Origin of the sequence: Hydrogenophaga sp. (assembly GCF_050182545.1) — a bacterium.
In the GTDB taxonomy this organism is placed as follows: domain Bacteria; phylum Pseudomonadota; class Gammaproteobacteria; order Burkholderiales; family Burkholderiaceae_C; genus Hydrogenophaga.
On record NZ_JBFXCD010000004.1, the window covers coordinates 109,168 to 223,660 of the forward strand.

Genomic DNA, 114,493 nt, shown 5'->3' on the forward strand with positions numbered 1-114,493 from the left:
TTGACCGTGTGTCCGCGCATGGACGGCCTGTCGTAGAAGTCGGCTCCCGACAGATCAGCGACGGTGCCGATGTCCTTGTCACCCCGGCCCGAGAGGTTGACCAGTATGGACTGATCGGGTTTCATGGTCTTGGCCAGTTTCATCGCGTACGCCACCGCGTGGCTGGATTCCAGTGCAGGGATGATGCCCTCGGTGCGGCAAAGGTGGTGAAAGGCTTCGAGCGCCTCGGTGTCCGTGATGCCCACGTATTCGGCGCGGCCGATGTCCTTGAGGAAGGCGTGCTCCGGGCCGACGCCGGGATAGTCCAGGCCAGCGCTGATGCTGTGCGTCTCGGTCACCTGGCCGTTGTCATCCTGGAGCACATAAGTGCGGTTGCCGTGCAAAACGCCCGGGCTGCCCTTCTGCAGCGAGGCCGAATGCTTGCCGCTGTCCAGGCCTTCGCCCGCGGCCTCCACACCGATCAGGCGCGTTTTCTCGTGACCGATGTAGGGGTGGAAGATGCCCATGGCGTTGCTGCCACCGCCCACGCACGCGATCACCGCGTCGGGCTGCTTGCCTCGGCAGCCCGCGGCTTTGAGCATCTGCGGCATCTGCACCAGGCACTCCTTGCCGATGACGCTCTGGAAGTCGCGCACCATCATTGGGTATGGGTGCGGGCCGGCCACGGTGCCGATGATGTAGAAGGTGTTGTCCACGTTGGCTACCCAGTCGCGCATGGCCTCGTTGAGCGCGTCCTTGAGCGTCTTGCTGCCGCTTTCCACTGGCACCACGGTGGCGCCGAGCAGCTTCATGCGGTAGACGTTGGGGCTCTGGCGCTTGACGTCCTCGCTGCCCATGTAGACCACGCACTCCAGCCCGTAGCGCGCGCAGATGGTGGCGGTGGCCACGCCGTGCTGGCCGGCGCCGGTTTCGGCGATCACGCGCGGCTTGCCCATGCGCCTTGCCAGCATGGCCTGGCCGATGGTGTTGTTCACCTTGTGCGCACCGGTGTGGTTGAGGTCTTCGCGCTTGAGGAAGATTTGCGCGCCACCGGCCTCACGGCTCATGCGGGCGGCGTGGTAGACCGGGCTTGGCCGGCCCACGAAGTGAGCGAGCTCGCTCTCGAATTCCGCGAGGAACTCCGGATCGTGCTGGTACTTCGCGTACGCCGCCTTGAGTTCGTTGATGGCGTGGGTGAGTGTTTCGCTCACGAAGCTGCCGCCGTAGATGCCGAAATGGCCTCGGGTGTCGGGTTGCTGGTAGGTTTGCATGGGGAGCCTTGAAAGGACCACTTGCCCGGCTCCCGGTCAGGGAGGGTCAGGGCAGGCGGGAAATCTGTGCGTCGGCCGCGCGCACGGCGGCCACGAAGGCGAGCATCTTGTCGGGGTCCTTGATGCCTTTGGCGGCTTCGACCCCGGAGCTCACGTCAACGGCCCACGGCCGCACGCGAGAGATGCCATCGGTCACGTTTGCAGGCGTGAGTCCACCAGACAAAACGAGGCGAGAGCTTGCGTTTAGAAGTGGATGTGACCAAGGGAATGCAGTCCAGTCAAAGGATTGACCACCTCCGCCATACCCTTCGACCAGGGCGTCGAGCAGGATGGCCTGGGCAGCCGCGTGTTCCGAGGCGTATTTTAGAAGATCGAAGCCCGCCCCCGTTGGTCCGGTGGGAATGCGCGCGGCCCGCAGGTAGGGGCGGCCTGCGGCCCGGCAGTCTGCCGGCGTTTCGTCGCCATGGAACTGCAGCAGCGCTTGCGGCACGGCCGCGCAGCCGCGCGTGATGTGCTCCGGACTGGCGTTGACGAACAGCAGCACCGGTGTCACGAAGGGAGGAAGGCGGCGGGCCAGTTCGCCCGCCCGCTCAGCGCTCACGCGGCGCGGGCTCTGCTCGTACATCACGAAGCCTACCGAGTCGGCACCGGCGCGCACGGCGGCATCCACGTCGGCCTCGCGCGTGAGGCCGCAGATCTTGATGCGGGTGCGGTGGGTGTTCATGGTAACCAGTCAAAGGCGGGCGTGCGCTGTGGCAGACCCAGGGCCGCATCGTAGACCGGCCCGAGGAAATACAGGCCATCGGGGGAAAAGGTCGGTGCCGCCGCGTCGCGACTGCGTGCCTGCAAGACCTCGGTCATCCAGGTGGGTGGGCGGTTGCCGGTGCCAATCGCAATCAGGCAGCCCATGATGTTGCGAATCATGTGATGCAGGAATGCCGTGGCCTCGAACTCGAACCGCCAGTAGCTACCACGCCGCGCTATGTCCACCCGCAGCAGGCGCTTGACGGGAGAATGGGACTGGCATTGCGCCGCACGGAAGGACGTGAAGTCGTGTTCGCCCACCAGCGCCTGCGCGGCATACAACATGGGCTCCAAGCGCAGCGGGCGGAAGACCCAGCCCACCTGGCCGGCCTCCACGCTGGGGCGCACGGGTGACTCCAGCAGGACGTAGGCGTATCGGCGTGAGCGCGCGCTGGCGCGGGCATGGAAGCTGCCCGGTACCTTGCGTGCCCATTGCACCGCAATGTCGTCCGGGAGAAAGCTGTTGGTGCCGCGCACCCAGGCGTTCTCTGCTCGGTCCAGCGGAGTGTCGAAGTGCACCACCTGCATCAGACCGTGCACACCTGCGTCGGTACGACCGGCGCACAGCGTCCTCACAGGATCTCCAGCCGAGAAACGGGCAAGGGCTTGTTCAAGCCGGTCCTGCACCGTGCGCCCGCCCGGTTGGCTTTGCCAACCGTCGTAGGCGCGACCGTTGTAGCTCACGCCCAGCGCGATGCGGGTTTTCGCGGAATCGGGCGCCGGAGACGGGAGAGGCAAAGATGAAACCGGCGCGGAAGTGTCAGGCCAGATCGGCGAGGAAGGTGCCGGCTTTGGTCTTGAGCGATCCGGAGGCTTCGGCCAGCACCTCCTCGGCCAGCGAACGCGCGCCCTCGAAATCGCCAATGGCGCGGAATTCCTCGGCCAGGGACAGCTTGGTTTCGAGCGGGTTCTCTTCGGTCAGGCGACCCGCCGAGGTGACCTCTTCCTGTGTCGGTGGCGTGCCGAGGTCAAGGTTGAGGTTGTTGAGATCGAACGACATCATCTCGGGAGCCGCCACCGGCTGACTTTGAGGCTCCTCGTCGGTATGGCCCGCCGTGCCCAGATCAATGATGGCCTCCTCGTCGACGGTAGACGCCACAGGCGACATGGCGACGGGTTCGGGCTCGGCACTGATCGGGTCGGCGGTCGACAGTGGTGCGGGACCGGACGGGAAGTCCAGATCGAAGTCCATGGACATGGATGAAGGAGGGCCCTCCTTGGCAGCCTCTGCCTGATGGGTCAGTTCTTCGGTGGCACTGAGATCGTCCATGCCGGAGAGGGCAGCTTCGCCAGGCTTCTCAATGGGGGCCGGTGCCGAAGGTTCGTCGAGCGAGAAGTCCAGATCCAGGTCCAGGTCACCCATGCCCGAGGGCGTGCCAGACGACTTGCCGGGTTCGGCCAGGGTGCTGCTGCCGAACGGCATCGTGTTCATGACGCCACCTTCGGCGCCCACCGCCGCAGCCACTTTGACCGCCGGACTGCCACCCGGCTGGTACAGCGGGTTGGACGGATCGAGTTCCTTGCCCAGTTCACAGGCATGCTCCCATTCGGGGCCTTCACCCCGGGTGAGGCCATAGGCCTCGGTGGCCACCACTTCGAACGCCCGGGCGTCTCGGCGCTTGGCGTATATCTCGAGCAACTTGTTGTGGATGGCCACGCGCGTGGGCGTGCTGCGCATGGCTTCTTTGAGGATTTCCTCGGCCTGAAGATCGCGGCCATAGGCCAGATACACATCGGCTTCTGCCACTGGGTCCACGTCTCCTGCGGCGTCCAGTTGGCTGGGCGAATAGACCATGGAGGAGCCCGATGCCACGGACTCGGCCGTGTCGATGCGCTGCCCGCCACTGGAGCCGAAGAAAGAGTCCGGCTGCAGGCGGCTCTCCAGGAACGAGCTGTCCACGCTCGAACCTTGCTTGCGTTGACGCATGCGGTAGATGCCGAAGCCCGCCAGCAGGGCGAGCAGGCCACCGGCCAGTGGCAGGACCAGCGGGTTGTCGCGCAGCTGGTCGATGAACGAGGGCTCGTCCGGCAACGGCGTGGGCACCGGCAACGGCGGCTTGACGGGTGCCGGCGTGGTGGAGGGGGTAGCCGCCGCAGGTTCAGGGGCCGGGGCTGGCTCCGCAGCGGGGGCAGCAGCGGGTGACGCGGCTTCCGCTGGCGCTGGAGCGGTGGGGACCGTCACCGTTGGGGCAGGCGATTCAGCTTGTGTGGGTGCGGCCGCGGGCGGTGCCGGAGTTGCCGGTGTGGCGGCAGGCGCGGTACCCGCCGCACCGAGCTTGGACAACTCCTCGATGTTGCGGGAAAGCTCGGCCACGCGCGTGGAGGCTTCCTTGGCCTGACGTTCTTGCGCGATCTTGTCTTCGCCAGCGGCCTGGCCAGGCACAGGCTCCTTGGACAAGGTCAGCTTGTCGGCAGTCGGTGCGGCAGGGCTGGCGTCCCTTACCTCGGTCTGGACTTGTCCGGCCGCCTGGCGGTCGGCGGCTGGCACACCGGCATCAGGCGCGCTGCCTGCCAGGCGGCGACGGAACTCATTGAAGTCACGGCTTTGCGCCGTGATGGTCTGGCGGGCCTCGGCTGCGGGGATGGCGCCTGCCTGTGCAGCGGTCGGGAGGTCCATCACGACGCCAGCCTTCATGCGGTTGACGTTGCCCGCGATAAAGGCATTGGGGTTCTGCTGCAGCATGGCCACGAGCATCTGGTCCAGCGACACATTGGCGGGCTTGTTGGCCGCGGCGATCCCGCCGGCAGTGTCGCCGCGCTGCACGCGAACCTGTCCACCGCCCTCGCTGCTGGGGGCTGGCGCGGGTGTAGGAGGTGTTTGCTGCGCCACGGGTGCAGGCGCGGGAGCCGGTCGGGGTGACTGGATCTGTGGAGTCACGGGCGCAGGGATCGGGCGCGGCGCCTGCGCGGTGGAAGGCACGGGCGCGGAAATGCCAGGGGCCACGGGTGCGGGCGGCGTCGCGGGCCGCAGATTCGGCGGATCAAACAGCAGGGTGTAATCGCGCACGATCCGGCCGGATGACCAGTTGGCCTCCACGATCAGGTCGACGAAGGGTTCGGTCACAGGGCGTGAGCCTGTCAACCGCAGGTAGGCACGGCCGTCCGCTCGGCGCTGCAGCGATACCTGCAGGGTAGTCAGCGCGGCGTTGATTTCAGCGCCGGCGGCACGAAAGGTGTCGCCAGAGGCGAGGCCCACTCGAAGCGAGGCCGCTTCGTCGGCGGTGATCTCCGGCACATCGATTTCGGCCCGCAGGGGTTCTCCGAGTGCCGATTGAACGACAACGCGCCCGAGGGCCAGAGCCCGTGCATCGTTGTGCTGGACCAGGCCCGCACACAGCAGCGCCGCCGCAGCGACCGCATGCAACCGCGCGAGCCCTTTGAAACCAGCACTTTGTTGCAGTTGTCGGGGCTTGTGGGAAGGGGTGTGGCGGGAGTTGGATGGCACTTTGACCTCGACGTAAAAAACCGAGAATTGACCTTAACATCAACGGATTACAGTGACAAGCTGAGAATCCGCTTGAGTTTCTCAGCCGACCATCCGTCGTCCGCGTCACAGGTGTTCGCGTTGCAGAGGCGCAACGTGAACACCTTCATTTGTTACCTCGGTTCGCCAATCCCCGTGCGAATCAGGCCTCAAGCAAAATGCGCAGCATGCGCCGCAGCGGTTCGGCCGCGCCCCAGAGCAACTGATCGCCAATGGTGAAGGCTCCCAGGTATTCCGGTCCCATGGCCAGTTTGCGGATTCGGCCCACGGGGATGGTCATCGTGCCCGTCACGGCCACCGGGGTCAGGTCCTGGACCGTCGCTTCGCGCGTGTTCGGAACCACTTTGACCCAGGCGTTGTCGGCTGCGATCAGGGCTTCGATGTCCGCCAGGGGTACGTCCTTCCTGAGCTTGAAGGTCAGGGCCTGGCTGTGGCAGCGCATCGCACCCACACGAACGCAGAACCCGTCCACCGGAACGGCTGGCGTCTCGAATCCCTCGCCCATGCCGAGAATCTTGTTGGTCTCGGCCATGCCCTTCCACTCTTCCTTGGACACGCCGTTGCCCAGATCCTTGTCGATCCAGGGAATCAAGGACCCCCCCAACGGCACACCGAAATTGGCGGTTTCGGCCCCTGTCAGTGCTCGCTGCTTGGCGATCACCTTGCGGTCGATTTCCAGGATGGCGCTCTTGGGATCGTCGAGCAGGGCCCTGACCTCAGCGTTGAGCGTGCCGTACTGGGTGAGCAGTTCGCGCATGTGCTGAGCGCCCCCGCCAGAGGCCGCCTGGTACGTCTGCGTGCTCATCCACTCCACCAGACCCGCCTTGTACAGCGCGCCCACGCCCATGAGCATGCAGCTTACTGTGCAGTTGCCACCGATCCAGTCCTTGCCGCCCCGCGTCAACGCATTCTGGATCACCGGAAGGTTGACCGGGTCGAGGACGATGACCGCGTTCTTGTCCATGCGCAGCGTGGACGCGGCGTCGATCCAGTGGCCTTTCCAGCCAGCGGCACGCAGCTTGGGGTAGACCTCACTGGTGTAATCGCCGCCCTGGGCGGTGATCACGATGTCGCAGCGCTGCAGGGCCGCGATATCGTGTGCGTCCTGCAGGCGGGTTTCGTTCTTCGCCATGGCTGGCGCCTTGCCGCCCGCGTTGGAGGTGGAAAAGAACAGCGGTTCGATCAGGTCGAAATCGCTCTCAGCCACCATGCGGTCCATCAGCACGGATCCGACCATGCCGCGCCAGCCTACGAGTCCTACGAGTTGTGTCATGTCAACGCCCTTTGAAGTTGAAAAACCTGTATGCCCCGGCTCGTCGTGCCGGGGAGGGGCGTGACGAACCGGAGCTGTATCAGCCCTTGGTAATGGTTTTGGTGATGGCGGCCACGACGGCGTCACCCATGCCCCGGGTGCTGACCTTGGTCGTGCCTTCCGACCAGATGTCGGTCGTGCGCAGGCCGGACGCGAGCACGTTGCTGACCGCATGTTCAATGCGGTCGGCGGCTTCGGTCTGGTTGAACGTGAATCTGAGCATCATGGCAGCGGACAGTATTGTAGCCAGAGGATTGGCCAGATTCTTGCCCGCGATGTCCGGTGCGCTGCCGTGGCTGGGTTCGTACAGGCCCTGGTTCTTCGTGTTCAGCGATGCCGAGGGCAGCATGCCGATGGATCCGGTGAGCATCGAGGCCTCGTCGGACAGGATGTCGCCGAACATGTTGCCGGTGACCACCACGTCGAATTTCTTGGGCGCCTTGACGAGTTGCATGGCCGCGTTGTCCACGTACATGTGCTCCAGCTCCACGTCGGGGTACTGGGCGTGCACCTCGGTCACCACGTCCTTCCAGAACTGGAAGGTTTCGAGCACGTTGGCCTTGTCCACACTTGTGACTTTCTTGCCGCGCTTGCGAGCTGCCTGAAACGCAACGTGGGCAATGCGCTCGATCTCGGGTTTGCTGTAGCGCATGGTGTCAAACGCCTCTTCCGCGCCGGGGAAGTGGCCGTCGGTGGCGGTGCGCCGGCCGCGTGGCTGGCCAAAGTAGATGTCGCCCGTGAGTTCGCGAATGATCAGAATGTCCAGCCCCGCGATCAACTCAGGCTTGAGGCTGGAGGCGCCCACCAGTTCGGGATAGCAAATGGCCGGGCGGAAGTTGGCGAACAGGCCCATGTGCTTGCGCAGACCAAGGATGGCCTGCTCAGGGCGCAACGGACGGTCCAGTGTGTCGTACTTCCAGTCACCCACCGCGCCAAACAGCACGGCGTCGGCGTCCATCGCCAGCTTGAGTGTGGACTCGGGCAGCGGATGGCCGTGCGCCTCGTAGGCCGCGCCACCGACCAGGGCCGATTCCATTTCGATGGGCAACTCCAGCGCCTGAAGGACACGGACGGCTTCGGCCACGATTTCGGTGCCGATGCCATCACCGGGAAGAACTGCGATTTTCATGTGATGTGGAATTGAAACCCCGGCGCGTGGCCGGGGCGGTTGGCCTCGTCGAGGCAGAACAGGCGGTCGTGCTCAGGCGGTCATGGTGTGGGCCAGCCAGGGTTTGGTGGCCAGACGCTCGGCCTCGAAGGCGGCAATCTTGTCCTTGTAGCGCAGGGTCAGACCGATGTCGTCCAGGCCGTTGAGCAGGCAGAACTTGCGGAACGCCTGCACTTCAAAGGGGATTTCTTCCCCTTGTGGCTTGATCACGACCTGGCGTTCCAGGTCGATGGTCAGTTCGTAGCCGGGGAAAGCCGCCACCTCATCGAACAATTGCGCAACCTGGGCTTCGGGCAACTGGATTGGCAGCAGGCCATTCTTGAAGCAGTTGTTGAAAAAGATGTCAGCGTAGCTCGGCGCGATCAGGGCGCGGAAACCGTACTGGCCGATGGCCCAGGGCGCGTGCTCGCGGCTGGAGCCGCAACCGAAGTTCTTGCGCGCCAGCAGCACCGATGCGCCTGCATAGCGCGGTTGGTTGAGCACGAAGTCCGGGTTGGGCTTGCGGCTGGTGGGATCCTGACCCGGCTCGCCCTTGTCGAGATAGCGCCATTCATCGAACAGGTTGTCGCCAAAGCCGGTCTTGCGGATCGACTTCAGGAACTGCTTGGGAATGATCGCGTCCGTGTCGACGTTCTCGCGGTCCATCGGGGCCACCAGGCCCTTGTGAAGGGTGAATTTCTGCATGAGGTTGTGCTCGCGTTACTTGGCGATGTCCTGGACTTTTTCGCCGGCCTTCTCGATTCCCTTGCCTGCGGCCTGCCCCACTTCCTTGGCGTCCTGCTTGACACCGCTCCAGGTGTTGCAGCCCGCCAGCGACAGCGAGAGTGCGAGTGCCGTTGCGATCCATGCGATGGTTTTCATGTCGGTCTCCTGTGGGTGGGTCAGGCGATGGTGCGAACGTCCACGAAGTGGCCGTGCACGGCGGCGGCGGCGGCCATGGCGGGGGAGACGAGGTGCGTGCGTCCACCCGCTCCCTGGCGGCCTTCAAAGTTGCGGTTGCTGGTCGATGCGCAGCGCTCGCCCGGTTCGAGCCGGTCGGCGTTCATGGCCAGGCACATGGAGCAGCCCGGTTCGCGCCATTCGAAACCAGCGGCCTTGAAAATTTCGTGCAGGCCCTCGCGCTCGGCTTGTGCCTTCACCAGGCCCGAGCCCGGCACCACCATCGCGAGCTTGACGTTCTTTGCGACCTTTTGCCCGAGTTTCTTGACGACGGCAGCAGCCTCACGCATGTCCTCGATACGGCTGTTGGTGCAGGAGCCGATGAATACCTTGTCGACGAAGATGTCGTTGATCGGCTTGCCAGGGGGCAGATCCATGTATGTAAGGGCGCGCTCGATGGCGCCGCGCTTGCTGGCGTCCTTCTCGCGGTCCGGATCGGGCACCGAACCGTCGATACCCAGCACCATTTCGGGGGAGGTGCCCCAGGTGACCTGCGGCACGATCTGCGATGCGTCGAGTTCGACGACAGCGTCGAACGTGGCGTCGGCATCGGAACGCAGCGATTTCCAGTAGGCCACGGCCTGATCCCACTCCAGGCCCTTGGGCGAGAGCGGGCGGCCCTTGACGTACTCAATCGTCTTGTCGTCCACCGCCACCAGGCCCGCGCGTGCACCGGCTTCGATGGCCATGTTGCAGACCGTCATGCGGCCCTCCATGCTCAGGGCGCGGATGGCCGAACCACCGAATTCGATGGTGTAGCCCGTACCGCCGGCCGTGCCGATCTTGCCGATGATGGCGAGAACGATGTCCTTGGCCGTACAGCCCCGGGCCAGTTGGCCGTCCACGCGCACCAGCATGTTCTTTGCCTTCTTGGCCAGCAGGGTCTGTGTGGCCAGCACATGCTCGACTTCGCTGGTGCCAATGCCGTGTGCGAGTGCGCCGAAGGCGCCGTGGGTCGAGGTGTGGCTGTCGCCACAGACAACGGTCATGCCGGGCAGGGTCGCGCCGTTCTCCGGACCGATCACATGCACGATGCCCTGGCGCTGGGACATGAACGGGAAGAACGCCGCTGCGCCAAACTCGGCGATGTTGCTGTCCAGCGTGGTGATCTGTTCCTTGCTGATCGGATCGGTGATGCCGCCGTAGCCCAGTTCCCAGCCTGTGGTGGGGGTATTGTGGTCGGCCGTTGCCACCACCGAGCTCACGCGCCAGACCTTGCGCCCGGCCTGCCGCAAGCCTTCGTAGGCCTGCGGGCTGGTGACTTCGTGCACCAGATGCCGGTCGATGTAGAGAACGGACGTACCGTCTTCTTCCGTGTGGACGACGTGTTCGTCCCAGATCTTGTCGTAGAGCGTTCTTGGCATGGTGCAGTCTTCTCGTGGAGGGTTGATTTTAGGCGGCCTGACGCATGTCGGCGGCGCTCAGGTGATCGACCAGCAGGCGTGCGGTGGCCGGCAGGCTGGAGAAATCGCGGGCCACCAGCACCAGTTGGCGCTGGGCCCAGGCGTCGGTCAGCGGCACTGCGTGCAGGGCATCGCCGGCATGCAGCAGCTCAAACGCTCGCTCGGGCATCACGCCAACGCCCAGTCCGTTGGTGATCATGCGGCACATCGCGTCCAGGCCTGTGACGCGGATGCGCACGCGAACCGTGGTGCCAGCCCGCACCGCAGCCTGGTGGGTTGCGAGGTAGATGGAGCTGTTGGCGTGCAGACCCACGTGGTCGAAGGAGAGCGAGTTCTCGAACGCAGTCGGCCCGCCTTCTGCCAGTGGGTGGCCTCGGGGCACGACCAGCACCAGGCTGTCGCGCCGGTAGGGCAGGGTTTGGAGGTTCCCCGCGCCGGTGGCGCCATTGCACAGGCCCAGGTCGGCGGCGCCCTCCTGCACGGCGCGCAGCACCTCGGCGCTGAGGTGCTCCTCCAGATCGATCTTGATTTGCGGATGCAGTCGGGCGAAGACACCCAGGTCTTCGGGCAGAAACTGCACGATGGCCGAGATGCTGGCGTGCACGCGCACATGGCCTCGCACCCCGTCAGCGTATTCGGCCAGTTCCAGCTGCATCTTCTCCAGCCCGAACAGCACCGCGCGCGCGTGGTGCAACAGACCTTCGCCCGCAACCGTCAGCCGCACGCCCCTCGCATGGCGGTGCAGCAGCGCCGTGCCCAGCGCCGCCTCCAGGTCGGAGAGGCGCTTGCTGATGGCCGAGGCGGCAATGAATTCCCGCTCTGCCGCCCGCCCGATGCTGCCCAACTCGCACACGGCCACGAAGAGCTGCAGCGAGGTGAGGTCGATCTGGCGAGCGAAATTGCGTTCGGAGAGCATGGGTTCTGGCCTCTCGATGCGAGATGTCGAGCAGGGATTCTCCCACTGCCAGAGACCCTGTGCCATCGCCAAACGAGATGGCCATGCTGCCGTCGCGCGAGGACCGCTCACAAAAAAGCCCGCGCGGTGGCGGGCTCATGGGCAACGCGGCGCAGAACGCCGGTTACTTGATGTCGCGGCGCGGCGAGCCGGCGAAGAGCTGGCGCGGACGGCCGATCTTGTACTCGGGATCGCCGATCATCTCGTTGAGCTGCGCGATCCATCCCACCGTGCGGGCCAGCGCGAAGATGCCAGTGAACAGGTTGACAGGAATGCCGATGGCGCGCTGCACGATGCCAGAGTAGAAGTCCACGTTCGGATAGAGCTTGCGCGAGACGAAGTACTCGTCTTCCAGGGCGATCTTTTCCAGCTCCTTGGCGAGCTTGAACAGTGGGTCATTTTCCAGACCCAGTTCCTGCAGCACTTCGTTGCAGGTTTCCTGCATGAGCTTGGCGCGCGGGTCGTAGTTCTTGTACACGCGGTGGCCGAAGCCCATGAGCTTGACGCCGGAGTTCTTGTCCTTGACCTTCTCCATGAACTCGCCGACCTTGGAGACGCCACCGCTGCGCTGGATGTCTTCCAGCATGTTCAAACAGGCTTCGTTGGCGCCGCCGTGGGCCGGCCCCCAGAGGCAGGCCACGCCCGCCGCGATGGCGGCGAACGGGTTGGTGCCCGACGAGGCGCACAGGCGCACGGTCGAGGTGGAGGCGTTCTGTTCGTGGTCGGCGTGCAGGATGAAGATGCGGTCCAGCGCGCGTTCGAGCACCGGGTTGACCACGTAGTCCTCGCACGGCGTGCCGAACATCATGCGCATGAAGTTACCGGCGTAGGACAGGCTGTTTTGCGGGTACATGTAGGGCTGGCCCATCTTGTACTTGTAGGCCAGGGCCACCAGCGTGGGCATCTTGGCGATCAACCGGATCGCCGCGATCTCGCGGTGTTCCGGGTTATTGATGTCGGTGCTGTCGTGATAGAAGGCCGACATGCCGCCCACCAGGCCGGTCAGGATCGCCATCGGGTGTGCGTCGCGGCGGAAACCCCGCAAGAAAAACTGCATCTGCTCGTTGACCATGGTGTGGTTGGTCACAAGCTTGTGGAAATCGCCGCGCTGCTTTTCGTCAGGCAGTTCACCGTTGAGCAGCAGGTAGCACGTGTCGAGGTAGTCGCACTTCGTGGCCAGTTGTTCGATGGGATAGCCGCGGTACAGCAGTTCGCCCTTGTCGCCATCGATGTAGGTGATGGCGGACTGGCACGAAGCCGTGGACAGGAAGCCAGGGTCGTACGTGAACATACCCGTTTGCGCGTAAAGCTTGCGGATGTCGATCACGTCCGGGCCGATGTTGCCGGCGTACACCGGCAGTTCCACGCTGGGGCTGCCATTGGAGAACGACAGGGTGGCTTTGTTGTCTACGAGTTTCATGCAGGTTCCTCGGATGAAGGGAGAGGTCGCAGGGCGCGCAGCAGTGCAAGCACTTGCGTCACGTCAGCGCGTTCAAGATCGCCTGGGAGCGGCTTTCGGCAGAGCAGCAGATCCAGCAGGTCGTTGTCGGACAAGTCCATCAAGGCCCCGAGAGCATCGGCTTGGCGCACTGTTAAGCCAGATTCATGCCTGGCGAAGAAGCGCTCGATGAACAGATCGTTCTCGAGCAGTCCACGGCGACACCGCCAGCGCAGCTTGCTCAGCGCACGCTCGTCGAGCAATTCGTCTTGCAGGAAAGTGTCGGTCATGGGATTCAGGGGCGCGCGCTCAGACTGAGCGCATCACCATCATTTCCTTGATTTTGCCAATGGCCTTTGTGGGGTTCAGACCCTTGGGGCAGACGTCCACGCAGTTCATGATGGTGTGGCAGCGGAACAGGCGGTACGGGTCTTCCAGGTTGTCCAGTCGTTCGCTGGTGGCCTGGTCGCGGCTGTCGGCGATGAAGCGGTAGGCCTGCAGCAGGCCGGCCGGGCCGACGAATTTGTCCGGGTTCCACCAGAAGCTCGGGCAGCTCGTGGAACAGCTCGCGCACAGGATGCACTCGTACAGGCCGTTGAGCTCCTCGCGTTCCTCAGGGCTTTGCAGGCGCTCCTTTTCGGGTGCGACGGTCTCGTTGATCAGGTAGGGCTTGATGCTGTTGTACTGCTTGAAGAACAGCGTCATGTCCACGATGAGGTCACGCACCACCGGCAGGCCGGGCAGGGGCTTCAACACGATGTCGCCCTTGAGCGTGTTCATGTTGGTCAGGCAGGCCAGGCCATTCTTGCCGTTGATGTTCATGGCGTCCGAGCCGCACACGCCCTCACGGCAGGAGCGGCGAAACGAGATCGAGGGGTCGACCGCCTTGAGCTTCATCAGCGCGTCCAGCAGCATGCGTTCGTGGCCATCCAGTTCAACCTGGATGGTCTGCATGTAGGGCTTGGCGTCCTTTTCCGGGTCGTAGCGGTAGATCTTGAAGGTGCGTGAGGCCATGGTGTGTTCTTCTCCGGGCGTCGTGGGTTCGCGTGATGTCAGAAGGTGCGCACTTTGGGCGGCACCGACTCCACGGTCAGGGGCTTGAGGTTGACGGGTTTGTAGGTCAGGCTGTTGTCGGCGCTGTGCCACAGCGTGTGCTTCATCCACTCTGCGTCGTTGCGGCCCAGCGGGAACTGCGCGTCGTCGGCCGGGCGCTCGTAGTCGTTGACAGTGTGGGCGCCCCGGCACTCGCGGCGCGCCGCGGCCGAGGTCATGGTGGCCTGGGCGCATTCCATCAGGTTTTCCACCTCAAGCGCCTCGATGCGCGCGGTGTTGAACACCTTGGACTTGTCCTTGAGCGCGATGTTGCCGACACGCGCACGCATGGCGTTGATCTTGGCCACGCCTTCGTCCATGCTGGCCTGGGTGCGGAACACGCCGGCGTGCTGCTGCATGGCCGCGCGCAGGTCGTTGGCCACGTCTTGCGCGTATTCGCCGCCGGTGCTGCTGTCCAGGCGTGCCAGGCGCGCCAGCGTCTTGTCGGCCGCGTCAGCGGGCAGGGGCTTGTGGGCCTTGTTCTTGTCGTTGAACTGCACGATGTGGTTGCCGGCAGCGCGGCCGAACACCAGCAGGTCCAGCAGCGAGTTGGTGCCCAGACGGTTGGCACCGTGCACGCTCACGCAGGAACACTCGCCCACCGCGTATAGGCCGTTCACCACCTTTTGCGTGCCCTGGCCGTCCGGGGTGACGACCTGGCCATGGATGTTGGTCGGGATGCCGCCCATCTGGTAGTGGATGGTAGGCACTACGGGGATAGGCTCACGCGTGATGTCGACGTTGGCGAAGTTCACGCCGATTTCGTACACCGAGGGCAGGCGCTTGTGGATGGTCTCGGCGCCCAGGTGGTCCAGCTTGAGCAGCACGTAGTCCTTGTTGGGACCACAGCCACGGCCTTCCTTGATTTCCTGGTCCATACAGCGGCTGACGAAGTCGCGCGGTGCCAGGTCCTTCAACGTGGGCGCGTAGCGTTCCATGAAGCGCTCGCCTTCGCTGTTGAGCAGGATCGCGCCTTCACCGCGACAGCCCTCGGTGAGCAGGACGCCCGCGCCGGCCACGCCGGTGGGGTGGAACTGCCAGAACTCCATGTCCTGCAGCGGGATGCCGGCGCGCGCCGCCATGCCCAGTCCGTCGCCGGTGTTGATGAACGCGTTGGTGGAGGCGGCGAAGATGCGGCCGGCGCCGCCGGTGGCCAGCAGTGTGGTCTTGGCTTCCAGGATGTAGGTTTCGCCGGTTTCCATCTCCAGCGCGGTCACGCCGACGACGTCGCCGCTGGCGTCGCGGATCAGGTCCAGCGCCATCCATTCGACGAAGAAGGTCGTGCGCGCCTGCACGTTCTGCTGGTACAGCGTGTGCAGCATGGCATGGCCCGTGCGGTCGGCTGCGGCGCAGGCGCGCTGCACCGGCTTCTCGCCGTAGTTGGCGGTGTGACCGCCGAAGGGGCGCTGGTAGATCGTGCCGTCGGGGTTGCGGTCGAACGGCATGCCGAAGTGCTCGAGCTCGTACACGACCTTGGGCGCTTCGCGGCACATGAATTCGATCGCGTCCTGGTCGCCCAGCCAGTCGGAGCCCTTGATGGTGTCGTAGAAGTGGTAGTGCCAGTTGTCCTCGTTCATGTTGCCGAGCGAGGCGCCAATGCCGCCTTGTGCAGCGACGGTATGCGAGCGGGTCGGGAACACCTTGGAGAGAACGGCCACCTTGAGGCCGGCGCGCGCGAGCTGCAGCGAGGCGCGCATGCCGGAGCCGCCAGCACCGACGATGACGACGTCGAACTGACGCTTGGGAAGGGATGCGGATGCGGACATGGCTTCAAAGCCTCCAGAGAACTTGAACAGCCCAGCCCAGGCAGGACAGGAGCCAGACGATGGTGAAGACGTGCAGCACGAGGCGGATACCGGCGGGCTTGACGTAGTCCATCCAGATGTCGCGCATGCCGACCCACACGTGGTAGGCCAAGGCGAGGAAGACCGCGAAAGTCAACGCCTTCATCCACTGGGCGGCGAAGATGCCGGCCCAGCCCTCGTAGCCGATGGGGCCGCTGGTGAACAGCACCTGCACCAGCACGATCAGGGTGAACAAGGCCATGATGGCGGCAGTGATGCGCTGGGCGAGCCAGTCGCGCAGGCCGTAATGGGCGCCGGTGACGACGCGCTTGGAACCGTAATTGGCAGACATGTTGTGTGATCCTCGGGTGGGCGGTGTCGCTCAGTAGATGCCGAACAGCTTGGCGCCCAGCAGCAGGGTGAGGGCGATGCTGGTGATCAGGGTGAACAGGGCAGACGACTTGCCAAACTCTTTGCTCACGGCGTGGCAGACGTCCATGTAGAGGTGGCGCACGCCAGCGATGAGGTGGTGCAGGTAGGCCCAGATGATGGCCAGCACCACCAGCTTGAACAACCAGGCCGGAACGAAGCCCAGCCCCGACGAAAACGCCGAGGTGAATCGGCCGAAGGAAATCTCGGACGACACCGAGGTGTCGAACAGCCAGACGATCAGGGGCAACAGGACGAACATCAGGCCACCGCTGGCGCGGTGCAGGATCGACACCCAACCCGCCGGAGGCAGTCGATAGGTGGTGAGATCCTTGAAGGCGTTGATGTTGCGGAACTCGGGCCGCTTCTTGGTCAACTCGGTCATGGTGGGGCTTTCTTCCGGTGGGGAGGCGTGGGGAAGGTTGGTAACGCGTTGGTAACTTTTACCAAGGTGCGTCAAATTCTATTGCAACGCACCATACCGCAGCCTGACGCTCGGACGCTGAAGCCGTGGCGGCGGTGTTTGCGGCTCGCCATCAGCTCAGTTCATTGCGGTAATGGCGGGTGTCGGTGCGGTACAGCCCGCGCCGCAGCTCCATCGGTTCGTCGTTGTAGGTGTAGGCCAGCCGTTCCACGCTGAGCAAAGGATAGCCAGGCGGCACACCCAGCAGCGCGGCCGCATCCTCGTCGGCGCTCACGGCCTTGATCTTTTCCTGCGCACGCACCATGCGCACGCCGAACTGGGTTTCGAACAGCGCATACATCGGGCCGTTGTCGCCAGACAGGGCTTCGAGCGTCAGACCCTTGAAGGGACCGCCGGGCAGCCAGAGCTCCTCGACAATGGCGGGTGTGCCGGTGAAGGCCAGCACACGCTTGACTTGCAGCACCGCGTCGCCGGTGCGCAACCCGAGCTGGCGTGCGACTTCGGCCGGCGCGCGCAGGCGGCGGCACTCCACGATGCGACGCTCCGCGCGGCCTTGGTCTTCCAGAGTGCCCGTGTCGGGCAACAGGCGCAGGAAGCGGTATTGCGTATGCACCTCGGCGTGCGTGGCCACGAAGGTGCCTTTGCCCTGGCGGCGAACGAGCAGGTTGTCCGTGGCGAGTTCGTCGATCGCCTTGCGCACCGTGCCCTGGCTGACCCGGAAACGCGCGGCGAGGTCGAACTCGCTGGGGATCATGTCGCCAGGCTTCCATTCGCCCGCCTGCAGGCTGCGCAGGATCAGTGTCTTGATTTGCTGATAGAGCGGGCTGAAGGCCGGCGCGATGGCGTCCGGCATTCCGGTCTCGACCGGGGAAGCGTCGGTGGGATTCGGGGGTGAAGTGGCCATGCTTTTTCGGCTTCGCCTGGTGGTGTTGCCGATGCGAATCATATCTTATATAAGACATAAGACAAATTGACGTATCAGGGTTTGCGAGAGTACACTTGCGGGCTGATCTTGGTCCCACGGGCTGCCGATTGATGCGGCTTGGACGCCGCCAATGTCCTGGGCGATTCCTGATCCATTTCTCCCTTTCCACCGTCCTTTTCCGGAGTTTTCACCATGAACAAGAAGCCCGTTCGCGTTGCCGTCACCGGCGCCGCTGGCCAGATCGGTTACGCCCTGCTGTTTCGCATTGCCTCCGGCGAAATGCTCGGCAAGGACCAGCCCGTGATCCTGCAGTTGCTGGAGATTCCGGACGAGAAGGCGCAGAAGGCGCTCAAGGGCGTGATGATGGAAATCGACGACTGCGCGTTCCCGCTGCTGGCTGGTATGGAAGCCCACAGCGATCCGATGACCGCGTTCAAGGACACCGACTACGCGTTGCTGGTCGGCTCGCGTCCGCGCGGCCCCGGCATGGAACGCGCCGAGCTGCTCGCCATCAACGGCGCCATTTTCACTGCCCAGGGCAAGGCGCTCAACGCCGTGGCGTCGCGCAACGTCAAGGTGCTGGTGGTCGGCAACCCTGCCAACACCAATGCCTACATCGCCATGAAGAGCGCGCCCGACCTGCCTGCGAAGAACTTCACCGCCATGCTGCGCCTGGACCACAACCGCGCCGCATCGCAGATCGCAGCGAAGACCGGCAAGGCCGTCGCCAGCATCAAGAAGCTCGCCGTGTGGGGCAACCACTCGCCCACGATGTATGCCGACTACCGTTTCGCCACTATCGACGGCGCATCGGTCAAGGACATGATCAACGATCAGGCCTGGAACAAGGACGTGTTCCTGCCCACCGTCGGCAAGCGCGGCGCGGCCATCATCGAAGCGCGTGGCCTGAGCTCGGCTGCCTCGGCCGCCAATGCCGCCATCGACCATATGCGCGACTGGGCACTGGGCACGAAGGGCGAGTGGGTGACCATGGGCATTCCCTCGCAGGGCTGGTACGGCATCCCGAAGGACACCATGTTCGGCTTCCCGGTGACCTGCGAGAACGGCGAGTACAAGGTGGTCGAGGGCCTGGAAATCGATGCCTTCTCGCAGGAATGCATCAACAAGACCCTGGCTGAACTGCAGGGCGAGCAGGACGGCGTCAAGCACCTGCTGTAACCCGCTGGTAACCGCCACGTGACCCACCCGCGTTCCATCCTGCTCGGTGCCCAGGCCGGCGCGTTCACGCTGCCGGTCTGTGACCACTACAGCGGGGTGGATGCGCGCATGCGCAAGAGCCTGGCGCTGCAGGCCGAGATGGGCGAGGAGTTCGGCACCTGCGTGTTCGACGTGACGCTGGACTGCGAGGACGGCGCCCCTGTGGGTGGCGAGGCGGAGCACGCCGCGCTGGTGACCGAACTTGCCCTGGACGCTGCGCCTGGAGCGCGCGTGGCGGCACGCGTGCATCCGGTGGACCACGGCGCATTCGAGAGCGACGTGGCCACCATCGCGGGCCGCGCCGGCCACGTGCTCACGCACCTGATGGTGCCCAAGGTCGAGTCGGTGGCCGATGTGGAGCGCGCCGTCCGGGCGCTGGACGCCGCAGGGGCTGCCACGCTGCCGCTGCATGTCCTGATCGAATCCCCCGCCGCGGTGCACCGCGTGTTCGACATCGCTGCCCATCCCCGTGTGCAGAGTCTGAGCTTTGGCCTGATGGATTTTGTCTCGGCGCACGGTGGAGCCATCCCCGCCGACGGCATGAGCGTTGCAGGCCAGTTTTCACACCCTCTGGTGCTGCGCGCCAAGCTGGAGATTGCTTCGGCATGCCATGCACATGGCAAGGTGCCGTCGCATTGTGTGGTGACCGAGTTCAAGGATCTCGGCGCGCTGCAAGCGGCTGCGAAGAAGGCCGCCCGGGAACTCGGCTACACGCGCATGTGGAGCATTCACCCCGATCAGATCCGTCCCATTCTGTCGGCGTTCGCACCTTCGGCGCGTGAGGTCGACATCGCCGCGACATTGATCGAGCGCGCCATGGCAGCCGACTGGGCACCCGTGCAGTTCGACGGCCGCCTGCACGACCGCGCGAGTTACCGCTACTTCTGGCAGTTGCTGGAGCGCGCGCACCAGACCGGCCTGCCGTTGCCCGAGACGGCGCGTGCGCTGTTTACCGAGCCGGCCACGATGCGGCATTGAGTTTGCTTGCCCGCCATTCCATCCGATTTCTGTCCCCACGCCATTCAAATCCCTCTGGAGAGAACACCATGTCCACCTTCCTCACCGACTACCGCGCCCACGCCGCCGAACGCGCCGCGCTGGGCATTCCGCCGCTGCCGCTGGACGCGAAGCAGGTGGCCGACCTGATCGAGCTGATCAAGGCGCCGCCGGCCGGTGAAGACGCCTTCCTGCTCGATCTGCTCACGCACCGCGTACCGCCCGGCGTGGACGACGCGGCCAAGGTCAAGGCCAGCTTCCTCGCAGCCGTGGCCCATGGCGACGTGAAGGTGGGTCTGCTCTCCAAGGCCAAGGCCACCGAGCTGCTGGGCACCATGGTGGGCGGCTACAACGTGCATCCGCTGATCGAACTGCTCGACGACGCCGAGGTGGCCGGTGTCGCTGCTGAAGGCCTGAAGAAGACGCTGCTGATGTTCGACTTCTTCAACGACGTGGCGGAAAAGGCCAAGGCCGGCAACGCCAAGGCAAAAGAAGTCATTCAGAGCTGGGCCGACGCCGAGTGGTTCACCAGCCGGCCCGAAGTCGAGAAGAAGATCACCGTTACCGTGTTCAAGGTGCCCGGCGAGACCAACACGGACGACCTCTCGCCCGCGCCCGACGCGTGGAGCCGCCCCGACATCCCGCTGCACTACCTGGCCATGCTGAAGAACACCCGCGAGGGCGCGGCCTTCAAGCCCGAGGAAGACGGCAAGCGCGGCCCGATGAAGTTCATCGAGGACCTGAAGAAAAAGGGCCACCTGGTCGCCTACGTGGGCGACGTGGTCGGCACCGGTTCCTCGCGCAAGTCCGCCACCAACTCGGTAATCTGGGCCACGGGCCAGGACATCCCCTTCGTGCCGAACAAGCGCTTCGGTGGCGTCACGCTGGGTGGCAAGATCGCACCGATCTTCTTCAACACGCAGGAAGACTCCGGCTCGCTGCCGATCGAGGTGGACGTGGGCGCGCTCGAAATGGGTGACGTCATCGATGTGCTGCCCTACGACGGCAAGCTTGTGAAGAACGGCGCCACCGTGGCCGAGTTCAAGCTCAAGAGCGACGTGCTGTTCGACGAGGTGCGCGCCGGCGGCCGCATCAACCTCATCATCGGCCGTTCGCTCACCGCCAAGGCGCGCGAATTCCTGGGCCTGCCCTCGAGCACGGTGTTCCGGCTGCCGCAGGCGCCCGCAGAGTCCAAAGCGGGTTTCACGCTGGCGCAGAAGATGGTGGGCCGCGCGGTTGGCCTGCCCGAAGGCCAGGGCGTGCGCCCCGGCACCTATTGCGAGCCCCGGATGACCACCGTCGGCAGCCAGGACACCACCGGCCCGATGACGCGCGACGAGCTGAAAGATCTGGCCTGCCTGGGCTTCAGCGCCGACATGGTGATGCAGTCCTTCTGCCACACCGCTGCTTACCCCAAGCCGGTGGACGTGAAGACGCACCGTGAGCTGCCCGCTTTCATCAGCAACCGCGGTGGCGTGGCCCTGCGCCCGGGCGACGGCGTGATCCACAGCTGGCTCAACCGCCTGCTGCTGCCCGACACCGTGGGCACCGGCGGTGATTCGCACACCCGCTTCCCGATCGGCATCAGCTTCCCCGCCGGCTCGGGCCTGGTGGCCTTCGGTGCGGCCACCGGCGTGATGCCGCTGGACATGCCCGAATCGGTGCTGGTGCGCTTCAAGGGCCAGATGCAGCCGGGCGTGACCCTGCGCGACCTGGTGCACGCCATTCCGCTGTACGCGATCAAGGCGGGCTTGCTGACGGTGGCCAAGGCGGGCAAGAAGAACATCTTCTCGGGCCGCATCCTGGAGATCGAGGGCCTGCCGGATCTGAAGGTCGAGCAAGCCTTCGAGCTCTCCGATGCGTCGGCCGAGCGCTCCGCCGCCGGCTGCACCATCAAGCTCAACCCTGAGCCGATCAAGGAGTACCTCACCAGCAACGTCGTGCTGATGAAGAACATGATCGCCAATGGGTACGCCGACAAGCGCACGCTGGAGCGTCGCATCCAGAAGGTCGAAGCCTGGCTCGCCAACCCGAGCCTGCTCGAAGCCGACAAGGATGCCGAGTACGCTGCCGTGATCGAGATCGACCTGGCCGACATCCACGAACCCATCCTGTGCTGCCCGAACGATCCAGACGACGCCAAGACCCTGTCGGACGTGGCGGGCACCAAGATCGACGAGGCCTTCATCGGCTCGTGCATGACCAACATTGGCCACTTCCGCGCCGCGGCCAAGCTGCTGGGCGGCCAGCGCGATATCCCGGTCAAGCTCTGGGTGGCGCCGCCGACCAAGATGGACGAGAGCGAGCTCATCAAGGAAGGGCACTACGCGGCCTTCGGGACTGCCGGCGCGCGCACCGAGATGCCGGGATGCTCGCTGTGCATGGGCAACCAGGCGCAGGTCCGTGAGGGCGCGACCGTGGTGTCGACCTCCACGCGCAACTTCCCGAACCGCCTGGGCAAGAACACCAACGTCTTTCTGGCCTCGGCCGAACTCGCCGCCATCGCCTCCAAGCTGGGCCACATCCCCACCGTGGCCGAATACCACGAGGCCATGAGCGTCGTGAACAAGGACGGTGCGGCGATCTACAAGTACATGAACTTCGACCAGATCGAGGAGTACGCTGAAGCAGCCAAGGGCGTGACCGCCTGAGAGGGCTGACGTTGTCCCGAGGGAATAACCCGGAGCCATCGCTCCGGGTTTTTTTTCGCTGACTCAGGGGCTTGCACGGGGCTCCCTCGCTTGATGGACGGCATTGCGCAGGTCGGCGGGTGGACGCCGGGATTGGTGTGGGGTAGTCTCTCAAGGGCTCATGGACGTGGGTGGCGTTCTTTCGATATCTGCCAGACGCCTTCTGGATCCCCGCCTCCGGGTGCCCTCTCGACAAGGAGACTCCGATGAGAAAACATCACTTGCTCTGGCTCGGCATCGCGAGCCTGCTCGCATGGGCCACACCCGTGTTCGCCATTGACAACATGGCCGGAAAAGGCGCAGCGGCGCAGGATTCCGGCATGAAGAAGGAAGCCATCAAGGGCATGGCCTCGCCATCAGACCATGCGGGCAAGATGGACAAGATGGACAAGATGGACAAGACGGGGCAACTGCCCGACAAGGCAGCCTACCCACCAAACAAGTGGAGCAAGGGTGGTCAGTTCCCCGGCAAATCCGCCCATGGTGGGAAGAAGGGCAGTTTCCCCAGCAAGTCCGGGTACTGGGGCAAGTAGGGCTGGCATCCTGCCTGGAATGGTTCTTCCCTGAACTGAAACCTCGAAGCCGCAGCGCTTGCTGCGGTTTTTTTACGCCTGGGCGGCGGCTTGCCGCAGCAAATCCGCAGAAGCGTCATCCGCCGGAAAGAATGTTTCCAGCGCGAGTTCCTGCAGCGTGATGTCCACCGGAGAACCGAACACGGTGGTGGTGCTCACCAGCCGCAGCACCCCGGCGGGCGTGCGGAACTCGAACGGCATGAGGACGCCCTGGTGTTCGCCGGGCAGGGTGAGGGCCTCGGCGCCGAATGAATCGGGGTAGCCTTTGAGTTCGGCCAGCAGCGCCGCCAGGGTGTCGTCGCCGGTGGCATGGATCTGCTGACGCAGGCGCTCGAACAGGTGCTCGCGCCATTGCCGCAAATTGGCGATGCGGGGCGCCAGACCATCCGGGTGCAGGCTCAGGCGCAGCACGTTGACCGGGGGCTGCAGCAGCGCAGGGTCGGCGCCGGCCATGAGCATGGGCACCATGCGATTGGCCATCACGAGGTTCCAGTGCCGGTCCATCGCGAGCGCGGGCCAGGGTTCGTGGCAGGCCAGGATGCGCTGGACCGCGGCGCGCGCCGAGGCCATGTCGGGCGCGTCCAGCGAGCGTTCCCGGTACATCGGCGCATAGCCGGCCGCTTCCAGCAGCGCATTGCGTTCGCGCAGGGGGATGTCGAGCCGGTCGAGCAGGCGCAGCACCATGTCGCGGCTGGGGCTGGCGCGGCCGGTTTCCACATAGCTCAGGTGGCGCGTGGACACGTCGGCCACATGCGCCAGGTCCAGCTGGCTCAGGCGGCGGTGCTGGCGCCAGTGGCGCAGGCGGGCGCCAAAGGGCGAAGGGACGGAAGGCGCGTTGCGCGATGCAGGGGTCAGGGCGTTCATGGGCGGCATGTTAGGACACCCGCGCACGTGGACCATGACCTCGGACGTCATGGCCGTGCCATCGCCCCGGCAACCGGGCAGGCCGCGAAGGTGTCGTGGGCGCCATGTGCGCCAGCGAACAGAAGCGGCCGCCCGGAGCACTTACGCTGCAGCAAACCGGAGCGACGGGCCGTGCCGGCCCGAGTGGCCGGTCGAAGCGACCACCGATTCAACCGCCCTCACTGGAGAACGCCATGACCCTTGGAACCGTGCTGCTCATTGTCCTGGTTCTGATTCTGCTCGGGGTCGTTCCCAGCTGGCCGTACAGCAGGGGCTGGGGCTATGGTCCCAGCGGTCTGCTCGGCATCTTGCTGGTGATCGTGATCGTGTTGCTGCTCACCGGGCGCTTGTGACGCATCGTTCCGGTCTGCCTGCCCTGCGGACGCCGGACGATACCCTCCAGCCGCGGATGAGAATCCGTGGCGGGATGTGTCATTCCATTGCAGCGTGCACGGAATACCGGGCTGCTGACAGAATGGATCGGTTTTCCCACCGACCCCGTCAGGAGCACCCCATGGCCACGCCCACCACGTTCGCGCATCCGTTTGCCGCCACCGTCAAGACTTTTCGTACCGCCTCGGGCAAGAGCGGCCGTTTCTATTCGTTGCCGGCGCTGGCCAGGCAATACCCTTCGGTCAAGCGCCTGCCGGTGTCGCTGCGCATCGTGCTGGAGAGCGTGCTGCGCCACTGCGACGGTGAGCGCGTGACGCAAGAGCACGTCGCGCAACTGGCGCAGTGGCAGCCCAACACCGCGCGCACCGACGAGATCCCGTTCACCGTGGCGCGCGTGGTGCTCCAGGACTTCACCGGCGTGCCGCTGCTGGCCGATCTGGCCGCCATGCGCAGCGTGGCGCAGCGCCTGGGCCAGGACCCGAAAAAAATCGAGCCCCTGGTGCCGGTGGACCTGGTGGTGGACCACTCGGTGATGGTCGACCACTACGGCAGCAAGCAGGCGCTGGACCTCAACATGAAGCTGGAGTTCCAGCGCAACAACGAGCGCTACCAGTTCATGAAGTGGGGCATGCAGGCCTTCGACACCTTTGGTGTGGTGCCCCCGGGCTTTGGCATCGTGCACCAGGTGAACCTGGAGTACCTCGCGCGCGGCGTGCACATGAAAGGCGGGTTGTACTACCCCGATACGCTGGTGGGCACGGACAGCCACACCACCATGATCAACGGCATCGGCGTGGTGGCCTGGGGCGTGGGCGGCATCGAGGCCGAAGCCGCCATGCTGGGCCAGCCGGTCTACTTCCTCACACCCGACGTGGTGGGGTTCGAGCTCACCGGTCGCCTGCGCGAAGGGGTCACCGCCACCGACCTGGTGCTCACCGTCACCGAAATCCTGCGCCAGCACAAGGTGGTGGGCAAGTTCGTCGAGTTCTTTGGCGAAGGCACGACCTCACTGGCCTTGCCCGATCGCGCCACCATCGCCAACATGGCGCCCGAGTATGGCGCCACCATGGGCTTCTTCCCGGTCGACGAGAAGACGCTCGACTACTTCCGCGGCACCGGCCGCAGCAAGACCGAGATAGAGGCCTTCGAGGCGTACTTCCGGGCGCAGGGCCTGTTCGGCGTGCCCGCCAGCGGCGACATCGATTACTCCCAGGTGGTCAAGCTGGATCTGGGGCTGGTCACCCCCAGCCTGGCTGGCCCGAAGCGGCCGCAAGACCGCATCGAACTCGGCCAGGTCGCGCGGCAGTTTGCCGAGCTGTTCAGCAAACCCAACGCCCAGAACGGCTTCAACCGTCCGGCCGAACTCCTGCACACGCGTTTTCACGCCGACAACGGCGAGGCGGCGGTGCCGGAAGCCCCGCCCACGCCCGAGGGCGCACCGCGCGACGTGGCTGAGATGGTGGAAAACCGGCCCGAGCGCGCGCCGGCACCCGCGCAGGCGCCGCGCGGCGACCTCACCATCGGCAACGGCGACGTGCTGATCGCGGCCATCACCAGCTGCACCAACACCAGCAACCCGGGCGTGCTGCTGGCGGCCGGTCTGCTGGCGAAGAAGGCGGTGGAGGCCGGCCTCAAGGTCAAGCCGCACATCAAGACGTCGCTCGCCCCTGGCTCGCGCATCGTCACCGAGTACCTCACGCAGACCGGTTTGCTGCCCTACCTGGAAAAGCTCGGTTTTGCGCTCGCGGGCTACGGTTGCACCACCTGCATCGGCAACGCCGGCGACCTCACGCCCGAGCTCAATGCGGTGATCACGCAAAACGACCTGGTCTGTGCGGCGGTGCTGTCGGGCAACCGCAACTTCGAGGCACGCATCCACCCCAACCTCAAAGCCAACTTCCTCGCCAGCCCGCCGCTGGTGGTGGCCTATGCGATTGCCGGCAACGTCATGAAGGACCTCATGACCGAGCCGCTCGGCAAAGGCAAGGGTGGCAAGCCGGTGTACCTGGGCGACATCTGGCCGAGCAGCGACGAGATCTACAAGCTCATGAAGTTCGCCATGAACGGCAAGGCCTATCGCGAGAACTACGCGCGCGTGGCCAGCGAGCCGGGCAAGCTCTGGGAACACATCAAGGGTGTTTCGGGCAATGCCTACACCTGGCCTCGAAGCAGCTACATCGCCGAACCCCCGTTCTTCGCCAGTTTCAAGCTCGCCATGCCCGCCGCAGGTGAGCCGCCGGCTGTGCGCGGGGCGCGCATCATGGCGCTGTTTGGCGACTCCATCACCACCGACCACATCTCGCCGGCCGGCAACATCGCCGAAAGCTCGCCCGCCGGGCAATGGCTGCTTTCGCGTGGCGTGCTCAAGGCCGACTTCAACAGCTATGGCGCGCGCCGCGGCCACCACGAGGTGATGATGCGCGGCACCTTCGCCAACGTGCGCATCAAGAACCTGATGCTCGCCCCCGGGCCCGATGGCTCACGCGAGGAGGGCGGCTGGACGATCTTCCAGCTCGAGGGCGTGGGCCAGGGGCAGAAGCTGAGCATCTTCGATGCCGCCATGCGCTACCAGGCCGCCGGTATTCCCACCGTCGTGTTCGCGGGCGAGGAGTACGGCACCGGTTCGAGTCGCGACTGGGCCGCCAAGGGCACCCAGCTGCTGGGCATCAAGGCCGTGGTGGCGCGCAGCTTCGAGCGCATTCACCGCTCCAACCTGGTCGGCATGGGTGTGTTGCCGCTGCAGTTCAAGGCGGGGGATTCGTGGGACAGCCTGGGCCTGACCGGCGAGGAGACCGTCGACGTGATTCCGCATCCCGAACTCCAGCCACAGAGTGAGGCGCAACTGGTGATCACCCGCCCGGATGGCCGACGCCACCAGCTGTCGGTGATCCTGCGCATCGACACGCCGGTGGAGGTGAACTATTACCGCGAGGGAGGAATCCTCCCCTACGTGCTCAGGCAATTGTTGAGCGCTTGAGCCGGATGCCGCAACGCGGCATGATGTGTTTTCGTTTCTCCCCCAGGAGTCGCCATGCGAAAGCCTGCCTTGTACAGCCCCTCCGCCCGTCCGGCGGGGTCGAAGCGGGGCGCTCCGGGCGGGGAAGCGCCCGTTGAAGCGGTGGCGGAACCGGCTGCCGCCATGCCGCGCAGCCGCTGGCGTGGTGTTGCCGGCCGCGCCGCCAGCAGCCCGCGCGTGATGTGGTCGGCCCTGGCGCTGCTGGCGGCGTTGCTTGCGGCCAGCGTCTGGCAAGGCGGGGCCCTCGCCCCCAGGGCCTTGACGCAGAAGGACATCGACGCGGCCGTGCTGCGCACCCTCACCACGCAGAGCCTGCCCTCGGCCGCCGCGCGCGCGGCCGAGAAGATTCGCCCCGCCGTGGTGCGCGTCATGTCCTACGTCAAGGACAAGAAGGGCGAGGAGCAGGAGCAGGGCGTGGGGACCGGGGTGGTCATTGTCGACAAGGGCATCATCCTGACCAACCTACACGTGGTGCAGGGGGCGCAGATCATCAAGCTCGTGTTCGCGGACGGCACGGAGTCCGGCGCCAGCGTCACCGGCGTGCAGCCCCAGAACGACCTGGCCGTGCTCCAGGCCCACACCATTCCCGACGACCTGATCGCCGCGACCATGCGATCCACCAACGACCTCCTGCCCGGTGACGGCGTCGTGGCCGTCGGATTTCCCTTCGGTATCGGGCCCTCGACATCATCGGGCGTCATCTCGGGCTTCGACCGCGCGTTCAAGTCGCCTGAGGGCGAGCAGGAAATCGGCAACCTGATCCAGTTCGATGCCGCGGCCAACCCCGGCAACTCGGGCGGGCCGCTGGTGACGATGGATGGTGAGGTGGTCGGCATCGTCACCGGCATCCTCAACCCCACCAGCCACCGCACGTTTGTTGGCATCGGTTTTGCAGTGCCGATCGAGAGCGCCGCCAGCGCCGCCGGCCTGCCGCCTTTCTGAGTCTGTTTCATCTCCACAGGAGCGTTCCATGGACCAAAGCACCGCACCCGACACCGCCCAACTGATGGAGCAGATCCTGTACGAGGTCAAGCGCGTCGTGGTCGGACAGGACCGGTTCCTGGAGCGCGTCATGGTGGCCATGCTGGCCCAGGGCCACCTGCTGGTCGAAGGCGTGCCCGGCCTGGCCAAGACGCTCACCGTGAAGACACTCGCCGAGGTGGTGCACGGTCGCTTCAAGCGCATCCAGTTCACACCCGATCTGGTGCCGGCCGACCTCGTGGGCACGCGCATCTACAACCAGAAAACCGGCGACTTCAGCACCTCGCTCGGGCCTGTGTTCGCCAACCTGCTGCTGGCCGACGAGATCAACCGCGCGCCCGCCAAGGTGCAGAGCGCGCTGCTGGAGGTGATGCAGGAACGCCAGGTGACGATCGCCGGCGAGACCCACAAAGTGCCCAACCCCTTCCTCGTGATGGCCACGCAGAACCCGATCGAGACCGAGGGCACCTACCCGCTGCCCGAGGCGCAGGTTGACCGCTTCATGATGAAGGTGCTGGTGGACTACCCCACGGACGAAGAAGAGTACGTGATCGTCGAGCGCGTGACCGGCCCGGTGGTGCACGTCAATGCCGTGGCCACCACCGAGCAGCTCGCCGATTTGCAGGCGCAGTGCCGTCGGGTGTACGTCGACCCCTCGCTGGTGCAGTACGCCGTCAAGCTGGTATCGGCCACGCGCGCGCCGGCCAGGCATGGCATCAAGGACATGGCCCACCTCATCACCTTTGGCGCCAGCCCGCGCGCCACCATCGGTCTGGTCGAGGGCGCGCGCGCCCTGGCCATGTTGCGCGGGCGCAGCTACGCGCTTCCCGAGGACATGAGCGACCTCGTGCCCGACGTGCTGCGCCATCGCGTGGTGCTCTCCTATGAAGGCCTGTCCGAAGGCCTCACGAGCGAGGCGTTGATCGCGCGCATCATGAAACACATCCCGCCGCCGGCACGGCCGCTGGAACACGAGCAACGCGCCGCCTGAAGCAGGACCATCGGCATGTTTTTCAAGCGCCTGCTCGGCACAGCACCCGCCCCCGGGGCCGACCGGAGTGCGGGCGCGCTCGCCACCCCCGTGGCACGCCGCGCCGACGCCCTGCTGCGCCGGCTGGAGTGGACCGTGCTGCGCCGTCTTGACGGTCTGCTTCAGGGCGATCACCGCACGCTGATGCGGGGCTCGGGGCTGGACCTCGCGGATCTGCGCGAGTACCAGCACCACGACGACGTGCGCCACATCGACTGGAACGTCACCGCGCGCCTGCAGACACCGCACGTGCGCGTGTTCACCGAAGACCGCGAGATGGCCGCCTGGTTCCTGCTCGACCTCAGCCCCTCGGTCGACTTCGGTTCCGGAGAGCAACGCAAGAGCCAGGTGCTGCTTGACTTCACCGCCGTGCTCGCGCGCCTGATCGGTCGCCATGGCAACCGCGTGGGTGCGGTGCTCTACGGCTCGCGTGGCCAGCCGGTGGTGGACGCCGTGCTGCCCGCGCGCGGCGGCCGAACGCAGGTGCTGCGACTGATGCAGATGGTGCTGCAACCCCCGGTCAGAACGGACGCCTCGCGCAGACCCAACGGCGTGACCCAGCTTGCCGATCTGCTGCGCGCGGCGGTGCACACCGTGCGCCAGCGCGGCACGCTGTTCGTGGTGTCCGACTTCATCAGCGAGCCCGGCTGGGAAAAACCGCTGGGCGAGCTTGCGCGGCGGCACGACGTGGTGGCCGTGCGCCTGCTCGATCCGCTCGAGCTCGACCTGCCCGACCTCGGCCTGATCCCGATCCGCGACGCCGAGACCGGCGAGCAACTGATGGTGGACACGCACGATGCGGGCTTCCGCCAGCGCTTCGCGCGCATTGCGGCGCAGCGCGAGGCGCAACTGCGCGAAAGCCTGGCGCGAGCGGGCGTGGACACGCTCGAACTCGCCACCGACGACGACCTGGCCGAAGCCGTGCTGCGGTTCATCGACCTGCGCAAGCGCCGCCTGCGCGAGGCGCGCAATGGCCTGGCATCCCGCCACGTGCCCACGCAACTGCCTACCCGCGACCGGCGCAGCCTCACCACGCGCCGTGAAGGAGCCCGAGCATGATGAACGACCTGCCCGTCACTTTCCTCTGGCCGGAGTTGCTCTGGCTGATGCTCGCGCTGCCGCTGCTGGTCCTGCTCTACGTGTGGTTGCTGCGCCGGCGCAAACAAGCCGCCTTGCGCTACGCCAGCCTGTCCATCGTGCGCGAAGCCATGGGCAAAGGGCCGGGCTGGCGCCGCCATGTGCCACCCGTGCTGCTGCTCCTCGCCATCGCCGCGATGCTGCTGGCCTCGGCGCGGCCCATGGCCACCATCGTGCTGCCCTCCAACCAGCAGACCATCATCCTGGCCATGGATGTTTCGGGCAGCATGCGCGCCGAAGACGTGCAACCCAATCGTTTGGTGGCCTCGCAGAACGCGGCCAAGGCCTTTCTGGCGGAACTACCGCGCCATGTGAAGGTCGGCATCGTCGCCTTCGCCGGCTCGGCGCAGGTGGTGCAACCCGTCACGCTCAGCCGCGAGGACCTGGTTGCCGCGATCGACAAGTTCCAGCTGCAGCGCGCCACCGCCATTGGCAGTGCCATCGTGGTCTCGCTCTCCGAACTGTTCCCCGATCAGCGCATCAACCTCGGTGACATGACCTACAGCCGCAACGCCGACCCGTTCGCGCCCAAGGGACGTTCGCTTGACCAGCCGCGGCCCGAAGAAAAGCCCTTCACGCCCGTGGCGCCGGGTTCGTACAGCTCGGCGGCCATCATCCTGCTCACCGACGGCCAGCGCACCACCGGCGTGGACACCGCCGAGGCCGCCAAGATGGCGGCCGACCGCGGCGTGCGCGTCTACACCGTGGGCGTGGGCACGGTCGATGGCGAGATCATCGGCTTCGAGGGCTGGTCCATGCGCGTGCGGCTCGATGAAGACAGCCTCAAGGAAGTCGCCCGCACCACGCAGGCGGAGTATTTCTACGCCGGCACCGCCGACAACCTCAAGAAGGTCTACGAGACGCTGAGCTCGCGCCTGACGGTGGAGAAGCGCGAGACCGAAATCTCGGGTCTGCTCGCGCTCGTGGCCTCGATCCTGGCGCTGTTCTCGGCCGGCCTGTCCGTGTTCTGGTTCAACCGCATCCTGTGACGCACCGGGCCCGCCGGGCTCACAGGTGGGTGAAGAACTCGGGCGCGGCCTGCCATCGGTCTTCGCGGCCATCCACGTAGGTGATGGGCACGCGGGAGAGTTCCTCGTCAGTCACGTCGTCCAGGCAACCCAGGTTGACGCCATACATCGTGCCCATGGGCGTCTCGTTGCCGATGCCGAAGCAGCGCACGCCGCAATGCTTGCAGAACAGGTGGTGGTTCTTCTTCGTGTTGAACACGTAGAGCGTGAGGTCGGCCTCGCCCGTGAGCAGGCGGAAGTTTTCGGGTTTGGCCACCGCCGGCCAGAAGCGGTTGCGGCGGCAGATCGAGCAGTTGCAGCGGTAGCTGGTCTGCGTCAGGTCGAGATCGGCCTCGAAGGTGACGGCGCCGCAGTGGCAGCTGCCGTGGTAGGTCTTGAGCATGGGGTCTCCTGGCGATGCGACCCCATCGGTGCGGGACGCGCAACCCGCATGATGCCGCAACTGCACGAGGGCTTCGCTCAGGCCTTCTCGTCCAGCAGGGTACCGAGCATGTCGTCCTGTGTCTGCACGGTGCGCAGGTTGGCGGCAAAGCTGTAAAGGCTCATGCGCTGGCCGACCAGGTCTTCCGCCAGGTGGTCGAAACCGTCACCACCTTGCAATGATGCGGCGGCGGGCTCGCGGCCGACCTGTACGTCCACACCTCCCGCGTCGGGCCGCGCCGTCTGCGTGACAAGCTGGCGCTGGAAGCCGGGCGTCTGCAGGTTGGCCACGTTGTGGGCATGCGTGTCCATCCGCACCTGCGCGGCGCGCATGCCGCTCAGGCCGATGGCGGTGGCCGACGTGCCGGAAAGGGGAGGCAGAGACATGGCGGGTGGGTTGTTGAGGTCGGTTTCGGGGCTGTCTCTGCGTTTATCGGCCGAAGGCGCGTGATCTGTAGCCCGGATGTCGACCAGGGCGATGGGCCAGCGGCCTTTGGTGCGATGGCTCGGCGTTGGGGGGGAGCGACGGCTCAATCCATCGACCGCGCGCTGTGCCTCTTTCCTTGACGTCAAGTGCCCTGGATCTCGGCTTTGCGCTCGATGATCCGGGACACCAGCCCGTATTCAACCGCCTCCTCGGCCGACAGCCATCGGTCCCGCTCGATGTCGGCCAGCACCACCTCGAATGACTTGCCCGTCTGGCGCGCGATCGTGCGCGCGATGCGCTCGCGGGCCTTGACGATCTCGACCGCCTGGATGGCGATGTCGCTGGCCGACCCGCCGGCGCCACCGCTGGGCTGGTGGATCAGGAAGCGCGTGTTGGGCAGGCAGTAGCGCCGTTCGCGGGATGCCGACAGGTACAGGTGGGTGGCGGCGCTGCCGACCCAGCCGGTGCCGATCATGTTCACGGGCGCTGCGATGAAGCGCACGATGTCGTGGATCGCGTCGCCGGACTCCAGGTGGCCGCCCGGCGAGCTCACCAGCACGTCGATCGGGTCGGGGCTCTCTGCGTCCAGCGCGATGAGCCGGCGTGTGACATCGGCTGCCACAGCGTCCGTGACGGTGCCGAAGATCAGCAGCGTGCGCGCCTTGAACGCCTTTTCTTCCAGGTAGGCGGTGCGTGGTTCGGTGGCGCTCGATGGCGCGGTGGTGTCGGGTGTGTTCATGGTGAGGTCCTGGTGGTTGAGCTGCCTTGACGAACGGCGCGCCGCTTGTGTGACACCACGTCCGCGTCCGCGTCTGCGTCCGGGCTGTGGCAAGCTGCGCGCATGAACGACGAACACAAGCTGGCCCTGCTCGACGCCGACCGCCACCGACTGGTGCGCGCGGCAACCCGCCTTCTGGGGCTGGCCGACGCCGAGGACGCCGTGCAGGACGCCTACGTCCGCGCGCTGGAGCTCGATTCCGAAGTGCTCAGCGTCGCGCAGGCCTGGCTGCTCACCGTGGTGCGCAACCTCGCCATCGACCGCCTGCGGCGGCGCCACTGGATGCAGCACTGGTTGGACGAGGCGAACGCCGGTCATGCGGTAGGGGCCTCGCCCTCGGCCGAAATGGATGCCGCGCTGGCGCAAGAGGTCCACCACGCCTTGTGCCTGCTCGCGGCCCACCTGACGCCGGAAGAGGGGGCCGCCGTGTTGCTGCACGAGGTGTTCGAGGCGGGCCACGCCGACATCGCACGGGCCAGCGGCAGGACCGAAGCCGGCAGCCGGCAGCGCTTGCGGCGGGCGCTGTCGCGCCTGCGGCAAGCGGGTGGCGCACCCGGGCGCCGGCCGCAACCCGAACTGGATGCGGTGGAAGAAACCCGCTTGCGCCTGTACCTGCAGGCACTGCAGTGGCGCGATCCGCGGGCGCTGTGGGCCATGCTCCGCCATCCTCCTGTCAGTGCATTGGCGGCGGCCATGCCCATGGTGCCCGCCAGGGCGGATGCAGCACCGCACGCGACCCCATCGGGCGTCGTGCAGGTGGCCGGGCAACTGGGCTTGGTGCTCACACTGGACGGTGTCACCCTGTGCGTGTTGCCACTGGGCACGCAGCCCGAGCGCGACCGGGATCCCGTGCTGCTGTAGCGGCGGCGCCAACAGTGAGGCAACTGCCCCGCGCCCCGGCACAATCGCCGCCATGAACCCACAAGTCATCGTCGCCGGTGGCGGCATCGGAGGTCTGGCGTGCGCGCTGGCGCTGTCGCGCGCGGGCGTGCAGGTGGTGGTGCTGGAGCAGGCCGAGGCGTTTGGCGAGGTGGGCGCGGGCCTGCAACTCGGGCCCAACGCAGTGCGTGTGCTGGCCGATTGGGGCTTCATGGACGCCTTGCAGGCCTGCGCGGCGTTCCCCGAGGCGCTTCGCGTGCGCGACGCGCACCAGGCGCGCCAGCTGGGCCACCTGCGCCTGGGCGCCATGGCGCTGGCCCGGCACGGGCAGCACTACGCCACCCTGCACCGCGCGGACCTGCACGGCCTGCTGCTGGACGCGGTGCAGCGGCGCCCCGAGGCGCAGCTGATACGGGGCACCCGCGTGGCATCGTTCCAGGTTAGCGGGTCGGCCGTGCAGGTCGGGCTGGACACCGGCGAGCATCTCGTGGGCGCAGCCCTCATCGGCTGCGATGGCCTGTGGAGCCGCGTGCGCGCACAGCTGCTGGGTGATCTGCCGCCGCGCGCCACCGGGCACCTGGCTTACCGTGGCCTGGTGCGGGCGGTCGATCTGCCGGCACCGCTGCGCGCCAACGTGGTGACGGCCTGGCTCGGGCCTCGGCTGCACGTGGTGCACTACCCGGTGAAGCAGGGCGACTGGATCAACGTCGTTGCCGTGGTGGAGGGTGCGCTCGCACCGGGTGGCGATCCCCATGGCTGGACGCACGAGGCGCACGCGACAGACCTGCGGCGCGCGCTGGGTCCGGCTTGCGGTGAGCTGATGGCCATGGTCGCGGCCGTCCCCGAGTGGACGCTGTGGCCGCTGCATGACCGCGCGCCCCTGCGCGGCGCGCACGAGCAGGCCCAGGGGCCCGTGGCGCTGCTGGGCGATGCGGCGCATCCGATGCGGCCCTATCTCGCCCAGGGCGCGGCCATGGCGATCGAAGACGCGTGGACGCTCGGGCAACTCGCGCAGGTGCCCGCCGCGCGGTCCGACTGGCCCGGTTTGCTCGCCGCGTTCGCGCGCACCCGCTGGCAGCGCAATGCGCGCGTGCAGCAGATCTCGCAACGCAACGGCACCGTCTTTCATGCCCGGGGCGCACTGCGCTGGGCGCGCGACCGGGCCATGGGCCTGCTGGGCGAGCGTTTGCTGGACAATACCTGGCTCTACGACGGACCGCCCGAGCCCGAGCCGGTGACCGGTCACTGATTCTTTTCCCCCGAACCAGAGGCAGACATGACAGATACCCATACCCCCAACACCCCCACCCGCCGCCACGCCCTGGCCACCGCCGCCGCCCTGGCCGCGGCCACCGTGTTGCCCAGCGCGCGTGCGCAGTCCGGCTGGCCCAACCGGCCCCTCAAGATGGTGGTGGGTTTTCCGGGCGGCTCCTCGCCCGACCTCACCGCGCGGCTGCTGGCCGAGCCGCTGTCGCAGGCGCTGGGCCAGCCGGTGGTGGTGGAAAACCGACCCGGCGCGGGCGGCAACATCGCCGCCGCCCAGGTCGCGCGCGCGGACGACGACCACACCATCGGCCTGATGATCAACGGCAACATGACGATCGCCAAGATCCTCAACCCCGCCACCACCTACGACCCCATCACCGACCTGGCTCCGGTCTCGCTGATCGCGGTGGCCCCGCTGGTGCTCAGCGTGCCGGCCACCACCGCCGAGAGCGGCGCGGCCTTCATGGCCGCCGCACGCGCGGCCGGTGACAAGTGGAACTACGGCACGCCCGGCGTCGGCACCGTTGGCCACCTCGGCATGGAGTTGCTCAAGAGCCGTTCGGGCATCGCGCCCGTGCACGTGCCCTACTCGGGCAACCCGCAGGTGATCACCGCCATGCTGGGTGGCCAGGTGCAGATGTCGCTGTTGCCACCGGGGCTGGCCATGGCGCAAGTGCGCGGTGGCAAGCTCAAGGCGATTGGTGTGACATCGGCTGGCCGCAGCAGCGTGGTGCCCGAGGTGCCCAGCCTGTCCGAGTCCGGCGTGCGCGACTTCGCGCTGGAGATCTGGAACGCCGTCGCCGCGCCGGTGAGCATGCCCAAGGCCCATGTGGACAAGCTCGCCACGCTGCTGACCGAGATCGTGCGCCGCGAAGACATCCGCCAGAAGATCTTCGCGCAGGGCTGGCAGGTGGCCGGCACGGGCCCGGAAGGGCTGGCGCGCCGCATCAAAAGCGACACGGCCGCGATGTCCGAGGTGATCCGGCGCAACAACATCCGCCCAAGCTGAGGTGGGCGGGACGCCGCCCCTTCATCCATCACCGAGGGGCCGAAAGGCCCCTTGTTCTTGCCTGTGCGCGCGGCGTGCTGCGTTGCAGCAGATTTTTGTGAAGGGATGTAATTCCTGCCGCAAAAAAGTATTTCTTCTACGGCGTTGCGCCTACGAAAGGTATAAAAACCCCACATAAATCACACAACAGTTGTTTCAAAGAGACGGCTGTATGGGGTGGAAAAGGTTCCGAGCCGCAACGGTTTGACAACTTTCAGGGGGCGATATGTGTGAATTTCAGGGTGCCTCGCGCACCACATGCGATGGCCATTGAGGGCACTCCATGGCCAACGTTTTCGCGATCCATTCCGTCTGCGGGTCGATCGCGACGTTCCTGCAGAACACCTATCCCGTCAGCCTTGACGGGTTGACCTTGCCCTCCTGCACCTTCGAGGTGCTGTCGTCCAACCAGATGGCCGGCACGCTGGAGGACACGAACCGGGTCAGCCTCTACCTTTACCGCGCCACCGTCAACGAGCACAGCCGCCAGCAGCGGCCCTCGCGCGCGCCGGACGCGCTGCCCGCTCCGCTGAGCCTGGACCTGCACATCCTGGTCTCGGCCTGGAGCGGCAGCGCCCTCGACGAGCAGGTGATGCTGGCCTGGACCATGCGCCAGTTGCACCTGTTCCCGTTGCTGGATGCCTCGTCGCTCACGCCGGAGCCCGGCTGGGACGCGGACGAGGTGATCCAGATCGTGCCGGCCGAGCTCTCCACCGAGGACATCATGCGCATCTGGGACGCGCTGGAGCCCTCGTACCGCGTCTCGGCCTCTTACATCGCGCGCACCGTGCGGCTCGATCCTGATGAACTGCCCGAGGCCCGCGCGGTCGTGGCCACGCGCTTTGCCTACCGCGGCAGCGGGGTGCCCTCATGAGCTTCGTCCTCGAGACATCGCGCGAACTAGAGCGTGTCGAGCGCCGCGTGCTGGGTGCGCTGCGCTGTGTCGATGCCACCACGTCCGCGCCGCTGCGCCATGCCCTGCGCATCGATGCGCCCGCCGGGGCGCGCATCCAGCGCAACCGCAGCGGGCTGCTCGTGATCCAGGAGTGGGCGCCGCTGGCGGACCACGCCGCGGCATTCCTGAACCCGCCGCCCGGTCCGCCCGATGGCCTGCTCTCGTTCACGGTGGGCATCGCCGATCCCACGGGGCACTACCTGCCGCGACTGGTGCGGGTGGAACTGCCGCGCGACGCCAACCCCGCCAATGCCGCGCTGCCCGGCTCGCTGTTCCGCCCGCTGCAGGTGCCCATGTACCCGAGCAGCATTGGCCGGCTCGGTGCCAACTGGGCCGCGCTCAGCCTGAGCCTGCGAGAGGCCGGCAGTGGCGAAGCCCTGGGTGGTGTGTTGCTGCGCGTGGTCAGCGACGGTCAGGTGCTGGCGCGTGGCTTGTCGGACTGGCGCGGCGAGGCCCTGGTGCCGGTGGCGGGCATCCCGGTCACCACCTGGTCCGCCGGCCCCGGCGACGTCATCGTGACGCAGATCGAGGCCACCGTGGAGGCCATCGCCGACCCGGCAAGCGTGACGCGCACACCGCAGGCCGACGTGATCGCCGGCCGCATCTCATTCGCTCAGCCGCTGGTGGATCCGGCGGCCATCGAAACAGCGCGCGCCGGCCTGCCGCAGGCCAGCGCGCCTGTCAGCCTGGCGGCCGGTCGACCGCTGCATGTGTCCCTCGGAATTTCCCTGGTCTGAAGGCCGTGGCGATGTTCCCAACCGTTGTTCACAAGGAGATGCACCATGCCTGAATACCTCGCGCCAGGCGTCTACGTCGAGGAGACCAGCTTCCGCGCCAAGTCCATCGAAGGCGTGGGCACCAGCACCACGGCCTTTGTCGGCCCGACGCGCAAGGGGCCATACCGCGTCGACGACGACACACCCGAATCGCCCGAACTCCTCACCAGCTACGGCGACTTCGAACGCATCTATGGAGGCTTCGCCGACCTCGCGCTAGGCGTTGGGGTGCCCGCCACCAACCACATGGCGCACGCGGTGCGCGCCTTCTTCAACGAAGGTGGCTCGCGCCTGTATGTCTCGCGCGTGGTTGGCGCCGGCGCCGCAGCCGCCGCGGCGCAGGTGCTCGCGGGCACGGACGAGGGCGTGGGCTTTCAGGCGCGCTTTCCGGGCGCTGCGGGCAATGGCCAGGTGGTCGTGCGCGAGGTCGCGGTGCCGGCGTCCGAGGCCACGCTCAGCAACGCGCCCGCCGGCAGCATGGTGCGCGCCACCGTCTCGGGCAGCCCGGCGCTGCTGGTGCGTGTGGGCAGCACGTGGCGCCCGGCGGCCAACCTGGCTGGCACCGAGGTGTCGCAGGCCGACGTGCTCGCGGGCACGCCGCAATTGCTCACCGTATCGGCGCTGGCCACCGACGGAGATGGCAACAGCATGAGCTTTGAAGGCATGGGCCTGGCGCCCTCGCACCCGCGCGGCATCGGCCACGTGATGGCACCCCGGCCGTCGCGACGCAGCGACCACCTTCAAAACCTGTATGCGCTCAACATCGGCGCCGGTGTGTCGCCCGCCGAACTGCATGCCGGGCTGTTCGCGGGTGCCGCCACCAACGCGGCTGGCCAGCCCGAGCGGGTGTGGGTGCTCGCCGGTGGCGCGGATGGCGGCCAGCCCACGCCGACGGACTACGCGCTCGCGCTCTCCGAAATCGCGTCGCTCGAAGACGTTTCCATCGTTGCCGCGCCCGGCAGTTCCGCCTACGGCGCGGGCGAGGGCAACGAAGACAACCCGCAGGCCATCGCCAGCGCACTGATCGCGCACGCCGAGGGTCGGCGCGCCTATCGCATCGCCGTGCTCGACACACCGCCCGAACTGCTGCCCACCACCGCGCGCGGCTATCGAGGACTGTTCGATTCGAAATACGCCGCGATGTACTTTCCCTGGGTGGTGGTGTCCAACCCGCTGGCGCGTCCGGGGCGCGAGGACATTCCGAAAGAGATCGCGTTGCCGCCTTCCGGCTTCGTCAGCGGCATCTACGCGCGCAACGACGTGCAGCGCGGCGTGCACAAGGCCCCGGCCAACGAGGTGGTGCGCGGTGCACTGCGCTTCGAGATCGACGTCAACTTCGCGCAGCAGGAACTGCTCAACCCGGCCGGCGTGAATTGCCTGCGCTTCTTCAGCGGGCGCGGCAACCGCGTCTGGGGCGCGCGCCTGATCTCCAGCGACCCGGAGTGGAAATACGTCAGCGACCGACGCTACTTCAACTACCTCGAAGCCTCGATCGACCGCAGCACGCAGTGGGCGGTGTTCGAACCCAACGGCGAGCGCCTGTGGGCCAACATCCGCCAGACGATTGCCGACTACCTCTACAACGAGTGGCGCGGCGGCGCGCTGCTGGGCACATCGCCTGAAGAAGCGTTCTTCGTGCGCTGCGACCGCAGCACCATGACGCAGAACGACCTGGACAACGGGCGCCTGATCTGCCTGGTGGGCGTGGCCATCATCAAGCCCGCCGAGTTCGTGATCTTCCGCATCGGCCAGAAGACCGCCGATGCCCGCGAGTGAACCCCACACCAGGAGTGAACCATGGCCAACCGCACCACACCCTACGGCGCTTTCAACTACCTCGTGAATTTCGACGGTGGCGAGGTCTTCGGCGGCTTCTCCGATGTCAGCGGCATCGGCACCGAAGTCACCGTGGCCGAGTACCGCAATGGCAACGAGAAAGAGAACCATGTGCGCAAGCTCGCCGGCATCCACAAGGTCTCCGACGTCACCCTCAAGCGCGGCATCCTCAACAGCAAGTCGCTGTTCGACTGGATCAGCCAGACCCGCACGCAAGGCCCGGCCGCGCAGCGCAACGTCACCATCACCCTGCTCGACGAGGCGCAGGCGCCGGTTCAGACCTGGGTGCTGCGTGGCGTGATCCCGATGAAGTACACCGGCCCAACGCTGGCGGGCAAGGGCGGTGGTGACGTGGCGATGGAGGAGATCGCATTGTCGGCCGAGGCGATGGAAATCACCGTCTGAACATGAAGCACCCCCCGCGCCGCTTCGCGTCTCCCCCCTCTCTCGCCTTCGGCGGGAAGGGGGCGGCACCAGAGGCCCGGCAAAGCCGGTTCCTCGGTGCCTCTGGATGGCGCCGCGCAGGGGGTGGCGGATCGCGTTCCTGCAACGTGTTTATTTCATCATGGCCCTGATCTTCGAGACCGCCGCACCGGGTTTGCGCACCGCGCCCGGGCGCGCCGACGTGGCCTGCTTTGTCGGCTTCGTGGCGCGCCGTCGCACGCAGCCGCTGCCCGATGCCGTGCGCGAACAGTTGCGCGACGCCGGTTGGGTGGACGGGCCGTGGCGGCAAGGCGCCGACGCGCTGGAGTCGCTGGAGAACGTGCCGGTGGTGATTGACAGCTGGGCGCTGTTCGACCGCCTTTACGCCTGGGACCAGCGCCTGGTGGGCCGCGCACCCGATCCGGTCAGCGGTGTGCCGCAGCGCTGCGCCACCTACCTCGGTGCGGCCGTGCGCAGCTTCTTCGCGCGCGGTGGTCGGCGCGCGGTCGTGGTGCGTGTGGGTGACCCCTGGGCGTTTCTGGAATCGGCCTCGAACCGCGCGGCCAAGCGCCGCGCGCGGCTGGGCCGGCTGCTGCCCGGCTTCCAGGGCGGCGAGGCCGGCGCGCATGTGTTTGACCCACTGGATCCGTCGAGCTGGCGCGGCATCGAGCACATCGCCGGCCTGGGCGAGGCGAGCCTGCTGTGCCTGCCGGACCTGCCCGACGCCTGCTCCACCGAGCCGCGCACGCCGCCGCTGGGCGTGGCGCTGGTGCCGCCGCCCGAAGGCTTCGTGGAATGCAGCGTGGAAGAACCCCCGCTGCCCACGGACACCGGGCTGCGCGCACTGCAGGCGCCGCGCCTGGACAGCCAGGGCTACGGCCCCTGGCGCGTGGCGGTGGCGGCGGTGCGCGCCTTTCTGGCGCGGCACCAGCGCGAGGCGATCTTCATCGGCGCGCTGCCCTTGCCGCGCGAGGACGCGCGCCGGCCTGCGGGCGATGGTGGCGTGCACGCGCACGGCGACATGCTCGCCTTCCTGCGCCGCAGCGGCGTGTTCGAGCCCGAGGGGCGCCACGACGCGGGTGAACTCTCCATCGCCAGCGCCTTCGTGCAGATGGGCTACCCGTGGCTGACCACCACGGCGGCGATCGACCTGCCCGAAGGCCTGGAGCCGCCCGATGGCGCGCTGGCGGGTCTGCTCGCGGGCAGTGCATTGCTGCGCGGCACGCACGCCAGCGCGGCGGGCGACTTTTCCATGCCGCGCCTGCGCGATGTGCAGAGTTCCGTACCGGTGCCCAGCTGGGGCGCTGGCCCCGCCTCGCCGGCCGCGCGGCTGGCCGAGCGGGTGTGCCTGTTCGCGCCGCAGGCCGGTGGCTGGGCGTTGCAGTCGGACGTGACCACCAGCGCCGACGAAGCCTGGCGCGGCGGCGGCGTGACCCGGCTCATGGCCACGCTGCTGCGTGCGGCGCGCCTGCGCGGTCAGGGTGTGCTGTTCGACGGCAACGGGCCAGCGACCTGGAGCCGCCTGCGGCGCAGCGTCGAAACCCTGCTCACCGGGTTCTGGCGCGCCGGCGCACTCTCCGGTGCCCGGCCCGCGGACGCCTTCAGTGTGCGCTGCGACCGCGGCACGATGACGCAGAACGACATCGACAACGGCCGCCTGGTGGCCGAGATCACCGTGTGGCCCGCGCACAGCATCGAGCGCATCACCGTGGTGCTCGCGCTGGCCGCGGCCGGTGTTGGCCAGGCCGACGTGCGGGAGGTGGCCTGATGCCGTTCGACGCCCAGTTCTCCGCCAGCGCCTCGGCCTCTGCCTCGGTCGGCGCGGGGGTGTCGGCGCAAGCCTCGCTCGGTCTCGGCGAGCGCGGCGGCCACAGCCCGGGCGCGCAGCCGCAGGGCCGCGATGTCGCGGAAAACCTGCTGCCGCCGCTGGTGCCGTTCCGCTTCCACGTGCGGTTCCGTCAGTCCAGCGACGGTGCGCAGCAGGGCGACGAGGTGGTCATCTGCAGCGGGGCGTTCGCCGAATGCAGCGGCCTGGAAGCCACCATGGAGCCGAAGCAGATCCGTGCCGGTGGCATGAACTATGGCGCCGCCCAGCGCGCCGGCCCGGTGAGCTTCGCCACGGTGGTCCTCAAACGCGGCATGACCCGCACGCGCCACCTCTGGAAGTGGTTCGAGATGGTGTCCGGCGGTGCCTACGCCACGCGCGTGGACGTGGAGATCGACGTGCACAACGCCGCCGGCGAGACCGTGCTCACCTGGGGCCTGGCGCAGTGCCTGCCGGTGAAGTTCAAGGCCGCCGATCTCAACGCCAAGGGCACGGAGGTGGCGGTGGAAGAACTGCACCTGGTCCACGAAGGCCTGTCCCTCATCCAGCCCGGGAGCTGACGCATGCCCGAGTCCAGCACCGCCATCGCCGAATTCAAGACCTTGCCGCCCGCGCCGGCGCTCACGGTCAAGGCGCACTTCAACCCGGCCTCGCTGCAGTACACGGTGTCCAACACGCTCGCGCCTGCCGCGCAGGGCGCGGGCAGTCGCCAGTACGTGAGCCAGACCGTGGCCAAGCTCACCATGGACCTGGTGTTTGATACCACCGCGCAGAACCCGGGCGGTGAGGTCGGGGGTGGCGAGGACGTGCGCACCTACACGGACAAGATGGCCCAGCTGCTCAAGCCCTTTGGCGGCACCGACACCCGCACGCCGCCGCGCGTCGAATTCGGCTGGGGCGCCTACAGGTTTGTCGGCACGGTGGAGCAGTACAAGGAAACGCTTGACCTGTTCTCCGCCGACGGCGTGCCGCTGCGCGCGGGCGTGAACCTCACGCTCTCCAGCGACACGCCCAACTTCGACAGCGAGAAGAACCCGCAGGCCTCGGTGGATGCCGACGACGGTTTCGCTCCGATGGAAGTGCCCGGCGGCGCCGGGCCCTCGGGCGTGGCCAGTGCCGGCGGCAACCCGCGCGCGGCGCGCGCTGTGGCCAGTGCCAATGCCTCGGCCAGCCTGCGTTTTGGCGGCAGTGCCTCACTGCTGGTGGATGCGAGCGTGTCGCTGGGTGCGCCCGCGGCGTTCGCCTCGGCATCGGCCGGCGCGGGGATTGGTTTTGGCGCGGGGGCGGGCGTTGACGTGGGGATGGGCGTTGGTGTGGGTCTGGGCGCAGGCGCGGGCATCTCCGCCACGGCGGGCACGGCCTTCGCGGGCCTGCGCGGCAGCGCCGGCGCCAGCGCATCCTTGCCCCACCCGCAGTCCCTGCTGCCCGCCGCGCAGGCGCACGCCGGATCCACGGGAGGCTTCGCCCCGGGCGGCATGGTGCGCGGCGGCGCTGGCGGCAGCCTGGGCACCGACGTCGGTGCCGCCGCCGACCTGCAGGCGCGCATCGCCTTTGATTGACGAGGAGACAAGCACATGCCGATCACCTTTGAAGAAGTCACCGCCGAGGTTCCGGCCGAGCGCCCCTCAGCGCCAGAGGCCGCGCGTGAAGCGACGACCCCGCAGGATGGCGAGGTGCTGGCCCGCGTGCAGCAGGCGCTGGCCCTGCGTGCCGAGCGCGAGTGCCGCGCCCAGGCGGACTGAACATGGAGGGCGGCACATGACCGAAGCCGCGCTCAGCCGCCATGCGCTCTACAGCGCACGCCCCACGCTGCGCCTGTCGGGCGAGGCCGACCTGCGCCTGTCCAATCTGTTGATCGCCATGCGCATGGAAGAGAGCGAGGGCGGCATGAGCCGGCTGGAGTTGCGCCTGTCCAACCTGGTGGCCACCACCGACGGCGCCACTGAGCCGGCCTTTGGCGCCCGTTCGGATCTGACACTCGGCGCCGCGATCGAGGTGTACGCCGGCGACGTGCAGGCGCCGGTGGAGATCTTCCGTGGCAAGGTCAGCGCCATCGAGCACGTCTACAGCATGGGCGGCGCGCCCGAGTTCGTCGCGCTGGCCGAGGACGCGCTGCAGGCCGCGCGCCTGGCGCGGCGCAGCCAGGTCTATGCCGACATGTCCCCAGCCGACGTGGTGCGCCAGGTCGCGGGCGCGCTCAACCTGCGGCCCACCATCACCGGCCTGACCAGCCCCACCGACACCTGGGCGCAGATCAACGAGAGCGACCTGGCCTTCCTGCGCCGCCTGCTCGCGCGTTTCGACACTGACCTCCAGATCGTCGGTGACGAACTGCAGGTCTCGCCGCGCGGCGACGTCGCACGCGGCGAGGTCGAGCTGGTGCTGTTTGGCCAGCTCATGAGCGCGCGTGTGATCGCCGACCTGTCGCAGCAGGTCACGGCCACCAGCGCCAGCGGCTGGAACCCCGTGGACGGCAGCGCCGTGTCGTTCGAGGCCACGCAGTTCGCGCACAGCGGCCCGGGCCGCGGGCGTGGCGGTCCGTCGTGGCTTGATGAGACTTTCGGCGCGCGCGGCGAACACATCGGCCACCTCGCGGTGAGCAGCAACGCCGAGGCCGAGGCGGTGGCCCAGGCCGCCTACGACCAACGCGCGCGCCGCTTCGTGCGCATCGAAGGCCTGAGCGAAGGCAACCCCGCCATCCGCGTTGGCACCACGGTGGCGGTCAGCGGCCTGTCGCCGCAATTCGACAACCGCTACTACGTCTGCGCGGCCACCCACCTGTACGACCAGACGGCGGGCTACCGCACCGAATTCAGTGGCGAGTGCGCGTTTCTCGGAGAAGGCCCATGAAGCGCGACGGCCTGTTCGACCGCCCGGCGGGCTGGCTGCAGGCCGGCGCGCTGGCGCAGGTGGTGTCTCTCGACGACCCCGATGGCCGCAATCGCGTGCAGGTGCGCCTGCTCGCGCACGACGGCGTGCAGGGGCAGGACGCGCCGCTGTGGGCGCGCGTGGTGGCGCCCTTCGCGGGCAATGACCGCGGCATGTTCTTCCTGCCCGACGTGGACGACGAGGTGCTTGTGGTGTTCATGAACGGCGACCCGCGCCACCCGCTGATCCTGGGCGGCCTGTGGAACGGAAGCGCGCCGTCGCCAGCCGATCTGGCCAACGGACAGCACCGCACCAAACGCCTCAAATCGAAGAACGGCGTGGCCATCACCATCCTCGACGAAGACGGCCAGGAAACGCTCACGCTCGAAACCCCCGGAGGCCAGACGGTGACATTGCAGGACGGGCCGGCCACCGTCACGGTGGAGGACGCCAATGGCAACCGCGTGGTGATGGACAGCGCGGGCATCGCGGTCGAGGCCGCCGCGAAGGTGACGGTGACGGCCGCGCAGGTTGAGGTCAGCGCCGGCATGGTGAAGGTGGACGCGGCGATGTCGAACTTCTCCGGCATCGTCAAGTGCGATGTGCTGCAGACCAACTCGGTCATCTCCACCAGCTACACCCCGGGTGCCGGGAACATCTGGTAGCGCGCCATGGGCAGCCGCTTCATCACCCAACCCCCGCACGACGTGGCCCTGGGTGCGCCGCGCGGCATCGGCTCGGGCAGCGCGCCGCTGATCCTGCAGCGCGCGGACGACAACTTCATCGAAGCCGTGCTGGATGAGTTCACCACCGACGCCGGGCGCGGCAAGCTGGTGGCCTCACGCGCCGCCGCCCGCAACGAGCGCCAGGTGCTCAAGCTGTTCCAGCCGATCCAGCGCCAGCACCACCTGGCCGTCATGGAAGCCTGGTGCGAGGTGCCGGGCACGCCCCGCGTCGACCCCGCGCGCATTGAGTCCGCCGGCCTGGTGGTGCGCCGCGTGCGCCGCGCCGCGGGTGCCACGCAGGAGGGCTGGATGCAGGCGCGCGGGCGCCTGCGCGGCTGGTTGCCGGTGGCGCGCATCGGCGGCGACGCGCGCGACCCCGCCGGCCCCCTGCGTCTGCGCCACGGCCGCACCGGCGTGGCCGACATCGATCGCGAGCTGGTCCGCATCGACCTCGAACAGGAGGACGCGCTGCTCGACGAGCACGTGGTGCCCATGTTCGTCGCGCCGCCCGAGGTCTGCCGCGCCATCGGCAAGACCGTGTACTACGGCCTGGTGCCCACGGTCAGCAGCGAGTTGTCGGAGACGGCGGAAGCCTTTGATGAAGCCGGCAGCTTCGGCCCCGAGAGCGCCGACTTCCGCGCCCACCTGGTGCAGGCCCTGCGCGGCGAGCACATGGACTTTCCGCTCGACGGCGAACTGCTCGACGCCGACTGGGCCGAGGCCGCCGAGATCGCCACCACCGACAAGCCCCCCGGCGTGAGCAGTGCGCACTGGAACCGCCTCAAGCCAGGCGGCAACGCGCGCAGCGGTTTGCAGCGCCTGTTGCGCCTGCTGCGCCAGCTCGACGGCGAGTTCAACGCCTTCGAGGGCAGCTCGGCGCACGCGGTGGCGCTGCGCCAGCAGCTCGCGGCGATCGCACTGCCGCTCAAGCTGCGCGAGGGCGAGACCGCGGCGCGCAGCGTCAGGGCCGACACCTTCCTGCGCCAGGCCGTGCGCGTGCTGGTCGAGCGCGACGCGACGGCGCCCCGGCCCGAGATGCCCACGCACTGGCCCGCGCTGCCGGCACACCAGGCGCGCGCGCTGCGGCTCGCGCTCTCGCGCGCGGTGGCCGAACGGTTCGCGCAGCTCAACCCCGCACCGGGCCGCTTCGACGACCCGTCCGCGCAGTACGTGGTGCGCGCCTTCGTGCGCCTGCGGCCCGAATGCGGCTGCCCCGCGCGCATCGTCTGGAGCAGCGCCACCGAACCCTTTGTCATCGCGCCGTGGTACGAGGGTTCGGGCGCGCCGCCCGCGCGCATCAGCCTGCCCGACGTGAGCGACCGCAACCTCCTGCGCTCGCTCAAGCCCAACGTGTCCTTTGCCGTGCCACCGGCCCTGCAGAACCTGCTCAGCGGCAACCCCAAGGACCTGATGGAGGGCAAGAAGCCACCGGACGCCGGCATCACCATCGGCTGGATCTGCAGCTTCAGCATTCCCATCATCACGATCTGCGCCTTCATCGTGCTGAGCATCTTCCTCAGCCTGTTCGACCTGATCTTCCGCTGGATGGCGTTCATCAAGATCTGCATCCCGTTCCCGAAGAAAGGCGACTCATGAACCGCGCGCCGATCGGTTTCCCCTTTCTGGGTCTGCCCGACGAGCATGGCCGCCTGGCCTGGCCCGCGCTGGAGACCAGCGTGCGCGACGGCATCCGCATCGTGCTGAGCACGCGCCCGGGCGAGCAGCTCATGCGGCCCGATTTCGGCGGTGGGCTGGACCGCCTGCTGCATGAGCCCAACACCCTGGCCACGCGCCGGCGCATCCGCGACCTGGTGCAGGAGTCGCTCAAGCGCTGGGAGCGCCGCATCCTGGTGGACACGGTCGAGGTGTGGGAGGTGCCCGAAGCACCCAGCCAGCTGCGGGTGGAGATCCAGTACCGGCTCGCGCGCACCGGCGCGCCGGGCCGCATGAACGTCAACGTGCAACTGGAGGCCTAGGGCCTCTCCACATGTTCTTCAAAGATGACGAGGCCTTGAATGCCGATCCTTCCACCCAGCCTCGATGACCGCCGCTTCGACGACCTCGTCGAAGACCTGATCGCGCGCATCCCGGCCCACACCCCCGAATGGACGAACCCGCGCCTGGGCGACCCGGGCCGCACGCTGATCGAACTCTTCGCCTGGCTGGGCGACGCGCTGCTGTACCGCGCCAACCTGATTCCCGAGCGCCAGCGCCTGGTGTTCCTCAAACTCATCGGTCAGGGCCTGCGCGCGGCCCAGCCGGCGCGCGGCATCGTGGGTCTGTCGTACGCCCAGCCGACCGAGCTGCGTGCCTGCACGCTGCAGCCGGGCGCGCGCATCAAGGGCGCACTGCCGTTCGAGACCCTGAACGAGACGACCGTGCTGCCCGTCACCGGCGAGGCCTACATCAAGCGCCGCCTCAACGACAGCGAGGCCGCGCGCATGGCCGACGTGATCAGCGGCCTCTCGCGCGTGCACCGCATCAGCGGCGCGGTGCAGGGTTATGAAACGCTGCCGGTGTTCGCCGAAGGGCGCGCCGAACCCGAGGGCTTCGACGTGTTCGCGCGCTCCAGCGACCGCGCGCTGTGGATCGCGCTGCTCGCGCCACCGGCGCCCAGCGCGGCCGAACAGCCGGCGGTGAACGAGGCGGCGCGCGCCGCGCTCGGCGGTGGCGACACGGGCGCGCCCTCGCTGCTCTCGCTGGGCATCGTGCCCGCGCTGCAGATGCCCGCGCTGTTCGAGGACGTGGGCCGCGCGGCCGAGGTACCGGTGCTGTGGGAGATGGTCACGCGCGGGCGCGGCGCGCAGGCGGTGGACTACCTCACGCTCGACCCGCTGCCCGGCAGCGACAGCTCAAGGGGTTTCACGCGCGCGGGCACGCTGCGCCTGCCACTGCCCGACGAATCGCTGATCTGGGCGCCGTCGAACCAGGTCGGCGAAAACCCGCTGGCCGGCGTGGGCGACGCGCCACCCCGGCTCGATGACGCGGCGCGCGCCGCGCGCCTGGTCGGCTGGCTGCGGCTGCGCCCGCGCCCGGGCCAGAGCGTGGAGCGCCTGCCGCTGGCCTGGCTGGGCATCAACGCGGTGGAGGCGGACCAGCGCATCACGCTGCAAGGCCAGGTGATCGGCACCTCCAGCGGCGCGGCCGACCAGGCGTTCGCACTGCCCGCCACCTCGGTGGATCCGGCCACGCTGGCCATCGAGGTGGAAGAACCCGGCGGGCGCGGCTACCAGCCCTGGTACCGGGTCGACGACCTGGCCGCCATCAGCGACGATCCGCAGGTCGCACGCGAAGCCGGCGCCTTCGAACTCGACGCCGAGGCCGGCAGCCTGCGTTTTGGCGACGGTGTGCGCGGGCGCGTGCCCGAACGCCTCATGCGCATCCGCCTGGCGCGCGGCCGCTTCGGCGGCGGGCGCGCGGGCAACCTGCCAGCGGGCAGCCTGGGCGAGATCAGCGCCACCCTGGTCGATGGCCAGCGCGCCCCGGCGATGAAGGTGCACCAGCCCCTGCCCATGGACGGCGGCGAGGACGCCGAGACGCTGGCGCAGGCCGAGCGCCGCATCCCCGCTGCGCTGCGCCACCAGCAGCGGGCCGTGACCGCGCAGGACTACCGCGCCCTGGCACTGGAAACACCCGCCGTGGACGTCGGCCGTGTCGAGGTGCTGCCGCGTTTCAAGCCGCGCGATCGCCGCTTCGACATCCCCGGCGTGGTCAGCGTGCTCGCGCTGCCCGCCGCGCCGCTGGCGCCCGCACCGAACCCGCGGCCCGACCGTCCCTTCATCGAACGCCTGCACGCCCACCTGGCCGCGCGCGTGCCGCTGGCCACCGAGCTGTACGTGATCGGCTGCGAGTACGTGCCGCTGGGCCTGTCGGTCGCGCTGCGCGTGCGCGAGGGCTTCGCGCGCGACAAGCTGCTGCACGAGGTGCGCGAGTCCTTGCGCCGTCTGCTGTGGCCGCTGGCGCCCGGCGGGCTCGATGGCGAGGGCTGGGCGCTCGGCCGTTCGGTGCGCGAGCGCGAGCTGGAGGTGGAAGTCTCGCGCGTGGCGGGCGTGGCCGAGGTCACGGGCCTGAACCTGTTCGTGCGCGAAGGCGCGGCTGGCCTGGAGGACTGGGCGCTGCTGCCGCGCAATGGCGCCGGCGCGCAACAGACGCTGAACCTGCAGCCCTGGCAACTGCCCGAGCTGCTGTCCATCGTGGTGGTGGAAGGCCCCGAGGCGCCCACGAACCTGCGCGCCTTGCCCAACCCGTTCGCGCAGGCCAATGCGGTCGCCGTGCCCGTTGTACCGGAGCTGTGCTGATGGACGCCAACGGTTCGCGCTTCTGGTCGCTGCAGGCCGCGGCCCATTGGCCCACGCTGGGCATGGCCGGCACGCACCTGCGCTGGCACGCGGGCTGCCGTGCGCTGCGCCTGGCTTCCGAGCGCGAACTGGAGCCGCCCCCCGACCTCGCGGCGAACGAAGCCGCCGCACGGCTGGCGCTGCAGGCCGTGCCACGCGCGCTCGATGCGCACGGCGCGGTGGCCAGCTGGCACGCGGCCAGCGGCGCCATCGTGGTGCGCAGCCACCTGCCGGACGCGGCCGTCGCGCTGCCGCTGCCCGAGGCGCCCACCGACCTGTGCGTGAGCGCCGATGGTGTGCTCTGCGTGGCCCTGCCCGGGCGCGTGCTGATGCACGACCTGCGACAGCGCTGGGCCGCCGTGGAGGTGCGTGAACCGGGCTTCGCACCCTGGCGCCTGGCCGCGCACCCCGGTGGCGGCGCGTGGGTGCTCGAACGTGGCAGCGGCCGCCTCGCGCGCCTGCGGGGCCTGCCGTTGCCGGCCACCACACCGCGGCCCAACGATTACGCGCCCGATGTGTTCCGGCCCGACCCCGAGAACTGCCGTGAACCCGCGTTGCGCATCGTCTCGCCGGGCTGGTCGGGCGTGGCGCTGCCACTTGCGCTGGCCTGCCACGCGCAGGGTGGCCTGCTGCTCATGGGCTGGAACACGCCGGGCCAGACCTGGGTACGCGCCTGGGACGAGGCCACGCACAGTGCCGGGCCGATGCGCCTGCTGCGCGGCGCGATGCACGCCTGCGCGATCACCTGGCTGGACGCCACGCGCTTCGCGCTGCGCCTGCCCGGGCGCGCAGACGCCCCGGCCTTTGCCTGGGACGCCGACGGCACCGGTGAACTGCCCGCGCTCGGCGAGATCTTTCCGCTCGCGGCCGACCGGCGCGAAGCGCCCTTCGTGCACCGTGTCGACGGCGTGGCGCACTACCCGGTGCGCGGCGATGCGGCCGAACCGCTGTGGCCGCTGGCCCTGCCCAACCTCGCGCGCGAAGGCCACGCGGCCAGCTTCCGCGTCGACGGCGAACAACTGCGCGCCCGGCTGATCGACAGCGGCACGCCCGCCACTGTGTGGCACCGCGTGTTCCTGGAGGCGCACATCCCGCCGGCCTGCGGCGTGCTCGTGTGGCTGGCCGCCACCAACGACCCGGAGCCGCCCGCGCCCGAACAGCTCGACGCCTGGCACCCTCACGCCTTCGGCCGCGACGTGCGCGCTCTCAGCGCCGCCGCGCGCGCGCCGCACGTGCCGCTGGCGGCCTGGGAGCGCGCGCCCTCCGAACTGCCGGCGCACCCGGGGCTGGCGGGCTGGTCGCCCGAACCCGGCTTGCGTGGCCTCTTCGGTGTGCTGGTGCAAAACGCGCGCACGCGCGTGCGCCAGCTCGCCGGGCGCTACCTCTGGGTGCGGCTGGAGCTGCACGGCGACGGCCGCGCCAGCCCCGAGGTGGTGGCCTTGCGCGCCTGGGCCAGCCGCTTCAGCTACGCCGAGCAGTACCTGCCGCGGATCTACCGCGAGACCCTGTTCGGCGAAGAGGCCCAGGTGCCGGGCGAGCACATCGACAGCGTGGACGAAGGCTACGCGGCCTTTCTCGACATGGGCGGCGAGGCCGACCCCTCACTGCTGGAGCGCCTGGCGCGCGGCGGCATTGAAGTGGGCGAGGGCGCGCGGGTGGATGTGGAGCGCGCCGGGCGCCGCTGGCTGCTGCGCGACAGCACCAGCCCGCGCAGCTGGCGCCTGGTGCTCAAGGGCCACGCCATCGGTGTCTACCGCCCCCAGGCCACGCCGGCCGACTTCCTTGCGCGCAGCCTGGCCAACTTCGAGGGTGTGCTCACGCCGCTGGAAGACCGCGTGGCCAGCGCGCACCTGCTCACCGACCCGGCCAGCACGCCGGCTGCGCACCTGGACTGGCTGGCCGGCTGGGTCGGCATCGCCTTCGATCCCGCGCTGCCGGAGGCGCGGCGCCGTGCCTGGCTGCGCGCCGCGCCCGAGCTGGCGCGCTGGCACGGCACGCGCCGGGGTCTGGCGCTCGCGCTCGACCTGGCCACCGGCGGCGCCGTCAGCGGCGGCGAGATCGTCGTGCTGGAAGACTTCCGCCTGCGCCGCGTGCTGGCCACGCTGCTCGGCGTGGACCTGGCCGACGAGGCCGATCCGCTGCTGCCCGGCCTGCAGGTCAGCGGCAACTCGGTGGTGGGGGACACCCTGGTGCTGGGCGACCAGGAGCGCGCCGAGCTCATGGCGCTGTACCGCGAGGAGGCCACCAGCGCCGCTGAAGACCGGCGCATCGCCGCCTTCCACGGCCAGCTGGCGCACCGCGCCACCGTCCTGGTGCACCGCGCATTCGAGGCGGTGGACCTGGGGATCGTGCGCCGCATCGCCGCCATCGAATCGCCCGCGCACGTGGACGTGCGCGTGGTCACCGCCAGTTGGCCCTTCATGGTCGGCATCGCCAGCCTCGTGGGTGTGGACACCTACCTGGCGCGCGCCGTGCCGCCCCGCCCCGCGCGCGTGCAGCACTCGGTGCTGGGCATGGGCGATGTCGTGCACGGCCCCTCGACGCTGGACCCGCGCCTGCGCGGCGAGGCCGCAGCCACTGTGGTGGTGGCCGATGAACCCGTGGAACCGCTGGCGCTGCCGCGTGCGCGCGGCACCGGCGCAGCCCGCAAGAACAGCAGCCGCCGCGGCGCACGCACGCGCCGCCCCAAGGAGTGACCCATGAGCAGCACCGCCACCCGCGCCACCACCGCCGACCCGATCTACCACCAGCCTATGGCCGAGCGCCCGGGCTATGCCACCGGCATGCTGCGGTACGCGCAGGACTTCCTGGACGAGCAGACCTACCACCGGGGCCGCCTTGCGCGCGCACTCGCTTTCGTGGCCGGTGGCGGCACGCTCGCCGGCCTGCGCGTGGTGCACCAGCCGTCGGTCGAGGCGAGCGAAGGTGGCCCGGGCGAGGACGACGATGTGGCCGCGCGGCCCGAGGAGATTCGCGTCGAGGCCGGGCTCGCGCTCGACCGCCTGGGCCGCCTCATCGAGCTGCCGCGCGCGGCCTGTCTGCGCGTGGCGCGCTGGTTCGAGGCCGAGCGCGCGCGCAACGGCGGCGATGGTCTGCTGCAGGCCGCGTACACCACGCCCGAGCGCTTCCTGTCGGCGCGCGCCGTGGCCGAGGCCGCCATGCCCGGCGCGGTGCCGGTGCCCGCGCGCGCGGTGGTCGCCGATGTGCTGCTGCGCTTCGTGGCGTGCCCGCGCGGCCTCTCGCCGGCCTTTGCCGCCGGCCCGTTCGACGCGCTCAACGCGGTAAGCGTCTCGCGCCTGCGCGATGCCCATGAACTGCACCTGGTGCCGCGCGCGGGCCTGGACGACGACTTCAACGGCCTGCCCTTGCGCGCGGGCGCGACCACGCTGCCCGGCGAAACCGAGGCCGAGGCACTCGCGCGCGAAGCCGCCATGGACAACCCCGCGGCCAACGCCGACGAACGCCGCGCCGCGCTGCAGGACGCCGTGTTGCACGGCTATGCGCGCAGCGACGACGGCGCGCCCGAACCCGGCCCCGAGCACGCGGTGGGTGTGGACCCGAGCGCGGTCTTCATCGCGCGCGTGCTGATCCCGGTGGACGCCAGTGACGCCAGCGTGCGCAACGGCGACGCCGTGCTGGTCGACAACTTCGCCCGCCGCTTCCTGCCTGGCGCCGGCCTTCTGTCGCGCTGGAACGGACTCTGACCGCCGCGCCGACCGAACCCACCCGCATTCACCGGAGACGCACCATGAACCTCACCCAAGGCCCCGCCCGCGCACCGATTCCGCCCGACCAGGTCGCGCGCCTGCGCACGGCCGGCGTGCTGATCGAGGACCCCCGGCGTGAGCGCCCCTTCTACTTTGATGGCCGCTTCCTCGCCGCGCGCGATCTCATCCGCGACCAGCAGTACTTCCTCACGCGCGAGGCCGACCTGGGCCAGGCCTCGGGCAGTGGCGTGGCCACCGGCCTGTTCGTGATCGAGGGCGGCGCGCCGCAGACGCTGCGCGTGCACAGCGGCCATGGCGTCACGCCCTCGGGCGAACTCGTGCTGCTGCCGCGCGCGATCGACGTGCAGCTGGCCAACATCCCGGTGACGGAACAGCTCTCGGCGCGCTTCGGCCTCTCGCGCCTGCCGGTGCCGCCGCTGCGCAGCCGCACCGGCCTGTTCGTGCTGGCGCTGCGCCCGGTGGAGTTCACCGCCAACCCCATCGGCGCCTACCCGACCTCGCTCACCGGCCAGCGCACGGTGGAGGACGGCGACGTGATCGAGGCCACGGCCGTGGTCCTGGTGCCCTGGCAGGACGACGGCGCGGCCGATGCGCTGGACGCGCGGCGCGGTCGCGCGGCGCGCGCGATCTTCACGCAGGACACAGCCAGCGGCGTCTCGGCCAGCGTGCTGCCACTGGCCATGGTCGCGCTGCAGAACAACACCGTGGTGTGGATCGACGAGGCCATGGTGCGGCGCGAACTCGGCGCCGACCGCGGCGACCTGCCGGGCCTGGGTTTCGCGCCGCGCGGCCTGCGCCTGGCGCACCTCATGCAGCACCAGGCACACCTGGCCGACGTGGTCGCGCGCAGCGGCGGGCGCGGCTTTCCGGCCAGCGCGCACTTTCCCGCGCTGCCGCCGGCCGGGCCGCTGCCCGCCGGCGTCATCAATGCGCAGGACTTCACCCAGAACTACTTCCCCGCCGAGGTCGACGTGGACTTCAGCGTCATCCCGGAGGACGAACTGCCCGCGCTGGTGGAGGAAGCGCTGGCGCTGCAACCGATCGACCTCACCGCCGCGCCCGAGGCGCTGGACTCCACCGCCGTGATGGTGCTCGCGCCCGTGCCGCGCCACGAGTGGCGCGCCGTGGTCGCGCGCCTGAGCCTGGGCACGGCGCCGGCCACGCGCCCGGTCCGGCCCGCCGCGCCCAACCTGATCGCGCAGCGCCGGCCGTTCGAGGTGCTGCAGAAGCTGCGCCTGTCGCGCATCCCGGTGCCCGTGCCGCAGGCCACCGGCGCCGAGGCCGAGTGGCAGCGCCTGGCGCGCCAGGACAACCTGTGGTTCGTGCGCCGGCGCCACCTGGCGTACCGCGACGACCTGGTGGGCAGCTACCGCGAGATCAGCGGCGGCGACGAACGCGCGCTGGAGGTGAACCTCAACGAGCGCATCACCGAACTGGGCCTCGCCCCGCGGCTGGACTTTGTGATCCAGCGCGCCACGCCGGCCGCGGCCAGCGTGGCGATCAGCCTGCTCTCGGGCAAGCGCCTGCAGGAGTCGCCCGTGCTCACCGCCGCCGCGCTCGGGTTGTTCACCGACGCCATCGCCATCGCCGAAGCCCAGGGCGGCAACCCGGTGCTGGACCGGACGCAGGCCCTGGGCGTGTCGGCCGTGCTCGGGGCGCCCGAGCGCAACCACGCGCTGCTGGTGCTGCTGCGGCGCGAGGCCGAGGCGCCGATCCCGGCCGACGAGTTGCTGCGCATCGCCAGCAACGCCGAGTGGAACGAAGCCCCGGTGGACGACGACCTGCTGGAGAGGCGTCTGTTCACCCGGATCGAGGGCCTGGGCCTGTCGGACGAATGGGCCACGGTCTACAAGAACGCCGAGCCGGAGGTGACGCAGGCGGCGATCCGCATGCTGTCCGAGGCGCGCTTCGAAACCTCGCCCACCCTCACGGCTGCGGCCATCGGCCTGCTGGCCGAGCCGGTGGTGCAGGGCGGTTTCCTCTCGGAGGCGGCGGTCGTCGATGGCGTGCGGGCCGACCTGGCCGAGACCACGCGGATCGAGGCGCTGGACCGATGGCTCCAGCTGGAGGCGCGCCGGCCGCTGCCGGCCGATGAGCTGCGCAAGATCGTCGAGTCCACTCCCGAGTGGCGGCCCACGCGCGACCGCATCACCACGCCCACGCGCCCACCCACCCGGGCCGCGGCGAAAGCACCGGCGAAGAAGGCCGCTGCGGGGAAGGCCACGGCAAAGAAGCCAGCCACGAGGAAGGGGAAGGCCGCCGCCAAGGCCGCGACCACGAAGACCACCCGCACACCTCGCCGCAAGGCCTGAGGGAGAAACGACGTGAGCATTGAACGCATCGACCACCCCCTGCAGGGCGAGCGCGTGGTGGCGCTCTCGCCCGGGGACGCCACCCTCGCCGCCACCGACTGGCTGCGCCGGCCCAACCTGTTTGCCGGGCGCGCGCTGACCGCGCCCACGCTGCAGGGCCGCCAGCGCTGGCAGGCCGGGCGCATTGCGCAGCGCGGCCAGGCCCTCACCGCCGGCGTGGTGCGTGGGCTGGAGGTGTTTTTCGTGAGCGAGCCCGGCGAGACGGCCAGCGAAGCGCGCTTGCTGATCGAGCCTGGGCAGGGTCTGGCCCTCAGCGGCGAGGACGTGGTGCTCGCGCGCCGCGCCGAATGCCGACTGCTGGACCTCCCCGTGGTGGCGCCGCCGGCCTGGCTGGTGGCGCAGGCACCCGGCGAAGCGGGCGAGGAGGAGGCCACCGACCTCGGCATCGTGCACCCGCGCAGCGTGCCGGTGGACCGCACCCTGGCGGACCTGCGCGAGAGCGCCGGCTCGCGCCTGCCGCCCGTGGGCGTGCTGGTGCTGCAGCCCATCACCCTGGAACGTTCGGACGCCGACCCGGACGACCCTTGCGACCGCTGCCCCTGTGGCGAAGGCACGGAGATCGGTGTCGACAGCGTCGAGGACTGGCGCACCGCCGACGGCGCGCACCTGCTCTGGTACCCCTGGCCGGTGGAATGGCGCGCGCTGCCCGCCACCACGCTGCGCCTGCGCAACGCGCTGGCCCACACCGTGTTCGACGCCGAGGCCGCGCTGCCGCACGGCCAGGCGCTGCCCTGGGAAGCCTGGGGCTTGCCGATCGCGCTGGTGGGCCTGGACGACGGCTTCGTGCCGCGCTGGGTGGACCGCGCCTCGGTGGTGCGCCAGGGTGGCCGCGCGCGCGAGGAACGCCTGCAGCTGCTGCCCGGCGCCGCCGCGGCGTCCCGCCTGGCCGCCAACAGCCGGCTGCCCGCGCTCTGGCAGGCTCGCATCGAACAATTCGCGCAACAGATCGCCGACCTGGGCGAGCCCTTGCCCGCACCCGAGGTGCTGGCCGACCCCTTCCTGCGCCTGCCGCCCTGCGGCCTCATGCCCAAGAGCGCGCTCGACCTCTCCACCGTGCTGGAGCAGCCCACGCTGAGCAGCCCGTTCTTCCCGCCCGGCTTCGAGCTCGACGCCGTGCCCGTGCCCGTGGAGCAGCTCGACCTCGCCCTGCGCGAGGCCGCGCCGCTGGCCGCCTTCGACCTGTCCGCGCCCGAGCGGCTGCGCCTGCTGGTGCCGGTCACGCAGGCCTCGTGGGAGCCGCGCCTGCTGCACCGCGAGACCGTGGCGCCCGAATTCCAGCAGACGGTGGACGCCTTCGTGCTGCGCCGCTCGCGCGAACTCGGTGGCCGCCAGGGGCTGCGGCGCGAGAGCGCGCTGCTGCACCGCGCGCTCACCGGGCGCGCGCAGGCCGTGCCCGAGCCGTTTGACGACGCGCTGGCGCTCGAACCCGAAAGCCTGGCGCCCTGGGGGCCGCCACCCGCCGGCGGTGGCCATGTGAGCGCGCTGCGCGCCGGCGCGCACCGGCACTTCTTCGACGGTGCCACGCAGACTTTCGCCGCCAGCGCGGCCGAGCTGCTGTTCGCCTGGGTCTGCCTGGACCCCGACAACCCGCCGGCCAGCCTGATGCTCGAATGGCGCGACGCCAGCGGCTGGGAACACCGGGCGTACTGGGGCGAGGACCTGCTGCCCGCCGGGCGACCCCGCAGCGGCGCGCACCCGTTCCGGGTGGCCGCGCATTACCACGTGGGCCCCTTGCCCGAACCCGGGCGCTGGGTCCGGCTGGAAGTGGCCAGCAGCCTGGTGGGCCTGGCGGGGCGCGCGCTCAATGGCATGGCGTTCAACCTGTTCGACGGCCGCGCGGCCTTTGGTGCCAGCGGCGCGCGCAGCGGCGCCACCGAGCGCGCCTGGTTCGGTCATGTGCTGCCGGTGGGTGCCCGCACCGATGGCGACGAGCCCTGGGAATCGCTGAGCCACAACGACCTGTGGGCGCCGTTCGAGCCGAACGATGGCATCGTGCCCACGCACGCCACGGACGTGCCTGCCGGTGGCGGCCACGTCGAGGCCGCCGCGCCGGGTGTGCACCAGCACTACCTGGAAGGCGCCAGCGCCACGCTCGGCGGCCTGACCGCCACCGACAACCTGTTCGTCTGGGTCTACCTCGACACGAACGAACCGCCGCGCGAGCTGATGATCCAGTGGAAAGTCGGCAGCGACTGGAACGCGCACGGCCGGCGAGCCTACTGGGGCGAGAACCTGATCGGCTGGGGCGCCAGCGGCACGCCTTCGCGCCTGCGCGTGGGTGGCCTGCCGGCGCTGGGCCGCTGGCTGCGCCTGGAGGTGCCGGCCAGCGCGCTCAACGCCGTGGGCCAGACCATCAACGGCATCGCGTTCACGCTGTTCGACGGTTGCGCCGCCTTCGGCGCCTGCGGCAGGATCGCGCAGGCCACGCCCGGCGCGGTGGGCGTGCGGGCTGAGACCGTGTGGTTCGCCGGCACACCACCTGCCGGTGCGACGCAGGTGCCCGCCTTCCAGTGGCTCGGGGGGCTCGACATGATCGAACCCACGCCAGCCGCGCGCGTGGGCCAGTCCATCGAGGTGGCCGAGCTGCTGGCCGATCCGGCGCTGGCGCCACTTTCCGAGCGCGAGCGCGCGCAACTCCCGCTGCGCGGGCTCGAAGGCTTCATGGCCTACCTGCGCGCGCGCGCCGACCGCGCCGACGACATCACCGACTTCGGCTTCACCCACATGCAGGTGGACATGCACCGCGTGCGCCAGATGATGATGAGCACCGCCGACGCGAGCCGCCTGGCGATCTCACCCGCGCTCGCGGCGATTGCCAAGTCCGACAGCGCGATCACGGTGCAGTCGCAGATCAAGGAGTACATCACCAGCGTGAAGGCCGTGCGGCTGCAGGCGGTGGCCAGTCCACCACCCGCGCCCGCGCCAACCCCACGCGCGATGGCCATCAACTTCGGCCAGGCGGCGATGGTGAGCAACCTCCAGCAAGTCCAGCAGAGCAGCCAGATGGTGCTGCTGCAGGCGCCGCGCGCGCCCATCAACATCGTCTATGCCAACCCTGTCGTGGGTCTGGCCGAAGTGCGCACCGCCGCCATTGCCGACCGGCTGCGCCAGCCGCCGTCCACCGAGGCGCGCGACTACGCGCTGGCCAACCGCCACCGCACCGTCATGGCGCTGCTCGGCCTGCTGCAGGCCTTCACCGACGAAGACAACGGCGAGCCGCCCGCGTTGCTGCAGGATTTCGACATCGGGGGCCTGCAGAACGATCCGTTCCTGCAAGGCAGCACCACGCTCAGGCGGCCCCTGGCCGACTTCCTGGGCAACGCGGCGCGCCAGGCCCTGCTGCTGCAGCCGCCACCCACCACGCAACCCGACGAAGCCGTGCTGTTCACGCAGACCGTGGCGCTGTCGGACAACACCATCGCCATCCTGCGCCAGCTCGAAGGCCGCCTCACGCTCTACCGCAATGCACTCACGCGCTGCGACCAGGCGCTGGCGCGCATGCAGGGCCAGGTGCGTGTGGCGGCGCAGCGCCTGCGCGCCGCCGAAGAACGCCTGGCCGAGGCCCGGCACGACGTGGGCGTGGCGCGCGCCCTGCTCGACGAGGAGACCGCGCGCGTACAAGCCATCAACGAGCGCCGCGCGCGCGTGCTCGCCGAAGAGGTGCAGTACCTGGCCTTCGTGCGCCCGCGCGAGACCGGCAACGGCAGCGGCGCGCCGCAGCGCGTGCTCGACCCCGGCCTGATGGACGCGCCCGTGCCGGCGTGCCTGCGCGAGCACGGCGACGTGCCCGATGAGCTGGACGAACTGCTCAAGGTGCTGCGCGAGGCACCCGCAGCGCACTTTGTCGGTGCGCCCGCGATCCTGCAGATGATCGACCGGCCCGAACTGCTGCTGCGCACCCTGAAAAGCGCGCAGCTGCGCAGCACCGTCATCACCCAGCGCGTGCCGCCGGCGGTGAGCGCCGGCACCGGTCAGCTTGGCGTGCACATCGGCCAGATGCTGCTGCGCCAGACCCAGGCCGTGAGCGTGCGCGCCGAGGCCCTGCAGCGCATCGACCTGCAGCGCCTGGCCAGCGCCACCTGGCAGGGCGTGCAGCGCGAGACGCAGGAGGTGGTGTCGCTCGGCGACATCATCGACGGCGACCACGGCAAGGGCGACGTGGCGCGCCGCGCGAGCGAACTGTTCGAGCGCATCGCCGGTGTGTGTGCCTGCCTGCACGCCGAGTTCTCCGGCGTGCTGCCCTCGATCCGCCTGGACTGGGCCGAGGTCATGTCGCAGTTCGACGACGCACCCAACCTGCGCAACCTCGGCACGCTGCCGCGCTGGAGCGAGATCGGCTACGTCGACCGCAGGCAGATGCAGGCCTACACCGACTTCCTGTTCGCCCAGGTGCCGCCCACGAACAGCGCGGCCGTGGCGCTCATCAACGACGTGGTGCGCATGGCGCTGCTGCTGGCGAGCCACGCGCCGGTGGGCCGCATCGTCGCGGGCCGCCTGCCCCGGCCGGTCACGGCGGTGCGCGTGGGCAGCCGCATCCCGCTCACCGCGCTGGACAACAGCCGCCTGCGCGTGGGCATGCAGGCCATGATCTACAAGGCCGACCAGCTCATGGCGCGCGCCACCGTCGAGGACGTGGGGCAGGGCGAGGTCTCGGCCCGGCTGGTGCACACCCGCAGCGTGCAGATCGACCTGGACACCGACGTGCGCGTGCACTTCGACCAGGCCCAGGTGCTCAGCGCTTCGCCCCTGCGCGGCCTGGCGCTGTTCAAGGCGTGAACGCGGCATGGACCGCACCGTGCGCCACCTGCGACTGCGCGCACCCACCGCGCAGGCCGCCACGCACGCCGCGCACCGGCTCGAAGACGCGCTGCGCTGCGCCAGCCTGCCCGACACCGGCGCGCGCGTGCTGCTGGTGCGGCGCTTGCACCTGGGGCGCCTGCCGGCGAACCTGTCGTCGCAAAGCCTGAGCCTGCTGATCGAACAGCGCGTGGCCGCGGTGGGAGGCGAGTGGGTGCCTGGCGACGATGAGGCCCGCGCCGCGCGCAGCGACACCGTGTTCTTCAACAACCGGCTGGAAGCGGCGCAGGCCGCGCTGCGCCGGCGCGCGGCTGGCCTGTCGCTGGATGACTGGTTCTGGCCGCTGGCCTTGCCCGGGGTGGATGTGCACGCGGCCCCTGCGGACTGGCTGGCGCAGGTGGTGGATGGCCTCGCGTCGCAACCCGCCGCTCAGCCGGCGTTGCGCGCCTGGGTGGCCGAGGCGGTGCGCCAGGGCGCGGCGCCCTGGCTGGTGCGGCACATGGCCACCACCACCGCGCGGCGCGTGCTGGCGCTGGCCGGAACCCCCGGGCCAGCGCCGGTGCCCGCGCGCGCGCAGACCCCGATCGACGTCGACACCGCCAGGGTGCTGCGCGATCCACACGGCAGTTGGTTCACCCTGCCGCCCGCCACCGGGGCGCCCGACTGGCTGCCTGCGGTGCTGTGCGCGGCGGGCTGGCAGGCGCGCCCCGAACAAGCGCTGCCGGCCGCGCCGCGGTCCGGGATCAACCGCGTGGCGCCGCGGCCGCCCGCCGGCGAAGGCGGCCCACCCGTTGTCACCGCACCGGGCACCCCGCCACACCGCGCGCAGCCCACGCGCGCCGCGCTGGCGCCCGCCGGTCACGGGCCCGGCAACGCGACCCAGCCCGGCCCGGGTGTGGCCCCCGTGGCCCCTGTGCCGGCCGACACCGGGATCGTCGTGCCCACCACCGCATGGCCGCACTTCGATGCCGACCTGGCCACGGTGGCGGGCGGTCTGTTGTTCCTGCTGCCCGTGCTTGAACGCCTGGGCTTTGCGTCCTGGCAGGCCGACCATGCCGATCAGCCCCTGGCCGCGCTGGTGTTGTACCGGGCACTGCGGCGCCTGCCAGTGGCCGATGGCGATCCGATGTGCTCGCTGGTCGAGAGCCTGCCGCTGCCGCGCGAGACGGCCGCGCGCTGCTGGTCGCCGCCGCCGGGCTGGCGTGATGCGCGCATCGGACTGGGCCATGAACCCACGAGTCCATGCACGCCCGACGCGATGGCGCAACGCTGGCTGCTGGCCGTGCGCCGCTACCTGCGCCGCGTGGCGCGCATCGGACTGGCCAGCCTGTGCCTGCGCGCCGCCCATGTGCGATGGAGCGCCACCCACCTCGACGTGCGTTTCGCGCCGGGCCAGGCCGACCTGCGCGTGCGCCGCGCCGGTCTGGACATCGATCCCGGCTGGTTGCCCTGGCTGGAACGCGTGGTGGCATTCGAATACCGGGCAGGGCCGGGAGAGCGCGCGTGAACGCCGCCGCCCCGCCACCGCTGGCGCCGCCCCTGGCCACCGGCCTGCTGGCCTGGCTCGCGCCCGGCACGCTGGCGGCCGACGCCCCCGCCGAAGCCCGCTGGCTGGCCGCGCAGGCCGGCGAGTTGCCCGCTGCCTGCGGCGACCTGACCCGCACGCTGGCGCTGTGGTGGCGTGCGCCACCCCTGCAGGACCAGCCGCTGCACCGCCTGTGCGAGGCCCTCGCGCTCAACGACAGCGAGTGCATGGCGCTCGCGCTGAGCCTGGCCGCGGACGCCGACGTGGTCGTCAGCCGCGCGCTGGGCTGGCTGCAGGCACCGCTGCGCGACGGGTTCCCCACGCCCGGCCTGATCGCCAGCCTGGACGCGCAGCGCGGCCTGTCCGCCGCGCAGTCCCTGGCCGCGCTGCTCGATGGCGAGGCCCTGGCCTGCGGCCTGCTGCAGCTCGAAGCCGGCACGCGCGCGCTGCCCGACGCGCGGCTGCGACTGCCCATGCCGCTGGTGCTGGCGCTGTCGGGCGGCCATGGGTCCTGGCCTGGCGTGCAAGCCGACGCCGCCCAGGGCACGCGGCTGCCGCCATCGCTGCAGGCGCAGGTCGAGCAGCTCGGGCGCCGGCTCCTGCCGGGCCAGGCACTGGTGGTGCGCAGCGGGCACCCGCGCGAGGCCCGCGCGGCCTGCGCCGCCCTGGCGCATGCGCGCGGCCTGCGGGCCGTTTTTCTCACGGGCGATGCGCCGGCCGGCCTGTTGCCCTGGCTGCTGCTGCACGGTGCCATGCCGGTGTGGGTGGCCGAGCTCGCGCCGGGTGAGCGCCGCCGGGTACCCGCGCTGCGCGGGCGCCACCTGCCCCTGCTCATGGCCAGCGGGCCCGAGGGCAGCTGGGAACTCGACGGCCAGGCCGTCCCCGCGTGGACGGTGCCCGTGCCACCCGCAGTCGAGCGCGCCGCCCTGTGGAGCGCAGCTGGTCTGCCGGGCGACGCGGCGCAAGGGCTGGCCCGGCAGCACCGCCATGCCTGCGCGCGGATTGACGAACTCGCGCACGCCGCGCACGCGCTCTGCCGTGGCGACGGGGCCGCGCAGATCACGGCACGACACGTGGCGCGCGCGGCGCGCGCGGCGGGCCAGGACGCGCTGGGCTCGCTGGCGCGGCTGTTGCCGGACGAGGTGCCCGACGACGCGCTGGTGCTGCCCGATGCCTTGCGCAACGACCTGCTGGCGCTGGTTGAACGCTGCCGCCAGCGCGACGGACTGGTCGATGGGCTGGGTGCGGCGGCACGCACGCGCTACCACCCGGGTGTGCGCGCGCTGCTCGTGGGGGCGTCGGGCACCGGCAAGACCCTGGCCTGCGGCTGGCTCGCCACGCGCCTGGGCCTGCCGCTGTACCGGGTCGACCTTGCCAGCGTGAGCAGCAAGTACATCGGCGAGACCGAAAAGAACCTCGGCGAACTCTTCGCCCGCGCCGAGCACGCCGAGGTGGTGTTGATGTTCGACGAGGCCGATGCGCTGTTTGCGCGGCGCACCGACGTGAAGGACGCCAACGACCGCTTTGCCAACCAGCAGACCAACTACCTGCTGCAACGCATCGAGGCTTTCGAGGGCGTGGCGCTGCTCACCAGCAACAGCCGCGCGCGTTTCGACAGCGCCTTCACGCGGCGGCTCGACGCCATCATCGATTTCCCCCAGCCCGGCGCCGATGAACGCCGCGCGCTGTGGCTGGCCCACCTGGGCCAGGCGCACGCGCTCGACGCCGCGGAACTCAACCGCCTCGCGGCCACGTGCGAGTTTGCCGGTGGCCACATCCGCAACGTGGTGCTGGCCGCTCGCTCGCTCTCCATCACCGCACCCGTGGGTTGGGCCGCGCTGGAGCCGGCGCTCGACGCCGAGTACCGCAAGCTCGGCAAGCGACTGCCCGCCGGACTCGCGGGCGGGCGCTGAGCCATGGCGCACGCCGTTGCGCTGGCGTCCGGGCCGGAGCACCGCCGGGCCGGCCGCGCCTTGCCGCATGCGCGCCGGCGCGATGGCCGCGACACCCTGGCCGCGCGGGGTGACGAGCACGTGGCGGAAGCGGAAGGCATCGACGAGGAACGGGACGTCGACACCACCCCGTGGGCCGGCGCCGAACCCGGCAGTGGCGCGTTGCCGCGCTACGCCAGCACGCCGATGCCGCGTCGCGCGGAGGGTGCCACCGATGCCGAGACTCCGCCCGCAGTGGCTGCACCCGAACCCGGCGCGGTTGCCGACGAGCCCCCGGTGCGCGCGCGCGCAGCCGGGGAAGCTGGTGAAGGCGAGCACGAAGACATGGGGGATGAAGAACACGAAGCGGGTGCAGAGGGCGAACTCGCGGCAGAGGGTGGTGGGCGCGCACCAGCAGGCGCAGCCGCCCGTGCACCAGCGGGCGGTCTCGAGGCGCTGGAGCCGGATCAGGCCGACGCCCTCGTCCTGCGCGAGGCGACCGAGGAACCGCTGTTCGCGCCCCCGCTGGCGCTGGAAGCGGTGCCCTCGATCTGGGCCGTGACGCCCCCGGGCCCGGACGAACTGTTGCCGCCCGCCCAGGCCGAACCCGAGGCGCCCGAAGGCGAGGCCCCCGCGGACCCGGCGCGGCGCGTGATGGATGCGCGCGAGACCCGCGAGCGCGATCAACAGGCCGCGCGCGCCGCCCTGCAGGCCTGGCAGGACCTCGCGCGCGAGGTGCAGGCCGGGCAGGACGCCTTCGTGGCCCGCACCGATGGCGTGGCGCAGGCGCTGGCACTCGCCTGGGATCAGGGCGCGGGCGAGATTCTGCAAACGCACCAGGCGGACCGCGACGCGCTCGACCAGGCCACGGCACAGGCCGAGCTTGCGCTCCAGGAGGCGGGCGCGGCGGCGCTGCGCGACTTCAACCGAGCCTCGCGGCGCACGCGCGCGGCCATCCGCGCCGCCGGACGCAGCGCCTACGGGCTGATCAATGCCGGCAGCGCACGCTCGGCCTCGCAGATCGGTGGCGTGGTCTCCGGCCTGGTGGCCGGTCATGTGCAGGCTTTCAACGACACCGTGCGCGAGGTGCAGACCGCGCGGGACGTGGCCGTGACGGGGCTCGAGACCTGGCGTGACCAGCGCGCCGTGCACCATCCGAGCGACAGCGGCCCGTCGCTCGAACGCGCCAAGAACGAGAAGCGGCAGCTGCGCATTCCGCGCTGGGTGGACCCTGCGCTCACGCGCCTGCGGCAGCGCTTCGACGACAAGAAGCAGGCCTGGGAGCAGTCGCGCGACAACACCTCGTGCAGCCTGGGGTGCAGCTACACCGGTGCGCTCGCGGCGGAGAACACGCGCATGGCCGCGCAGAGCCGCTGCCAGGTGGGCAAGGCGCTGCAGAACGCGCTCGACACCCTCGGAACGCAGACCCGGGCCGGGCGCGAGGCCCTGCGCGAGATCACCCGGCAGCAGGTGCTGCAGCTGCACCACCAGTCCGGTGCCGAACGCAGCCGGCTGCACAGCCAGGCCCGTGGCGCGCTTGCCGCGCAGCACCGCGAGACGCAAGGTGCCGTGAGCGGTGTCGCCGGCGCGGCGCGTTCGGCCCTGCCCACCTATGCGCGTCAGGCCATCGGCTTTGGCCAGTCGCTGCGCCAGAGCGCGCAGCGCGGCGCCCCCAGCCTGCGCCTGGCCGCCGAACGCGGCGCAACGCCGCTGCGTGACACCACCGCACACCAGGGCGCGCTGCTGCAGCAGAGGCTGCAGGACAACCGGCAGCGGCATGACGACAGCGCGGCCGGACTGCGCGCGGCGCACGAAGCGAACCGGCTGGAAGCGCAGACGCAGTGGCAGACCTTTCTCGCCACGCAGCAGACCACCGCCGGCGAACAGCTGGCCGAGGGCGCGGCGGGTTTCACCGGCGCCTTTGGCCGGCTCGCGGGCACGGTGCGCGAGGCCGCCAGCGAGTGGGCACGCCCGTTGCCGGTGCGCATGGCCGCGTTCATTGCCGCAAAGCGCACCGAGGCGGCGGCCGCGCTCAGCCAGTTGCGCACCGGAGAAGCAGCCCCCGCGCCCGCCGCCGGTGGCGCGCCACCGGCGCCTGCGCCGGCAGAGGATTGCCCTGAAGCTGCGGCCGAGGCCGGCACCTCGACCACCGAATGCGGCCACTGCGGCGGCGCGGGCGGGGCCACCGGAGCGGGCGGCGGCGATGCGGCTGCCGCGCCGGGCCTGGACCAGCAGCGCGACGACGAGATCGACCACTGCAAGGAGCACCTGCCGGCCGACGTGTTCTTCGAGGAACAGCTGACCCAGGCCGGTACCGACGTGGAGCGCGCGCTGGAGGGCCGCGCCAACCGCGTGGTGGCCGGCTTCAGCGGCGCCTTCATGGGCAGCGTGGACGAAAGCGCCGTGCTGGCCGCGCTGCGCGGCATGACGCGCAACCAGGGGCGCGCGCTGAACATGACGGTCTACCCCGGGCGCCACCGGGGCCGCTGGCTCGAAGACGATCTGCGCGAGCAGCTCGACGCCGACAGCGACGACTTCCGCGCCGCCAGCGCTTACCTCAATGGCGACAACGCCGCCGGTGCGGCGATCGAACTGGCCGATTCCACCGGCTTCTTCAACGACGACGAGGCGCGCATCGAGGCCGTGATGAGATCGCTCTCACCCGACGAACTGGCCGCCCTGGGTCGCGACCACGCCGGCACGCTGGGCGAAGTGCGCGACGCGCTCGATGGCACGGACCAGCGGGTGTTCGATGCGCTGGCCGATGGCGACCACGCGCTGGCCGACGCCGAGCGCCTGCGCACCGCCGTGACCGAGGCGCGCCGCGAGGGCGACGCCGATGCCACGCACCGCGCGATCGAGCAGTACACCGGCGCGCCGCCGCCGGGCGACTGGCGCGCCGAGCAGGAAATGGGCGCCGACGAGCGCCGCACCGCCGTGGTCGACGCGCTGGGCGGCATCGTCAGCGACGCCGACGTGGCGCGTGGCGTGGAGCCCGGCACCGACCTGGCCACGCTCAGCCACGAGGACCGCGCGGTGGCCTTCGTCACGCGCGAGGTGGACGTGTACGTGGGCGGTGGCCCCGAGGGCGGTGGGCAGACCATCACGCTGGACCTGGCCGGCGCCAACCACGACCTGGCCGAGGCCCTGATCCGGCATGGCGACGACAGCGTGGAAGTGCGCGCCGCGCGCCTGGGCGTGGAGATCCAGCGCCGCGGCGATCCGCCCGACGCGGTCAACATCGACCGCGCCACCTTCGACCCGCGCTTCGTCGGCGACCTGAGCACGGCCACGCCCGCGCAGCGCGAGGCGCACCGCGCGGCGGCGGCCGAACGCGCGCGCGTGCTCATGCTCGCGGCCGAACGCTACGCCGGTGGCGAGGCCACGCCGGAGGACTTCGCGCCCGCCAGCGATGTGGCCAACCCCGACGCCGCGCTGGAAGAGGACCGCGTGTCAGCGGCGCGCGAGCGCCTGATCGGTTCTCTGGAAGAGCGCTTCGGCGCCAACAGCACCGGTGCCGCACTCGCCGCCGGCCTGCTGACCGACACGCGGCCCTCGCCCGAGACGGCGGCCATCGCCATGGAACACGCGATGGACGGCGCGGGCACCAACGAGGACCTGATGTTCCGCTTCACCGAACGCATGGACCGCGACGAAATCGCCGCCATGCGCGAGGCCTACGAGGACCGCACCGGGCGCTCGCTGGATGCCGATATGGGCGTTTATGGCGAAGGCGAGTTCTTCACCGAGCTCTCGGGCGACGACCGCCTGCGCATGGAGCGCGCCATGCTCGGCCAGCCGCGCAACGACCGCGAGCGGCTGGAGGTGGCCGCGTTCGCGCTCGAGCAGCAGCGCCGCGAGGCCAGCGGCTTTGGCGAATGGCTGGCCGACGGCACGCTGGCCGAGGAAGCCATGGACGAGACCGCGGCCGAGTTGCAACTGCTCGCGGGCGGGCCGTTCACCGTGGGCCCGCGCGGCGAGATCGAGGGCCGGCTGGGCAACTTCAGGGACGATGGCAGCTACCGGGGGCCCGACGTCGAGCACTTCCGCGCCACCGCCGGCGTGGCCCAGGACATCGCGCAAACCTATGCCTCGCGCATCGACGCCTTCGCCGACATCGCCACCACCGGCATCGCCATCCTGGGCGCGATCGCGGCGGCGGCCATCACCGTGGTCACCGGCGGCGCGGCCGCGCCGCTGATCGCCGCGGCCGTCATCACGGGCCTGGCGTCGATGTCGGCCAGCTATGCGATCAAAGGCGGGCGCTATGGCTGGGAGCAGGCCGCGGTGGACCTGGGCATGACGGCGGTGCAGGCCGTCACCGCCGGCGTGGGCGCGCAACTCGGCGCGGCCGCTCAGGTGGCGGGCAAGGCCGCGTCCGCCGCCAGCGCGGCCAGCCGCACGCTCACCAGCCTCTCGCGCATGTTCACCGGCAACCCGGTCGTGGACCAGATCATCGTCGGCATGGTCACGGGCTCGGTCAGCGGGCTGGGCACGGCCGCGCTGGACGAACGCACCTGGGCCCATGGCGCCGACGACGCCGTGGGCTGGCTGTTCGCGGGCCTGGCGCGCGGGGCGCTCGCCGGTGGCGCCACCGCCGCGGCCACCAACTCCATCGAGGCCCTGGCGCGCAATGGCGCGGCCATCGCGCGCCAGGCCCAGGCCATCGCCGAGCGCGGCGGGCTGCTGCGCCGGGTGGCCGGTGGCGCGCTGGGCGTGGTGGGGCGCACAGCCGACAGCGCCAACAGTGCGCTGAACGCGGCCACCGGCGGCGGCGGCCTGAGCAGCCTGAGCGCGGCCGGGCGGCGCGGCCTCACGCGCGGGCTGGTGCAGGCCGCCGGTGGCGTGGCCGGGCGCGGCACCGAGCTGGCCGTCGACCGCGCCACCGGGCGCTTCCGCGGCGACATGGGCGACGCCCTGCTGGAGATGGGCCACGCCGGCCTGCACAGCTTTGTGCAGGGCATCGGCGAAGGCGGTGCCGAAGCCATCGGCCAGGGCGTGCACAACACGCGCCTGCGGGGCGCCGCCGAGCGCATCAACGAAACGCGGCGCGAGATGGGCCTGGAGCCGATCCCCGGCGACCCGTTGGCCCACGGCTCCCCCTTGCGCGATGCGGCCGAGGACCTGATGTTCATGCAGCAACATGGCCGCTTCGGCAGCGACAGCCTGGGCCGGGCGCTCAGCCTGGAGCACATCGCGCAGCACGGCGGCATGGCCGCGACGGTGGTCACGCGCTTCCCCGACGCGATCGTGCAGGACGGCATGCGCGCGGCCCTGCTGCGCCACGTGGACCCGGCCCTGCACGGCGACTTTGCCGACGTGCCGATCCGTGTGCTCTCCGACGCCGAATTCCGCGCCGCCACCCGCAGTGCGCTGGGCGACGCGGTGACCCTGATCGAGAACGGCCAGCCGGTGGTGGTCGTGCGTGAAGGGGCGTCTGTGGCGCGCCTGGCCGATGAAGGCCCGCACCTGGTGCAGTCGCGCGATGCCGCCACCCGCGCGCGCGTGGAGCGGCTGGACGAGGCCACGCTGGCGCGCTGGGACGAGCTCGACCTGGACACTCAGATCGACCTGTACCGCGACAAGGTCGACCTGGAGATCGATGCGCACGAGCAGATCCGCGGATCGCTCGAGCGCGAGATGGCCGATGCGGTGCGCGTGGGGGACACCGACCGCGTGGCGCGCCTGGCCAGCGAGATCGACTTCAACGACGGCACGCTGGCCAGCCTGCGCGAGCGCGCCGCCGATGTGGAGGGCCTGGGCGCGGGGCGGCGCGATGCCATGCGAGCTGGCCGCGAGCGCCGGCCCGACTACCTGGACCAGCCCGCGCGCCTGTTCAGCAAGCGCCGCCGCGCGGCCGACGCGGAAGAGGCGCGCGCCCGGACCGTGGCCGAGCTGGAGCAGCAACTGCCCGCGCGCACCGACGCCGAAGGGGACGATGGCGACGGCGCGACCACCTTGCCCGACGGCCCGCCGCCGACCGAGGGCGGGTCGCGGCGCGTCTTTGACCGCACGCCCGAGGAGGCCGAAGCCGGCATGGCGCGCGTGCAGCGCGGCAACGACTTCAATGCCGAGCGCGAACACGCCTACCCGCACAGCGAGGTGCGGCTGGAACGGCCCGAGGGCTGGCGCGGGCACCCGCGCGCGGACGCGGTGGTGGTCGGCCGCGAGATCGTGGAACGCAAGTTCAGCCAGCTCGCCGACCTGAGCGAGGACGCCGCCATCGCCTACATCAACCAGCTGGCCGAGATCTACCACCCCGGCGCGCGCATCGCCGAAGTGGACAGCACCGCGGCCGTGCGCGCCGACGACGCCGCCGGCGGTGGCAGCGGTGTGCTGCGCGGCCAGATGGTGCTGGAGGTGCCCGAGCAGCACGCGCCCGTGCCGCGCCGCGTGCTGGAACACGCCGAGCGCGCGGGCGTGGTGATCCGCGACCCCGAGGGCCGCATCTACAGCACGGCGCACCCGGACGGCGACGACGGTGTCGTGCGCGCCTCCGTGCGCGACCCCGACGCGCACGCCGAAGCCATGCGCGCCGAGTTGCTGCGCCACGTGCCCGAGGCGCTGCACGGCGAGATGGCCGAGGTGCCCATTGTCGTGATGCGCGACGCCGACTTCCGCCGCTTCACCGGCAGCGAGCGCGGCGAGGTGGTGCTGATCCACCGCGACGGGAACCCGGTGGTGGTGGTGCGCGAAGGCACGCCCGTGGGCCGCCTGGCCGACGAAGGCCCGCACCTCATGCAGCTGCGCGACCCCGCCACCGCCGCGCGCGTGGCGCGGCTGGACGAGGCCACGCTGCAGCGCTGGGATGAGCTGGACCTGGACACGCAGATCGAACTCTTCCGTACCAAGGTGGAGCTGGAGATCGACGCGCACGAGCGCATTGACGCCTCGCTGCGCGCGCGCACGCCACCCGACGAAGCCGAACTCGCGCGCAACGCGCAGACCCTGCACAACCTGCGCGAGCTGCAGGAACAGGTGAGCGGCCTGGGGCCGGCCGAACGCGCCGCGGTGCGCGCCGGTGCCCGCGCGCGGCCCGACTACCTGGATCAGCCGGCGCGCCTGTTCTCCAAATCCGCGCAGGGCGTGCGCCGCGTTTTCGAACCCTTCGTCGGCCCGGGACTGCTCAGCCCGACCGAACTGGCGGCGCGCTACCCCGGCGCGGAGGTGATCGCGGGCGAGGCCAGCCACCCGCCGGACGCCGCCGCCGTGGCGGCGTTCGAGGCGCAAGGCGGGCGCTTCGTGCCCGACCGTTTCGGCGAGTCGCTGCCCGACGCGTCGGTGGACCGCGTGCACGTGCGCTTCCCGCTGCCGCACGAGAAGGCGATGGAGATGGGCGTGTCCGCGGGGGGGCGTCCCTTGCACGAGGTGCTGGCCGAGATCGCGCAACGCCAGGCCGAGGTCGAGAGCGTGACCAACCTCGCGCCGCATGCCTTGCGCGTGCTGCGCGAAGGCGGCGAGATCGAGGTGGTGTTTGACGAGGCCTCGATCCACGCCGAACTGGCCGCCGCGCAGCAGCTCGTCTGGAGCGATCAACACGGTGTGCGCTGGCGGCTCGAACCGGTGGGGCCGGCGGCGGAGGCACCACGCGCGGTGGTGGCGCCGCACTCGGGCTTTGGTGTGCCCGAGCGGGCCATGGCCCACGTCGTGACCCTGCGCAAGGTGCGGGTGCCCCCCACACCCGAGGAGCGGGCGCTGGGCGCGCAGACGCGCGTGGCGCGCAAACGGGAAGAGCGCACGGCGCGTGAGGCCGCACACGCCGCGCGCACCGCGCGCCGCGAGCAGGCCGAGCGCGATGCCGCCGCGCACCAGCGCGCACGGCTGGAGCGCGAGGCGCGGATCGACCAGGAAACCACCGCGCGGCTGAGCGACCTGCGCGAGGGCCGCACCACGGTCGACGAAGACCTGCGCCGGCGCCTGCTGCCGGTGGCCGCCTTGACCCGCCTGTCGGTGGACCAGCTGATCGAGGTGATCCAGCGCATCGACGCCACGCTGGGCATCAGCGGGCGCCGCATCGATGCGCAGGAAATCATCGACAGCCTGCGCAACCGGGTGCGCGACGGTCGCCCGCCGCGCTATGGCGAGCTTGACGGCCTGGTGGATGAACTCGCGGTCACGCTCAACGCGCTGGCCATTGCGCACATGCGCGATCACCTGCGCGCCGCCCGCCCGGACGCGGTGCTGGCGGTCGAACGCGGCGGCGCGCTGCTGGCCGAGGCGCTGTCGCGCGACACGCCCGACTTTCCCGACACCGTGACCATGGCCAAGTCCGGGCCGCCCGGGCGCGAGCAGCGCACGCCGCTGCTGGAGGCCGAGATTCGCCGCCGCATCACGGCCCTGGGCCAGTCCCGCTTTGCCATCGTCGATTTCTACATGGGCGGCGTGTTCGCGGGCGAACTGCGCGCCATGGTCGCGCGCATCGCGCGCGACCACCCGCAGGTGCAGGTCGACGTGGTCTGGATGCGCGAGACCCACGGCTTCGAGCGCACGGTGACCAGGCCCACCCTGGAGGACCTGGCGCAGGGCGTGGCGCTCACCGGTCGCGTGGTCTGGCGCGATGGCCGGCTGGTGATCGAGAACCCTTCGCCCATGGTCACGGTGCCGCCACTGCGCGGCACCGATCCTGACTTGCCGCAACTGCGCGCCACCGAGGTGCCGGTGGACGTGGTGCTGGGCGACGACATGCCCAGCGTGCTCGATCGCGCGTCAACCGCGCCGATCCGCGTGTTCGACCACCAGGGCCGCGTGGTGCGTGTGATACCGGTGGGCACGCCCGATCCGGTCACGGGGCAACCGCTGCGCAGCACGCGCGACATCATGGTGCGGCTCATGCAGGGCTGCTTCACAATCAGAACCGATGACGATGGACACCAGCCTTGAGACCCTGCGGGTGCTGCCCCCGGCGCACGGCTTCGGCGCGCTGCGCGAGGCGCTGGAGCGCAATGGCTGGCGGTTGCTTTCGCACAGCAGCGCGCCCATCGTGCCGGGCGAGCCCGAGCAGGCCAGCTTCGCGCACGGCGAGCGTGCCCTGCACTACACCTTCAACCCCGTGTGCCGCCTGCGCCTGCTCGATGGCGCGCGCGCCGGCGGCTGGCCCGACGGAGTGCCCCGCGTGGACCCGGCCGAAGTGGCTGCCTGGCTGGCCGATGGCGACGAGCGCACGGCGCTGCGCGGCATCCTCGCGGCCCAGGCGCTGCGCGCGACCGCGCTGGCGCCCGCGGTGCAGGCCCTGGTGTCGCACCCGCGCGCCGCGCTGGCGCAGGCCGCCACGCGCGCGCTGACCGCGCTGGAGACATCGGTCACGGAGCCCGGTCCGCGCGAGACGGCGCTGGCCGCGGCCGACGTGCTGCGCCAGCGGCTGGAGCCCCTGTTGCTCGACATCGCGCGCGACCCGGGCGGCGCGCTGGCCGTGTCGCTGCGGCCGCGCGAGGACGACTGGGACCGCGTGTTCGTGCCCGCCTGTGCCGACCGGGCGCGCGAGGCCTACGCCGCGGCCTGGCCCGAAACGCCGCGCGTGCGGCGCGCCAGCGCGCAGGCGCGGGTGCGCGTGCACCTGGCACCCGCCGGCATGCTCGCCACCGACAACGAGCTCTCGCGCGCCTTCCCCGGCGGCTACCGCGCCATCGCCGACCACCTGCAGCCGCAGCGCGTGTGGGCGGCGTGGAAAGTCATCGAGCCCGGTGCGTCAGCGGGCATGGCCTACGACGGCCTGGTCTGGGTGGACGACCACTGGGCCTGGTTTCCCAAGCCCTACCGCGTGCTGGCCGGGCTCGTGGCGGGCAGTTGAATAACCCGCAATGTGCGAAGACGCCGGGCCTTGCGCCCTGGGCTCTTGTGAGACGATGCTGCGAGCGAGAGGGAGATGCCTGCATGAGCGACCAGACCGTACCCTTGGACGATGTGAGCCCCGAAGCCCTGGAGGCGCAGGCGCGCGCCCGCCTGGCCCAGGCCGACCTGCCCGGCGCGGCCGCGCTGCTGCAGCACGCCGCGCGCATCTGGAGCGAGTTGAGCGACGCGAAGCGCGCCGGCTCATGCTGGCTGCTGGCCGCGTCCACGCTGCGCCTGGCCGGATCGATGGACGAAGCCGCGCACGCCGTGCACCGTGCCGAACTGCTGCCCCTGCCCGATGCCCTGCGCCGTGGCGTCGACATGGAACAGGCCGAGCAGGCCCTGGCCTCGGGCGACGCGGCGCTGGCGCGCGAGCGCTTCGCCTTCGTGCTCGAACGCCACGCGGAGCACATTGACGATGCGCTGCGCGCCGTGCTGCTGCAACGCCGCGCGGCGGCAGCCACCGCATCGCACGACGAGCGCGCCGCCGCTGACGACTTCCGCGCCGCTGCCGCGCTCATGCAGGCGGCCGGGCTCACGGCGGATGCCGAGGCCGCGCGCCTGGCCGCCGCGTCCACCCTCGCGGCAGTGGACCCGGCCGGCGCCGAAGCGCTGTGGCGCGAGATCGACCAGCAACCGCCCCGCGACGGCGCCGTGGCCGCCCGCCGAGGCCTGGTGGGCGGCCACGTCGCTATGTTGGGCCAGCAACCCGCGCTGGCCCTGGCCCGCTACGGCGCCGCGCGCCAGGGCGCGCTGGATGCGCGCGACGCGGCGTCGTACCTGGCGGCCTCGGTGCAATCGGCCAGCCTGCTGGAACAACAAGGCCAGGTCGACGACGCCTACGCCCGCCTGGCCTCCGCCTGGGTCACCCTGGGCGACCTGCTGGGCAAGGACGCTGCCGTCTCACTGGTGCGCCCCGCCATGCAGGGCCTGCGCGACCGACTGGGCACCGAGGCGTTCCAGCGCGTGCGGGAGGGCTATGCCGCGCGGCGGAAGCGGTCGGCCGGCTCCCGTGTGTGAGTGGGGTGCATCGGGCATCAGAGCCAGCCCGCTGCGCGCAGGATCAGGCCCAGCCCCAGTGCCGCGAGGACGATCAGGACTGAAGTCCGAAACGCCTGCGGTGCCAGATGCCGGCCGATGCGCTGGCCGATGTGGACACCGAGTGCAACCAGCACGATGCCGCAAGCGGACACTGTCATGACTTGAATGGTCATCAGGCCGGCCACACCGAGACCGATGAACATCGCGGCACTCGACAGCGTGAAGGACTGGTTGCTGGCCTGAATGAAGCGCGCGCGCGCCATGTCGAGCGAGAGCAGGTAGGGAATCAGGGGCATGACCTGCGACCCGGTCAAGCCATTGAGGAACCCGGTCGCGGCACCGATCGCGGGTTCGAACTTCCGCGTCCGTGCCTCGTTCAGGCGAAAGCGCGTGTTGGTCAGGGCGAAGGCGACGTAGCACAGCAGCACCGCACCGAGGACAGCGGCCGCACTTTCACCTCTCATCCGCGTCAGCGCCCACAGGCCGGCAAATACCGATGCGGCCGCGCACAGCAACATGGGCCAGAAGCGGCGCACGCCGGTGCGGAAGCCTTCCGTGCTCACCAGTACGGTCAGATTCGATGCCACCGACGGGATGAGCACCAGCGGCAAGGCCTCCTTCAGGCCGAAAGCGAACGTCAGGATGGGCAGACAGGTGGACGAATAGCCCAGGCCTGTCACGCCCTTGACCAGGGCAGCGATGAAGTACGCCGCGGCCAGGGTGGCGAGCTGGGTGGATGAGAAGGCATCAAGGAGAAACATCCCCGCAGTCTCGCGGAAATTCAGGGCTGGGCGCAACCCGATCCAGTGGCGCCGGCCCGAAGCGCACGCGCTGCGGCCGCTTGTAGCGCGCCAGCCGTTTTTCGACGAAACCGATCAGCTCCGCCTCGGTGGCCACGGCACCCGGTTTGAGCGCACACGCCGCGTGCACGGCCTCGCCCCAGCGCTCGTCGGGCAGTCCGAACACGAAGGCCTCGGCCACGGCCGGGTGTTCGAGCAGGACCTGCTCCACTTCGGCGGGGTAGACGTTTTCGCCGCCGGTCTTGATGAGCTGCTTGTGCGCCGCGCGGCCCGTGAACCAGAGCCAGCCGTCCTCGTCGAGGCGTCCCAGGTCGCCGGTGCGGTGCCAGGGGTCGGCCGGTTTGTACGGGCGTTGTTGGGCCGCGTCCCAGTAGCCCAGGAACACCGTGGGGCCGCGCACGGCAATTTCGCCCTCCATGCCTGTCGCCACCAGTCGCCCTGCAGCATCCTGCACGCGCACCTCCGACGGCGCGGCGGCACGACCTGCCGCGCCGGGACGCTCGCGTTGCAGGCCCAGGCACACCATGCTCGAGACCTCGGCCTGACCATAGGCGGACCAGAAGCCGGCCTGCGGGCACACCTCGGCCAGGCGATCGAGCACGCTCGCGGGTTCCAGGCCCATGGCAATGCGCAGGCTGGCAAGCGACGCGCCACCGGCCTGAGCGGCGTCGAGCATCGCGCCCAGCATGGGGGCGAAGGTGGCACAGACGGTGACGCGGTGTTCGTCGATCGCGGCCACCGCTGCGGTGGGGTCGAAGCGGGGCTGCAGCACGCAGGCACCACCCGCGGCCAGCAGCGCCAGCGACAGGCCGATGCCGGCCGCGTGGAACAGCGGCAGCACGCCGAGCCAGCGGTCGTCCGGTGCCAGTGACCACACGCGCCCGATCTGCCGGGCCGACGCAGTGAGCTGCGATTGGGCCAGCACCGCACCGCGTGCTTGGCCTTCCACGGCCGCGGTGTAGAGCATGAGCACGCCAAGTCCGGGGTCGTCTTGCCGGGGTGCGGCGGCCGCGGTGGGCGCACCGACGTGCACCAGTGAAGACAAGGTCACGGCCTCCAGCACCACCGTCGTCACACCCGGCATGCCCTCGGGCCAGGCGGCCTGCCACAAGGCTGCGCAGCCCGCGTCGATTACCGCGAGCGAGGGTGCGGCGTCGCGCGACTGCTGACCCATCTCGGCCGGTGAGAGCCGCAGGTTGAGTGGCACCAGCATGGCCCCGAGCCATGCAGCGGCGCCCAGCAACACCAGCACTTCGGGGCGGTTGCCCGCCAGCAGCAGCACGCGGTCGCCCCGCTTCACGCCCATCGCGGCCAGCGCAGCCGCCTGGCGCTGTACCGCTTCGCAGAGCATCGCGTGCGTGAGCGTGTTGCCATCGGTGACCACGGCCGCGCGGTCCGCATGCGCCTTCGCGTTGTGCGCGAGCAGGTCGATCAAGGTGGCGAAGGCGGGGGACATGGGGTCATCCTTGAAAGCGTGAAGGGCCGGCGGGCGCGAGCCCGTGGCTGAAGCGCCGCGCGGCGTCGTATTCGGCGGCGAGGTCGTCCACCAGGGTGGCGACGGTCTGTACGCCGTGCACCCCGGCCACCGAATGGCCGGCGCTGAAGAGTTCGGTCCAGCGCCGGGGAGCGCCGGCATCCCGCGTGCCGAAGAGTTCGGCGGCATCGGCTTTCAAGGCGGTGGCGTCGAGCGCATCGGGGTCCAGGCCGGCGGCGACGAGGGAAGGGCGCAACCAGTTGGCCGGCAATCCGCTGAACGCGCTGGACAGCACGACGTCGTCCCAGCTCGCGTCGACCAGCATGCGCCGGTGCGCCTCGCTCGCCAGGCTTTCGGGCGTGGCGATGAAGCGTGTTCCCATGTAGCCGAGGTCGGCACCCAGCGCCTGGGCGGCCCACAGCGCGTGGCCGTCGGACAGGCCACCGGCCACCACCAATGGGCCGTCGAACAGCGCGCGCAGCGAGCGCACGCCGGCGAAGGGGCTGACCCAGCCACTCTGCCCGCCCGCCCCCGCGCACAGCAGCACCAGACCGTCCACGCCCGCGGCAAGTGCCTTCTCGGCGTGCGCGAGCGTGGCCACGTCGGCGAAGACGCGGCAGCCCGCGTCGTGCAGTGGCCCCACCAGCGCGGCCGGTGAGCCCACGCTGGTGATGACCAGTTCCACCCGCTCGCGGATCACGCAGGCGAGGTCGTCCGCGAGTGTGGCGCTGCGCACGATGAGGTTGACGGCGAAGGGTGCCGCGCTCGTGGTGTCACCGATGGTCTGGCGGATGGCGGCGATCCAGGCGGACAGCTCACCGTGCTGGCGGCAGTTGGCGGCCGGGAACGCACCGATCACGCCCGCGCGGCATGCGGCGGCCACCAGTGCCGGGCCGCTCACGTGCAGCATGGGTGCGGCCATCAGCGGCAGGCGCAAGCGGTGCTGCCAGTCAGCGGGCAAGGCCATGGTGGGGTGGCTTCAGCGGCCGGTGAACTGCGGTGGGCGTCTGGCCACGAAAGCCGAAGTGCCTTCGCGCGCGTCGGCGGTGCGCGCGCAGGCCTTGAGCATTTGCTGCTCAAGCGAGAGGTAGGCCTGCAGCGAGAGCGCGGGGCCTTCGAGCGAGAGCCGCTTGATGGCGGCCAGCGAAGCCGGGGCCGAGGCGCACAGCCGTTGCACCAGCGCTTGCGCGGCGGCGTTCAGGTCGGCCGCCGGGTGCACCTGGTCCACCGCGCCGGCGGCCAGGCAGCGCGCGGCGTCGACGGCATCGCTGAGCATCAGCCACTGCTGCGCGCGCACCGCGCCGATGCGCCGCGCCAGGAACCAGGAGGCACCCACGTCGGGTGAGAGGCCGATGGCCGCGTAGCCGGTGCGCAGCTTCATGGTGTCGCTGGCGAGCACGAAGTCACCACACAGCGCCAGGCCCACGCCGGCGCCACCCACCGGACCCCCCACCACCGTGACGATGGGGCAGGTGGCCTGTGCGAGCTTGAGGTACGCCGGTAACAGCTGGTCGAGGATCTCGTCGACCAGGTCGTCCAGGTGGTCGCCGGCCTTCACGAATTCGTGGATGTCGCCACCGGCGCAGAAGATGGGGCCGCGCGCCTCGATCACGATCGCGCGCGGTGGGCCCGCGAGCACCTCATCGATGGCGCGCACCAGCGCTGGCACGGCCTCGCAGCCCAGTGCGTTGTGGTGCTCGGGCCGGTTGAGCACGATGCGCCCCACGCCCTGGCTGTCCACATGCCATTCAATGCCGTTCATGTTGTCCATCGTGATGTTCCCATTGCATGAAGTGACCCAGTGACGCCGAAGGCGGCGCGGGGGGATCTCTACCCAAGCCAGCGCTTGCGCCGGCGGTAGTGTTTGACTTCCCGGTAGTTGCGCCGCTCGCCACTGGCCTGGCGGCCCAGGTAGAACTCCTGGATGTCTTCGTTGGCGCGCAGCTCGGCGGCTGTGCCTTCCAGCACCACGCGGCCGTTTTCGAGGATGTAGCCATGGTCCGCGATCTCCAGCGCGGCCTGCGCGTGCTGTTCCACGATCAGCAGGGAGACCCCTTCGGCGCGCAGCTTGCTGAGCAGCTCGAAGATCTCCTGCACCATCATGGGCGCCAGGCCCAGCGAAGGTTCGTCGATCATCAGCAGCCGGGGTCGGGCCATCATGGCGCGGCCGATCAGCAGCAACTGCTGTTCACCGCCCGAGAGGTAGCCCGCCGTGCGGGTGCGCAGTTCGGCCAGGCGCGGAATGAAACCGTAGACACGCTCCAGTCCCTGTTTCACGTCGGCCAGGCGCGTCAGGCGGTGGCCACCCACGACGAGGTTTTGCTCCGCCGTCATGTGCCGCAGCACCTTGCGCCCTTCCACCACATGCACCACGCCGTTGGCCACCATCTGCTCGGCACTGACGCCGGTGACGTCCTTCCCCAGCATGCGCACCTGGCCGGACGACACGCGGCCTTCCTCCACGTCCAGCATACCCGAGATGGTCTTGAGGGTGGTGCTCTTGCCGGCCCCGTTGGGGCCGAGCAGCACCGTGCAGCCCCCGGCGGCCACTTCCAGCGTGATGCCTTTGAGCGAAAGGATCACGCCAGCGTAGAGCACCTCGACGTTGTTGAGAGCGATCAGCGGTTCTGACACGGCTGGTCTCTCACCACTTGGCCAGCTTGGGCACCGGAACGCCCTTGGCCACCGTGGTCAGCTTGCCGCCCACCACCTGGCCGATGTTGACGCGCGGGTCCTTGGTGGGGAACGGGGCTTCGACCGAGAAGTCGATGTCGCCGCCGGTGAAACCGTAGAAGTCCCTGGCGGGAAAGGTCGTGTCGATCAGCGTGTTGTAGAGCATCTCGCCGGTGAGCTTGTCGCCGCCATTCTTTTTCGCAGCGGCCTCCACCACGCGCACCATCACCAGCGCCTGGCTGATGCCGATGGTGGTGAGCGAGTGCCAGGGGCCCTTCAGGCCGTGCTTGGCGACCAGCATGTCGTAGAAGCGCTTGGCCTCGGTGTCTTCCTCGGTGGCGATCACGCTGCCATGCACCTCGTAGTCGCCCTCCATGGCCGCGATGCTGCCCACCAGCTTCTGCAGCATCGCGGGCGAGTTCTGCAGGCTGTAGGCGATCGGCACGTTCTTGCCCAGCGCCTGCATGGCGCGCTTGACCGCCACCGCCTGCTGGATGTTGGTGGGCACCAGCACCACTTCGGCGCCCGCGTTGAGCACGCGGCGCAGCTGCAGGGTCACGTCGGCCGGTTGGGGTTCGACGTAGACCATCTCCACCAGGTTCACGATCGCGGGGTTGGCCTTCGCGTAAGCCGTCACACCCTTGCCCATGTCGGCAAACGTGGGCGAGGCCTCGGTGGTGAACATTGCGATCTTCACCGGTCGCGTGCCACCCGCCTTGTTCTTCTGGAACCACTCGATGAAGCCGGTGAGCTCGTGCACGAAGGTGGGGCGCGTGGCCATCACCCACTGGTTGGGGCGCCAGCCGAAACCGTTGGCCGCGGACCCCAGCACCATGGGGACCTTGTCGGTGGGCAGACGCTGCTGCAGCGCCGCCGTGTCGGGTCCGCCCAGCGCGAGGCCAATCACTGGCCTGGTGGCCAGCACGCCGGGCCACAGGCTGGCGGTCTGTGCCGTGTCGTAGCGCGTGTCGTAGGTCTTGAGCTCCAGCTTGACGCCGAGCTTGGCGCCGTGTTCGACGTTCCACCAGTTCACCACGCCCTCGCGCCCGGCGCCCAGCATCGGCATGATGGACGCGAACGGGCCGGAGTAGTCCGACAGGGCAGGGACCTGGTACACCGTTTGCGCGGTGACCGGTGCGGTGAACGGCGCGGCGATGCCCGCCACGATGGCGGCGTGGGCCGCCCAGGTTTTCAGTGTCTTCATGTTGTCTCCTAGGGTTGAACAATCTGCCGCGCGGTGGCGGTCAGTACGGGAACGGCCAGAGTCGGTACGCCTTCTTGGTGATCTGCACGCGGTGCATCACGCCCTTGGGCTCGAAGAGGAGGAAGAGGATGATCACGGTGCCCAGCAGCACGTTCATGGCGGCGAAGACGAAGTCCTGCCCCACGGCGGGCACCCATTGAATGACGCTCGGCCCCAGGCTGGTCACGCCCTCACGGGCCAGCTGGATCAGCACTGTGCCGATCAGGGCGCCGACGATGGAGCCCAGGCCGCCGACGATCATCATGGCGATCATCCAGATGGCGTTGAACAGCGTGAACTGCTCCACCGACACGTGCCGCAACGCCACGACCCACAGGCCGCCGGCCACGCCGGCGTAGAACGCGCTCACCAGGAACGCGCGGGCCTTGGTGGCGGCCACGGGAATGCCCATCATGCCGGCGGCCACGTCGTCGTCGCGCACCGCCTCGAAGCTGCGGCCGTGGCGCGAGCGCACGATGCCGAAGGCGCCGATGGTCATGACCAGCAGCACCAGCAATGAGAACCAGTAGATCGCGCGGTCGTTGTTCAGCGAGAGCCCGAACACCGAGACCGAATCAACATGCAGGCCGCCGGCGCCGCCGAGCCAGGACGAGGGCAGGTTGAGCACCAGGAAGTGAAACAGCGCCTGCGCGGCGATGGTGGTGAGCGCCAGGTAAAAGCCCTTGATGCGCGCGGCCGTGAGGCCGAACATCACACCGAAGAGGGCCGCGCCGGCACCGCCCATGAGCAAGGCCGCCACCGCGTTCCAGCCTGCCCCCATGGCCAGCGCCGCACCGTAGGCCCCCACGCCCATGAAAGCCGACTGACCCAGGTTGACCTGGCCCGCATAGCCGGTGCAGATCTGCAGGCCGATGACGGCCACCGCGGTGATGAAGGTGGCGTAGCCGATGCTGATCCAGCGCTCCGAGGCCCACCAGGGCAGCGTGGCCAGCACGAGCAGCAGGAGCACCAGGCAGACCCACTGCGCGCGCGTGCGCACCAGGGAACGGTCGCCAGCGTGGCTGGTGAAGAAAATGCCGGACGGGTCCATCACACACGCTCCACGTGGCGCCAGCCGAACAGACCGGTGGGGCGCACCAGCAGGATCAGCAGCATGAAAACAAAGGGCACGATGGACGAGGCCGAGCCACCGATGGCGGGATCGACGTAGGCCGCCACCAGCGCCTGCACGATGCCGACGATGGCGCCTGCCAGGATCAGGCCACCGATGGATTCGAGACCGGCCAGCAGCGCCACCGGCAGCGCCGCGAGCGCGACGTCGGCGGTCTGCACCGTGAGCGAACGGCCGCTGAGCAGCACGATGGCGCCCGCCGTGGCGATGACCGAGCCCATCATCCAGGCCAGCGTGACGGCGCGCTTGACCGAGATGCCGAGCGAGATCGCCGTGGTGGGTTCCTCGGCCACCGCGGTGAGCGTGAGCCCGGCGCGCGTGCGGTTGAAGAACCACGACATGCCCACCGTGACGACCAGCGTGAGCACCGCGCCGAACACCAGGGACGAGGGGAAGATCATCTCGCCCACGATGAACGGCGCAGGTGGCAGCAGCACGGGGAAGGCGCGGTCCCCCGCGCCCCAGACCACCAGCACGATGCCGCGGATCAGGATCACCAGGCCGATGGTGACCATCACCATGGAGAACACCGACTCCCCGACCAGCCGCTCGAAGAACAGGCGCTCGATGAGCCAGCCGTAGACCAGTGCGCAGACGAAGGCCAGTGGAATGGCAAGCCAGGGTGACAGGTTGGCGCCGAGCGTGAGCGTCCACACGGCATAGGCGCCAAGCATCATCAGCTCACCCTGCGCGAAGTTGAACACCTTGCTGGCGCGGTAGATGACCATGAAGCCCAGCGCCAGCAGGGCATAGATCTGGCCCTGCAGGAAGCCGTTCAACAGGTAGTTGAGGAAGTCGATCATGGGTTCTGGTCTCCGTGGCGCGCGCAAGAGGGCACGCGTCCCGTGGTCACGTCGGCGCGCAGCACGCCGGCGCGGCCGTCCTGGTAGCGCACGGGGATTTCGATCGCCGTGCTGGGCTGGTCTGCGTACATCGCTTCAATGAGCACGCCGTAGCGCTGCTCGATGAAGTCGCGCTTGAGCTTGCGGGTGCGCGTGAGCTCGCCTTCATCGGCATCAAGTTCCTTGGGCAGGTTCACGAAGTGCCGCAGGCGCGCGGCCTCGGGCAGGGTCTGGTTGACGGTGGCGATTTCCCTGGCCACCTGCGCCAGCACCTCGGGGCGTTGCGAAAGGTCGGTGAAGGTGGTGAACGACACGCCATGGCGCTCGGCCCAGCGGCCGAACACGTCGCCGTCGATGTTGACCAGCGCGGTGACGTGTTCGCGCGTCGGGTCGCCGATCACCATCACCTCGCGGATGTAGGGCGAGAAGCGCAGGCGCACCTCGATGAACTGCTTGGAGAACAGGTGCCCGCCCTTGAGGCTGTTCATGTGCTCGACGCGGTCGTAGTAGATGAGTTCGGCATCGCTCGAACCCCGGCCCACCGCGTCACCGGTCTGGAACCAGTCTCCGTTCATCTTCTCCGCGCTCTTCTCGGGCTTGCCCCAGTAGCCGGCAAAGCCCGCGCCACCGCGCACTTCGAGTGCGCCACCTTCTGTCACCCGCCACTCCATCGGCAGGCCCCAGGCGCTGCGCAAGGTCACGGCTTCGCCAATGGTTTCGGCGTTGACGCGCGCGCCCTGGTGAACCGTGATCAGACCGAACTCGCTGCAGCCGTAGATGTTGCGCAGCATCACGCCCATGGACGCAAACAGGCGGAAGATGTCGGGCGCCACGGCTGCGCCTCCGGTGAAGGCGATGCGGGCGCGCTTCAGGCCGAGCTGTTCGCGCAGCGGGCGCAGCACCAGCGCATCGGCCGCCGGCAGCAGGGCGCGCACCCACCATGGGCGGGCCTGCATGTCCATCTGGTCCGCGCGTGCCAGGCGGCCAATGCGCAGCCCCCAGTCCACCACTGCCTGTCGCCAGGGCGCGGCGTCCAGCAAGCGGGCGTGCACACGCGCGGCCAGGCTCTCCCACTGGCGCGGGCCGAAGAACACCATTTCGCAGGCCAGTTCGCGGATCGCTTCCTGGATCTGGTCCGGCTTCTCCGCGAAGCTCACGCGCAGGGGCCGCATCAGGCCCATGGTCACGCCCACCCACTGTTCGGTGGCCCAGGACAGCGGGATGTAGGACAGGTATTCGCAGCCCACGGGCACCTGCATCGTCTGCCCGATCAGCTCGGCGTTGTGCATCATGGAGGCGTGCGTGGTGATCACGCCCTTGGGCTGGCCCGTGGTGCCCGAGGTGTAGGACAGCACGGCGATGTCGCTGCTCTGACCCTGCGCCACGGCCTGCTCGAACCAGGTGGCGTCCGCCGGCTGGACCGGAAGGGAAGGGGCCTTGAACGCGTCCCAGCCGAACAGCCCCTCGTTCCGGTAGGACCAGAGGCCACCCGATTCCCACCACACCACGGTGTGCAGACCGGGGTGGCGCGCCATCACCGGCAGCACCTTGTCGACCTGCTCCTGGTCTTCCGCGAACACGCAGACGGCCTGCGCGTCTTCCACAACGTAGTTGACTTCGCTCTCGGCCGCGTCGGGGTAGAGCGCCACCACCTTGGCGCCCACGGCCAGTGCGGCCCATTCGGCCCAGTAGAGTTCGGGCCGGTTCTCGCTCAGCAGCACCACCGTCTGGCCGCGCTGCACGCCGCGGGCCCGCAGGCCGAGGGCGAGCGCGCGCACTTCGTCGCGCACATCGGTCCAGCTGAATTCCTTCCACACGCCTTCGCGCTTGTGGCGTTGCGCCACCTCGCTGCCGCGCGTGGCCACGTTGTGCAGCAGCCATTGCGGCAGGGTCTGGGGTTTCGTTTCCACGGCGGCGCTCATGCGTGAGCTCCGAGGTAGGCCGAGATCACGTTCTCGTCCTGCTGCACCGCGGTGGGCGTGGCGTCGGCGATCTTGCGGCCGAAGTTCAGCACGATCACGCGGTCGGCAATGTCCATCACCACGCCCATGTCGTGCTCCACCAGCACCACCGGAATCTGCCGCGATTCGCGGATGTCCAGGATGAAGCGGGCCAGGTCTTCCTTCTCCTCGCCGTTCATGCCCGCCATCGGTTCGTCGAGCAGCAACATGCGCGGCTCCATGGCCAGCGCGCGGCCCAGGTCCACCCGCTTGCGCATGCCATATCCCAGCGTGCCCACCGTGTGGTGGCGCAGGTGTTCGAGTTCGAGAAAGCTCAGGATGTCTTCGGCCACGGTGCGGTGTGCCACCTCTTCGCGGTGGGTGAATGGGTAGTAGAAGAAGGCCTGTGTCAGCGTGCTCTTCATGTGCATGAAGCGACCGGCCAGGATGTTGTCGAGCACGCTCATGTGCGGCAGCAGGTGCGTGCCCTGGAAGGTGCGCGCCAGGCCGGCCCTGGCCACGCGGTGCACCGGCCAGCCGCCGAGGTCATGGCCTTCGAAACGCACCGAGCCCTTGCTCGGGCGGTAGAAGCCGGAGAGCACGTTGAGCAGCGAACTCTTGCCCGCGCCGTTGGGGCCGATGAGGGCCACCAGTTCCTGATGACCGATGTCGACCGAGATCTCGGACAAGGCGGTGACGCCACCGAACTTCAGCGTCAGGTCGCGCGCTTCCAGCATCGCGGGTGTGCGCCGGGCGTCAGTCATGGGTGTGGGCCCCTTGCAAGGTGGTGAAGCGGGGCGCGGCGCCGGTGCGCCGCCCGCCCGAAAGCGTCTGCGCATACAGGCCACGCGCGGCGTTGTGCGGGTGGCTCGCCGCCTCGTCCAGCGACAGCACCGGGGCAAAGCAGGCGTCCGTGCCTTCAAGCAGCGCGCACCAGTGCGCGCGTGGCTGCGTGAGGAAGAGGGCGCGCACGCGTTCCTTGAGCGCTGGCCAGGCGGCGGTGTCGAACTGCGCCGCAGGGGACACGTCGGTGAAGCCGAGCTTGTCCAGCAACAGCGCATAGAACTGCGGCTCGATGGCACCGAGCGTGACGAAACCACCGTCCGCACACCGGTACACGTCGTAGAACGGCGAGTCGTGGAACACGCTCGGGGCCGGGCCGCCCAGGCCGCCGGTGGCCGCGATCCATTGCGCGAGGCCGCCCAGCATGGCCACCACGTCGACGATGGCCGCGTCGACCACGCAGCCCTGGCCACTCTGCCGCGCCTGCAGCACACCGCTCACGATGCCCAGCGCCAGGCCGAGCGCGCCACCGGCATCACCCAGCACGGTGGGTGGTGAGACCGGCAACTGGCCGTGCACCGCCGAGAGCGAGAGCATGCCGCTGAGCGCGACGTAGTTGATGTCGTGCCCGGCCGCCTGCGCCAGCGGGCCTTGCTGGCCCCAGCCCGTCATGCGGCCGTAGACCAGTTTCGGATGGATCGCTGCGCAGGCGGCGGGGCCCAGGCCCAGGCGCTCCATGACGCCGGGTCGGTTGCCTTCGATCAGCGCGTCGCTCTGCGCCACCAGGTCCAGCGCGTGCTTCACGTCGTCGGGCTGTTTGAGATTGAGTTCGATGACGCGCTTGCCTTCGCGCAGCGGGGGTTGTCCGCCGCCCGAGAGCTTGTCGACCACGGCCGAAGCACCGGGCCGGGCGATGACGGTGACGGCCGCGCCGAGGTCGGCGAGCACACGGCCGCAAAGCGGCCCCGGGCCGATGCCCTCGAACTCGATCACGTTCAAATGGGTCAGCGGCTTCATCCGGCCACCACCTTGCGCGCGATCAGGTCCTTCATGATTTCGTTGGCGCCGCCGTAGATGCGCTGCACGCGCGCATCGGCGTACAGGCGGGCAATGGGGTATTCGGCCATGTAGCCGTAGCCGCCGAACAGCTGCAGGCATTCGTCCGTCACCTTGCATTGCTGTTCCGAGCACCACCACTTGGCCATGTAGGCGGCCTCGTTGTCCAGCGTGCCGTCGAGCTGGCGCTGGATGCAGTCGTTGACGAAGCTGCGCACCACGTGCGCCAGCGTGGCGCATTCGGCCAGCTTGAAGCGCGTGTTCTGGAAGTCGGACAGCGCCTGGCCGAAGGCCTTGCGGTTCTTCGTGTATTCCACCGTGAGCTCGACCGCGCGCTCGATCACCGCCGCCGCCGGCACGGCCAGCAGCAGGCGTTCGTAGGTGAGCTGGCTCATCAGTTGCACGAAGCCCTGGCCTTCCACGCCGCCCAGCAGCTGCGAGGCCGGCACGCGCACGCCGTCGAACGACAACTCGGCCGTGTCCGAGGCGTGCTGCCCGAGTTTTTCCAGTCGCCGGCCGACGCTGAAGCCCGGCAGGTTTTCGGTTTCGAGCACCAGCAGCGAAACGCCCTTGGCGCCGGCCTCGCCGGTGCGCACCACCACCACGAGCAGGTTGGCGGTGAAGCCGTTGGTGATGAAGGTCTTGGCGCCATCGACGACGTAGTGATCGCCGTCCAGCCGCGCCCGCGTGCGGATGGCCTTGAGGTCAGACCCGGCGCCGGGTTCGGTCATCGCGATGCCCGCGAGCATCTCGCCACTGGCCAGGCGCGGCAGCCAGCGCTGCTTCTGTTCTTCGGTGCCGTAGTCCAGGATGTAGTGCGCCGCGATGGAATGCACGGCCGTGTTGGCCGGCACCTCGACCCTGGCGAGTTCGTCCTGCACCACCAACTGGTAGGCCAACGTGGCGCCCGGGCCGCCATAGGCCTCGGGCATCTCGGGCAACAGAAAGCCGAGAACGCCCAGGGCGCGCCAGGTCTCGCGGGGAATGAAGCCCTGGCGGCGCCAGGTGTCGAGCTGCGGCACCAGCTTGTCCGCCACACAGCGGCGGACCTGCTCGCGGAAGCTCTCGATCTCCGCATCCATCCAGGGATGCTGCAACAGGCGGGGCAACATGCTCATCACATGCCCGTCAGGCCACCGGAGCAGATCAGCGTCTGGCCGCTGACGTAGTCCGATTCGGGGATGCAGAACAGGTAGACCGATCCCGCCGCTTCTTCGGGCGTGCCGCCACGGCCCAGGGGAATGGTCTGCTCCATCATGGACAGCAGGCCGGGGTTCACGCCGACCTTGATGTCGCGCCCGTCAATGTTCGTGGTGCCGCCCTCGGCGGTGCTGCCGGTCAGGCGGGTCTTGATCAGGCCGAAGGCCACGCAGTTCACGGTGACGTTCATGCGGCCCCATTCCTTGGCCAGCGCCTGGGTCAGGCCCATGATGCCGGCCTTGGCAGCCGAATAGTTGCTCTGGCCCACGTTGCCGAACACACCGGCCATCGACGAGATGTTGACCACCTTGCGCACAGTGCGCACGCCACCATCCGTCTCGGCCTTGGACAGCGCGCGGATCACCGGTTGCGCCGCGCGCAGGATGCGAAAGGGCGCCGTGAGGTGGCAGTCCATGATGGCGTACCACTGCTCGTCGCTCATCTTCTGGATCACGTTGTCCCAGGTGTAGCCGGCGTTGTTGACGATGATGTCGATGCCCTTGAAGTTCTCCACCGCCGCACCGATGAAGCGCTCGGAGAAATCGGGCGCGGTCACGCTGCCCACGCAGGCGACGGCCTCGCCGCCCAGGGCCTTGATGGCGTCCACGGTTTCCTGTGCCGGATCGGCGTCGAGGTCGTTGATCACCAGGCGCGCGCCGTCGGCGGCGAGCTTCATGGCGATGGAGCGGCCGATGCCACGCCCCGAGCCCGTGATCAGGGCGACCTTGCCGTCGAGTTTCTTCGTCATGGTTGTTGTCTCTTTCAATGTTTCAGTTGTTCAGGGATGCCGCCGATCCGGCTTTGCCGGTCGGCTGGCATCGCCCCCTGGAGGGGGTGACGCCGAAGGCGGCGCGGGGGTGTTCAGTTCAGCGCCACGATGGCTTCGCCGACGATCTTGTTCTGGCCATACTGGTTGGCCGAGCTCACGGCCACGCGGGCGCAGGCCTCGCCATTCAGTTCCAGCAGCTCGACCACCTCGCCGCTGCAGGTGATGGCATTGCCCAGGTGGGTGATGCCGGCGAAGCGCGCGTCGTACTGGCGGATGCGCGACTGCGGCACCCATTGCGTGAGCAGGCGGCCCAGCCAGGCCATGCCCAGCATGCCCTGTGCGAACACGTCGGGCATGCCGGATCGGCGCGCGAAATCGGTGTCGATGTGGATCGGGTTGTGGTCGCCCGAGGCGCCGCCGAACAGCGCGAGCGTGGCGCGGTCCACCGGAGGCAGTTGCAGGGCGGGCAGGCGGTCGCCCACCTGGATGGAAGCGGTCATGGTGGTTTCTCTTTTCAGTGGCGCACGACCAGAACGGTGCGCAGTTCGGCGACGAGTTCTTCGCGCTGGTTGGTCACGCGCGAGTCCTTGACGGCAAATTCCAGCTGGCCGCCCTTCTTGTCGTAGATGTCGGTGATGGTCGACTGCACGGTGACCGTGTCGCCCGCGCACACCGGCTGGTGGTAGCGGAACGACTGCTCGCCGTGCAGCAGCTTGGCCAGCGGGATGCCCAGGTCGGCGAGCAACTGGTCGTTGGCACCGCTGTCGAGCTCGGCGGCAAACAGGAAGGTGGGCGGTGCCGGCACGTCGGCGTAGCCGGCGGCTTTCGCGGCAGCCGGGTCCAGGTAAACCGGGTTGGTCTCGCCGATGGCCTTGGCAAAGAACCGCAGGCGGGTGCGGTCCACCGTGAGCACCGAGGGCTGGAGCTGGTGACCGATGAACTTCCTGTCGATCATGCAGCCACCTTTTCGTACATCGTCACCACACACGCGCCGCCCAGGCCCAGGTTGTGCTGCAGCGCGATGCGCGCGCCTTGCACCTGTCGCTTGTCCGCCTGCCCGCGCAGCTGCTGGACGAGTTCGGTGCACTGCGCCAGGCCGGTGGCACCCAGCGGGTGGCCCTTGGAGAGCAGGCCGCCCGAGGGGTTGGTGACCACCCGGCCACCGTAGGTGTTGTCGCCGTCTTCCACGAATTGCTGTGCGCCGCCGCGCTCGCACAGGCCCAGCGCCTCGTAGCTGATGAGTTCGTTGTGCGCGAAGCAGTCGTGCAGTTCCACCACCTGCACGTCGCGAGGGCCCAGGCCCGCTTCGGCGTAGACCTGTTCGGCGCAGGCCCGGGCCATGCTGAAGCCCACCACCTCGCGCATGTCCTTCGCGCCGAAGGTTTGCGGGCCGTCGGTCGTCATGGCCTGCGCGCGGATGCGCACGGTGGTGTTCAGGCCATGCTTCTTTGCGAAGGCCTCAGAGCACACGATGGCCGCGGCCGCGCCGCAGGTGGGCGGGCAGGCCATCAACCGCGTCATCACCCCCGGCCACATCACCGGCGTGTTCATCACTTCTTCTACCGTCACCACGGTGCGAAACAACGCCAGCGGGTTGTTGGCCGCATGGCGGCTGGCCTTCGCGCGGATCTTGGCGAAAGTGTTCATCGGCGTGCCGAACTCTTCCATGTGCGCCAGGCCGGCGCCGCCGAAGTAGCGCAGCGCCAGCGGAATCTCGCCATGGCCCACCAGCGCTTCGGTCGCGTCGTCGAAGCGCTGGAACGGGCTGTCGCGGTCGGTGAACACCGCGCCCAGTGCACCGGGCCTCATCTGCTCGAAGCCGAGCGCGAGCACGCATTCGGCCGCGCCGCTCCTCACCGCCTGCCGCGCGAGGAAGAGCGCCGACGAACCGGTGGAGCAGTTGTTGTTGACGTTGACGACGGGAATGCCCGTCATGCCGACTTCGTAGAGCGCGCGCTGGCCGGCGGTGGAGTCGCCGTACACGTAGCCCACGTAGGCCTGCTGCACCTGGGCGTAGTCCAGGCCGGCGTCGCGCAGCGCGGCGTTGACGGCCTTGGCGGCCATTTGCGGGTAGGGCTCGCTGGCCCCGGGTTTGGTGAACGGCACCATGCCGACCCCGACGACATACACGTCTTGCTTCATGAACGATGGTCCTTTGTGCAGCGGGCGAACAGCCCCGGAAAAATTTGTGCTGAAGACGGGGCGGATGCTAGGCTCGCACCCATTTCCCAGCGATAGCCGAAAACCTTGAACCCATGGCAAAAGACCTCAAACACCGAAAACCTCGGGTAAACACGGGGGCCTCCATTGCCCCTGTGTTTGTCTTCGGAATGCTTTCGGGGCTGCAAGGCAAGGGCATCGACATAGATGGCCATCTGCGTCAAGTCGGGGTAGACCCGGAGGCCTTGCGCGCGCCGGGCTACGCAGGCGTCACGCCCATGCAGTACGTGGCGCTGTTCTATGCGCTGCTGCACGATTCGAAAGACGAATGCCTGGGCCTGTTCTCGCGCCCGTTCAAGCCCGGCAGCTTCGCGCTGACCGCGCGCGAGGGGCTGTCCGCACCCGACCTGCGCGGCGCCATCAAGCGCATGGCCGCGGCCCTGAACCTGCTGCAGGACGACGTGTTCTTCTCCCTGCAGGCCAGCGGCGATGAAGCCGGGCTGCACATGAAGTCGATCGAACCCTCGGGCCACGCGGCGGTGTTCGCGCAGGAGACCATGGTGCGTGTGCTCTGGCGGCTGGCGGCCTGGCTGCTGAACGCGCCGCTGCCGATCCGGCATTTCGATTTCACCTACCCGGAGCCCGACACCCAGGAGGGCTACAACCTCGTGTTCCCCGCGCCGCGGCGCTACGGCCAGGCCGCGTTCGGCTTCTGGTTTGACGCCAAGGAACTGCAGACCCCCGTGAGCCGCGACGAGCCGGCCCTGCGCGTGTTCCTCACCGACGCCTACACCCAGGTGATCTCGCCACCGCGCAACTTCGGCGCCGTGGGCCACAAGGTGCGCAACTGCCTGATGCGCAGCTACCCGCAGTGGCCTTCACTGGAAGAGGTGGCCGAGAAACTCCACACCTCGCCCTCGACGCTGCAGCGGCACCTGGCGCAGGAACACACCTCCCTGCAATGGCTCAAGGACGACCTGCGCTGCGACCTCGCGATCTCGCGCCTGTCGACCTCGCGCGTGTCGCTGGTGCAACTGGCGAGCGAACTCGGCTTCAGCGACAGCCCGACGTTTCAGCGGGCGTTCAAGAAATGGACGGGGAAGCATTGCGGGGCTTATCGGAGGCGGTAGGCCCTGCGTGGGTTGCCCCGTGGAGGGTGTCGGCAGCTCCGGGCAGTTGCGCGGTGGAGGTGGGGTCTCCTTGAGACTGATCTGAGACATTCACATTTGTCGCGTGGCCGACAGCTCCCGACCCCCAGCGGAAGTTCGCTGTAGTGGGCCGACCCGCCGGAGCCGTCATTCATTCCGCAACGCCGGCGCGCCGACTTTCGGGCAACGCCACCATCACCGGTTGGCCCGGCGTGGTGCAGCCGGTGTCGCAGCACTTCCCTGGCTGCCGGTTCTTCGTTATGCCTCGCTTTTCGTCATGCAGCACGCCGCGCTCCAGCAGACGCTCCACGAGTTCTACCTTCGACCCCACCGGGTAGTTGCGCCAGATCTCCTGCTTCATCGCCGCCGGTGAGCCACCGCCGTGCAGGCTGATCACCGAGTACCAGCCGCCCTGGTAGGAAGCGGTGAGGTCTTCGATGAAGCGCGCCGTCTGGATGCGCTTGTCGTAGGGGATGTCCGGCGTCGCCTGCAGCACCTCGGACAACTTCGCGGCCGTGGCCGGGTTGTGGTCCTCGTCCGGGCCGGGCAAAGCGACGATCAGACCGCCCGACACCTCGTGCGCGATGCGGTGCATGTCGTAGATCTTGGTCGCCAGCAGCAGCTTGCCAATGTTGCTGAACACCGGCTCGGGCATGAACGAGCCGCTGTGCGGGTCCTTCTCCGCGTAGACGCTGGCCGCCACGCCGCAGGCGAAGAAGCTTTCGGTGATGGTGATCAGCTCGACCATCGGGTCGCGCAGGTTGCTCTTCTTGCTCGGGTCCAGCCCGTTGGCCTCGCACATCAGCGCGCCCGCGCCGATCAGCAGGTCACCGAAGCCGGCCCGGGCGGCGATGCAGCTGTGCCGGTGGTGGGTGGCGTAGCTGTAGGTCAGCACATGGCTGTACGCCCATTCGCCGGCGAAAAACACACGGTCCCACGGCACGAACACGCTGTCGAAGATCACGACGGCGGTCGATTGGCCGTACTTGCGCGAGAACAGCGCCTCGCCATGCTCGACCTTCTCGCCCGGTCGGCCTGCCGGGCGGGACACGATGGTGATGCCCGGCTCGTCCACACGCACCGCGCAGCACACCGCAAAGTCAGCGTCCTCGCGGCCCATGTTGCGGCTGGGCATGACCAGGAACTCGTGCATGTACGGGCCGCCGGTGACGATGGCTTTGGTGCCACTGATGACGATGCCCTTGGCGCTGCGCTCCACGACATGAACGTAGGTGTCGGGGTTGGCCTGCTGGTGCGGCTTGCGGCTGCGGTCGCCCTTGGCGTCGGTCATTGCGATGCCGAGCGACAAGTCGTTGTCCTGCACATGGGCCAGGTAGGCCTCGAAGCGGCCGCGGTGTTCGGTGCTGCCCTTGGCATCGTCGATGCGGGCCGTGGCCTGGGCGATACCGTTCAGCGCGTCGTGCGCCAGGTAGCGCTGTGCGCAGCCGGTCTCCTGGCACAGCACCCGCACGGCTTCCAGCTTGTTCAGCAGGTCACCTGCCGACTCGTTGACGTGCAGCATGCGGCTGACGACCCGGTTGCGGCTGGTCTGGGTGGCCAGTGCGATCGGCTCCAACTCATCGCGCAGAGCGTAGTCGTAGGTGAATGCAAGGGCGTTGACGCCGGGGCGCAGCGACGGGTCATCGACCACGCTGGTCACCTCGCGACCATCGACAAAGACCTTCGGCTTGTAGCGGCGCAGCGACTCGCGGTAGGCGTCGCCGGACATCAGGTTGACTTTGGTGACGGCGTCGGAGGAAGCGGCAGGCATGGTTGTCTCCAGGCAGATTGAACATTTAGCATCTCAATTAAACACTGTTCAATGCAAATGGTCAACGTTTACAATGGCCCATGGTTACATCGACGACGACCTCCCGCCGCCCGGCTGCCAAGCGGGCTGCGGCCCAGCCGCGCGAGGTGCTCAAGCAGGCGCTGGCCGACGTTCGGCGCCGCGCGGTGCTGGACGCGGCACGCTCGGCGTTCTTCGACCTGGGCATGGAGAAGACCAGCATGCGCGAGATCGCTCAGCGTGCCGGCTACACCGTGGGCGCGATCTACAGCTACTTCGCCAGCAAGGAAGAGGTGTACGGTGCCCTGCTGTCGGAATCGCTGGAGCGGCTAAATGCGCAGGTGCAGGCCGCCCTCGACGGCCGCACCGGCGCCGCCGAGCATGTGCGACTTGCGGCAACAGCGTTCTTCGACTTCTACCGCGAGAACCCGCGTGACCTGGACCTTGGCTTCTACCTGTTCCAGGGCATGAATCCTCGTGGGTTGACGCCCGAGCTGAACGAAAAGCTGAACGCGCGTCTTCGTGACGCGTTGCAGCCGGTCCAGGATGCCCTGCAGGCACTGGGGCAGCCCCCGAAGCGCGCCCTGGAAGAAGTGACGGCGCTTTTTGCGCACTCGGTTGGCCTGCTCGTGCTCAGCCACACGGGGCGGATCCGCATGTTCAAGCAGGCGTCGCAGGATCTCTTCGACACCTACCTTCGGCAACTGCTGGGCCGCGCGTCGGGTCGCGGAGAACGTCCAGGGGAGGCATGAACATGGACGCCGTGAAAGCGAGGGACTGTGCGCTGGTACTCGTGGACTACCAGTCCCGACTGATGCCAGCCATCCACGACGCGGCTGCAGTGGTTGCCAACGGCGTCCTGTTGGCACGAGCGGCCCGCGTCCTGGACATCCCTGTCCTCGGCACCGAACAGAACCCCACGGGCCTAGGTCCGAACGTCGTGAAGATCCGGGCCGAGTGCCAGGCCACGCTGGCCAAGACGCATTTCGATGCTTGTGCCGATGGACTGATCGAAGCATTGCATGACGCGAAGCCGACGGGCGATCAGGTCGTCGTCGCCGGATGCGAGGCCCATGTCTGCATGATGCAGACGGCGCTGGGCTTGCTGCGTGCGGGCAAGCGCGTCTGGGTGGTTGCGAATGCCAGCGGTTCGCGACGGCAGGCAGATCACGCAGCGGCCATGACCCGGCTGTCGCAAGCGGGTGCCACGGTCGTGACCCACGAAATGGTGCTGTTCGAGTGGCTTGGCAATTGCCAGCACCCGAAGTTCCGGGAGGTCCTGCAACTCATCAAGGCCGCTGGCTGATTGAGCCGCACGACCGGTAGCAGGCGCGACGCGACACCATCAGCGACTGGCCGCTTGCGGCCGGGTGCGGCAGTTCCAGCTCAGGCGTTCCATGTCGGATACCGCTGCACAACGGTCCCTGACGTACGCGAGCCGAAGGAACGAAATGGTCCGGAATCGCGCGAAACCATTGATTGGCAGGCAGTGCCTCCCGCTCAAAGATCCGTCCGCAAGCGCCAGATCTCCGGAAACAGCACCACGTCAAGCATCTTGCGCAGGTAGCTCACGCCGCCGGTGCCGCCGGTGCCGCGCTTGAAGCCGATCACGCGTTCCACGGTGGTGACGTGGCGGAAGCGCCAGAGGCGGAAGGTGTCTTCCAGGTCGGTGAGTTCTTCGCCGAGCTGGTACAGGTCCCAGTGGTCCTTGGGGTTGCGGTAGACCTGCAGCCAGGCCTGCTCGACGGCGTCGCTGGCTTCGTAGGGCTGGGTCCAGTCGCGCTGCGTGTGGCTTGCGGGCACGCTGAAGCCGCGGCGCGAGAGCAGGCGCAGGGCTTCGTCGTACAGCGATGGGGCCTCAAAGGCCGCCTGCACCGTGGCCAGCCGCTCGGGGCTGTGCGCGTGCGGCTTGAGCATGGCGGCGTTCTTGTTGCCCATGGCGAATTCGATGCAGCGGTACTGGTGGCTCTGGAAGCCGCTGGACTGCGCCAGGTAGGGGCGCAGCGCGCTGTATTCGGGCGGCGTCATGGTGGCGAGCACGTCCCAGGCGTGCACCAGCTGTTCCATGATCTTGCTCACGCGCGCGAGCATCTTGAAGGCGGGTTGCAGTTCGTCCTGCGCGATGTGCGCGATGGCGGCGCGCAGCTCGTGCAGCATGAGCTTCATCCAGAGTTCGCTGGTCTGGTGCTGGATGATGAACAGCATCTCGTCGTGCGCGGGCGAGAGCGGCTTCTGCGCGTTCAGGATGCTGTCGAGCTGCAGGTAGTCGCCGTAGCTCATGTCGCGGCTGAAGTCGAGCTGTGCGCCTTCTTCGCGCACGATGTCTGCGGGCTTCTGCGGTTCGGAATGGTTGTGCGGACACATGCTCAGGTCACCGCGTGTTTCTGGTTGAACTCGGGGCGTTGCCACTCACCCGTTTCGAGCACCTGGCGCAGGTGTTCGGCCGCGCGCCACACGTCCTCGAAGCCGATGTAGAGCGGCGTGAAGCCGAAGCGCAGGATGTCCTTGTGGCGCGCGCCGTCGCCAGCGCGGAAGTCGCCCACCACACCGCGCGCGATCAGCGCCTGCACGATGGCGTAGGCGCCCTGGTCACGGGTCAGACAGACTTGGGAACCGCGCTGCGTGTGGTCCAGCGGCGTGGCCAGGCCGATGCCGTGGCCCTGGCAGCGCTCGTCCACCAAGGAGATGAACAGGTCGGTGAGCGCGAGCGATTTGGTGCGCAGCGCGGCCATGCCGCCGTGCGCCTCGGCGGCCAGCAGTGTGTCCACGCCGCATTCGAGCGCGGCCAGGCTGATCATGGGCTGGGTGCCGCACTGGTAGCGCGTGATGCCGGCGGCGGGCTTGTAGTCGGGCGTGAATTCGAACGGCGTGGCGTGGCCCCACCAGCCGGCCAGCGGCTGCCAGAAGCGGTCGGTGTGGCGCGGGTTCACCCACACGAAGGCGGGCGCGCCCGGGCCACCGTTGAGGTACTTGTAGCCGCAGCCCACGGCGTAGTCGGCGCCCGCGGCGGTCAGGTCCACCAGCACGGCGCCGGCGCTGTGCGCCAGGTCCCAGAGCATGAGCGCGCCGGTGGCGTGGGCGGCGGCGGTGACGGCGGCCATGTCGTGCATGGCGCCGGTGCGGTAGTTCACGTGGGTGAGCATGAGCACGGCCACCTCGGGCGTGAGTGCGGCGGCGATGTCTTCGGGTTCGACCAGCACGAGCTCGAAGCCGTGCTCGCGGCACAGCGCTTCGGCGATGTAGAGGTCGGTCGGGAAGTTGCTGCGCTCGCTCACGATGCGCCTGCGGCCCGGGCTGTCGGCCTGCGCCAGGTGCATGGCGGCGCTGAGCACCTTGAAGAGGTTGACGGAGGTGCTGTCGGTGGCCACCACGGTGCCGGGGTCGGCGCCGATCAGGCGCGCGATCTTGTCGCCGATCTTCTTCGGCATCGCGAACCAGCCGTTCTTGTTCCAGCTCTGGATCAGGTCGTTGCCCCATTCGCGCGCCACCACGTCGGCCACGCGCGCGGGGGCGCTGCGCGGCATCACGCCGAGCGAATTGCCGTCGAGGTAGATGGTGCCTTCGGGGATGTGGAACAGATCGCGCAGCGCGCGCAGGGGGTCTTGCGCGTCGAGCGCGCGGCAGTCTTGCAGGGTGATGGTCATGGGAGTTCGCGGAGCACGGCGCGCACGGGGCTGGCGTCGGCGGTGGTGAGTTTCAGGGGTAGGGCGATGAGTTCGTAGTCGCCCTCGGGCACGTCGTCGAGCAGCAGGTTCTCCAGCACGCGCAGGCCGCGCCGGCGGATGGTCTGGTGGCTGTCCAGCGTCTTGCTGTCGGCCGGGTCGATGCTGGCGCTGTCGATGCCGATGAGCAGCACGTCAAGGTCGGCGAGTTGCTCCACGGTTTCGGGCGCGAAGGCGGGCAGGGCGTTGTCGAACGCATCCTGCGGCTGGCGTTCGTACACACGCACCAGCACGCGCGGTGGCAGTCCGTTGAGCGCGTGCGCGATGTGTTCGGACTTGACCAGCGGGCCGCAGCCGATGGCGTGGATCACGCGGCAGGGGCCGATGAACGCGTCCAGCGGCACGGCACCGATGGCCGCGCCGTGGGCGTCGTAGTGCAGTGGTGCGTCGGCATGCGCGCCCACGTGCGGCGAGAGCGTGATCGCGCTGACGTTGACCGGGCAGCCCGGGCCGATGGTGGCGGCCCATTGCTGCGAGTAGGCCGTGTCACCCGGGAACACCGGGGCGCCCGCATGCACTGGAGGAGAGATGTCCCAGAGTTTTTTCATGGTGCGTTGAAGGTAGCACCCTGAAAAAAACCGTGGTGTCGGTTAATCCCAACAGGCCTCGAAAATAGTTGAGGCCTGAAGCAAATGGCAGATTCAGCCCGCGCCGTCGAGCGCGGGGAGGCCGTGGCGCTGGCGCGCGCGGGCGCAGGCCTCGCTGCCTTCTTCGAACTCGCGGCAGGGCGAGGGGCGCCATTCGTAGATGCCGCAGAGCGCCTTGTGGCCGATCTGGCCGGTGAGGGCCGCGCAGCGCGGCGGCGAGTGGTCGGTGCCGCGCAGGCGCAGGGTGCCGTGGTTCACCTCCACCGCCAGGCCGGCAGGCACAGGGCCGCCCATGTCCTCGCCCTCGTGCGCCGAGAAGTCGACGCGGAAGCAGGCGCAGCAGGCGCCGCATGTGGTGCAGGCGCTCACTGGACTACCCTCCGTGCTGTGCACTGCGGGGACGAGCGCCTTCGGAACGGCCGGGCGGCGCTCATGGAGTTCGGGGGGCGAGGGATGGTGCCCGGTACAGCAGCACCTTGAGCGCGCGCTCGGGCGCCGCGTCGGCAAAGGCCACGGGGTTGGGCAGCCGCTGTTCGAAGACCAGTTCGGGCGCGGCCGCCTGCATCTGTTCCTGCAGGAAGGCCGGGCCCAGTTCGGGCGCATTCAGGCACAGCAGCACCTGCCCGCCGGGGCGCAGCAGCTCAGGCAGGCGGCGCAGCAGGCGCGGGTAGTCCTTGGTGGCGACGAAGCTGCCTTTCTGGAAGCTCGGCGGGTCGACGATGACCAGGCCGTAGGGGCCGCCGCGCGTGATCTTGCCCCAGGTCTTGAAGATGTCGTGGGCCAGGAATCCTGCACCGGACGAAAGCCCGTTGAGCGCATGGTTCTGCTGGCCGATGGCCATGGCGCCGCCGCTCATGTCGACGTTGACCACCTGCTTCGCACCGCCCTGCAGCGCCACCACCGAGAACGCGCAGGTGTAGGCGAACAGGTTGAGCACCTTGTGGCCGGCGGCGTGTTCGCGCACCCACTGGCGGCCTTCGGCCATGTCCAGGAACAGGCCGTGGTTCTGGCCCTTGAGCACATGCACGCGGTAGCGCGCGCCGCCCTCGCTGACCACGTGCGGCTCGGGCACGGTGCCGGCCATCAGCCGGGTTTCGGTGCGGCCCTCGTGCCGGCACTGGAACACCCAGTTCAGCGCTTCGCCAGGGGCGATCTGCTGCCAGCGCGCCGTGAAGGCCTGGTGCAGGGTGGCGAGTGTGCTGTCGTCCACCGGCACGAAACTGGTGAGCACCCAGACCGGCGGGAAGGCGTCCAGCGCCCAGTGCTCGCAACCCGGGTGCAGGCCGCCGCGGCCGTGGAAGACGCGGCGGGCATCGCTGGCGGATTCGATGCGCGCGATCGCGTCGAGCAGGGCTTGCATGGGGTGGTGCGGTGCGGTGTGGGCACCGCGCGTGAGGTTCAGGCCAGGCGGCCGAGCAGCAGGTATTCCATCAGCGCCTTCTGCACGTGCATGCGGTTCTCCGCCTCGTCCCAGACGACCGACTGCGGGCCGTCGATCACGTCGGCGCTGACTTCTTCGCCGCGGTGCGCGGGCAGGCAGTGCATGAAGAGGGCGTCGGGCTGGGCCACGCGCATCATGTCCTCGTCCACGCACCAGCGCTTGAAGGCCGCGCGGCGCACTTCGTTCTCGGCCTCGAAGCCCATGCTGGTCCAGACGTCGGTGGTGACCAGGTGGGCACCGGCGCAGGCCTCGCGCGGGTCCTCGAAGACCTTGTAGCAAGCCGGGTTGGTGATGCCGGCGAGCACCGGGTCCACCTCGTAGCCGCCGGGCGTGCTCACGTGTACCGTGAAGCCCAGCAGCTCGGCCGCCTGCAGCCAGGTGTTGGCCATGTTGTTGCCGTCGCCGACCCAGGCGACGACCTTGCCTTGCAGGCAAGCCATGTCCGGCTTGCCTTCCGAATTTGAGCCGCGGTGTTCAAGGAAGGTGAAGATGTCGGCCAGGATCTGGCAGGGATGGAACTCGTTGGTCAGGCCGTTGATGACGGGCACGCGCGAGTGCGCGGCGAAGGCCTCGATCTTGGCCTGCTCGTAGGTGCGGATCATCACGAGATCGACCATGCGGCTGATCACGCGCGCGCTGTCCTCGATGGGTTCGGCGCGGCCGAGCTGGCTGTCGCCGGTGGTCAGGTGCACCACCGAGCCGCCCATCTGGTACATGCCGGCTTCGAAGCTCACGCGGGTGCGCGTGCTGGCCTTCTCGAAGATCAGGGCCAGCGTGCGGTCGGGGTCGGCGAAGGGCTGGTACTTCTCGACCGCCTTGAACTTGCGCTTGATGAAGGCCGCGCGCTCGAACAGGTAGGCGTAGGCGGCGGCGTCGAGATCCTTGAACTGCAGGTAGTGCGAAATCTTCGTCATGGCGGGCGGCTTCAATCGGCCAGGAAGGCGTGGATCAGCGGCAGCAGGATGCCCGCCACCTCGTCGGCCTCGGCCGTGGTCATGATCAGAGGCGGCACCATGCGGATCACGCTGTCGGCGGTGACCGAGAGCAGCAGGCCTGCGTCGCACGCGCGCTGGGTGAGGACGCCGCAGGGCCTGGTCAGCTCGATGCCGATCATCAGGCCCTGGCCGCGGATCTCTTTCACGCCGGGCTGGCCCGCCAGGCCTTTCTCCAGCGCGGCGCGCAGATGCTCACCCACACGCGCGGCGTTCGCCAGCAGGCCGTCTTCTTCCATGATGCGGATGGTCTCGACCCCGGCGCGCATGGCCAGCGGGTTGCCGCCGAAGGTGGTGCCGTGGTTGCCGGGCTGGAAGATGTTTGCGGCCTTGGGGCCGGCCACCACCGCGCCGATCGGCACGCCCGAGCCCAGGCCCTTGGCCAGCGGCATCACGTCGGGAACGATGCCGGCCCACTGGTGGGCAAACCACTTGCCGGTGCGGCCCATGCCGCACTGCACCTCGTCGATCATCAGCAGCCAGTCGTTGGCGTCGCACAGGGCGCGCACGTCCTTCAGGTACTGCGCGCGCATGGGGTTGACGCCGCCTTCGCCCTGGATGGTCTCGAAGAACACCGCGACCACGTTCGGGTTGCCGGCGGTGGCCTTCTTGAGCGCCTCGATGTCGTTGAGCGGCACGCGGATGAAGCCTTCGACCAGCGGGCCGAAACCGGCCTGCACCTTGGGGTTGCCGGTGGCCGAGAGCGTGGCGATGGAGCGGCCGTGGAAGGCTTTCTCGTAGACCACGATCTCGGGGCGCTCGATGCCCTTGTCGTGCCCGTACTTGCGCGCCAGCTTCAGGGCGGCTTCGTTGGCTTCCAGGCCGGTGCTGCAGAAGAACACATTGCTCATGCCCGAACGCTCCACCAGCATCTGCGCCAGCCGTTCCTGGTCGGGCACGTGGTAGTAGTTGCTGGAGTGGATGATTTTGGCCACTTGGTCCTGCAGGGCGGGCACCAGTTTGGGGTGGGCGTGGCCCAGGGTGTTGACAGCGATGCCGCCGAGCGCGTCCAGGTATTCCTTGCCGCTGGTGTCCCACAGACGGCAGCCTCGGCCATGCGACATCGCGATCGGCAGGCGGCCGTAGGTGTTCATCACGTGGGGCGAGGCGACGGGCTGGGGGGCGGCGTTCATGCGGGGCTCCGGGAAGAAGGGGGAGTGAAGGGGCCAAAAAGAAAGCGGCTCAACGAAGGTTGAGCCGTTGAAGCGCGATTTTAGGGGCAGGAAGCAGGCATCATCATTGCTAGTTGGGCATCGCTGAGATGCGTCCCGCCGCCCGCGCCGGGTCCGGGTTATCCCTTGGTTCAAGTCTTATATAAGATAGAATACCTGCTGCCCATCCCGGCGAGCGATCCTCGGTCCGCGGGTGGATTCCTCCCCAGTCAGGCCCTCCATCCGAAGGCTTTTCCCCCGCATGGTTTCACCGACCGCCAAACAAGTCTTCATCCAGGGTGTCACGAAGGACGGACGCACCTTCCGCCCCAGTGACTGGGCCGAACGCCTGGCCGGGGTGATGAGTTCGTTCCGCCCGGGCGGGGCCCAGCCCGGCAGCCACCTGAGCTACTCCCCCTGGTGCGTGCCCAACACCATCAACGGCGTGAAGTGCGTGGTGGTGCATGTGGACCTGCGCGAGGCCGAGCCCATGGCCTGGGACTTCTGCATGAACTTCGCGCGCGACAACGGCCTGCAGGTGGCCGAAGCCTGCCTGCTCCCCGACCTTCCTCCCGCAAGCACCTGAGCCCTTTTCGGGCCGGGCAACAAAAAAGCCGTCTTGCGACGGCTTTTTTGCTTTTGCTGGCAGCGCACCCGTTTCAAACGGCAGGCCGCTGGGGCCCGGGCTGGTGGTCTGGCGGGGGCCAGACCGGGGGTGGTATCAGGCAGCAGCGGCTGCGAGACCCTTGACCTTGGCCGACAGGCGGCTCTTGTCGCGCGCGGCCTTGTTCTTGTGGAAGATGCCCTTGTCGGCCACGATGTCGACCACTTGCTGCATCTTGGCGAACAGTTCGGTGGCCTTGGCCTTGTCGCCGGTCAGAACGGCTTTTTCGACGTTCTTGACGGCGGTGCGGTATTTGGAGCGCAGCGAAGTGTTGGCTGCATTGAGTTTGACGTCCTGGCGGGCGCGTTTGCGGCCAGACGCCAGACGGGGGTTCTTTTTCTTCGGCTTGGTTGCCATGGTGAGGTTCCTTCAGTGTTTGGGGATGATGCCAGCAAAGCCCGCGATTTTAGCACGGGGCAGGGGCGTGACAAGCTGGCCCAACCCGGGGCGGCCGGGGCGCGCGAGCGGGGGTGATGGGCTGCCGGCCCCATCGGGTGTGGCGATGGCGGTCGTTACACTCGCCGCGTGACCCTGTTCAAGTCCGCCTCCCTCGTCTCGCTGCTGACCCTGGCGTCTCGCATCACGGGCCTTGTGCGCGAGCTGCTGATGGCGGCAACGTTTGGCGCCAGTGCCCTGACCGACGCCTTCAACGTCGCTTTCCGCATCCCCAACCTGCTGCGGCGCCTGTTCGCCGAAGGAGCCTTCAGCCAGGCCTTTGTGCCTGTGCTGGCCGGCGCCCGTGAGAAGGACGGCGACGACGCCACCCGCGAACTGGTGAACCAGATCGCCACCGTGCTGGCCTGGGCGCTCACCGCAACCTGTGTGCTCGGCGTGCTGGGTGCGCCGGTGCTGGTCTGGGCCATGGCCAGCGGACTGAACGACGCCGGATTCGATGCCGCCGTGTTCATGACGCGCTGGATGTTTCCCTACATCGCCTTCATGTCCTTTGTGGCCTTGTCGGCCGGCATCCTGAATACCTGGAAGCGCTTTGCGGTGCCCGCAGCCACACCGGTGCTGCTCAACGTGGCGATGATCGGCGCGGCAGGCTGGGGTGCGCCCTGGTTCAGCTCGCTCGGCATCGAGCCCATTTATGCGATGGCCGGCGGTGTGTTGCTGGGGGGTGCTCTGCAACTGGGGGTGCAGATTCCGGCCCTGCGCCGCCTCGGGCTGGTGCCGCGGGTGAGCCTGCGCTGGTCGGGCCTGAAGGCGGCGTGGAACCACCCGGGCACCCGACGCGTGACCACGCTCATGCTGCCCGCGCTGCTGGGCGTGAGCGTGGCGCAGGTATCGCTGCTGATCAACACGCAGATCGCTTCGCACCTGGCCACGGGCAGCGTGAGCTGGCTGACCTACGCCGACCGCCTGATGGAGTTCCCCACCGCCATGCTGGGCGTGGCCCTGGGCGTGGTGCTGCTGCCGCAACTGGCGGCGGCCAAGGCGGGCGAAGACGCCGAGCGCTACAGCGGGCTGCTCGACTGGGGTCTGCGCCTGGTGGTGCTTTTTGCCGTGCCCTGCGCGGTGGCGCTGCTGACCTTCGCACAACCGCTGGTGGCCGTTCTGTACCACTACGGTGCCTTCACCGCGACCGATGTGCAGCGCACCGCGACCGCGCTCATGGGGTACGGTGCGGGCCTCGTCGGGCTGATTGCGATCAAGGTGCTGGCGCCCGGCTTCTACGCGCGCCAGGACATCCGCACCCCCGTGAAGATCGCCATCGGCGTGCTGGTGCTCACCCAGTTGCTCAATGTGGTGCTGGTGCCCCGCTTCGGCCACGCCGGCCTGGCCTTGGCCATCGGCATTGGTGCGATGGTCAACGCGCTGTTCCTGCTGGTGGGCTTGCGGCGGCGGGGCGCTTTCAGCCCTTCGCCGGGCTGGGCGCGTTTCGGTATGCAGGTGGTGGCGGCCAGTGCCCTGCTGGCGGTGTTCCTGATGTGGGTCGCCACCCAGGTGAACTGGCTCGCTTTCGACGGCCGCGCGCTGCAGCGCGTGGGGCTGCTCACGCTGTGCGTGCTGGGGGGCGTGCTGGTGTATTTCCTGGCCTTGCTGCTGGCCGGGGTGAACCTGAGGCAATTCGTCCGAAAATGACGTAACCTGCTGGTTCCGGACGATTGCCACCATGCCCACCGCGTACGAATTCCCCGCGCCCACGCCCCTGGGCTACTTCGCCGCCCTGGTGGGTGACGACGAGGCGCTGCCCCTGTTCGAGGCGGCGACCGCCATCGCGCAGGACGAATACCCGGACCTGGACGTGCAGCAGGTGTTGGGCGACGTGGACCAGATGCTCGCGCGCGTGCGCAGGCGCTGTGCGTCCGACGCCGGCCCGCTGCAGCGCCTGCGCACGCTCAACCAGTTCTTCTTTCGCGACATGGGGTTTGGCGGCAACGTCAACAACTACTACGACCCCGACAACAGCTTTCTCAACGCGGTACTGCGCACGCGCCGCGGCATTCCGATCACCCTGGCCGTGCTCTGGCTGGAGCTGGCACAGGGCATGGGCCTGAAGGCGCGGGGGGTCAACTTTCCCGGGCACTTCATGGTCAAGGTCAACCTGCCCAACGGCCAGGTGGTGATCGACCCTTTCACCGGACAGTCGCTCAGCCGCGAAGATCTGTCGGAGCGGCTGGAGCCCTACAAGCGCCGCAACGGCCTGGTGGACGACTTCGATGTGCCCGTCGGCTTGTACCTGCAGGCCGCCACGCCGCGCGACATCCTCGCGCGGCTGCTGCGCAACCTCAAGGAAATCCACCAGACGCAGGAGGACTGGCTGCGCCTGATCGCCGTGCTCGACCGCCTGCTCATCCTGCTGCCCGATGCCTGGGTCGAGTACCGCGACCGCGGCCTGGCGTGGGCGGAGATGGGCGACGCGCGCCTGGCAGTCAGTGACCTGGAAACTTACATCGCCCACACCGACGACGCACTCGACCGCGAGGCCATCACCCAGCGCCTGCAGGAACTGCGCCGCGCACTGAACTGATGAAACAACTGATGCTGGTGGGCGCCACCGGACTGGTGGGCAGCCATGTGCTGCAGCAGGCGCTGGCCAGTGACGCGGTGGCGCGCGTGGTCGCTCTCACGCGCAAACCCCTCGCGCCGCACCCCAAGCTGCTTAACCCCGTGGTGGATTTCTGGCGCCTGCCCGAAGGCGCCGACTGGTGGGCGGTGGACGCGGTGGTCTGCACCCTTGGAACGACCATTCGCGTGGCTGGCTCTCAGGCCGCCTTCTACAAGGTCGACCACGACCACCCGCTGGAAGTGGCCTACCTTGCGCGCCGCCATGGCGCGCGGGCCTATGCCTTCAATTCCGCGCTGGGGGCTGACGTGGCATCGCGCGTGTTCTATTCGCGCACCAAGGGCGAGACCGAGCGCGACCTGCAGGCGGTGGGCTACCCCTCACTCACGCTGGTGCGCCCGGGCCTGATCGGAGGCCAGCGGCAGGAAAGGCGGCCGCTGGAGCAACTGGCGGTGAATGTGTCCAGGCTGTTGCAGCCGCTGCTGCCCAGGCGCTACCGCGTGGTGCCCGCTGATCGCATCGCGTCGCACCTGCTGCAGGCCGCGGTGGCGTCCACGCCCGGCGTGCACGTGCTGCCGTCGGAAGCCTTGCTCTGAGCCTGGGCGCCCCGGTCGCTCAGGACACGACCACGGCCGCGCCGTCGCCGCGCGGCGCGATCTGGCCGATCTCGAACACGGTCTCGCCCAGGCCGCGCAGCGTGGCGGCGCAGGCCGTGGCCTGGTCGGCGGCGATCACCACCACCATGCCGATGCCGTTGTTGAAGGTGCGGTTCATCTCGACGTCGTCGATGCCCGCGGTCTTCTGCAACCAGGCGAACAGCTCGGTCTGCGGCCAGCTGCCTTTGACCAGGTGCGCCGCCGTGCCCTCGGGCAGCACACGCGGGATGTTCTCCAGCAGGCCGCCGCCGGTGATGTGGGCCAGCGCCTTGATCGGGTGCGCGGCCAGCGCGGCCAGCACGTTCTTCACGTAGAGCCGGGTCGGCTTCATGACGGCATCGCGAAACGGCTGGCCGTCCAGGGTGGCGGGCAGGTTGGCCCCGGCGCGCTCGATGCACTTGCGCACCAGCGAGAAGCCGTTGGAATGCACACCGTGCGAGGCCAGGCCCAGCACCACGTCGCCGGGCTGCACGCCCTGGCCGGTGAGGATCTTCGACTTCTCCACCGCGCCGACGCAGAAGCCGGCCAGGTCGTATTCGCCCGCCGGGTACATGCCGGGCATCTCGGCGGTTTCGCCGCCGATCAGTGCGCAGCCACTGAGTTCGCAGCCCTTGGCGATGCCGCCGACGACAGCGGCCGCCGTGTCCACGTCGAGCTTGCCGCAGGCGAAGTAGTCCAGGAAGAACAGCGGCTCGGCGCCTTGCACCAGCACGTCGTTCACGCTCATGCCCACCAGGTCGATGCCCACGGTGTCATGCATGTTCCACTCGAAGGCCAGCTTGAGCTTGGTGCCCACGCCGTCGGTGCCGCTCACCAGCACCGGTTCCTTGTAGCGCTTGGGCACCTCGAAGAGCGCGCCGAAGCCGCCGATGCCGGCCATCACGCCCTCGCGCAGGGTCTTCTTTGCCAGCGGCTTGATGCGCTCGACCAGGGCGTCGCCCGCATCAATGTCTACGCCGGCGTCTTTGTACGAAAGGGGGGTGGAGGGGGAAGTCATGTGCGGGTGGGCCCCCGCGCGGGGCGGGGTGGATCGGTGGGCTGAACGCGGGGAGGGTGGGGGCTTTCGGGCACCCTGGAGGCAGCCCGATAGAATTTGGCCCAGATTTTAAGGGTTCGCTCCCGCGACCCGTCCATTTCGCCAGCCCCTCCCCATGTGCCTGCCCTCCCTCCTGAATCGTGCCTTGCCGGGGGGCTTGATTGCGGTCGCGAGACAGCGCTCCATCTTGTCCGGGTGCACCGAGACATGAGCACCGGGCCACACCCGATGAAACAACTGGCACTGGACATCGGCTTCGCGCCGGTGCCCACGCTGTCCAATTTCGTCCGCGCCGGCAACGAAGCCACCGTGGAGCACCTGCGCCTGTGGGCCGACAACCCCATGCGCTCGCCCGTGCCCACCTTCCTCTGGGGCGAAGGCGGAAGCGGCAAGACACACTTGCTGCGCGCCGTGAACGAAGCGCTGCGCGAGCAGGGTGGGCGTGTCGGCTGGCTCGACGCCGGCACGCACGACCCGGTGGAGTTCGACGACCAGTGGGACGCCGTGCTGCTCGACGACTGCCACCTGTACACCGCGGCCCAGCAGGCCGCGGCCTTCAACTGGTTCGTCAACGCCCAGAACCCGGCCCACGGACCCGCCCGCTGGGTGCTGGCGGCCGCGACTTGCCCCCCAGCCGACCTGCGTCTGCGCGAAGACTTGCGCACCCGCCTGGGCTGGGGCCATGTGTTCCAGTTGCAGGCCCTGGGCGAAACCGAACGCCGCTCCGTGTTGCGGCGCGCCGCCGACGACCGCGGCGTGTTCCTGGGTGACGAGGTGATGGATTACATGCTGCGCCGCTTCTCGCGCGACCTCTCCAGCCTGATGATGCTGCTCGACCAGCTCGACGCCTACGCGCTGCGCACCCAGCGCGCCATCACCATCCCGCTGATCAAATCCATGCTGGAAGACGAATGAACGTATGAGACTGGCCCTGTTCGACCTGGACCACACCCTGATCCCGCTCGATTCCGACCACGCCTGGGGCGAATTCACCGTCAAGCTCGGCTGGCGCGATGCGCAAGTGTTCTCGCAGGCCAATGACCGCTTCTACAACGACTACAAGACCGGCACGCTGGACATCCAGCGGTACGTGCGCTTTGCCATCGAGGCGGTGCGCGAGCAAGGCCTGGCCGTGGCGCAGAAGGCGCACGAGCGCTTCATGCACGAAGTCATCGCGCCGGCGATGGGTGAGCCCGCGCGCGCGCTGGTGCGCCAGCACCAGGCCGCCGGTGACACCGTGCTCATCGTCACCGCCACCAATGAGTTTGTCACCCGCCCGATCGCCCGCGCCTTCGGCGTGGACGAGCTGATCGCCATCGAACTCGAGCGCGACGACCGGGGTGAGCCCACCGGGGCGATCCGCGGCACGCCGTCCTTCCGCGAGGGCAAGACCGCCCGTGTGGAACAATGGCTGGCCGCGCGCGGGCTGGACTGGTCGCGCGTGGAGCACAGCACCTTCTACAGCGACTCCATCAACGACCTGCCGCTGCTGGAAAGGGTGCACGAGCCCGTGGCCACCAACCCGGATGCCCGGCTCCGCGCCATCGCCCTCGAGCGGGGCTGGCGCACATTGAACCTATTTGAATGATCAAGAAATTCATCGACCGGCTGCTGGGCAAGACCAGCGCCACCTCCGGCGGCCGCCGCGCCAATCCCTTCGGCAAGCGTGAAGACGTGCCGGCCAGCGTGCACGGCATCGACCCCAAGCTGGTGGACCAGCGCGCGCTGGACGTGGTGCACACGCTCAAGCAGGCAGGTTTCGAGGCCTATCTGGTGGGTGGCGCAGTGCGCGACCTGCTGCTCGGCCTGCGCCCCAAGGATTTCGACGTGGCCACCAGCGCCACACCCGAGCAGGTCAAGGGCTTGTTCCGCCGCGCCTTCATCATCGGGCGGCGCTTTCGCATCGTGCACGTGATCTATGGCCGCGGGCGCGAACACGAAGTCATCGAGGTCTCGACCTTCCGCGCCTACATGGATGCCGCCGCATCCGAACAGGTGACCGGCAACGAGCGCACATCCAAGGGCGAGCTCGCCGGCATGAAGCACGCGGTCGACGCCAGTGGTCGGGTGCTGCGCGACAACGTCTGGGGTCCGATCGAGCAGGACGCGGCGCGGCGCGATTTCAGCATCAATGCCATGTACTACGACCCGGAAACGCAGACCGTGGTCGACTTCCACCATGGCATCCGCGACGCGAAGAAGCGCACCCTGCGCATGATCGGCGACGCCGCCACCCGCTACCGCGAAGACCCGGTGCGCATCATCCGCGCCGTGCGCTTTGCCGCCAAGCTCAACGCCCTGGGCTTCACCTTCGACGCGAAGACGCTGGCCCCGCTGGCGTCGTCCCACACGCTGCTGGCCGACGTACCGCAAAGCCGCCTGTTCGACGAAATGCTCAAGCTGCTGCAGACCGGGCACGCCCTGGCCAGCGTGGCGCAGCTCAAGGCTGTGGGTCTGGGCACCGGCATTTACCCGCTGCTGGACGTGGTGGTGCAGCGCGCGGACGACGAATTCGTCAAGCTCGCGCTGCAGGATACCGACCGCCGCGTGGGCGAGGGCAAGCCAGTGGCGCCGAGCTTCCTGCTGGCCTGCGTGTTGTGGGCCGACGTGCGCAAGGGCTGGAGCCAGCGCCTGACGCCGCGCCCGGGCCAGCGCCCGCCGCCTCCGTTCGCGGCACTGCAGGACGCGGTGGACGAAGCCTTCGAGGCGCGCATCGGCGACGTCTCGGGCCGAGGCAAGCTGGGCGCGGACATGCGCGAGATCTGGATGATGCAGCCGCGCTTCGACAAGCGCGTGGGCACCACGCCCTTCACGCTGGTGGAGCAACCGCGCTTTCGCGCCGGCTTCGACTTCCTGCGCCTGCGCGCGCAGGTGGGCGAGGTGGAGGAAGAACTCTCCCACTGGTGGGAAACCTTCAGCATGGCCAGCGACGACATGCGCGAGGACATGGTCGATGCGCAGCGCCGCGAAAACCTGGGCAAGCCCGGCGCCGGCAAGGCCCGGCGCGTGAAGCGCACAGACACCGACCACCCGGCCCGGGCGGCCGGTGCCGACGCGCCGCCCGCGGACGATCCGCGCTGGCGCGCGGCCGACATCAGCGACGACGAAGCCGGTGGCGAGGATGAAGAGGGCGCGTCCGGCGCACCACTGGCCGAAGGGTCCGCGCCCGCGAAGAAGCGCCGCCGCCGGCGCCGCAAGCCAGGCGCGTCCGCGCGCGGCGAGGGCGGAGGCGCGGAGGGCGGCGATGCAGGCGGCAGCGGACCGGTCGCCGACTGAGGCCGAGACGCGACCCGAGGTGGTCGCGTTCGTCGCACTCGGTGCCAATCTGGGCGACGCCACGCAAACCCTTCAGACCGCACTGGCCGCGCTGGCCGCCGTGCCCGGTGTGCGCGTGCGGAAGACCTCCAGCCTGTACCGCACCGCGCCGATCGAGTCGAGCGGGCCGGATTACCTCAACGCCGTGGCCGACATCACCACCACGCTCACAGCGCCCGCACTGCTCGACGCATTGCAGACCCTGGAGCAGGCGGCTGGCCGCGAACGTCCCTACCGCAACGCCCCGCGCACGCTGGACCTGGACCTGTTGCTGTATGGCGATTCCCGCATTCAATCGCTGACGCTCACCGTGCCGCACCCGCGCATGTGGGAGCGCGCGTTCGTGCTCGTGCCACTGCACGAGATCGCGCCGGGGCGGGTGTCCAGGGAAGCCCTGGACGCGGTGGCCGGGCAACCCATTGCGCCCTGCCAGCCGCAGCGCGGCTGAAGGTCTTCTGCGTCACTTGGCCAGCGCGCCGCCGGGGCAGGATGCAGGCGTGGCGCGCTCACCGGCCAGCGTGCGCTGACCCAGGGCCACGGTCAGGACGGCGGCGGCACCCGCCACCACGGACACCCAGAAGCCGTTGCGCGGGCCGAAGTGGTCCACCACCCAGCCCGTGGTGAAAGCGCCCAGCGCCATCCCGATGCCAATGCCGGTCATGACCCAGGTCACACCCTCGGTCAGCATGGACTCGGGCACGCGGCGCTCAATGAGGCCAAATGTGGTGATGAAGGTGGGGGACACGGCAATGCCGCTCAGAAACACGGCCGTGGCGAGCAGGGCCACCGAGGAGCCGGCAACGAGGAGCGGCAGCGCGGTGATCGCCAGCACGCTGACGGCGATCAGCAGCTGTCGCTGCAACGGCAGCTTCAACTGGAGCGCGCCCATCACCAGGCCCAGCACGAAGGACCCGGCGGCATAGACGCCGATCACGATGCTGGCGCCGCCGGGCTGGCCGAGTTCTTTGGTGATGGCGATGGCGCTGACCTCGGCCGTCGCGAAGATCGCACCCACAAAGACCAGTGTCAGCGTGACGATCTGCACCGCGCGCAGCCGAATGGCCGAGCCTTGCGGGCCGTGGGGGTCCAGGGGCCGCACCCTGGGCTCGGTCTTGCGCTGCACCAGGAAGGCCGCCGTGCCCAGCACCAGGAAGGCGGTCGACGCGAGCACGCCCGCTTCGGGGAAGAGCGCCGCGGCCAGGCCCACCGAGAGCGAAGCACCCGCGATATAGATGAGTTCGTCGGCCGCCGACTCGAAGGCGAAGGCGGTATTGAGCTCCGGCCGGCCCCGGAACAACTCGCTCCAGCGGGCGCGGACCATCGCGGAAAGGCTGGGCATCGTGGCCGCGCCGATCGCGGCGGCAAACAGGGTCCAGGTCGGCCAGTCCAGGTGGACCGCCAGCATCAGCAAGAGGAAGGCAACCGCCGAGATGGCGGTTGCCGGCAGGGCGACCGCGGTCTGGCCGAACCGGTCGACCAGGCGCGAGATCTGCGGCGACAGAAACGCGTTGGTGATGGCATACATGGCCGACACGGCGCCGGCCAGCCAGTACTCGCCCCGGGCCTGCGACAACATGGCAACGATGCCGATGGGTGCCATGGCGAGGGGAAGCCGGCCGAAAAATGCCGCGGCGGAGAAACCCTTGGCCCCGGGTTCGCTGAAGATTCTTGTGTACGGGTTCGACATCTGAACAATTTCTGGAAAAAGGGATGAAGCGTTAAAATACGTGGCGTATGTTATTTGCATACGACGCGTATATCAACGGATATACGCGTCGTATGTGTGGGTATGGAGGTGCGAATGCGAAAACCGCGTCAGGAAATGATTGCCGAGACACGCGCCAAGCTGATCGCGGCGGCGCGCCAGGCGTTCGGGACCGTCGGCTACGCCGATGCGTCCATGGACGACTTCACCGCCGCCGTGGGTTTGACCCGCGGCGCCCTTTACCACCACTTCGGTGACAAGAAGGGCCTTTTGCAGGCCGTGATCGACGAGATCGATGCCGAGATGACCGTGCGCCTGGACGCCATCTCTGCCCGCGCTCCGAACCGCTGGCAGGGAGTGGTCGACGAGTGGATCGCCTACATCGAGATGGCGCTCGAGCCCGACATCCAGCGCATCATGTTTCGCGACGGACCGGCGGTGCTGGGGGACATCTCGCAGCGGCCCACCGCCAAGGGATGCATCGCCGCGCTCACGGAAAGCCTGGCCTCGCTCAAGGCCGAAGGTGTGCTTGTCGATGCGGACCCCGAAGCGCTGGCGCACCTGATCAATGGCGCCAGCAGCCATGCGGCCACCTGGATCGCGAGCTCCACCGATCCAGGGGAAACCTCAAGGAAGGCGGTGGCGGGCTTTCGCCAACTGCTCGAAGGGCTGCAGCGCCGGCCGCTTGCAGGCTGAGCAACGAAGGCGGGCGTTCAGGGCGCCAGCCGCTCCCGCAGCCAGCCGCCATCGGCCTGCAGCGTGTAGCGCAGGCGGTCGTGCAGACGACTCTTGCGGCCTTGCCAGAACTGCCAGTGGTCGGGCCTGAGGCGGTAGCCGCCCCAGTGCGGTGGGCGCGGCGGCTTGAGCAGGAACTGCGCGCCGTACTTCGCCGCGTTGGTCACCAGCACAGCGCGGCTGTCGATCACCTCGCTCTGCGGGCTGGCCCAGGCGCCGATGCGGCTGTCCAGCGGCCGGCTGTGGAAGTAGGCGTCACTTTCCTCGTCGCTGACCTTCTCCACCACGCCTTCGATGCGCACCACGCGCTCGAGCTCGACCCAGTGGAACTGCAGTGCCGCGAACGGATTGCCTGCGAGCTCGCGGCCCTTGCGGCTGTGATAGTTGGTGTACCAGACGATGCCTCGTTCGTCGTAGCCCTTGACCAGCACCACGCGCGTGCTGGGCCGCAGATCGGAGCCCACGGTGGCCAGGGTCATGGCATTGGGTTCGGGGACCTCACCGCGAATGGCTTCGTTGAGCCACTGGTCGAACTGCTGCAACGGGTCGGCGTGCGAGGCCGATTCGCTGAGTTCGGCCTTTTCGTAGCTCTTGCGCAGGTCGGCGATATTCATGCGGGCAGTATAGGAGCGGGGTGTGGGTCGGGCTTGACGGCCGCGTCGTCGGCCAGCAGCAGCAGCTTGCGCAGCGCACGGTCATGGATGCCGTGGTGCAGCAGGCCCTCGAAGGTCTGGCGCGCATAGTCCAGCGTGGTGCCATAGCGCCCGCAGGAGCGCGCGAAGATCTCGCGGTAGCGTTCGTCGCTGAGCCGGCCGGTGTGGCTGGGGCTGTGGCGCGAGAGCGTAAACGCCAGCGCGCGCACCGGCCCCTGCGGGGTTTCGCAGCGCAGCCACTTGGGGTCGTACACCGGGTTGGGCATTTCGCGCGCCCACAGCACCGGCATCAGCGCCTCCACCTGTTCGTGCGGCACGCGCAGCGCGAGGCCGGCACAGCTGCCACCGGGCATGAGCGCGAACACCAGGCCCGGGCATTCGTAGGTGCCGCGGTTGACGCGGCTCCACATCTCCAGGCAACGGTGGTAGCCGCGCACGCGCGCCGGGCGTTGTTCGGCCGCTTCGAAGTCGGGGCGCCAGACCAGCGAGGCGTAGGCGAACACCCAGAGGTCGGGTCGCGGGCCTTGTGCGCGCCACTGCGCCAGCGTCTGCGCCATCATCGCCGCGCCGTCGCGCAAGGCGGGGTCGTGGGCGGTTCGCGCCTTCAGGGTGTCACGGTCGGCCATCTACAATCTTTGTCCAGTTGCTTCTCATTATTCTT

General features: G+C 69.2%; 97 protein-coding genes (1 of these 97 cut by a window edge). 47 read left to right on the forward strand and 50 right to left on the reverse strand.

Annotated elements, in window-relative coordinates:
- The 17 genes from trpB to AB7P10_RS06115 all read right to left on the reverse strand — a co-directional run.
- Positions 1-1,250: the 5' portion of a tryptophan synthase subunit beta gene (gene trpB, locus AB7P10_RS06035; RefSeq protein WP_428292932.1), read on the reverse strand. Its footprint begins 19 nt before the window's first position; 1,250 of the gene's 1,269 nt are visible here — the first part of the coding sequence; its start codon is at positions 1,248-1,250; its stop codon lies off the left edge, out of view.
- Between the two features lie 46 nt (positions 1,251-1,296).
- Positions 1,297-1,974: a phosphoribosylanthranilate isomerase gene (locus tag AB7P10_RS06040; RefSeq protein WP_428292933.1), complete on the reverse strand. Its 678-nt coding sequence runs from the start codon at positions 1,972-1,974 to the stop codon at positions 1,297-1,299.
- Positions 1,971-2,792: a tRNA pseudouridine(38-40) synthase TruA gene (gene truA, locus AB7P10_RS06045; protein WP_428292934.1), complete on the reverse strand. Its 822-nt coding sequence runs from the start codon at positions 2,790-2,792 to the stop codon at positions 1,971-1,973. Before truA ends, AB7P10_RS06040 begins: the two co-directional genes overlap by 4 nt.
- Before the next feature lie 22 nt (positions 2,793-2,814).
- Positions 2,815-5,418: a FimV/HubP family polar landmark protein gene (locus AB7P10_RS06050; RefSeq protein ID WP_428292935.1), complete on the reverse strand. Its 2,604-nt coding sequence runs from the start codon at positions 5,416-5,418 to the stop codon at positions 2,815-2,817.
- A 262-nt stretch (positions 5,419-5,680) separates the two neighbouring features.
- The gene (gene asd, locus AB7P10_RS06055) at positions 5,681-6,811 is read right to left on the reverse strand and encodes an aspartate-semialdehyde dehydrogenase (RefSeq protein ID WP_428292936.1); all 1,131 of its coding nucleotides are present in this window, start codon (positions 6,809-6,811) and stop codon (positions 5,681-5,683) included.
- Positions 6,812-6,890: 79 nt separating this feature from the next.
- Positions 6,891-7,979, reverse strand: a complete 1,089-nt coding sequence (gene leuB, locus AB7P10_RS06060; RefSeq protein WP_428292937.1) for a 3-isopropylmalate dehydrogenase — start codon at positions 7,977-7,979, stop codon at positions 6,891-6,893.
- A 72-nt stretch (positions 7,980-8,051) separates the two neighbouring features.
- Positions 8,052-8,702, reverse strand: a complete 651-nt coding sequence (gene leuD, locus AB7P10_RS06065; RefSeq protein ID WP_428292938.1) for a 3-isopropylmalate dehydratase small subunit — start codon at positions 8,700-8,702, stop codon at positions 8,052-8,054.
- Positions 8,703-8,717: 15 nt separating this feature from the next.
- On the reverse strand, positions 8,718-8,879 hold the full coding sequence (locus AB7P10_RS06070) for an entericidin EcnAB (protein ID WP_297647574.1): 162 nt from the start codon (positions 8,877-8,879) through the stop codon (positions 8,718-8,720).
- Between the two features lie 20 nt (positions 8,880-8,899).
- Positions 8,900-10,321 (reverse strand): 3-isopropylmalate dehydratase large subunit, encoded by a 1,422-nt coding sequence (gene leuC, locus AB7P10_RS06075; protein WP_428292939.1) that lies wholly within the window; start codon positions 10,319-10,321, stop codon positions 8,900-8,902.
- 28 nt (positions 10,322-10,349) lie between these two features.
- Complete coding sequence (locus AB7P10_RS06080; RefSeq protein WP_428292940.1) at positions 10,350-11,276, reverse strand: LysR family transcriptional regulator; 927 nt, start codon at positions 11,274-11,276, stop codon at positions 10,350-10,352.
- A gap of 163 nt (positions 11,277-11,439) precedes the next feature.
- Positions 11,440-12,735 (reverse strand): citrate synthase, encoded by a 1,296-nt coding sequence (locus AB7P10_RS06085; protein WP_428292941.1) that lies wholly within the window; start codon positions 12,733-12,735, stop codon positions 11,440-11,442.
- A complete protein-coding gene (locus AB7P10_RS06090; RefSeq protein ID WP_428292942.1) occupies positions 12,732-13,043 on the reverse strand; it encodes a succinate dehydrogenase assembly factor 2 in 312 nt (103 codons plus the stop codon). The genes AB7P10_RS06085 and AB7P10_RS06090 overlap by 4 nt, the downstream gene beginning before the upstream one ends.
- Positions 13,044-13,062: 19 nt before the next feature.
- Entirely contained in the window at positions 13,063-13,767 is a 705-nt protein-coding gene (locus AB7P10_RS06095; protein WP_428292943.1) for a succinate dehydrogenase iron-sulfur subunit, read from the reverse strand.
- Positions 13,768-13,805: 38 nt separating this feature from the next.
- Positions 13,806-15,611 carry a succinate dehydrogenase flavoprotein subunit gene (gene sdhA / locus AB7P10_RS06100; RefSeq protein WP_428292944.1) on the reverse strand — a complete coding sequence of 602 codons (1,806 nt, stop codon included), beginning with the start codon at positions 15,609-15,611 and terminating at the stop codon, positions 13,806-13,808.
- Between the two features lie 4 nt (positions 15,612-15,615).
- Positions 15,616-15,981, reverse strand: a complete 366-nt coding sequence (gene sdhD, locus AB7P10_RS06105) for a succinate dehydrogenase, hydrophobic membrane anchor protein (protein ID WP_428292945.1) — start codon at positions 15,979-15,981, stop codon at positions 15,616-15,618.
- Between the two features lie 30 nt (positions 15,982-16,011).
- The gene (sdhC, locus tag AB7P10_RS06110) at positions 16,012-16,443 is read right to left on the reverse strand and encodes a succinate dehydrogenase, cytochrome b556 subunit (protein WP_428292946.1); all 432 of its coding nucleotides are present in this window, start codon (positions 16,441-16,443) and stop codon (positions 16,012-16,014) included.
- A gap of 151 nt (positions 16,444-16,594) precedes the next feature.
- Complete coding sequence (locus AB7P10_RS06115) at positions 16,595-17,335, reverse strand: GntR family transcriptional regulator (RefSeq protein ID WP_428293093.1); 741 nt, start codon at positions 17,333-17,335, stop codon at positions 16,595-16,597.
- A 264-nt stretch (positions 17,336-17,599) separates the two neighbouring features.
- On the opposite strand from AB7P10_RS06115, the gene AB7P10_RS06120 reads away from it, so the two are divergent.
- The 4 genes from AB7P10_RS06120 (at position 17,600) to AB7P10_RS06135 (ending at position 22,844) form a co-directional block, all read left to right on the forward strand.
- Complete coding sequence (locus tag AB7P10_RS06120; protein ID WP_428292947.1) at positions 17,600-18,586, forward strand: malate dehydrogenase; 987 nt, start codon at positions 17,600-17,602, stop codon at positions 18,584-18,586.
- An 18-nt stretch (positions 18,587-18,604) separates the two neighbouring features.
- Entirely contained in the window at positions 18,605-19,603 is a 999-nt protein-coding gene (locus tag AB7P10_RS06125) for an HpcH/HpaI aldolase/citrate lyase family protein (RefSeq protein ID WP_428292948.1), read from the forward strand.
- A gap of 68 nt (positions 19,604-19,671) precedes the next feature.
- Positions 19,672-22,272 (forward strand): bifunctional aconitate hydratase 2/2-methylisocitrate dehydratase, encoded by a 2,601-nt coding sequence (acnB, locus tag AB7P10_RS06130; protein WP_428292949.1) that lies wholly within the window; start codon positions 19,672-19,674, stop codon positions 22,270-22,272.
- 245 nt (positions 22,273-22,517) lie between these two features.
- On the forward strand, positions 22,518-22,844 hold the full coding sequence (locus AB7P10_RS06135) for a hypothetical protein (RefSeq protein WP_428292950.1): 327 nt from the start codon (positions 22,518-22,520) through the stop codon (positions 22,842-22,844).
- 72 nt (positions 22,845-22,916) lie between these two features.
- Here AB7P10_RS06135 and AB7P10_RS06140 read toward each other — a convergent pair whose 3' ends face one another.
- Positions 22,917-23,747 carry a helix-turn-helix domain-containing protein gene (locus tag AB7P10_RS06140; RefSeq protein WP_428292951.1) on the reverse strand — a complete coding sequence of 277 codons (831 nt, stop codon included), beginning with the start codon at positions 23,745-23,747 and terminating at the stop codon, positions 22,917-22,919.
- 233 nt (positions 23,748-23,980) lie between these two features.
- Here AB7P10_RS06140 and AB7P10_RS06145 point away from each other — a divergent pair, with 233 nt between their 5' ends.
- The 6 genes from AB7P10_RS06145 (at position 23,981) to AB7P10_RS06170 (ending at position 31,332) form a co-directional block, all read left to right on the forward strand.
- Entirely contained in the window at positions 23,981-24,139 is a 159-nt protein-coding gene (locus tag AB7P10_RS06145) for a DUF3309 family protein (RefSeq protein ID WP_428292952.1), read from the forward strand.
- A 161-nt stretch (positions 24,140-24,300) separates the two neighbouring features.
- Positions 24,301-27,156 carry an aconitate hydratase gene (locus AB7P10_RS06150; RefSeq protein ID WP_428292953.1) on the forward strand — a complete coding sequence of 952 codons (2,856 nt, stop codon included), beginning with the start codon at positions 24,301-24,303 and terminating at the stop codon, positions 27,154-27,156.
- Positions 27,157-27,210: 54 nt separating this feature from the next.
- A complete protein-coding gene (locus tag AB7P10_RS06155) occupies positions 27,211-28,137 on the forward strand; it encodes a S1C family serine protease (protein ID WP_428292954.1) in 927 nt (308 codons plus the stop codon).
- A 28-nt stretch (positions 28,138-28,165) separates the two neighbouring features.
- Complete coding sequence (locus tag AB7P10_RS06160; RefSeq protein WP_428292955.1) at positions 28,166-29,167, forward strand: AAA family ATPase; 1,002 nt, start codon at positions 28,166-28,168, stop codon at positions 29,165-29,167.
- A 15-nt stretch (positions 29,168-29,182) separates the two neighbouring features.
- Positions 29,183-30,265, forward strand: a complete 1,083-nt coding sequence (locus AB7P10_RS06165; protein ID WP_428292956.1) for a DUF58 domain-containing protein — start codon at positions 29,183-29,185, stop codon at positions 30,263-30,265.
- The gene (locus AB7P10_RS06170; protein WP_428292957.1) at positions 30,262-31,332 is read left to right on the forward strand and encodes a VWA domain-containing protein; all 1,071 of its coding nucleotides are present in this window, start codon (positions 30,262-30,264) and stop codon (positions 31,330-31,332) included. The genes AB7P10_RS06165 and AB7P10_RS06170 overlap by 4 nt, the downstream gene beginning before the upstream one ends.
- A 19-nt stretch (positions 31,333-31,351) precedes the next feature.
- On the opposite strand, the gene AB7P10_RS06175 is transcribed toward AB7P10_RS06170, so the two are convergent.
- The 3 genes from AB7P10_RS06175 to AB7P10_RS06185 all read right to left on the reverse strand — a co-directional run bounded on the left by AB7P10_RS06175 (position 31,352) and on the right by AB7P10_RS06185 (position 32,957).
- On the reverse strand, positions 31,352-31,753 hold the full coding sequence (locus AB7P10_RS06175) for a GFA family protein (RefSeq protein WP_428292958.1): 402 nt from the start codon (positions 31,751-31,753) through the stop codon (positions 31,352-31,354).
- Between the two features lie 77 nt (positions 31,754-31,830).
- Positions 31,831-32,178, reverse strand: coding sequence for a flagellar basal body protein (locus AB7P10_RS06180; RefSeq protein WP_428292959.1), 348 nt, complete (start codon positions 32,176-32,178; stop codon positions 31,831-31,833).
- Between the two features lie 182 nt (positions 32,179-32,360).
- A complete protein-coding gene (locus AB7P10_RS06185; RefSeq protein ID WP_428292960.1) occupies positions 32,361-32,957 on the reverse strand; it encodes an ATP-dependent Clp protease proteolytic subunit in 597 nt (198 codons plus the stop codon).
- Between the two features lie 102 nt (positions 32,958-33,059).
- Between AB7P10_RS06185 and AB7P10_RS06190 the strand changes: the two genes are divergently transcribed.
- The 25 genes from AB7P10_RS06190 to AB7P10_RS06310 all read left to right on the forward strand — a co-directional run bounded on the left by AB7P10_RS06190 (position 33,060) and on the right by AB7P10_RS06310 (position 75,135).
- Entirely contained in the window at positions 33,060-33,857 is a 798-nt protein-coding gene (locus tag AB7P10_RS06190; protein WP_428292961.1) for a sigma-70 family RNA polymerase sigma factor, read from the forward strand.
- Between the two features lie 52 nt (positions 33,858-33,909).
- Positions 33,910-35,124: an FAD-dependent monooxygenase gene (locus tag AB7P10_RS06195; RefSeq protein ID WP_428292962.1), complete on the forward strand. Its 1,215-nt coding sequence runs from the start codon at positions 33,910-33,912 to the stop codon at positions 35,122-35,124.
- A gap of 27 nt (positions 35,125-35,151) precedes the next feature.
- Positions 35,152-36,150 carry a Bug family tripartite tricarboxylate transporter substrate binding protein gene (locus AB7P10_RS06200; protein WP_428292963.1) on the forward strand — a complete coding sequence of 333 codons (999 nt, stop codon included), beginning with the start codon at positions 35,152-35,154 and terminating at the stop codon, positions 36,148-36,150.
- Between the two features lie 322 nt (positions 36,151-36,472).
- A complete protein-coding gene (locus AB7P10_RS06205) occupies positions 36,473-37,063 on the forward strand; it encodes a DUF4255 domain-containing protein (RefSeq protein WP_428292964.1) in 591 nt (196 codons plus the stop codon).
- Positions 37,060-37,881 (forward strand): hypothetical protein, encoded by an 822-nt coding sequence (locus AB7P10_RS06210; RefSeq protein ID WP_428292965.1) that lies wholly within the window; start codon positions 37,060-37,062, stop codon positions 37,879-37,881. Before AB7P10_RS06205 ends, AB7P10_RS06210 begins: the two co-directional genes overlap by 4 nt.
- 45 nt (positions 37,882-37,926) lie before the next feature.
- Positions 37,927-39,696: a phage tail sheath family protein gene (locus AB7P10_RS06215; protein ID WP_428292966.1), complete on the forward strand. Its 1,770-nt coding sequence runs from the start codon at positions 37,927-37,929 to the stop codon at positions 39,694-39,696.
- A gap of 21 nt (positions 39,697-39,717) precedes the next feature.
- Positions 39,718-40,161, forward strand: coding sequence for a phage tail protein (locus AB7P10_RS06220; RefSeq protein WP_428292967.1), 444 nt, complete (start codon positions 39,718-39,720; stop codon positions 40,159-40,161).
- Between the two features lie 160 nt (positions 40,162-40,321).
- Positions 40,322-41,947: a phage tail sheath C-terminal domain-containing protein gene (locus tag AB7P10_RS06225; RefSeq protein WP_428292968.1), complete on the forward strand. Its 1,626-nt coding sequence runs from the start codon at positions 40,322-40,324 to the stop codon at positions 41,945-41,947.
- A complete protein-coding gene (locus tag AB7P10_RS06230) occupies positions 41,947-42,564 on the forward strand; it encodes a phage tail protein (RefSeq protein WP_428292969.1) in 618 nt (205 codons plus the stop codon). The genes AB7P10_RS06225 and AB7P10_RS06230 overlap by 1 nt, the downstream gene beginning before the upstream one ends.
- 3 nt (positions 42,565-42,567) lie before the next feature.
- Positions 42,568-43,563 (forward strand): hypothetical protein, encoded by a 996-nt coding sequence (locus tag AB7P10_RS06235; RefSeq protein WP_428292970.1) that lies wholly within the window; start codon positions 42,568-42,570, stop codon positions 43,561-43,563.
- 15 nt (positions 43,564-43,578) lie between these two features.
- Entirely contained in the window at positions 43,579-43,746 is a 168-nt protein-coding gene (locus tag AB7P10_RS06240) for a hypothetical protein (RefSeq protein ID WP_428292971.1), read from the forward strand.
- Positions 43,747-43,762: 16 nt separating this feature from the next.
- Positions 43,763-44,854: a phage late control D family protein gene (locus AB7P10_RS06245; protein ID WP_428292972.1), complete on the forward strand. Its 1,092-nt coding sequence runs from the start codon at positions 43,763-43,765 to the stop codon at positions 44,852-44,854.
- Positions 44,851-45,537 carry a phage baseplate assembly protein V gene (locus AB7P10_RS06250; protein WP_428292973.1) on the forward strand — a complete coding sequence of 229 codons (687 nt, stop codon included), beginning with the start codon at positions 44,851-44,853 and terminating at the stop codon, positions 45,535-45,537. Before AB7P10_RS06245 ends, AB7P10_RS06250 begins: the two co-directional genes overlap by 4 nt.
- A 6-nt stretch (positions 45,538-45,543) precedes the next feature.
- Positions 45,544-47,193: a hypothetical protein gene (locus tag AB7P10_RS06255; RefSeq protein WP_428292974.1), complete on the forward strand. Its 1,650-nt coding sequence runs from the start codon at positions 45,544-45,546 to the stop codon at positions 47,191-47,193.
- Positions 47,190-47,573 carry a GPW/gp25 family protein gene (locus AB7P10_RS06260; protein ID WP_428292975.1) on the forward strand — a complete coding sequence of 128 codons (384 nt, stop codon included), beginning with the start codon at positions 47,190-47,192 and terminating at the stop codon, positions 47,571-47,573. The genes AB7P10_RS06255 and AB7P10_RS06260 overlap by 4 nt, the downstream gene beginning before the upstream one ends.
- Before the next feature lie 39 nt (positions 47,574-47,612).
- Positions 47,613-49,895 carry a putative baseplate assembly protein gene (locus AB7P10_RS06265; RefSeq protein ID WP_428292976.1) on the forward strand — a complete coding sequence of 761 codons (2,283 nt, stop codon included), beginning with the start codon at positions 47,613-47,615 and terminating at the stop codon, positions 49,893-49,895.
- On the forward strand, positions 49,895-52,630 hold the full coding sequence (locus AB7P10_RS06270) for a phage tail protein (RefSeq protein ID WP_428292977.1): 2,736 nt from the start codon (positions 49,895-49,897) through the stop codon (positions 52,628-52,630). Before AB7P10_RS06265 ends, AB7P10_RS06270 begins: the two co-directional genes overlap by 1 nt.
- A 3-nt stretch (positions 52,631-52,633) precedes the next feature.
- Positions 52,634-53,638, forward strand: coding sequence for a hypothetical protein (locus AB7P10_RS06275; RefSeq protein WP_428292978.1), 1,005 nt, complete (start codon positions 52,634-52,636; stop codon positions 53,636-53,638).
- 44 nt (positions 53,639-53,682) lie between these two features.
- Positions 53,683-55,974: a hypothetical protein gene (locus tag AB7P10_RS06280; protein ID WP_428292979.1), complete on the forward strand. Its 2,292-nt coding sequence runs from the start codon at positions 53,683-53,685 to the stop codon at positions 55,972-55,974.
- A gap of 12 nt (positions 55,975-55,986) precedes the next feature.
- Positions 55,987-60,810, forward strand: coding sequence for a hypothetical protein (locus AB7P10_RS06285; RefSeq protein ID WP_428292980.1), 4,824 nt, complete (start codon positions 55,987-55,989; stop codon positions 60,808-60,810).
- A gap of 7 nt (positions 60,811-60,817) precedes the next feature.
- On the forward strand, positions 60,818-62,338 hold the full coding sequence (locus tag AB7P10_RS06290) for a hypothetical protein (RefSeq protein WP_428292981.1): 1,521 nt from the start codon (positions 60,818-60,820) through the stop codon (positions 62,336-62,338).
- Complete coding sequence (locus AB7P10_RS06295; RefSeq protein ID WP_428292982.1) at positions 62,335-64,269, forward strand: ATP-binding protein; 1,935 nt, start codon at positions 62,335-62,337, stop codon at positions 64,267-64,269. Before AB7P10_RS06290 ends, AB7P10_RS06295 begins: the two co-directional genes overlap by 4 nt.
- Positions 64,270-64,272: 3 nt before the next feature.
- Positions 64,273-73,167, forward strand: coding sequence for a hypothetical protein (locus tag AB7P10_RS06300; protein ID WP_428292983.1), 8,895 nt, complete (start codon positions 64,273-64,275; stop codon positions 73,165-73,167).
- Positions 73,145-74,074, forward strand: coding sequence for a hypothetical protein (locus tag AB7P10_RS06305; RefSeq protein ID WP_428292984.1), 930 nt, complete (start codon positions 73,145-73,147; stop codon positions 74,072-74,074). The genes AB7P10_RS06300 and AB7P10_RS06305 overlap by 23 nt, the downstream gene beginning before the upstream one ends.
- An 83-nt stretch (positions 74,075-74,157) precedes the next feature.
- Complete coding sequence (locus AB7P10_RS06310; RefSeq protein ID WP_428292985.1) at positions 74,158-75,135, forward strand: hypothetical protein; 978 nt, start codon at positions 74,158-74,160, stop codon at positions 75,133-75,135.
- Positions 75,136-75,152: 17 nt separating this feature from the next.
- On the opposite strand, the gene AB7P10_RS06315 is transcribed toward AB7P10_RS06310, so the two are convergent.
- The 16 genes from AB7P10_RS06315 to AB7P10_RS06390 form a co-directional block, all read right to left on the reverse strand.
- Positions 75,153-75,917, reverse strand: a complete 765-nt coding sequence (locus AB7P10_RS06315) for a sulfite exporter TauE/SafE family protein (RefSeq protein WP_428292986.1) — start codon at positions 75,915-75,917, stop codon at positions 75,153-75,155.
- Positions 75,904-77,412, reverse strand: a complete 1,509-nt coding sequence (locus AB7P10_RS06320; protein WP_428292987.1) for an AMP-binding protein — start codon at positions 77,410-77,412, stop codon at positions 75,904-75,906. Before AB7P10_RS06320 ends, AB7P10_RS06315 begins: the two co-directional genes overlap by 14 nt.
- Before the next feature lie 4 nt (positions 77,413-77,416).
- On the reverse strand, positions 77,417-78,397 hold the full coding sequence (locus AB7P10_RS06325) for an NAD(P)H-dependent flavin oxidoreductase (protein WP_428292988.1): 981 nt from the start codon (positions 78,395-78,397) through the stop codon (positions 77,417-77,419).
- Positions 78,398-78,409: 12 nt separating this feature from the next.
- On the reverse strand, positions 78,410-79,192 hold the full coding sequence (locus AB7P10_RS06330) for an enoyl-CoA hydratase-related protein (protein WP_428292989.1): 783 nt from the start codon (positions 79,190-79,192) through the stop codon (positions 78,410-78,412).
- A 68-nt stretch (positions 79,193-79,260) separates the two neighbouring features.
- A complete protein-coding gene (locus AB7P10_RS06335; protein ID WP_428292990.1) occupies positions 79,261-80,064 on the reverse strand; it encodes an ABC transporter ATP-binding protein in 804 nt (267 codons plus the stop codon).
- Between the two features lie 10 nt (positions 80,065-80,074).
- Positions 80,075-81,307, reverse strand: coding sequence for an ABC transporter substrate-binding protein (locus AB7P10_RS06340; RefSeq protein ID WP_428292991.1), 1,233 nt, complete (start codon positions 81,305-81,307; stop codon positions 80,075-80,077).
- A 40-nt stretch (positions 81,308-81,347) separates the two neighbouring features.
- Positions 81,348-82,397 carry a branched-chain amino acid ABC transporter permease gene (locus AB7P10_RS06345; protein ID WP_428292992.1) on the reverse strand — a complete coding sequence of 350 codons (1,050 nt, stop codon included), beginning with the start codon at positions 82,395-82,397 and terminating at the stop codon, positions 81,348-81,350.
- A complete protein-coding gene (locus tag AB7P10_RS06350) occupies positions 82,397-83,281 on the reverse strand; it encodes a branched-chain amino acid ABC transporter permease (protein ID WP_428292993.1) in 885 nt (294 codons plus the stop codon). Before AB7P10_RS06350 ends, AB7P10_RS06345 begins: the two co-directional genes overlap by 1 nt.
- Positions 83,278-85,242 (reverse strand): AMP-dependent synthetase/ligase, encoded by a 1,965-nt coding sequence (locus AB7P10_RS06355; RefSeq protein WP_428292994.1) that lies wholly within the window; start codon positions 85,240-85,242, stop codon positions 83,278-83,280. The genes AB7P10_RS06350 and AB7P10_RS06355 overlap by 4 nt, the downstream gene beginning before the upstream one ends.
- Positions 85,239-86,024 (reverse strand): ABC transporter ATP-binding protein, encoded by a 786-nt coding sequence (locus AB7P10_RS06360; protein ID WP_428292995.1) that lies wholly within the window; start codon positions 86,022-86,024, stop codon positions 85,239-85,241. The genes AB7P10_RS06355 and AB7P10_RS06360 overlap by 4 nt, the downstream gene beginning before the upstream one ends.
- On the reverse strand, positions 86,017-87,060 hold the full coding sequence (locus AB7P10_RS06365; protein ID WP_428292996.1) for a CaiB/BaiF CoA transferase family protein: 1,044 nt from the start codon (positions 87,058-87,060) through the stop codon (positions 86,017-86,019). Before AB7P10_RS06365 ends, AB7P10_RS06360 begins: the two co-directional genes overlap by 8 nt.
- Complete coding sequence (locus AB7P10_RS06370; protein ID WP_428293094.1) at positions 87,057-88,211, reverse strand: acyl-CoA dehydrogenase family protein; 1,155 nt, start codon at positions 88,209-88,211, stop codon at positions 87,057-87,059. Before AB7P10_RS06370 ends, AB7P10_RS06365 begins: the two co-directional genes overlap by 4 nt.
- Before the next feature lie 5 nt (positions 88,212-88,216).
- Positions 88,217-89,047, reverse strand: coding sequence for an SDR family NAD(P)-dependent oxidoreductase (locus AB7P10_RS06375; RefSeq protein WP_428292997.1), 831 nt, complete (start codon positions 89,045-89,047; stop codon positions 88,217-88,219).
- Positions 89,048-89,160: 113 nt separating this feature from the next.
- The gene (locus AB7P10_RS06380; RefSeq protein WP_428292998.1) at positions 89,161-89,568 is read right to left on the reverse strand and encodes a MaoC family dehydratase; all 408 of its coding nucleotides are present in this window, start codon (positions 89,566-89,568) and stop codon (positions 89,161-89,163) included.
- 14 nt (positions 89,569-89,582) lie between these two features.
- Positions 89,583-90,023, reverse strand: coding sequence for a MaoC family dehydratase N-terminal domain-containing protein (locus AB7P10_RS06385; protein WP_428292999.1), 441 nt, complete (start codon positions 90,021-90,023; stop codon positions 89,583-89,585).
- Positions 90,020-91,210, reverse strand: a complete 1,191-nt coding sequence (locus AB7P10_RS06390; RefSeq protein WP_428293000.1) for a lipid-transfer protein — start codon at positions 91,208-91,210, stop codon at positions 90,020-90,022. The genes AB7P10_RS06385 and AB7P10_RS06390 overlap by 4 nt, the downstream gene beginning before the upstream one ends.
- Before the next feature lie 173 nt (positions 91,211-91,383).
- On the opposite strand from AB7P10_RS06390, the gene AB7P10_RS06395 reads away from it, so the two are divergent.
- Entirely contained in the window at positions 91,384-92,358 is a 975-nt protein-coding gene (locus tag AB7P10_RS06395) for an AraC family transcriptional regulator (RefSeq protein ID WP_428293001.1), read from the forward strand.
- A 169-nt stretch (positions 92,359-92,527) separates the two neighbouring features.
- Here AB7P10_RS06395 and AB7P10_RS06400 read toward each other — a convergent pair whose 3' ends face one another.
- Entirely contained in the window at positions 92,528-94,147 is a 1,620-nt protein-coding gene (locus AB7P10_RS06400; protein WP_079367227.1) for a 4-hydroxyphenylacetate 3-hydroxylase family protein, read from the reverse strand.
- Between the two features lie 80 nt (positions 94,148-94,227).
- Here AB7P10_RS06400 and AB7P10_RS06405 point away from each other — a divergent pair, with 80 nt between their 5' ends.
- On the forward strand, positions 94,228-94,917 hold the full coding sequence (locus tag AB7P10_RS06405) for a TetR/AcrR family transcriptional regulator (protein ID WP_060985374.1): 690 nt from the start codon (positions 94,228-94,230) through the stop codon (positions 94,915-94,917).
- A 2-nt stretch (positions 94,918-94,919) separates the two neighbouring features.
- Positions 94,920-95,471 (forward strand): hydrolase, encoded by a 552-nt coding sequence (locus AB7P10_RS06410; RefSeq protein ID WP_060985373.1) that lies wholly within the window; start codon positions 94,920-94,922, stop codon positions 95,469-95,471.
- A gap of 194 nt (positions 95,472-95,665) precedes the next feature.
- On the opposite strand, the gene kynA is transcribed toward AB7P10_RS06410, so the two are convergent.
- From kynA to AB7P10_RS06445, 7 genes are all read right to left on the reverse strand, one after another.
- Positions 95,666-96,529, reverse strand: a complete 864-nt coding sequence (gene kynA / locus AB7P10_RS06415) for a tryptophan 2,3-dioxygenase (RefSeq protein ID WP_428293002.1) — start codon at positions 96,527-96,529, stop codon at positions 95,666-95,668.
- 2 nt (positions 96,530-96,531) lie between these two features.
- Entirely contained in the window at positions 96,532-97,809 is a 1,278-nt protein-coding gene (gene kynU, locus AB7P10_RS06420; RefSeq protein WP_428293003.1) for a kynureninase, read from the reverse strand.
- A complete protein-coding gene (gene kynB / locus AB7P10_RS06425) occupies positions 97,806-98,435 on the reverse strand; it encodes an arylformamidase (RefSeq protein ID WP_428293004.1) in 630 nt (209 codons plus the stop codon). Before kynB ends, kynU begins: the two co-directional genes overlap by 4 nt.
- Before the next feature lie 93 nt (positions 98,436-98,528).
- Positions 98,529-98,843 carry a YkgJ family cysteine cluster protein gene (locus tag AB7P10_RS06430; RefSeq protein WP_428293005.1) on the reverse strand — a complete coding sequence of 105 codons (315 nt, stop codon included), beginning with the start codon at positions 98,841-98,843 and terminating at the stop codon, positions 98,529-98,531.
- Between the two features lie 61 nt (positions 98,844-98,904).
- Positions 98,905-99,834 (reverse strand): class I SAM-dependent methyltransferase, encoded by a 930-nt coding sequence (locus AB7P10_RS06435; RefSeq protein ID WP_428293006.1) that lies wholly within the window; start codon positions 99,832-99,834, stop codon positions 98,905-98,907.
- A 38-nt stretch (positions 99,835-99,872) separates the two neighbouring features.
- Positions 99,873-100,829 (reverse strand): ornithine carbamoyltransferase, encoded by a 957-nt coding sequence (argF, locus tag AB7P10_RS06440; protein WP_428293007.1) that lies wholly within the window; start codon positions 100,827-100,829, stop codon positions 99,873-99,875.
- 11 nt (positions 100,830-100,840) lie between these two features.
- Positions 100,841-102,040 (reverse strand): aspartate aminotransferase family protein, encoded by a 1,200-nt coding sequence (locus AB7P10_RS06445; RefSeq protein ID WP_428293008.1) that lies wholly within the window; start codon positions 102,038-102,040, stop codon positions 100,841-100,843.
- A gap of 280 nt (positions 102,041-102,320) precedes the next feature.
- Here AB7P10_RS06445 and AB7P10_RS06450 point away from each other — a divergent pair, with 280 nt between their 5' ends.
- Positions 102,321-102,644: a DUF3579 domain-containing protein gene (locus AB7P10_RS06450; protein WP_428293009.1), complete on the forward strand. Its 324-nt coding sequence runs from the start codon at positions 102,321-102,323 to the stop codon at positions 102,642-102,644.
- A 135-nt stretch (positions 102,645-102,779) separates the two neighbouring features.
- Here the strand turns inward: AB7P10_RS06450 and rpsT are convergent, their stop codons facing one another.
- Positions 102,780-103,079: a 30S ribosomal protein S20 gene (rpsT, locus tag AB7P10_RS06455; protein WP_159592314.1), complete on the reverse strand. Its 300-nt coding sequence runs from the start codon at positions 103,077-103,079 to the stop codon at positions 102,780-102,782.
- A gap of 168 nt (positions 103,080-103,247) precedes the next feature.
- Here rpsT and murJ point away from each other — a divergent pair, with 168 nt between their 5' ends.
- The 3 genes from murJ to AB7P10_RS06470 are packed head-to-tail and all read left to right on the forward strand — an operon-like array spanning position 103,248 to position 106,328.
- Positions 103,248-104,807 carry a murein biosynthesis integral membrane protein MurJ gene (gene murJ / locus AB7P10_RS06460; RefSeq protein ID WP_428293010.1) on the forward strand — a complete coding sequence of 520 codons (1,560 nt, stop codon included), beginning with the start codon at positions 103,248-103,250 and terminating at the stop codon, positions 104,805-104,807.
- Positions 104,808-104,838: 31 nt separating this feature from the next.
- Complete coding sequence (locus AB7P10_RS06465; protein WP_428293011.1) at positions 104,839-105,696, forward strand: SirB1 family protein; 858 nt, start codon at positions 104,839-104,841, stop codon at positions 105,694-105,696.
- Positions 105,696-106,328: an NAD-dependent dehydratase gene (locus AB7P10_RS06470; protein WP_428293012.1), complete on the forward strand. Its 633-nt coding sequence runs from the start codon at positions 105,696-105,698 to the stop codon at positions 106,326-106,328. The genes AB7P10_RS06465 and AB7P10_RS06470 overlap by 1 nt, the downstream gene beginning before the upstream one ends.
- 19 nt (positions 106,329-106,347) lie before the next feature.
- On the opposite strand, the gene purM is transcribed toward AB7P10_RS06470, so the two are convergent.
- Positions 106,348-107,385, reverse strand: a complete 1,038-nt coding sequence (gene purM / locus AB7P10_RS06475) for a phosphoribosylformylglycinamidine cyclo-ligase (protein WP_428293013.1) — start codon at positions 107,383-107,385, stop codon at positions 106,348-106,350.
- Positions 107,386-107,652: 267 nt separating this feature from the next.
- On the opposite strand from purM, the gene hda reads away from it, so the two are divergent.
- From hda to folK, 4 genes are read left to right on the forward strand one after another with little or no spacing between them, the layout of a single operon-like run.
- Positions 107,653-108,339 (forward strand): DnaA regulatory inactivator Hda, encoded by a 687-nt coding sequence (gene hda, locus AB7P10_RS06480; RefSeq protein ID WP_428293095.1) that lies wholly within the window; start codon positions 107,653-107,655, stop codon positions 108,337-108,339.
- Between the two features lie 4 nt (positions 108,340-108,343).
- Entirely contained in the window at positions 108,344-109,012 is a 669-nt protein-coding gene (locus tag AB7P10_RS06485) for an HAD family hydrolase (RefSeq protein WP_428293014.1), read from the forward strand.
- Complete coding sequence (gene pcnB / locus AB7P10_RS06490) at positions 109,009-110,700, forward strand: polynucleotide adenylyltransferase PcnB (RefSeq protein WP_428293015.1); 1,692 nt, start codon at positions 109,009-109,011, stop codon at positions 110,698-110,700. Before AB7P10_RS06485 ends, pcnB begins: the two co-directional genes overlap by 4 nt.
- The gene (gene folK, locus AB7P10_RS06495; protein WP_428293016.1) at positions 110,669-111,187 is read left to right on the forward strand and encodes a 2-amino-4-hydroxy-6-hydroxymethyldihydropteridine diphosphokinase; all 519 of its coding nucleotides are present in this window, start codon (positions 110,669-110,671) and stop codon (positions 111,185-111,187) included. The genes pcnB and folK overlap by 32 nt, the downstream gene beginning before the upstream one ends.
- A 12-nt stretch (positions 111,188-111,199) precedes the next feature.
- On the opposite strand, the gene AB7P10_RS06500 is transcribed toward folK, so the two are convergent.
- A complete protein-coding gene (locus tag AB7P10_RS06500) occupies positions 111,200-112,339 on the reverse strand; it encodes an MFS transporter (RefSeq protein ID WP_428293017.1) in 1,140 nt (379 codons plus the stop codon).
- 201 nt (positions 112,340-112,540) lie between these two features.
- Here AB7P10_RS06500 and AB7P10_RS06505 point away from each other — a divergent pair, with 201 nt between their 5' ends.
- Positions 112,541-113,140: a TetR/AcrR family transcriptional regulator gene (locus AB7P10_RS06505; protein ID WP_428293018.1), complete on the forward strand. Its 600-nt coding sequence runs from the start codon at positions 112,541-112,543 to the stop codon at positions 113,138-113,140.
- A 17-nt stretch (positions 113,141-113,157) separates the two neighbouring features.
- Here the strand turns inward: AB7P10_RS06505 and pdxH are convergent, their stop codons facing one another.
- Both pdxH and AB7P10_RS06515 read right to left on the reverse strand, forming a co-directional pair.
- Positions 113,158-113,793: a pyridoxamine 5'-phosphate oxidase gene (gene pdxH, locus AB7P10_RS06510; protein ID WP_428293019.1), complete on the reverse strand. Its 636-nt coding sequence runs from the start codon at positions 113,791-113,793 to the stop codon at positions 113,158-113,160.
- Positions 113,790-114,458: a gamma-glutamylcyclotransferase gene (locus AB7P10_RS06515; RefSeq protein WP_428293020.1), complete on the reverse strand. Its 669-nt coding sequence runs from the start codon at positions 114,456-114,458 to the stop codon at positions 113,790-113,792. The genes pdxH and AB7P10_RS06515 overlap by 4 nt, the downstream gene beginning before the upstream one ends.
- Positions 114,459-114,493: the final 35 nt, after the last annotated feature.

Coding starts and splice junctions, on each gene's coding strand:
- AB7P10_RS06040 (WP_428292933.1), bottom strand. CDS start 1,974: ATGAACACCCACCGCACCCGCATCAAGATCTGCGGCCTCACGCGCGAG.
- asd (WP_428292936.1), bottom strand. CDS start 6,811: ATGACACAACTCGTAGGACTCGTAGGCTGGCGCGGCATGGTCGGATCC.
- leuB (WP_428292937.1), bottom strand. CDS start 7,979: ATGAAAATCGCAGTTCTTCCCGGTGATGGCATCGGCACCGAAATCGTG.
- leuD (WP_428292938.1), bottom strand. CDS start 8,702: ATGCAGAAATTCACCCTTCACAAGGGCCTGGTGGCCCCGATGGACCGC.
- AB7P10_RS06070 (WP_297647574.1), bottom strand. CDS start 8,879: ATGAAAACCATCGCATGGATCGCAACGGCACTCGCACTCTCGCTGTCG.
- leuC (WP_428292939.1), bottom strand. CDS start 10,321: ATGCCAAGAACGCTCTACGACAAGATCTGGGACGAACACGTCGTCCAC.
- AB7P10_RS06080 (WP_428292940.1), bottom strand. CDS start 11,276: ATGCTCTCCGAACGCAATTTCGCTCGCCAGATCGACCTCACCTCGCTG.
- AB7P10_RS06085 (WP_428292941.1), bottom strand. CDS start 12,735: ATGAAACTCGTAGACAACAAAGCCACCCTGTCGTTCTCCAATGGCAGC.
- AB7P10_RS06090 (WP_428292942.1), bottom strand. CDS start 13,043: ATGACCGACACTTTCCTGCAAGACGAATTGCTCGACGAGCGTGCGCTG.
- AB7P10_RS06095 (WP_428292943.1), bottom strand. CDS start 13,767: ATGGCCTCACGCACCTTCAAGATCTACCGCTACGACCCGGAAAAGGAC.
- sdhA (WP_428292944.1), bottom strand. CDS start 15,611: ATGTCCGCATCCGCATCCCTTCCCAAGCGTCAGTTCGACGTCGTCATC.
- sdhD (WP_428292945.1), bottom strand. CDS start 15,981: ATGTCTGCCAATTACGGTTCCAAGCGCGTCGTCACCGGCGCCCATTAC.
- sdhC (WP_428292946.1), bottom strand. CDS start 16,443: ATGACCGAGTTGACCAAGAAGCGGCCCGAGTTCCGCAACATCAACGCC.
- AB7P10_RS06115 (WP_428293093.1), bottom strand. CDS start 17,335: ATGCCGGACGCCATCGCGCCGGCCTTCAGCCCGCTCTATCAGCAAATC.
- AB7P10_RS06120 (WP_428292947.1), top strand. CDS start 17,600: ATGAACAAGAAGCCCGTTCGCGTTGCCGTCACCGGCGCCGCTGGCCAG.
- acnB (WP_428292949.1), top strand. CDS start 19,672: ATGTCCACCTTCCTCACCGACTACCGCGCCCACGCCGCCGAACGCGCC.
- AB7P10_RS06135 (WP_428292950.1), top strand. CDS start 22,518: ATGAGAAAACATCACTTGCTCTGGCTCGGCATCGCGAGCCTGCTCGCA.
- AB7P10_RS06140 (WP_428292951.1), bottom strand. CDS start 23,747: ATGAACGCCCTGACCCCTGCATCGCGCAACGCGCCTTCCGTCCCTTCG.
- AB7P10_RS06145 (WP_428292952.1), top strand. CDS start 23,981: ATGACCCTTGGAACCGTGCTGCTCATTGTCCTGGTTCTGATTCTGCTC.
- AB7P10_RS06150 (WP_428292953.1), top strand. CDS start 24,301: ATGGCCACGCCCACCACGTTCGCGCATCCGTTTGCCGCCACCGTCAAG.
- AB7P10_RS06155 (WP_428292954.1), top strand. CDS start 27,211: ATGCGAAAGCCTGCCTTGTACAGCCCCTCCGCCCGTCCGGCGGGGTCG.
- AB7P10_RS06160 (WP_428292955.1), top strand. CDS start 28,166: ATGGACCAAAGCACCGCACCCGACACCGCCCAACTGATGGAGCAGATC.
- AB7P10_RS06165 (WP_428292956.1), top strand. CDS start 29,183: ATGTTTTTCAAGCGCCTGCTCGGCACAGCACCCGCCCCCGGGGCCGAC.
- AB7P10_RS06170 (WP_428292957.1), top strand. CDS start 30,262: ATGATGAACGACCTGCCCGTCACTTTCCTCTGGCCGGAGTTGCTCTGG.
- AB7P10_RS06175 (WP_428292958.1), bottom strand. CDS start 31,753: ATGCTCAAGACCTACCACGGCAGCTGCCACTGCGGCGCCGTCACCTTC.
- AB7P10_RS06180 (WP_428292959.1), bottom strand. CDS start 32,178: ATGTCTCTGCCTCCCCTTTCCGGCACGTCGGCCACCGCCATCGGCCTG.
- AB7P10_RS06185 (WP_428292960.1), bottom strand. CDS start 32,957: ATGAACACACCCGACACCACCGCGCCATCGAGCGCCACCGAACCACGC.
- AB7P10_RS06190 (WP_428292961.1), top strand. CDS start 33,060: ATGAACGACGAACACAAGCTGGCCCTGCTCGACGCCGACCGCCACCGA.
- AB7P10_RS06195 (WP_428292962.1), top strand. CDS start 33,910: ATGAACCCACAAGTCATCGTCGCCGGTGGCGGCATCGGAGGTCTGGCG.
- AB7P10_RS06200 (WP_428292963.1), top strand. CDS start 35,152: ATGACAGATACCCATACCCCCAACACCCCCACCCGCCGCCACGCCCTG.
- AB7P10_RS06205 (WP_428292964.1), top strand. CDS start 36,473: ATGGCCAACGTTTTCGCGATCCATTCCGTCTGCGGGTCGATCGCGACG.
- AB7P10_RS06210 (WP_428292965.1), top strand. CDS start 37,060: ATGAGCTTCGTCCTCGAGACATCGCGCGAACTAGAGCGTGTCGAGCGC.
- AB7P10_RS06215 (WP_428292966.1), top strand. CDS start 37,927: ATGCCTGAATACCTCGCGCCAGGCGTCTACGTCGAGGAGACCAGCTTC.
- AB7P10_RS06220 (WP_428292967.1), top strand. CDS start 39,718: ATGGCCAACCGCACCACACCCTACGGCGCTTTCAACTACCTCGTGAAT.
- AB7P10_RS06225 (WP_428292968.1), top strand. CDS start 40,322: ATGGCCCTGATCTTCGAGACCGCCGCACCGGGTTTGCGCACCGCGCCC.
- AB7P10_RS06230 (WP_428292969.1), top strand. CDS start 41,947: ATGCCGTTCGACGCCCAGTTCTCCGCCAGCGCCTCGGCCTCTGCCTCG.
- AB7P10_RS06235 (WP_428292970.1), top strand. CDS start 42,568: ATGCCCGAGTCCAGCACCGCCATCGCCGAATTCAAGACCTTGCCGCCC.
- AB7P10_RS06240 (WP_428292971.1), top strand. CDS start 43,579: ATGCCGATCACCTTTGAAGAAGTCACCGCCGAGGTTCCGGCCGAGCGC.
- AB7P10_RS06245 (WP_428292972.1), top strand. CDS start 43,763: ATGACCGAAGCCGCGCTCAGCCGCCATGCGCTCTACAGCGCACGCCCC.
- AB7P10_RS06250 (WP_428292973.1), top strand. CDS start 44,851: ATGAAGCGCGACGGCCTGTTCGACCGCCCGGCGGGCTGGCTGCAGGCC.
- AB7P10_RS06255 (WP_428292974.1), top strand. CDS start 45,544: ATGGGCAGCCGCTTCATCACCCAACCCCCGCACGACGTGGCCCTGGGT.
- AB7P10_RS06260 (WP_428292975.1), top strand. CDS start 47,190: ATGAACCGCGCGCCGATCGGTTTCCCCTTTCTGGGTCTGCCCGACGAG.
- AB7P10_RS06265 (WP_428292976.1), top strand. CDS start 47,613: ATGCCGATCCTTCCACCCAGCCTCGATGACCGCCGCTTCGACGACCTC.
- AB7P10_RS06270 (WP_428292977.1), top strand. CDS start 49,895: ATGGACGCCAACGGTTCGCGCTTCTGGTCGCTGCAGGCCGCGGCCCAT.
- AB7P10_RS06275 (WP_428292978.1), top strand. CDS start 52,634: ATGAGCAGCACCGCCACCCGCGCCACCACCGCCGACCCGATCTACCAC.
- AB7P10_RS06280 (WP_428292979.1), top strand. CDS start 53,683: ATGAACCTCACCCAAGGCCCCGCCCGCGCACCGATTCCGCCCGACCAG.
- AB7P10_RS06290 (WP_428292981.1), top strand. CDS start 60,818: ATGGACCGCACCGTGCGCCACCTGCGACTGCGCGCACCCACCGCGCAG.
- AB7P10_RS06300 (WP_428292983.1), top strand. CDS start 64,273: ATGGCGCACGCCGTTGCGCTGGCGTCCGGGCCGGAGCACCGCCGGGCC.
- AB7P10_RS06305 (WP_428292984.1), top strand. CDS start 73,145: ATGACGATGGACACCAGCCTTGAGACCCTGCGGGTGCTGCCCCCGGCG.
- AB7P10_RS06310 (WP_428292985.1), top strand. CDS start 74,158: ATGAGCGACCAGACCGTACCCTTGGACGATGTGAGCCCCGAAGCCCTG.
- AB7P10_RS06315 (WP_428292986.1), bottom strand. CDS start 75,917: ATGTTTCTCCTTGATGCCTTCTCATCCACCCAGCTCGCCACCCTGGCC.
- AB7P10_RS06320 (WP_428292987.1), bottom strand. CDS start 77,412: ATGTCCCCCGCCTTCGCCACCTTGATCGACCTGCTCGCGCACAACGCG.
- AB7P10_RS06325 (WP_428292988.1), bottom strand. CDS start 78,397: ATGGCCTTGCCCGCTGACTGGCAGCACCGCTTGCGCCTGCCGCTGATG.
- AB7P10_RS06330 (WP_428292989.1), bottom strand. CDS start 79,192: ATGAACGGCATTGAATGGCATGTGGACAGCCAGGGCGTGGGGCGCATC.
- AB7P10_RS06340 (WP_428292991.1), bottom strand. CDS start 81,307: ATGAAGACACTGAAAACCTGGGCGGCCCACGCCGCCATCGTGGCGGGC.
- AB7P10_RS06345 (WP_428292992.1), bottom strand. CDS start 82,397: ATGGACCCGTCCGGCATTTTCTTCACCAGCCACGCTGGCGACCGTTCC.
- AB7P10_RS06350 (WP_428292993.1), bottom strand. CDS start 83,281: ATGATCGACTTCCTCAACTACCTGTTGAACGGCTTCCTGCAGGGCCAG.
- AB7P10_RS06355 (WP_428292994.1), bottom strand. CDS start 85,242: ATGAGCGCCGCCGTGGAAACGAAACCCCAGACCCTGCCGCAATGGCTG.
- AB7P10_RS06360 (WP_428292995.1), bottom strand. CDS start 86,024: ATGACTGACGCCCGGCGCACACCCGCGATGCTGGAAGCGCGCGACCTG.
- AB7P10_RS06365 (WP_428292996.1), bottom strand. CDS start 87,060: ATGAAGCCGCTGACCCATTTGAACGTGATCGAGTTCGAGGGCATCGGC.
- AB7P10_RS06370 (WP_428293094.1), bottom strand. CDS start 88,211: ATGTTGCCCCGCCTGTTGCAGCATCCCTGGATGGATGCGGAGATCGAG.
- AB7P10_RS06375 (WP_428292997.1), bottom strand. CDS start 89,047: ATGACGAAGAAACTCGACGGCAAGGTCGCCCTGATCACGGGCTCGGGG.
- AB7P10_RS06380 (WP_428292998.1), bottom strand. CDS start 89,568: ATGACCGCTTCCATCCAGGTGGGCGACCGCCTGCCCGCCCTGCAACTG.
- AB7P10_RS06385 (WP_428292999.1), bottom strand. CDS start 90,023: ATGATCGACAGGAAGTTCATCGGTCACCAGCTCCAGCCCTCGGTGCTC.
- AB7P10_RS06390 (WP_428293000.1), bottom strand. CDS start 91,210: ATGAAGCAAGACGTGTATGTCGTCGGGGTCGGCATGGTGCCGTTCACC.
- AB7P10_RS06400 (WP_079367227.1), bottom strand. CDS start 94,147: ATGCCTGCCGCTTCCTCCGACGCCGTCACCAAAGTCAACCTGATGTCC.
- AB7P10_RS06405 (WP_060985374.1), top strand. CDS start 94,228: ATGGTTACATCGACGACGACCTCCCGCCGCCCGGCTGCCAAGCGGGCT.
- AB7P10_RS06410 (WP_060985373.1), top strand. CDS start 94,920: ATGGACGCCGTGAAAGCGAGGGACTGTGCGCTGGTACTCGTGGACTAC.
- kynA (WP_428293002.1), bottom strand. CDS start 96,529: ATGTGTCCGCACAACCATTCCGAACCGCAGAAGCCCGCAGACATCGTG.
- kynU (WP_428293003.1), bottom strand. CDS start 97,809: ATGACCATCACCCTGCAAGACTGCCGCGCGCTCGACGCGCAAGACCCC.
- kynB (WP_428293004.1), bottom strand. CDS start 98,435: ATGAAAAAACTCTGGGACATCTCTCCTCCAGTGCATGCGGGCGCCCCG.
- AB7P10_RS06435 (WP_428293006.1), bottom strand. CDS start 99,834: ATGCAAGCCCTGCTCGACGCGATCGCGCGCATCGAATCCGCCAGCGAT.
- argF (WP_428293007.1), bottom strand. CDS start 100,829: ATGACGAAGATTTCGCACTACCTGCAGTTCAAGGATCTCGACGCCGCC.
- AB7P10_RS06445 (WP_428293008.1), bottom strand. CDS start 102,040: ATGAACGCCGCCCCCCAGCCCGTCGCCTCGCCCCACGTGATGAACACC.
- AB7P10_RS06450 (WP_428293009.1), top strand. CDS start 102,321: ATGGTTTCACCGACCGCCAAACAAGTCTTCATCCAGGGTGTCACGAAG.
- rpsT (WP_159592314.1), bottom strand. CDS start 103,079: ATGGCAACCAAGCCGAAGAAAAAGAACCCCCGTCTGGCGTCTGGCCGC.
- AB7P10_RS06465 (WP_428293011.1), top strand. CDS start 104,839: ATGCCCACCGCGTACGAATTCCCCGCGCCCACGCCCCTGGGCTACTTC.
- AB7P10_RS06470 (WP_428293012.1), top strand. CDS start 105,696: ATGAAACAACTGATGCTGGTGGGCGCCACCGGACTGGTGGGCAGCCAT.
- purM (WP_428293013.1), bottom strand. CDS start 107,385: ATGACTTCCCCCTCCACCCCCCTTTCGTACAAAGACGCCGGCGTAGAC.
- hda (WP_428293095.1), top strand. CDS start 107,653: ATGAAACAACTGGCACTGGACATCGGCTTCGCGCCGGTGCCCACGCTG.
- AB7P10_RS06485 (WP_428293014.1), top strand. CDS start 108,344: ATGAGACTGGCCCTGTTCGACCTGGACCACACCCTGATCCCGCTCGAT.
- pcnB (WP_428293015.1), top strand. CDS start 109,009: ATGATCAAGAAATTCATCGACCGGCTGCTGGGCAAGACCAGCGCCACC.
- folK (WP_428293016.1), top strand. CDS start 110,669: ATGCAGGCGGCAGCGGACCGGTCGCCGACTGAGGCCGAGACGCGACCC.
- AB7P10_RS06500 (WP_428293017.1), bottom strand. CDS start 112,339: ATGGCACCCATCGGCATCGTTGCCATGTTGTCGCAGGCCCGGGGCGAG.
- AB7P10_RS06505 (WP_428293018.1), top strand. CDS start 112,541: ATGCGAAAACCGCGTCAGGAAATGATTGCCGAGACACGCGCCAAGCTG.
- pdxH (WP_428293019.1), bottom strand. CDS start 113,793: ATGAATATCGCCGACCTGCGCAAGAGCTACGAAAAGGCCGAACTCAGC.
- AB7P10_RS06515 (WP_428293020.1), bottom strand. CDS start 114,458: ATGGCCGACCGTGACACCCTGAAGGCGCGAACCGCCCACGACCCCGCC.